The sequence below is a fragment of the Marinobacter sp. LQ44 genome (assembly GCF_001447155.2).
Lineage (GTDB): Bacteria > Pseudomonadota > Gammaproteobacteria > Pseudomonadales > Oleiphilaceae > Marinobacter.
On record NZ_CP014754.1, the window covers coordinates 2,920,588 to 3,035,930 of the forward strand.

General features: G+C 57.5%; 101 protein-coding genes, 1 tRNA gene and 1 pseudogene (1 of these 103 running past the window's edge). 58 read left to right on the plus strand and 45 right to left on the minus strand.

Annotation, left to right across the window (positions count from 1 at the left end; translation table 11 throughout):
- Positions 1-663: 663 nt before the first annotated feature.
- From ASQ50_RS20835 to ASQ50_RS13370, 5 genes and pseudogenes are all read right to left on the minus strand, one after another.
- Positions 664-1,224, minus strand: coding sequence for an SH3 domain-containing protein (locus tag ASQ50_RS20835; protein WP_082888493.1), 561 nt, complete (start codon positions 1,222-1,224; stop codon positions 664-666).
- 157 nt (positions 1,225-1,381) lie between these two features.
- Positions 1,382-2,952, minus strand: a pseudogene (locus ASQ50_RS20840) (IS3 family transposase).
- A 146-nt stretch (positions 2,953-3,098) separates the two neighbouring features.
- On the minus strand, positions 3,099-3,428 hold the full coding sequence (locus ASQ50_RS21820; RefSeq protein ID WP_058091415.1) for a HipA N-terminal domain-containing protein: 330 nt from the start codon (positions 3,426-3,428) through the stop codon (positions 3,099-3,101).
- A 19-nt stretch (positions 3,429-3,447) separates the two neighbouring features.
- Entirely contained in the window at positions 3,448-4,302 is an 855-nt protein-coding gene (locus ASQ50_RS13365) for a metallophosphoesterase family protein (RefSeq protein WP_068351519.1), read from the minus strand.
- Positions 4,299-4,541: a hypothetical protein gene (locus ASQ50_RS13370; RefSeq protein WP_068351522.1), complete on the minus strand. Its 243-nt coding sequence runs from the start codon at positions 4,539-4,541 to the stop codon at positions 4,299-4,301. Before ASQ50_RS13370 ends, ASQ50_RS13365 begins: the two co-directional genes overlap by 4 nt.
- Before the next feature lie 264 nt (positions 4,542-4,805).
- Here ASQ50_RS13370 and ASQ50_RS13375 point away from each other — a divergent pair, with 264 nt between their 5' ends.
- The 8 genes from ASQ50_RS13375 (at position 4,806) to ASQ50_RS13415 (ending at position 14,839) form a co-directional block, all read left to right on the plus strand.
- Positions 4,806-5,411, plus strand: coding sequence for a 3'-5' exonuclease (locus ASQ50_RS13375; RefSeq protein WP_068351525.1), 606 nt, complete (start codon positions 4,806-4,808; stop codon positions 5,409-5,411).
- A complete protein-coding gene (locus tag ASQ50_RS13380) occupies positions 5,408-6,040 on the plus strand; it encodes a metallophosphatase domain-containing protein (protein WP_068351528.1) in 633 nt (210 codons plus the stop codon). Before ASQ50_RS13375 ends, ASQ50_RS13380 begins: the two co-directional genes overlap by 4 nt.
- A gap of 29 nt (positions 6,041-6,069) precedes the next feature.
- Entirely contained in the window at positions 6,070-6,378 is a 309-nt protein-coding gene (locus ASQ50_RS21070; protein WP_156510014.1) for a DUF551 domain-containing protein, read from the plus strand.
- Positions 6,379-6,389: 11 nt separating this feature from the next.
- Positions 6,390-6,629 carry a hypothetical protein gene (locus ASQ50_RS13390; RefSeq protein ID WP_058092363.1) on the plus strand — a complete coding sequence of 80 codons (240 nt, stop codon included), beginning with the start codon at positions 6,390-6,392 and terminating at the stop codon, positions 6,627-6,629.
- Between the two features lie 4 nt (positions 6,630-6,633).
- Positions 6,634-7,101, plus strand: a complete 468-nt coding sequence (locus tag ASQ50_RS13395; protein WP_082888494.1) for a nucleotidyltransferase family protein — start codon at positions 6,634-6,636, stop codon at positions 7,099-7,101.
- A gap of 351 nt (positions 7,102-7,452) precedes the next feature.
- Entirely contained in the window at positions 7,453-8,295 is an 843-nt protein-coding gene (locus tag ASQ50_RS13400; protein ID WP_058092364.1) for a hypothetical protein, read from the plus strand.
- Positions 8,296-9,228: 933 nt separating this feature from the next.
- Entirely contained in the window at positions 9,229-11,592 is a 2,364-nt protein-coding gene (locus ASQ50_RS13410; RefSeq protein ID WP_058092366.1) for a site-specific integrase, read from the plus strand.
- On the plus strand, positions 11,573-14,839 hold the full coding sequence (locus ASQ50_RS13415) for a site-specific integrase (RefSeq protein ID WP_058092367.1): 3,267 nt from the start codon (positions 11,573-11,575) through the stop codon (positions 14,837-14,839). The genes ASQ50_RS13410 and ASQ50_RS13415 overlap by 20 nt, the downstream gene beginning before the upstream one ends.
- A gap of 252 nt (positions 14,840-15,091) precedes the next feature.
- Here the strand turns inward: ASQ50_RS13415 and ASQ50_RS13420 are convergent, their stop codons facing one another.
- Genes ASQ50_RS13420 through ASQ50_RS13430 form a run of 3 tightly spaced genes read right to left on the minus strand, consistent with a single transcriptional unit; the run spans position 15,092 to position 16,830 of the window.
- Complete coding sequence (locus ASQ50_RS13420; RefSeq protein ID WP_058092368.1) at positions 15,092-15,394, minus strand: hypothetical protein; 303 nt, start codon at positions 15,392-15,394, stop codon at positions 15,092-15,094.
- Positions 15,387-16,601, minus strand: coding sequence for an Arm DNA-binding domain-containing protein (locus tag ASQ50_RS13425; RefSeq protein ID WP_058092369.1), 1,215 nt, complete (start codon positions 16,599-16,601; stop codon positions 15,387-15,389). Before ASQ50_RS13425 ends, ASQ50_RS13420 begins: the two co-directional genes overlap by 8 nt.
- A complete protein-coding gene (locus ASQ50_RS13430; RefSeq protein ID WP_035232406.1) occupies positions 16,594-16,830 on the minus strand; it encodes a hypothetical protein in 237 nt (78 codons plus the stop codon). Before ASQ50_RS13430 ends, ASQ50_RS13425 begins: the two co-directional genes overlap by 8 nt.
- A gap of 151 nt (positions 16,831-16,981) precedes the next feature.
- Here ASQ50_RS13430 and ASQ50_RS13435 point away from each other — a divergent pair, with 151 nt between their 5' ends.
- The 3 genes from ASQ50_RS13435 to hhe all read left to right on the plus strand — a co-directional run bounded on the left by ASQ50_RS13435 (position 16,982) and on the right by hhe (position 24,036).
- The gene (locus ASQ50_RS13435) at positions 16,982-17,188 is read left to right on the plus strand and encodes a helix-turn-helix domain-containing protein (protein ID WP_058092370.1); all 207 of its coding nucleotides are present in this window, start codon (positions 16,982-16,984) and stop codon (positions 17,186-17,188) included.
- A gap of 29 nt (positions 17,189-17,217) precedes the next feature.
- Positions 17,218-18,132: a restriction endonuclease gene (locus ASQ50_RS13440; protein WP_058092371.1), complete on the plus strand. Its 915-nt coding sequence runs from the start codon at positions 17,218-17,220 to the stop codon at positions 18,130-18,132.
- Positions 18,133-18,516: 384 nt separating this feature from the next.
- Positions 18,517-24,036 carry a DUF4011 domain-containing anti-phage protein Hhe gene (gene hhe, locus ASQ50_RS13445; protein WP_058092373.1) on the plus strand — a complete coding sequence of 1,840 codons (5,520 nt, stop codon included), beginning with the start codon at positions 18,517-18,519 and terminating at the stop codon, positions 24,034-24,036.
- 118 nt (positions 24,037-24,154) lie between these two features.
- Here the strand turns inward: hhe and ASQ50_RS13450 are convergent, their stop codons facing one another.
- Positions 24,155-25,408 carry an IS256 family transposase gene (locus tag ASQ50_RS13450; RefSeq protein ID WP_058092935.1) on the minus strand — a complete coding sequence of 418 codons (1,254 nt, stop codon included), beginning with the start codon at positions 25,406-25,408 and terminating at the stop codon, positions 24,155-24,157.
- Between the two features lie 341 nt (positions 25,409-25,749).
- On the opposite strand from ASQ50_RS13450, the gene ASQ50_RS13455 reads away from it, so the two are divergent.
- The 3 genes from ASQ50_RS13455 to ASQ50_RS13465 all read left to right on the plus strand — a co-directional run bounded on the left by ASQ50_RS13455 (position 25,750) and on the right by ASQ50_RS13465 (position 31,294).
- Positions 25,750-26,313 carry a recombinase family protein gene (locus tag ASQ50_RS13455; protein ID WP_058092594.1) on the plus strand — a complete coding sequence of 188 codons (564 nt, stop codon included), beginning with the start codon at positions 25,750-25,752 and terminating at the stop codon, positions 26,311-26,313.
- A gap of 274 nt (positions 26,314-26,587) precedes the next feature.
- Positions 26,588-28,702: a site-specific DNA-methyltransferase gene (locus tag ASQ50_RS13460; RefSeq protein ID WP_058092593.1), complete on the plus strand. Its 2,115-nt coding sequence runs from the start codon at positions 26,588-26,590 to the stop codon at positions 28,700-28,702.
- Between the two features lie 3 nt (positions 28,703-28,705).
- The gene (locus ASQ50_RS13465) at positions 28,706-31,294 is read left to right on the plus strand and encodes a DEAD/DEAH box helicase (protein WP_058092592.1); all 2,589 of its coding nucleotides are present in this window, start codon (positions 28,706-28,708) and stop codon (positions 31,292-31,294) included.
- A 589-nt stretch (positions 31,295-31,883) separates the two neighbouring features.
- Here ASQ50_RS13465 and ASQ50_RS13470 read toward each other — a convergent pair.
- Together ASQ50_RS13470 and ASQ50_RS13475 are read right to left on the minus strand one after the other, a co-directional pair.
- Positions 31,884-31,960 (minus strand) — tRNA-Arg (locus tag ASQ50_RS13470).
- A 90-nt stretch (positions 31,961-32,050) separates the two neighbouring features.
- Entirely contained in the window at positions 32,051-32,596 is a 546-nt protein-coding gene (locus tag ASQ50_RS13475) for a YaeQ family protein (protein WP_058092591.1), read from the minus strand.
- Positions 32,597-32,665: 69 nt separating this feature from the next.
- Here ASQ50_RS13475 and ASQ50_RS13480 point away from each other — a divergent pair, with 69 nt between their 5' ends.
- The 5 genes from ASQ50_RS13480 to ASQ50_RS13500 all read left to right on the plus strand — a co-directional run bounded on the left by ASQ50_RS13480 (position 32,666) and on the right by ASQ50_RS13500 (position 36,162).
- Positions 32,666-33,031: a CidA/LrgA family protein gene (locus ASQ50_RS13480; RefSeq protein WP_058092590.1), complete on the plus strand. Its 366-nt coding sequence runs from the start codon at positions 32,666-32,668 to the stop codon at positions 33,029-33,031.
- Complete coding sequence (locus tag ASQ50_RS13485) at positions 33,024-33,749, plus strand: LrgB family protein (protein ID WP_058092589.1); 726 nt, start codon at positions 33,024-33,026, stop codon at positions 33,747-33,749. The genes ASQ50_RS13480 and ASQ50_RS13485 overlap by 8 nt, the downstream gene beginning before the upstream one ends.
- A gap of 98 nt (positions 33,750-33,847) precedes the next feature.
- On the plus strand, positions 33,848-34,054 hold the full coding sequence (locus ASQ50_RS13490; RefSeq protein ID WP_058092588.1) for a bacterioferritin-associated ferredoxin: 207 nt from the start codon (positions 33,848-33,850) through the stop codon (positions 34,052-34,054).
- 117 nt (positions 34,055-34,171) lie between these two features.
- Positions 34,172-34,648 carry a bacterioferritin gene (bfr, locus tag ASQ50_RS13495; RefSeq protein ID WP_058092587.1) on the plus strand — a complete coding sequence of 159 codons (477 nt, stop codon included), beginning with the start codon at positions 34,172-34,174 and terminating at the stop codon, positions 34,646-34,648.
- Positions 34,649-34,806: 158 nt separating this feature from the next.
- Entirely contained in the window at positions 34,807-36,162 is a 1,356-nt protein-coding gene (locus ASQ50_RS13500) for a phosphomannomutase/phosphoglucomutase (protein WP_058092586.1), read from the plus strand.
- Positions 36,163-36,290: 128 nt separating this feature from the next.
- On the opposite strand, the gene ASQ50_RS13505 is transcribed toward ASQ50_RS13500, so the two are convergent.
- Both ASQ50_RS13505 and ASQ50_RS13510 read right to left on the minus strand, forming a co-directional pair.
- Entirely contained in the window at positions 36,291-37,409 is a 1,119-nt protein-coding gene (locus ASQ50_RS13505; protein ID WP_058092585.1) for a phospholipase A, read from the minus strand.
- Positions 37,410-37,418: 9 nt separating this feature from the next.
- Complete coding sequence (locus ASQ50_RS13510; RefSeq protein ID WP_058092584.1) at positions 37,419-37,751, minus strand: hypothetical protein; 333 nt, start codon at positions 37,749-37,751, stop codon at positions 37,419-37,421.
- Positions 37,752-37,893: 142 nt separating this feature from the next.
- Here ASQ50_RS13510 and ASQ50_RS13515 point away from each other — a divergent pair, with 142 nt between their 5' ends.
- Entirely contained in the window at positions 37,894-39,195 is a 1,302-nt protein-coding gene (locus tag ASQ50_RS13515) for an IS1380 family transposase (protein WP_068351333.1), read from the plus strand.
- A gap of 335 nt (positions 39,196-39,530) precedes the next feature.
- A complete protein-coding gene (locus ASQ50_RS13525; RefSeq protein ID WP_058091930.1) occupies positions 39,531-39,944 on the plus strand; it encodes a c-type cytochrome in 414 nt (137 codons plus the stop codon).
- A gap of 52 nt (positions 39,945-39,996) precedes the next feature.
- On the opposite strand, the gene rep is transcribed toward ASQ50_RS13525, so the two are convergent.
- A complete protein-coding gene (rep, locus tag ASQ50_RS13530) occupies positions 39,997-42,015 on the minus strand; it encodes a DNA helicase Rep (protein ID WP_058091931.1) in 2,019 nt (672 codons plus the stop codon).
- A 144-nt stretch (positions 42,016-42,159) separates the two neighbouring features.
- Here rep and ASQ50_RS13535 point away from each other — a divergent pair, with 144 nt between their 5' ends.
- The 4 genes from ASQ50_RS13535 to rmf all read left to right on the plus strand — a co-directional run bounded on the left by ASQ50_RS13535 (position 42,160) and on the right by rmf (position 48,224).
- Entirely contained in the window at positions 42,160-43,893 is a 1,734-nt protein-coding gene (locus ASQ50_RS13535; RefSeq protein ID WP_058091932.1) for an EAL domain-containing protein, read from the plus strand.
- Positions 43,894-43,945: 52 nt separating this feature from the next.
- Positions 43,946-46,276 (plus strand): Tex family protein, encoded by a 2,331-nt coding sequence (locus ASQ50_RS13540; protein ID WP_058091933.1) that lies wholly within the window; start codon positions 43,946-43,948, stop codon positions 46,274-46,276.
- 65 nt (positions 46,277-46,341) lie between these two features.
- Positions 46,342-47,898, plus strand: a complete 1,557-nt coding sequence (gene gshA / locus ASQ50_RS13545) for a glutamate--cysteine ligase (RefSeq protein WP_058091934.1) — start codon at positions 46,342-46,344, stop codon at positions 47,896-47,898.
- A gap of 113 nt (positions 47,899-48,011) precedes the next feature.
- The gene (rmf, locus tag ASQ50_RS13550) at positions 48,012-48,224 is read left to right on the plus strand and encodes a ribosome modulation factor (protein WP_058091935.1); all 213 of its coding nucleotides are present in this window, start codon (positions 48,012-48,014) and stop codon (positions 48,222-48,224) included.
- 1 nt (position 48,225) lies between these two features.
- Here the strand turns inward: rmf and fliL are convergent, their stop codons facing one another.
- Positions 48,226-48,651 carry a flagellar basal body-associated protein FliL gene (fliL, locus tag ASQ50_RS13555; RefSeq protein ID WP_058091955.1) on the minus strand — a complete coding sequence of 142 codons (426 nt, stop codon included), beginning with the start codon at positions 48,649-48,651 and terminating at the stop codon, positions 48,226-48,228.
- A gap of 67 nt (positions 48,652-48,718) precedes the next feature.
- On the opposite strand from fliL, the gene ASQ50_RS13560 reads away from it, so the two are divergent.
- Together ASQ50_RS13560 and ASQ50_RS13565 are read left to right on the plus strand one after the other, a co-directional pair.
- Complete coding sequence (locus tag ASQ50_RS13560) at positions 48,719-49,225, plus strand: disulfide bond formation protein B (RefSeq protein WP_058091936.1); 507 nt, start codon at positions 48,719-48,721, stop codon at positions 49,223-49,225.
- 105 nt (positions 49,226-49,330) lie between these two features.
- Positions 49,331-49,810, plus strand: a complete 480-nt coding sequence (locus ASQ50_RS13565) for an Rsd/AlgQ family anti-sigma factor (protein WP_058091937.1) — start codon at positions 49,331-49,333, stop codon at positions 49,808-49,810.
- 69 nt (positions 49,811-49,879) lie between these two features.
- Here ASQ50_RS13565 and ASQ50_RS13570 read toward each other — a convergent pair whose 3' ends face one another.
- The 3 genes from ASQ50_RS13570 to ASQ50_RS13580 all read right to left on the minus strand — a co-directional run bounded on the left by ASQ50_RS13570 (position 49,880) and on the right by ASQ50_RS13580 (position 51,630).
- A complete protein-coding gene (locus tag ASQ50_RS13570) occupies positions 49,880-50,593 on the minus strand; it encodes an FKBP-type peptidyl-prolyl cis-trans isomerase (RefSeq protein WP_058091938.1) in 714 nt (237 codons plus the stop codon).
- Positions 50,594-50,716: 123 nt separating this feature from the next.
- On the minus strand, positions 50,717-51,100 hold the full coding sequence (locus ASQ50_RS13575; protein WP_058091939.1) for a hypothetical protein: 384 nt from the start codon (positions 51,098-51,100) through the stop codon (positions 50,717-50,719).
- Entirely contained in the window at positions 51,097-51,630 is a 534-nt protein-coding gene (locus ASQ50_RS13580; RefSeq protein WP_058091940.1) for a DUF2390 domain-containing protein, read from the minus strand. Before ASQ50_RS13580 ends, ASQ50_RS13575 begins: the two co-directional genes overlap by 4 nt.
- A 44-nt stretch (positions 51,631-51,674) precedes the next feature.
- Here ASQ50_RS13580 and ASQ50_RS13585 point away from each other — a divergent pair, with 44 nt between their 5' ends.
- Positions 51,675-53,621, plus strand: coding sequence for an ATP-binding cassette domain-containing protein (locus ASQ50_RS13585; protein WP_058091941.1), 1,947 nt, complete (start codon positions 51,675-51,677; stop codon positions 53,619-53,621).
- Positions 53,622-53,634: 13 nt separating this feature from the next.
- Here the strand turns inward: ASQ50_RS13585 and ppx are convergent, their stop codons facing one another.
- Positions 53,635-55,161 carry an exopolyphosphatase gene (ppx, locus tag ASQ50_RS13590; RefSeq protein ID WP_058091942.1) on the minus strand — a complete coding sequence of 509 codons (1,527 nt, stop codon included), beginning with the start codon at positions 55,159-55,161 and terminating at the stop codon, positions 53,635-53,637.
- A 285-nt stretch (positions 55,162-55,446) separates the two neighbouring features.
- On the opposite strand from ppx, the gene trxA reads away from it, so the two are divergent.
- Positions 55,447-55,773 (plus strand): thioredoxin TrxA, encoded by a 327-nt coding sequence (gene trxA, locus ASQ50_RS13595; protein WP_011784020.1) that lies wholly within the window; start codon positions 55,447-55,449, stop codon positions 55,771-55,773.
- 95 nt (positions 55,774-55,868) lie between these two features.
- Here trxA and ASQ50_RS13600 read toward each other — a convergent pair whose 3' ends face one another.
- The 4 genes from ASQ50_RS13600 to moaB are packed head-to-tail and all read right to left on the minus strand — an operon-like array spanning position 55,869 to position 58,379.
- Positions 55,869-56,315: a molybdenum cofactor biosynthesis protein MoaE gene (locus tag ASQ50_RS13600; RefSeq protein ID WP_058091943.1), complete on the minus strand. Its 447-nt coding sequence runs from the start codon at positions 56,313-56,315 to the stop codon at positions 55,869-55,871.
- A 1-nt stretch (position 56,316) separates the two neighbouring features.
- Positions 56,317-56,577 (minus strand): molybdopterin converting factor subunit 1, encoded by a 261-nt coding sequence (gene moaD, locus ASQ50_RS13605; RefSeq protein ID WP_058091944.1) that lies wholly within the window; start codon positions 56,575-56,577, stop codon positions 56,317-56,319.
- Positions 56,578-56,579: 2 nt separating this feature from the next.
- On the minus strand, positions 56,580-57,794 hold the full coding sequence (glp, locus tag ASQ50_RS13610) for a gephyrin-like molybdotransferase Glp (protein WP_058091945.1): 1,215 nt from the start codon (positions 57,792-57,794) through the stop codon (positions 56,580-56,582).
- A 12-nt stretch (positions 57,795-57,806) separates the two neighbouring features.
- Positions 57,807-58,379, minus strand: coding sequence for a molybdenum cofactor biosynthesis protein B (moaB, locus tag ASQ50_RS13615; protein WP_058091946.1), 573 nt, complete (start codon positions 58,377-58,379; stop codon positions 57,807-57,809).
- Between the two features lie 367 nt (positions 58,380-58,746).
- Here moaB and rho point away from each other — a divergent pair, with 367 nt between their 5' ends.
- From rho to ASQ50_RS13630, 3 genes are all read left to right on the plus strand, one after another.
- Positions 58,747-60,009, plus strand: coding sequence for a transcription termination factor Rho (gene rho / locus ASQ50_RS13620; RefSeq protein ID WP_058091947.1), 1,263 nt, complete (start codon positions 58,747-58,749; stop codon positions 60,007-60,009).
- Between the two features lie 365 nt (positions 60,010-60,374).
- On the plus strand, positions 60,375-61,862 hold the full coding sequence (gene ubiD, locus ASQ50_RS13625; RefSeq protein WP_058091948.1) for a 4-hydroxy-3-polyprenylbenzoate decarboxylase: 1,488 nt from the start codon (positions 60,375-60,377) through the stop codon (positions 61,860-61,862).
- Between the two features lie 13 nt (positions 61,863-61,875).
- On the plus strand, positions 61,876-62,868 hold the full coding sequence (locus ASQ50_RS13630; protein ID WP_058091949.1) for a 2Fe-2S iron-sulfur cluster-binding protein: 993 nt from the start codon (positions 61,876-61,878) through the stop codon (positions 62,866-62,868).
- Positions 62,869-62,929: 61 nt separating this feature from the next.
- On the opposite strand, the gene ASQ50_RS13635 is transcribed toward ASQ50_RS13630, so the two are convergent.
- The 6 genes from ASQ50_RS13635 to ASQ50_RS13660 form a co-directional block, all read right to left on the minus strand.
- On the minus strand, positions 62,930-64,171 hold the full coding sequence (locus ASQ50_RS13635; protein WP_058091950.1) for a heme biosynthesis HemY N-terminal domain-containing protein: 1,242 nt from the start codon (positions 64,169-64,171) through the stop codon (positions 62,930-62,932).
- A complete protein-coding gene (locus ASQ50_RS13640; protein ID WP_058091951.1) occupies positions 64,168-65,280 on the minus strand; it encodes a uroporphyrinogen-III C-methyltransferase in 1,113 nt (370 codons plus the stop codon). The genes ASQ50_RS13635 and ASQ50_RS13640 overlap by 4 nt, the downstream gene beginning before the upstream one ends.
- Positions 65,267-66,106, minus strand: coding sequence for a uroporphyrinogen-III synthase (locus ASQ50_RS13645; RefSeq protein WP_058091952.1), 840 nt, complete (start codon positions 66,104-66,106; stop codon positions 65,267-65,269). Before ASQ50_RS13645 ends, ASQ50_RS13640 begins: the two co-directional genes overlap by 14 nt.
- Positions 66,087-67,028 (minus strand): hydroxymethylbilane synthase, encoded by a 942-nt coding sequence (hemC, locus tag ASQ50_RS13650; RefSeq protein WP_058091956.1) that lies wholly within the window; start codon positions 67,026-67,028, stop codon positions 66,087-66,089. The genes ASQ50_RS13645 and hemC overlap by 20 nt, the downstream gene beginning before the upstream one ends.
- An 85-nt stretch (positions 67,029-67,113) precedes the next feature.
- Positions 67,114-67,869: a LytR/AlgR family response regulator transcription factor gene (locus ASQ50_RS13655; protein ID WP_058091953.1), complete on the minus strand. Its 756-nt coding sequence runs from the start codon at positions 67,867-67,869 to the stop codon at positions 67,114-67,116.
- Positions 67,870-67,899: 30 nt separating this feature from the next.
- Positions 67,900-68,988: a sensor histidine kinase gene (locus ASQ50_RS13660; RefSeq protein WP_227513169.1), complete on the minus strand. Its 1,089-nt coding sequence runs from the start codon at positions 68,986-68,988 to the stop codon at positions 67,900-67,902.
- 59 nt (positions 68,989-69,047) lie between these two features.
- Here ASQ50_RS13660 and argH point away from each other — a divergent pair, with 59 nt between their 5' ends.
- The 5 genes from argH to ASQ50_RS13685 all read left to right on the plus strand — a co-directional run bounded on the left by argH (position 69,048) and on the right by ASQ50_RS13685 (position 74,587).
- Positions 69,048-70,463 (plus strand): argininosuccinate lyase, encoded by a 1,416-nt coding sequence (argH, locus tag ASQ50_RS13665; protein ID WP_058091954.1) that lies wholly within the window; start codon positions 69,048-69,050, stop codon positions 70,461-70,463.
- A gap of 142 nt (positions 70,464-70,605) precedes the next feature.
- Positions 70,606-72,705: a phospholipase effector Tle1 domain-containing protein gene (locus ASQ50_RS13670; RefSeq protein ID WP_227513170.1), complete on the plus strand. Its 2,100-nt coding sequence runs from the start codon at positions 70,606-70,608 to the stop codon at positions 72,703-72,705.
- Positions 72,702-73,307 (plus strand): DUF2931 family protein, encoded by a 606-nt coding sequence (locus ASQ50_RS13675; protein ID WP_058092793.1) that lies wholly within the window; start codon positions 72,702-72,704, stop codon positions 73,305-73,307. The genes ASQ50_RS13670 and ASQ50_RS13675 overlap by 4 nt, the downstream gene beginning before the upstream one ends.
- Positions 73,308-73,341: 34 nt before the next feature.
- Positions 73,342-73,947 (plus strand): DUF2931 family protein, encoded by a 606-nt coding sequence (locus ASQ50_RS13680; RefSeq protein ID WP_227513171.1) that lies wholly within the window; start codon positions 73,342-73,344, stop codon positions 73,945-73,947.
- A gap of 34 nt (positions 73,948-73,981) precedes the next feature.
- A complete protein-coding gene (locus ASQ50_RS13685) occupies positions 73,982-74,587 on the plus strand; it encodes a DUF2931 family protein (RefSeq protein WP_227513172.1) in 606 nt (201 codons plus the stop codon).
- Positions 74,588-74,605: 18 nt separating this feature from the next.
- Here the strand turns inward: ASQ50_RS13685 and ASQ50_RS13690 are convergent, their stop codons facing one another.
- Positions 74,606-77,047 carry an EAL domain-containing protein gene (locus ASQ50_RS13690; RefSeq protein ID WP_058091321.1) on the minus strand — a complete coding sequence of 814 codons (2,442 nt, stop codon included), beginning with the start codon at positions 77,045-77,047 and terminating at the stop codon, positions 74,606-74,608.
- A gap of 139 nt (positions 77,048-77,186) precedes the next feature.
- On the opposite strand from ASQ50_RS13690, the gene ASQ50_RS13695 reads away from it, so the two are divergent.
- The 7 genes from ASQ50_RS13695 (at position 77,187) to ASQ50_RS13725 (ending at position 85,647) form a co-directional block, all read left to right on the plus strand.
- On the plus strand, positions 77,187-80,036 hold the full coding sequence (locus tag ASQ50_RS13695) for a class I adenylate cyclase (protein WP_058091322.1): 2,850 nt from the start codon (positions 77,187-77,189) through the stop codon (positions 80,034-80,036).
- A gap of 72 nt (positions 80,037-80,108) precedes the next feature.
- Positions 80,109-80,279 carry an LPS translocon maturation chaperone LptM gene (gene lptM, locus ASQ50_RS13700; protein WP_156510015.1) on the plus strand — a complete coding sequence of 57 codons (171 nt, stop codon included), beginning with the start codon at positions 80,109-80,111 and terminating at the stop codon, positions 80,277-80,279.
- Between the two features lie 44 nt (positions 80,280-80,323).
- Positions 80,324-81,574, plus strand: coding sequence for a diaminopimelate decarboxylase (gene lysA, locus ASQ50_RS13705; protein ID WP_058091324.1), 1,251 nt, complete (start codon positions 80,324-80,326; stop codon positions 81,572-81,574).
- 14 nt (positions 81,575-81,588) lie between these two features.
- Positions 81,589-82,503, plus strand: coding sequence for a diaminopimelate epimerase (gene dapF / locus ASQ50_RS13710; protein ID WP_058091368.1), 915 nt, complete (start codon positions 81,589-81,591; stop codon positions 82,501-82,503).
- Positions 82,504-82,520: 17 nt separating this feature from the next.
- Complete coding sequence (locus ASQ50_RS13715; RefSeq protein WP_058091325.1) at positions 82,521-83,273, plus strand: DUF484 family protein; 753 nt, start codon at positions 82,521-82,523, stop codon at positions 83,271-83,273.
- 35 nt (positions 83,274-83,308) lie between these two features.
- Positions 83,309-84,241, plus strand: a complete 933-nt coding sequence (xerC, locus tag ASQ50_RS13720; protein WP_058091369.1) for a tyrosine recombinase XerC — start codon at positions 83,309-83,311, stop codon at positions 84,239-84,241.
- Between the two features lie 11 nt (positions 84,242-84,252).
- The gene (locus ASQ50_RS13725; RefSeq protein ID WP_058091326.1) at positions 84,253-85,647 is read left to right on the plus strand and encodes a GGDEF domain-containing protein; all 1,395 of its coding nucleotides are present in this window, start codon (positions 84,253-84,255) and stop codon (positions 85,645-85,647) included.
- Between the two features lie 9 nt (positions 85,648-85,656).
- Here the strand turns inward: ASQ50_RS13725 and ASQ50_RS13730 are convergent, their stop codons facing one another.
- Entirely contained in the window at positions 85,657-85,890 is a 234-nt protein-coding gene (locus ASQ50_RS13730) for a DUF2789 domain-containing protein (RefSeq protein WP_058091327.1), read from the minus strand.
- A gap of 97 nt (positions 85,891-85,987) precedes the next feature.
- On the opposite strand from ASQ50_RS13730, the gene ASQ50_RS13735 reads away from it, so the two are divergent.
- Complete coding sequence (locus ASQ50_RS13735) at positions 85,988-88,744, plus strand: ATP-binding protein (RefSeq protein WP_058091328.1); 2,757 nt, start codon at positions 85,988-85,990, stop codon at positions 88,742-88,744.
- A 13-nt stretch (positions 88,745-88,757) separates the two neighbouring features.
- Here ASQ50_RS13735 and ASQ50_RS13740 read toward each other — a convergent pair whose 3' ends face one another.
- Positions 88,758-89,123, minus strand: coding sequence for a hypothetical protein (locus tag ASQ50_RS13740; RefSeq protein WP_058091329.1), 366 nt, complete (start codon positions 89,121-89,123; stop codon positions 88,758-88,760).
- 231 nt (positions 89,124-89,354) lie between these two features.
- Between ASQ50_RS13740 and ASQ50_RS13745 the strand changes: the two genes are divergently transcribed.
- Together ASQ50_RS13745 and ASQ50_RS13750 are read left to right on the plus strand one after the other, a co-directional pair.
- Entirely contained in the window at positions 89,355-89,963 is a 609-nt protein-coding gene (locus tag ASQ50_RS13745; protein WP_058091330.1) for a hypothetical protein, read from the plus strand.
- 7 nt (positions 89,964-89,970) lie between these two features.
- Positions 89,971-92,181, plus strand: a complete 2,211-nt coding sequence (locus ASQ50_RS13750; protein WP_227513174.1) for a patatin-like phospholipase family protein — start codon at positions 89,971-89,973, stop codon at positions 92,179-92,181.
- A 20-nt stretch (positions 92,182-92,201) separates the two neighbouring features.
- On the opposite strand, the gene ASQ50_RS13755 is transcribed toward ASQ50_RS13750, so the two are convergent.
- The 3 genes from ASQ50_RS13755 to ASQ50_RS13765 form a co-directional block, all read right to left on the minus strand.
- Complete coding sequence (locus ASQ50_RS13755) at positions 92,202-92,864, minus strand: GntR family transcriptional regulator (RefSeq protein ID WP_058091332.1); 663 nt, start codon at positions 92,862-92,864, stop codon at positions 92,202-92,204.
- 77 nt (positions 92,865-92,941) lie between these two features.
- The gene (cls, locus tag ASQ50_RS13760; protein WP_058091333.1) at positions 92,942-94,378 is read right to left on the minus strand and encodes a cardiolipin synthase; all 1,437 of its coding nucleotides are present in this window, start codon (positions 94,376-94,378) and stop codon (positions 92,942-92,944) included.
- The gene (locus ASQ50_RS13765; RefSeq protein WP_058091334.1) at positions 94,375-95,415 is read right to left on the minus strand and encodes an AraC family transcriptional regulator; all 1,041 of its coding nucleotides are present in this window, start codon (positions 95,413-95,415) and stop codon (positions 94,375-94,377) included. Before ASQ50_RS13765 ends, cls begins: the two co-directional genes overlap by 4 nt.
- A 387-nt stretch (positions 95,416-95,802) precedes the next feature.
- Here ASQ50_RS13765 and ASQ50_RS13770 point away from each other — a divergent pair, with 387 nt between their 5' ends.
- The 4 genes from ASQ50_RS13770 (at position 95,803) to ASQ50_RS13785 (ending at position 99,301) form a co-directional block, all read left to right on the plus strand.
- The gene (locus ASQ50_RS13770; protein WP_058091335.1) at positions 95,803-96,594 is read left to right on the plus strand and encodes an alpha/beta fold hydrolase; all 792 of its coding nucleotides are present in this window, start codon (positions 95,803-95,805) and stop codon (positions 96,592-96,594) included.
- Positions 96,595-96,696: 102 nt separating this feature from the next.
- Entirely contained in the window at positions 96,697-97,782 is a 1,086-nt protein-coding gene (locus tag ASQ50_RS13775) for an SMP-30/gluconolactonase/LRE family protein (RefSeq protein WP_058091370.1), read from the plus strand.
- Positions 97,779-98,243, plus strand: coding sequence for an acyl-CoA thioesterase (locus tag ASQ50_RS13780; protein ID WP_058091336.1), 465 nt, complete (start codon positions 97,779-97,781; stop codon positions 98,241-98,243). Before ASQ50_RS13775 ends, ASQ50_RS13780 begins: the two co-directional genes overlap by 4 nt.
- Before the next feature lie 77 nt (positions 98,244-98,320).
- Positions 98,321-99,301: an NADP-dependent oxidoreductase gene (locus ASQ50_RS13785; RefSeq protein WP_058091337.1), complete on the plus strand. Its 981-nt coding sequence runs from the start codon at positions 98,321-98,323 to the stop codon at positions 99,299-99,301.
- Here the strand turns inward: ASQ50_RS13785 and tcdA are convergent.
- Complete coding sequence (gene tcdA / locus ASQ50_RS13790) at positions 99,298-100,095, minus strand: tRNA cyclic N6-threonylcarbamoyladenosine(37) synthase TcdA (RefSeq protein ID WP_058091338.1); 798 nt, start codon at positions 100,093-100,095, stop codon at positions 99,298-99,300. The genes ASQ50_RS13785 and tcdA overlap by 4 nt on opposite strands.
- A gap of 258 nt (positions 100,096-100,353) precedes the next feature.
- Complete coding sequence (locus tag ASQ50_RS13800; RefSeq protein WP_058091340.1) at positions 100,354-102,129, minus strand: acyl-CoA dehydrogenase C-terminal domain-containing protein; 1,776 nt, start codon at positions 102,127-102,129, stop codon at positions 100,354-100,356.
- A gap of 176 nt (positions 102,130-102,305) precedes the next feature.
- On the opposite strand from ASQ50_RS13800, the gene ASQ50_RS13805 reads away from it, so the two are divergent.
- A complete protein-coding gene (locus tag ASQ50_RS13805; RefSeq protein WP_058091341.1) occupies positions 102,306-103,040 on the plus strand; it encodes an SDR family oxidoreductase in 735 nt (244 codons plus the stop codon).
- 17 nt (positions 103,041-103,057) lie between these two features.
- On the opposite strand, the gene ASQ50_RS13810 is transcribed toward ASQ50_RS13805, so the two are convergent.
- The 3 genes from ASQ50_RS13810 to ASQ50_RS13820 all read right to left on the minus strand — a co-directional run bounded on the left by ASQ50_RS13810 (position 103,058) and on the right by ASQ50_RS13820 (position 105,413).
- Positions 103,058-104,002 carry a sodium-dependent bicarbonate transport family permease gene (locus ASQ50_RS13810; RefSeq protein ID WP_058091342.1) on the minus strand — a complete coding sequence of 315 codons (945 nt, stop codon included), beginning with the start codon at positions 104,000-104,002 and terminating at the stop codon, positions 103,058-103,060.
- A 176-nt stretch (positions 104,003-104,178) separates the two neighbouring features.
- Positions 104,179-104,817, minus strand: a complete 639-nt coding sequence (locus tag ASQ50_RS13815) for a ChrR family anti-sigma-E factor (protein ID WP_058091343.1) — start codon at positions 104,815-104,817, stop codon at positions 104,179-104,181.
- Entirely contained in the window at positions 104,814-105,413 is a 600-nt protein-coding gene (locus ASQ50_RS13820) for a sigma-70 family RNA polymerase sigma factor (protein WP_058091344.1), read from the minus strand. Before ASQ50_RS13820 ends, ASQ50_RS13815 begins: the two co-directional genes overlap by 4 nt.
- A gap of 227 nt (positions 105,414-105,640) precedes the next feature.
- Between ASQ50_RS13820 and ASQ50_RS13825 the strand changes: the two genes are divergently transcribed.
- Positions 105,641-106,687 carry an AraC family transcriptional regulator gene (locus tag ASQ50_RS13825; RefSeq protein WP_058091345.1) on the plus strand — a complete coding sequence of 349 codons (1,047 nt, stop codon included), beginning with the start codon at positions 105,641-105,643 and terminating at the stop codon, positions 106,685-106,687.
- 3 nt (positions 106,688-106,690) lie between these two features.
- Here the strand turns inward: ASQ50_RS13825 and speA are convergent, their stop codons facing one another.
- Entirely contained in the window at positions 106,691-108,601 is a 1,911-nt protein-coding gene (gene speA / locus ASQ50_RS13830; protein ID WP_058091346.1) for a biosynthetic arginine decarboxylase, read from the minus strand.
- A gap of 229 nt (positions 108,602-108,830) precedes the next feature.
- Here speA and speE point away from each other — a divergent pair, with 229 nt between their 5' ends.
- Entirely contained in the window at positions 108,831-109,712 is an 882-nt protein-coding gene (gene speE, locus ASQ50_RS13835) for a polyamine aminopropyltransferase (protein WP_058091347.1), read from the plus strand.
- A 91-nt stretch (positions 109,713-109,803) separates the two neighbouring features.
- Entirely contained in the window at positions 109,804-110,001 is a 198-nt protein-coding gene (locus ASQ50_RS13840) for a DUF6316 family protein (RefSeq protein ID WP_058091348.1), read from the plus strand.
- Between the two features lie 73 nt (positions 110,002-110,074).
- Here ASQ50_RS13840 and ASQ50_RS13845 read toward each other — a convergent pair whose 3' ends face one another.
- Entirely contained in the window at positions 110,075-111,322 is a 1,248-nt protein-coding gene (locus tag ASQ50_RS13845) for an ammonium transporter (RefSeq protein ID WP_058091349.1), read from the minus strand.
- Positions 111,323-111,393: 71 nt separating this feature from the next.
- Positions 111,394-111,732, minus strand: a complete 339-nt coding sequence (gene glnK / locus ASQ50_RS13850; RefSeq protein ID WP_058091350.1) for a P-II family nitrogen regulator — start codon at positions 111,730-111,732, stop codon at positions 111,394-111,396.
- A gap of 384 nt (positions 111,733-112,116) precedes the next feature.
- Between glnK and ASQ50_RS13855 the strand changes: the two genes are divergently transcribed.
- The 3 genes from ASQ50_RS13855 (at position 112,117) to trmB (ending at position 114,766) form a co-directional block, all read left to right on the plus strand.
- Positions 112,117-112,371 carry an accessory factor UbiK family protein gene (locus ASQ50_RS13855; RefSeq protein ID WP_058091351.1) on the plus strand — a complete coding sequence of 85 codons (255 nt, stop codon included), beginning with the start codon at positions 112,117-112,119 and terminating at the stop codon, positions 112,369-112,371.
- 70 nt (positions 112,372-112,441) lie between these two features.
- Positions 112,442-113,968, plus strand: a complete 1,527-nt coding sequence (locus tag ASQ50_RS13860; protein ID WP_058091352.1) for a YifB family Mg chelatase-like AAA ATPase — start codon at positions 112,442-112,444, stop codon at positions 113,966-113,968.
- 72 nt (positions 113,969-114,040) lie between these two features.
- Positions 114,041-114,766, plus strand: coding sequence for a tRNA (guanosine(46)-N7)-methyltransferase TrmB (gene trmB / locus ASQ50_RS13865; protein WP_058091353.1), 726 nt, complete (start codon positions 114,041-114,043; stop codon positions 114,764-114,766).
- A 12-nt stretch (positions 114,767-114,778) separates the two neighbouring features.
- Here trmB and ASQ50_RS13870 read toward each other — a convergent pair whose 3' ends face one another.
- Positions 114,779-115,273, minus strand: coding sequence for a hypothetical protein (locus ASQ50_RS13870; RefSeq protein WP_227513175.1), 495 nt, complete (start codon positions 115,271-115,273; stop codon positions 114,779-114,781).
- Positions 115,274-115,326: 53 nt separating this feature from the next.
- Positions 115,327-115,343: the 3' end of a radical SAM family heme chaperone HemW gene (gene hemW / locus ASQ50_RS13875; protein WP_058091355.1), read on the minus strand. The gene runs 1,129 nt beyond the window's last position; 17 of the gene's 1,146 nt are visible here — the last part of the coding sequence; its start codon lies beyond the right edge, outside the window; it ends in the stop codon at positions 115,327-115,329.

Genomic DNA, 115,343 nt, shown 5'->3' on the forward strand with positions numbered 1-115,343 from the left:
GTTTGTTTTATAGCTTCCTCCAAGTCCTGAAGTTGCTCGTCGAGAAAGACTTTGGTACGCCATCGGCTAGCCATGCCATTGAGCCATATACGATTCCTGCGAGGATTTCCCAGACCATCATTGCCAGTGATTCAATCGTTCGTGATGCACAGAAAATTTCCTGAGAAAAAACGGATAGACGGTTTTGTCGCTATGAACGAATTCATATCCCCGGGGGGGGGGGGATAGGGAGCTGCTACGCCAGCCCGCTGGCAGCTGCACGTGAGGTGTCAGTTGCCTGACCGTCCGCCGGTTGAACTGGCGCCAGTACCTGATTCCATCCGCGACATGGTCTTTGGCAAGTACATTGTTCGCTATTCTGTACATGTGAGTGCCATCATCATTCTAAGGGTATGGCACGAGCTGGAAGGTGAACGATAGCATTTTAAGCAGCCGCTGTTGTCGGACAGTTTTCCACCGCTGCGCGGTTCCAAAACTGCCGCAAAGCTTCGCGTTATCGCACCATCTGAACGTTCGCTTTGCGACCGTCCCGCATCCCAGGCAATAACTTAAACAAAAGCAGATATTCGACGCAGCATACTAACTTCGGAAGGCCTAGTTGATTTACGGTTTGCGCAGCGCAAGGAGCAGGATGATCATTCAGCCCGCCCTGCATCTGGAAGGTCAGTGTCCTTGTATCTTGCTTCTATGGACGAAACCTTCTTTATCACCCATTCGAACTCGGATCCACTGGTCGGACTCTTCAATGACTTCCAAGAATTGACCAGAAGCATCAGCTAATTTCTCAGCTCCAAAAGACGGCTCGGCACGAAGGAAAACGTTGGCTTGGTCTGCTTGGACGTTTTGAGACATGGAGGCGTAAACACTGCCTTCATTCTCAGGGACCCAACCCTTTCCACGCATACAGTCGTTGTAAATTCCTTGCCGCCTTATCGCCTTAACTGCGTTTCCCATAGCTTGCCCGGTGTTGTTTTGATATGTCGTCGTTGTGCCCGAGTAGTATCCTGTGTTGCCGCTATTGTCGGTAACGGAGCCTGAATGGTAGGAAGTTGACGAACCGTTGCTGGAGTAGTCAATTGGGGTTGCACCAGTTGATAGAGCTTCACAGTAGGAACTTGATCGGTAAAAGTCACTTGATGAAGCACCCGGTTTTGTCCAGGTATAGGTTTGAGCGCAACCAGCTAGCAAAGCACTTATCAAAAAAGTAAAAACCAATCTGTCCATAGAAAGAATCCTTCGTGGGAACTCGGGGCGTGAGAATTCCGAATGCCTTTGAACTCTAATCCGAACTTCCGCTTTATGACCAGCGAGTCCGTTAATATATAGTTTTTACTACCACCACCGTCGGCGATTTTCAACCCAGTTGTCCAAATAACCGCGTTTAAGCGGCCAATTTATTGCGCTCAATTTCCTGCAACTTGCCAGGGTTAAGCGATACCGGTCCGGTCACTTCCCAGTTCCGGGTGGGGCCAGACCAGCGCCGTGGATTCCGGCGCTTTGCTCTTTCATAAACCATTTTTCGATGCGCCAGGCGTTCGTGATCAGTGCCACGGTGGCGATCCTCCGGTGTCACGAACCGAATACCGCTGTGCAGGTGCTGTTCGTTATAGGCATCCTCGAACGCCAGCATCTAGTCACGCACGGCCGTGAGCGATTTAAAGCCCTTTGAAGGCCATTCCGGACAGTATTTGACCGTCCGGAACAGCGACTCCGAGTAAGGATTATCGTTGCTGACTCTCGGCCTGCTGTGGGACATCAACATGCCCAGATCTGCCAGTCGAGCCTTGAGTGTATAGGACGTCATCGGTGCGCCGTTATCAGAGTGCAGGACCGGTGGGTTAAGCCAACAGCCTTCCCGCAATAGGGCACGCTCAACCAGTCTTCGGGCGAGATCACCGGATTCCGCTTCATGGACTTCCCAGGCAACGATTTTGCGGCTGTAGATGTCCATGATCAGGTACAGGTACCAATGCTGGCCACGTACCGCTGACGGGCAATAACTGATGTCCCAACTCCACACCTGATTCGGGCCTGTCGCGGTGAAGCTGGTCGGCTCCGGCACCTTGCGGGGCGGCTTCATGCGACCCCGATAATTCTGTTGCTGGTGCTTCTTCAGCACTCGATAAAACGACGACTCAGAAGCCAGATAGACGCCTTTGTCGGCCAGTGACGGCACGATCTGCGACGGTGGCGAACTCCGGTACTGAGGTTGATTGCATGCACTCAGAATGGCCAACTCCTCGGCCTGGGTGAGTTTATGGGGCTGTTCAACCCGTTCCGCATCAGGGCGGCGATCTTCAGTCACCCGACCGTCGGAACTGCGCCAGCGCTTCAATGTGCGCTCGCTGATATCCACCAGCTCTGCGACCTTATATCGGGCTGCACCACCGGCAACGGCTTCATCAAAAAGCTCCAGGAGCCTTGCACGTTCGTCCAGCGGCGTCAGTCGTCCTCGCTGCTGTCCGGGTCTTCGCCGTACAAGGCTTCGAGCTTTTTTGATAGCACCAGAAGCGAGGTGGTCTCAGCCAGAGCTTTGTCTTTGCGGCGAACTTCCGCTTTCAGCTTTTTGATGGTTTTCCGGGACTCTCGCTTCTGTTTCTGAGCCGCTTTATCCTGGTCTTGCTGCATGCCAGCGCCCTGAAGGCAGGCTTCTTTCCAGCGTTGCACCTGCTCCGGATACAGGCCTTTCTCGCGGCAATAGGCGCTGAGTTCGGCTTCAGACATCGAGGCCGTTTCCACTACAACGGCCAGCTTGGCTTCGGGGGACCAGTCTTCCCCGGTATTACGATTACCTGGCACGGGCATTCCTTGTTGTCGACACTGTTTTAACCAACTATACAGAGTCACATCGGATATGCCTTCCTCCGCCGCCACCGACACAACACTTCGATTCTGCGGAGGTAATAGCTTCTTCAACACTGCGGCTTTTCGTTCTTCGGAATAGCGTGGCATGAATGCTCCCATGCCGCCCCTAGATTATTAAATTCAGGCGAAACCGCCTACTGGACAACTAGGCTGACAGAGGGGGATGTCAGGGCACCAATATATGCCTCGGGACTCGCCGCCCACCTGCGAGATGGGGGCAGGTGGGCGCTGCTCTAATTAGTCGGCACAATGGTTACCGCTCCCGCAAGATCGAGCCCATTATTGATCAGCAAGGTAAATAGATCGTTAGAGTGAATGCCTTGGCGGGACGTCTGTACCTGCCGTAGCCACCCCTCGGAGCAGAGACCGCTGAAATAAGCCGGCAGTGGCCCCTCTGATACATAGGGCTCTGGGCGCAGCGGCAAGCTCCAACTCAACGGTTGGCCCGCGTTCTCCAGGTATTGCTCGTCGTACTGAAATTGAGATCGACTCCCGATACGTTCGAGGTGACCAGCTAACTCATCATGCAAGTATACGGCTGCCTTTGTGCTAAGAAGGCCCATCAACGTCCCCTTGTCACGGTTACTTTTTACCAAGTGTATTGGCCGGCTTTTGCTCGAGGCTGTTCGTGTCTGGCACAACCACAACAACTCGTCCGTCCACGTTCAATACTTGCCCCTCACCCATCGGAATCAGCCAGGGCTCCTCCCATCGTGTATGGCCGAACACTGTCAGGCCCTCAAAACCAGAACGTAGGGAAAGCTCAAGATCGTGATCTCCCCGTCGGTCTGGGCGTCTCGGGTCGGTTGGCCCTTGGTGCAGCAGAAGGATATCGGGCTTTTGATCCGTCACACTTTCCGTCACCTGTAAGAACGACTCAGCGCTTCTTCGTTGACTGCGATGTGGATTGCCAACGATACCGGACACGCCACCAACGGTGAGCCCATAGACATCCTCAACAACATCGCCATCAAGAAGATCGACTGCATTTGAAAGTCGCTGGGGGTCGGTTAATTCATCGTGGTTACCCAGAACGCCAATCACGCGTGACGCCGCCCTGGTAAACGCCTCAAACACAGCATCCACGGGCCCCGAGCCGCCGCGTTTATGGCAATCCGGGTAGTCATAAAGATCGCCACAAGCGAAGATGGCGGCCGGCCGCGGAGTCTGGCCAGTTTCCACTAAGGCGTTTAACTCATCCGCGACGACCTCACCAAGCAATCGATTGGCACCCCCAATTTCGCGGCCCTGCAGATCCGACACGAACACCAACGATTGAATGCCCGGCGGAATGCCGTTTGCAAAGGCCCGGTGGAAGGACAGCCGGCATCGTTGAGGTTGCCGAGCGCCACTGGTTCGGTAAGGCAGTTCGTGAAAGGGTGTGGTCTCGATGCCCGTAATGACGAGCGAGCCTTCGTGACGCGACTGGCTATTCACTCATCACGCTCTCGGTTCGACGGTTGATCTCGATCCTCCATAAAATCCTCGCTGATGCCTTCACTGTCAAAGAACTCATCCCAGACAGGGTCGGTCGGGTGGTCATACTTCTTCACCGACCCACGGAGCTTTTCCAATGGTGTGAGCTCCTGCTCAAGGGGCTGAGCCAGCTCATCCGCATGAACTGTGTGGGCATTCAGACCTTTTAGCAATACGCCCTCTGTGAGCCGCTTGACCATTCTTTATCTCCATCCGGAATCATTTTTCGGTCTCTCGCCAACGATGGGCGCGCCAGAAAACGCTCCTTTAACGATAGGCCGCCCGGCAAAAAAAATCTACAAATGATTTTTTGAAAAAGTCAATAAAATCAACAAGTATGCTCAACGCATACAATTGTATTTGAGATTTTTTTGAGGCATCTTGGGTTAAAGTCGGGTGACGCCTTCACAAATGTCTGATGGCAACGGCCCAAAAATCAGCCACACCGTGCGAGTGCCCGAGAGATGAAACCTGAAACCCTTCTCGTGATCGATCTGGAAGCTACCTGTTGGGGCCACCAGCGCACGCCCGATGGCGAGCCACAGAGCGTCGAGAACATGGAGATCATTGAGCTCGGATGTGCGCTGGCCACCCGGGAAGGGCAGGTGTTGGATAGCCAGTCGTTTCTGGTGCGCCCCACTCGATACCGGGTTCTCAGTGGATTCTGTACGGAGCTCACCAGCATCACGCAGGCGATGGTTGTTGAGGCGCCGGATTTCCCACGGGCAATTCAGTTACTGAACGAATGGCTTGGAAGCCCGTCGGAGGATTTCCTGTGGTGCAGCTGGGGGAATTACGATCGCTTGCATCTGTTGGCACAAAGTCAATTAGACGATGCCAGGCCTTTGCCATTGAACTACCCACACTTGAACCTCAAAAGACTGTGGCGCCGTACCACGGGCCTGAAGAAAAAGACCGGGCTGAGCAGTGCCCTGGCATTCCACGACCTGACCTTTGAGGGCAACCACCATCGCGGGGTAGACGATGCCCGCAATATCGTGAGGCTGTTACCGTTTATGGATTGGTCTTTGGAGTCCGAACTGTTAACTCCACCGGAGATCTCCGAATGAAGCTGGTCTGCATATCAGATACCCACAGTCTGCACTGGCGAATCCCCGAGATCCCAGACGGCGATGTGTTCATTCATGCGGGTGACTGTCTAGGGCAAGGCACGCTGGAGAACATCGAAGATTTTAACGACTGGCTGGGAACGCTGCCGCACCGGCATAAGATCGTGATTGCCGGGAATCACGACTGGGCCTTCCAGGAAACCCCGGAACTGGCACGGCAAGCCCTGACCAACGCCATTTATCTGCAAGACAGCGGAGTCGAGATCGAAGGTGTCCGATTCTGGGGTTCTCCCTGGACACCCACGTTCATGGATTGGGCGTTTATGCTGGAGCGGGGCGAACCGCTAAACCAGAAATGGCGGCTCATTCCGGGCGATACTGATGTGCTGATCACCCATGGGCCACCCAGAGGCATTGGTGACGAAGCCAATATGGGGTTCAAAAGCCAGAACGTTGGTTGTGCTGATCTACTGGCCTGCATTCAGGAACTTGCACTCAAAGTGCACATTTTTGGCCACATCCATGAAGGCTACGGGGAATACCAGCAGGGACAAGCAAAGTTGATCAATGCAAGCACCTGCAACGCACGGTATGAGCCGCGGAACCCGCCGATCGTGATGGAGATATAAATCGGCCAATTTTGATTGAGGACGGGCTCATGTCGTGGATTAACCCCAAGGATCAAATGCCTGAAGATCGGGAGATTGTGATCGCTTTGTACCTAGGATGTTGGTCTGGTCGTGGAAACAGCGGCATTACTGATGCTTATGCTGTGGATAGGCAATGGGGCAATATTCCTGAAGGGGTCACGGTTGTTGGATGGATGCCTTTGCCGAATAAGGACGCATTGCCTGAATGGCTTGCAACATCATTTGATGACCACGCACTCGTTGATCTGTGCAAAGAGCGGATGAATGAAAAGAGCGTGCACGCTAATCTGGATGACGACGAATATTCCATGCTCTGAGGGCGTCTAACGTGACGGCAGAAGAACTGATCGCACAGCTAAGAAAGCTACGACCGGAAACACCGGTGCTGGTTGAAGGCTACGAAACCGGCTTGGATGACATTGTCGAGCTCACCCCCGAAAAGGTTGTCCGGTACCGGCATGCTCAGGAGTGGGATGGCGAATATCAGACGCTGGACCGGTTCTCCAATACAGATACCAAAAGGCTGCCAGCCGTGGTAATCCATGGTCGCCGAGGCCACAGGAGGTAACGTCATGACAGAGAAGAAGACCTGTCACCTGGATGACCTCATAGCCCAGTGTGATCCAAGCGCGCCCATGCCGGAGGCAGTTCGGGAGTGGGATCAGGCAACATTGGTCGGCCTGGAACAAACTGTGATGGGTGACCAGGTGGATATCCGGAATGCGGTTCTGGTGTTTCGCGAAAAATTGGCGAATAAGTTCGATGCCATCCAGCTGATCCTGTTTGGCAGCCGAGCCCGAGGCGATTATCACGACGAAAGCGACGCGGATGTGGCGGTTATTTTGGCTGGTCAGCCTCGTGATTTTGTGGACACAAAGCTGGCGATGGCTGACTTGGCGTTTGATGTGCTCACTGAAACCGGCGTTCTGATTCAGGCCCTGCCGGTTTGGGAGAGTGAGTGGTGTAATCCAGACAACTACTCCAACCCTGACCTGCTTCATGCCGTCGCACGGGATGGCATTATTCTCTGGCAGAGATGACGTCTGACCAATACTTGCGGCTGCTCGTTCTAGTCAGCGACCCGGGTGCATGATCTTGGCCATGCTCTGATAAGAGCGAGCGAGAAGACCCCAGTCACCCGCAGGGCAGCCCCCCTCCATACGGTAACCCCCTCAATAATAAATCTCGGTAAGACGTGGCGCGAACGTCTGATCTGTTCAATACGCGCTACTGGATTCGGTTCATCGATGATTAATCGGGTCCCGAGTCGTCGGTCGAGAGCATGAAAAATTTAGGCCTCATGTCTGGAGGTAGGCGTGTGTACATACTGAGGTCATGTTTAGAAGCTGGTAGTTTCAGTTATCAACGAATTGAAACAAGGAGAGCTAGCCGTGAGCAAAAAAAACGATGCAAGCAACGCCGCAGTCGCTGGAGCAGTGTCTGCCGCCTGTATTGCCAGCGCTGTCAGTTCTCTGGGAGATCGCGCACCTGAGGTAACCGGTCAACTATCCGCAAGAATCTTACAGGGAAACGGGTTTACCAAAATCGCTAACTATCAGCGCCTGGTTTTCATAACAGTTTTTTTGTACGCCGCCGTAATTGGAGGTCTTTACTGGCTCAAGGTGAACAATCCGCAGCTGTCGGGGTTCCTCGGTATCATGGTAATGATTGGCGGTGTAGGGGTTAGTCTTGGAATTGGGTTTACCCTCTGGTTCCAGCTACCACAGTATGCATCGTTGAAACTTCGCGCACGCTGGTGGCCTGTTGAGGAGCGTATGCGTGAACGCCAGCGAGCTGGCTGCGTCGTTTTGGGTAGTCCCCTGGCTGATGTCGTTTTCACTACGCCGTTTTATCTGATAGGGATCGCGATTGCCCTGCCGTTTTGGGTTCTTGGGATGATCTTTGAAATCCTTCGGACGATGTTTGTGCCCAATGCGCATTATCGCGGCGATGAAGGAAAGTATTTCGACAAGGTCCGTAAGCAATATGCGGTTCAGTGGAGCAAGTATGGTGAACGGCATGCCCACGAATGGCTAAGCCAAGCCTACAGTGGTCTGCTGAGTGATCCCGGTACCATTATCCCCTGGAACGCTTGGAGCAATGGAAAGCACAATGCTCTGTTGGCGCCGATGATTAAACGCCACGGCCCGATCAAAAAATACTGCAAGGGTTCACCGGGACAACCTAAGGGAACCATTTCTAAATCAATACCCGCCAAATACAGTGCTATCTAGAGTTGGTGACGCTGAACTTCGCACTTCAAATAACCGAACTATGGCGCTGATATCAAATGGCCAGCGCCAAGGTTTGGCACACGACGGTCTGCGCCTAAAGCCGAAGCAAAGGGGAGCAGGCGCGGCATAAATTCGATTCAAACAACAGTTCTCGATATCGGTATGCGTAACGCCTACAACGATTTTTGGAAAGTTCGCTATCGGTATGCGTAACGCGTACAACGATTTTTGGAAAGTTCGCTATCGGTATGCGTAACGCGTACAACTAATTGATATTGAACAAAAAGTTACATTTTTCAGGGTTGCTTCTGAGCGCTAATTCGTCTCGAATAAAGGGCAAGGGTCATGCCGAAGTGTTTCAGGCTTGACGGTAAGATCGCTAATTCGAGGACTGAGTACGATGAAGAATTCTGGATTGACCCTTCGAAAAGTTCGAGTCGAGCAGCTTCGTCTCTCAAACCGACTATCAGCCAAGTTGTGGGCGCAAGCGCTGGACATCGAGAGTCGGTTGCGGAGTCCGAAAGCGTTGACGGTTGACGCAATTCAGTTGCTCGCACGGCTCCATCCTGTTCACGTGGTCGACTCCGACCGCGGTAATAGAAAGTTCGATGTCATAGCAAATCACGCGGTGGCGAATCTCGCTTTGCGACTTCCTCTGAAGTCGAAACTGCAGGTTCTCGTTTGGTCCGAGAACGAAATCGCCTCTCCGCAGGAATCAATGTTTTTGAGTTACTTGCTGTTCGGGTTGGGTGCCGGGCAACAGCGAGCCGTTTTGAGACTTTATGAGTCGCTCACCCAGGGTCAGCGAGACCGCCTATCGCCGCGACTCAAGTCGCGGTCAGACCTAGAGCGGCTGACGGGAGTCAGTCGGAAAATTGGGCTCCAAGACCTGGCCGCCATCGCAAAAGACGATCAAATTGGGCTGGGGTTCTGATGGATATTCGCAACACTCCGGACCTATCCAGCATGTACCCTAATGATCTTCTGTCAGGTCTTATCCAGCCTCGTGAGGACTGGTTCAGGGTGGCAGACATTCTTGGATTAATTCCTGAACTCCTGTCGGCATTCGATCAGATCGGCCGCCCTTTGGCTGGCGCAAACCAACTTCGACAATGGCTCGAGGAAGGCGGCGATGAGGGATTAACTGCGCGGCTGGAGGCAAGCCATCGTGGGATCAGCGGCCTCATTACCGAGTCCCCCATTCACGCAATGCTGCTCAAACTGTCGTCGAAGAGAAACGCTCCTAAACGCCTAGAACTGGTGGCGTTGGTGCTATCGCTGGCAGAGGAGTGGCGAGCTGAGTTTTCCGGTACCGATACCTTCGGTTATCACGATAGAGTTGACGGCGCCTGCAGAGCGCTTCGATTACTGTCTGAGGAGGGGCTCGATCGCGTGCCGGACTTTAGGCAGGACGTAGAAAAGTTTTCTGAAACTTTTCGGCGGCGAGTCGACGGCCTTAGTTCGCGAGTATTGGCGGAGGGCCAGATACGTTACCTCAAAGAGCTGGAGCGCTTTTTCCGCTACTTCCTGGGCGAAGGCCCCGTCGTTGAGAGAGCGCTACGCGGGCCACGACATGTAGACGAGGAATTGACCAAAGGCCGCTGGCTTCGGGAAGCGACCAGTCGTGACTCTGAATTTGACGGACACCAAGAACCAAAGTTTTTCGTTGACGCGGTCTCTAAACAAGCCCTGGAGCGCCAGAGGCTTGACGGTAACGCACCCGATGAACTGCTGAAGAGCACAGTGATTGTTGACCCGGAGGAGAGTCTCGCGGTGAAAAGGGGAGCCTCCAGTCGACACTCCATCCGCCGAACAGGGATCAAGCGTGCAGGATTGCGACGCGCGAATCGAGTGTTACCAGGTCGGTGGGAATCACTGAATGAGCAAGATCTGCGCGCCTTTCTTCAATGGATTACGTCGGACGGAAACGTCCTTTTTCTTGAGAAGCTTTTACTCTTACTGATTTTGATCACAGGACGTTCGGCGCAATCTATCTATGACTGCCGGGTGGTCCAGAATCGCGTTCAGTTGCCGGACAAAATTGATCCACAGGCGGTTTATATCATCCTGGAAGAGAATGCTTGGGCCAGCGGTGTTTTGAAGCCGGCGTCGAGAAGAAAAAAACGGAATGTCTGGGAGCCTCATCTGACAACGGTGAGCGAGGTGTTCATAGCACCAATACCAACCCAAATTTGGATGCAGCTGTTCGATCCTGTTTGGGATGCAGCTAGGCAGGCTAAAAAACGCTCTGTTCGTCTCTTTGGTAGTCATTTGAACACGCGTGTGCCTCGTTTCGAGAAACTACTTGAGGAGTCACGGGAGTGTTTGATGGCTTTAAGACATGCTCATGGCGCTCGCCTCACACTCAAGAGACTCGAATCCGCGTTGTTCGCAAGCCTGGCGGTTCAGTTCGCCGATACGGTGGAGGCGTCTCTGGTTACCGGATCCCAACCGCCTTTTGGGCAAACGGCGGCTCTCTATTATCAGGCCAGCCCCCTCTCCAAATTGGTTGACGGCTATCGGCAGGTGGTAAGCGCGTGGGATGCCTTTTTGCCGCAGCTTTTCTCAGAGCGTGGTGGGGCTCAGGAAAGAGACGACACGCCAGTAGGTACGCCTTATGTTGCGCGTGAGGGCTCAATTGTAAACGCCACGACTGCGCTGCGGGGCGAGTTGGAAACGCTGCGGGGGCGTGGCGAACTTGAAGCGATTCGCGAATTCCACAACCTCTATACGGCGTACACGCATTGGATGTTGTTGTGGTCTACGGGCTTTCGAGCGGTTCATGACCCAGTCGGCCGTCCCCAGGAAATCAATCGCAGAAGAGGCTTTGTGTTTATCGCCGATAAAACCGGCGACGGAAATGCCCATCATCGTGCAGTGCCTGCGCCAGATCGGTTGCTGGAGCAACTCGTTCTCTACGAGCGTCACTGCGAGGCCGTTCGCAGTCGAACTTATCTAATGGGTGCAGGTGCAAACCCGCATGCTTTCTTTCTGTATCTTGATGAAAAACTGAGCATCCAGCCTGCAACGCCCGCACTTCTCTCTAGTGAGCTTGAGCGTTTTTTCGCGCTGCCCATCAACGTCAGCCGTCACAGCCTTCGCAGTTTCCTTCGAAAGCACTCAGTTCCGGGCGGACTGGTAAACGCCTTTATGGGCCACTGGGGAATTGGCGCCGAGCCATGGGCGCGGTACTCCACATTAGACCCTGAGTTTTTCCGGGCGTCGGTTGCCCCGGTGTTGGAGCGGTTAATCGATTCGTTGGGTTTTGAGGTGGTGTATGGCATTGATGGAAAATGAGGGAATCGGCTGCTGGGTGGGTTGGTTGCGTCCGGTCGAACGCCTTGAACGAAGCATCCGCCGAGGGCGGAGTCGTGAGCTAAGCGGGGAGGAAAAGAGGACGGTTAGCCGAGCGGTTGCCAAACTTCGACGGCTTGAAGAGGTAAACCGCCGACTTCGGGATAGTTGGCCGGACCTCTTCGCCGGTCAGTTTGATGTGAGACTGAGCGACGATGAAGTAGAACGGCTCGTCACTGAGGTCTGCCAGAGCGATTCTGGCATGGAGATTCGCGATGCACAGCGGCACCTGGTTACCGGACTCTCTCGTGGGGTAAAAGAGTTGGGCTGGGACGTTGCTGTGCCTGCTCCATACACGTCGGTGTCAGTCCTTCCGTCGCTCTTCAGTACCGAAACAGCGGAGCGGCTTGCTCGGTTCGACATGGTTCAAGATCGATATCTTGAGTGGCTGCAAGGAACCACATCAGACGGGCCTCGCGATATCCGTATCGATGCCGGCGAGTTGCTGTTCAGCTTCGCGTTTCACACAGGGGTGGCTTGCCATGGTTGGTTCTCAGAGCTCAGCCAGGCCATTGGCAAGGATCTGGAGACATATCGCGGCACCTACTGGGTGACGCTGGAAAAATCCTCTGGTGCCGGCAAAGCAGGGCTCGGCGACAAAAAGCGCAGAAGAATCATCCTTGCGCCGATGACGGCCTTGCTTTTGAGACGCTGGCACCGACACTGGTCTGGGCGATGGCCTCAGGAAGATACCAGCGAAGAGTCACTTCACGTGTTTACTCAGCATATTGGGTTGGCATCGTTAACGGTGCGTGAGTGCCAAGCTCTGTCGGAGTCAAACCTGACGACCGTGGTACCCGGATTCCTCGTGCATTACGCGCGAACATTGGACTTGGGAAAGTCACTCAGGAGGGAGAATTGGGCAAGGTGGTTAACTGGACAGTTTCATCAGACCCAGAGCGACGTAGCCGCCGGGGATAGCGATGCCCCGAGTGCCTACGTCCCCATTGAAAACGACGTACCGCCATCCGAAACACCCGCCACTGACCAAGTACAATACTTTTGCGATCTCGCCAAGTGGATGAGCAAGTTCGTCAGCCTCTCAGAGAAAATCTCAGTGTTGGCGGATTATGATCGACGCCGGCTCGTGGCGGAGTTCAGGCACCGCACCCGAAAGGATATTCAGAGGGTGTTCAGACAGGAGGGTGTCTCGGCGCTGTCCCGGATGCTAGCGGAGTATTCGCTGTTTCTCATTGGATCAGACGGTGCCCTGGACACAGATCTCGTCCGACAGGCAAAACACTATCATCACCTTCAAAGACTGCTGGACTATTCGCCGGACGTACTCAGCGCCTCAACGCTCGATGCTGACGAATGGCAAGCCATCTATGACGCGATCTTAGAGGTCAGTCCCGGAGACGCAGGGGCTATACAGGCCGCATTGTCATCGTGGCATGAGTTTCTCCATACGGCCTATGGGTTGGAGCGCGTGCCTTCGGAGGTGTCTGATGGCGGGGGAGTGGATGCCGCCATATTGACCGAAACGGAGTTCGACATAGCCAAGCAGCAGCTGCTCGCTGCCGGTGGCGACTATGCGCGAATGCAGCTGGCGTTGCTCATTCTGGGGTTCCGTTGCGGCCTGCGGCGGAGTGAGGCGTGGTCCAGACGATTTGAGGATTTCCCGGGACTGGGTGTTGAAGGCGTGCAACAACCGGAGCTTCTCGTGCGTCCAACGAAAACGGTCGGCGTTAAGTCCGCCTCTGCGGTTCGCAGGCTGCCGTTGGCCATCCTGCTGCCAGAGGACGAGCAGCGTTGGCTGGCTGAGTTCATTCTGGATCGGCAGCGTCGGTTACCGACGAATAATCGCGCAGCACCGGTGTTCGCGGATCCGGTCAGTGGCGACTTTCGCATCACAGAGCCCCTGGTGTTCTCAGATCTGACGCTCCTGTTGCGCCAGGTATCTGGAGACGATTCTTTCCGCTTCCACCATCTGAGGCACTCGTTTGCTTCCTTCAATCTGATTCGGTTGCTGGAACTGAGCGATGGGCAACTGTTGTCCTCCGAGGGTAGTCCTCAGTTTGTGAGCGACGCTGACGCTCATGAAGGCGGCAGTGAACCGCTCTGGCGAAGAGCAGGATTGGGGGACCCCAGCATGAGTCTGGCGCTGTTGTCGCAGTGGCTGGGGCATTCGAGTGAACGCGTGACACTGCGAAGCTACGCCCATGTGTTGGATTTTTTGCTAGGCCAATACCTGATTGCCAGGGAAAACCCGGTACTCACCCTAGCCCAACAGCAGGTGATTTTGGAAAAGTCGCCTGCGGCTTTGGAGAAGTTTCGGCATCGCAAACGCCTGACCGATCGGGCGTCGACTGCGGCAGACCTACTGAGCTGTGTCCGAATTCGCGGCGCACGACCCATTGAAGAAAAAGGCAAAACATACCCGACAGAGTTCGATATTCAAACGGCGCCCCGGAAAACGCGTCACCTCAACCCGCTGTTGCCCTATCGGCTCGCCTTGTTGGTCGATCAGTATTCAAGCCGAACATCCGAAGCCAGCGTTGGCGAAGCTTTAGCGCATGCCGCATCGCAGTTGGATATTGATCAACCCCTAGCTGAAGCCTGGCAGGCGAGGGCATCAGCATTATTCAACCTCCCGATGCCAAAAGCGGACAAGCTGGGGAGGTTCTCACTCAACGCACCTAGGAGCGATGTCGCTCGAGTGAACTTCTCTCTGATTTTTCGTGCCCCGGAGCTCTCGAATTTTCCCGTACCGCCGCAATCCAGAACGGCATTTCAAGAGATGATGGGGTGGTTCGTGCAACTGGCGGACTGGGCAGAGCGGGATGCTTTGGCGGCGAGAGACTCGCTTCGTCTTACCGCAGAGGCGATCCAGCGGTCGCGGCCCAATATCCAGCCCCGAGGACGAGAACGACAACTTGCGTTTCTCAAACTCATTCTTGAGCTCAGGTTAGTGAGGCACTTCGAGCCTATTATCCATACTACTGACGCGAACTGGCCCGCTGCTCAGCAATTCTGGGCGCAAAACTCCGGACTTCCCAAGACCCGGTTTCGGCAGGAGCTCGGCGTTCTGAAAGATCCGCCAAAAGATGGGATTCTGCATCTAAAGCTTAAATCGCCAGGAAAGGCCGGAAGCTACTTCTGGGCGGCGCTGAGGTTTTTGGTTTTTACCGGTTGCGTGATGTTCGATGCCGTCCCTGGCAATGCAGATTCTCAGGTCGCAGGTTCGTAATGGGTTATGATCAGCCTGCCTGGTTGTGGGTAAGACCGCATGCAGAGCTGTGCACGAATTCGTTGCCCGAGCTCAGGGTTGCCGAACATCTGGGACTCCTCATATCGTAGGTAAGCGAGAGTCTGGCGACCACGACAGAGCAACGTCAATCGGACAATCGGTTCTCCGGTTCGTGGGATAACGACAGGCAGTTTTGAGATTACAGTGAACCGATCGTACCAGGACACCAGCATCGGTCGCTTTGCGTTGAGGTTAGCCATATCGACGCTCCTCGTCATAGTCGTACTCAAGGCGCAGAAGGGCGCTCAGTAGCGTTGGAAGGGACTCACGTGATGGTTCCATTGCGTGGCGAGCGAGTTGGTCGCGCACCCAAGTTTCCATGGCTTCAACATTGCTTCTTTCACCGCCAAGCCCGAGAAGTGTCACTACATGACGATCTTGTTGGTTGATGCCCACCGCAACACACAGGCTAGCGGCAAGGTTTCGAATAACCCGCCGGTTGGCCAGGGCAGGGGTATCGCTCGTGAACAGTCGGTAAGGCGTATGATCAAGCATCGTTTTGCTCCTTCTCGGGCGTTTCTCCCGCAACCTTTTCCTGCTTGAACTCGGTGATGAGCAACCGCTCGAACGCCGAGCCATCGCGCCGCGTAAGGTTCGGAACGTAGCGGCTGTATACCCGAAACAGCATCTCCGTCGTGGTGTGTCCCATCTGCCGGGCAATCCATTCCGGGTTCTCGCCAGCAGCCAGCCACAGCGTGGCGGCAGTGTGACGAGTCTGGTAAGGCCGGCGCTTTCGCAGGCCCAAATGGCTGAGCAGGGGATACCACACCCGCTTGGTGACGTTGTTGTGCTCAAGCGGATTGCCTGCCCCATTACAGAACACAAAGGTGTTGTTGCTAGTGGCCTTGCGCTGGTCCTTTAGTGCGTCGAAGACGAGCTGTGGCATTTCAACGTGCCGGTAACTGCCGTCGGTTTTGGTTTGTTCGATTTCCCCGTTCACCAGAGCCTGGCGAACTAGAATCTGCCGGCGCTGAAAATCGACGCAATCCCACTGCAAGCCGTCGATCTCTCCGGTCCGAAGACCTGTAAAGAAGCGAACGGTGTAGTAGTTCCTGAAGTCCGCTCGAACCGTGGAGAGAATCAGCCGAACCTCCTCCAGTGAAAATGGTTCCACATCCGAGCGGGGCACCTTCAGTGATTTGATCCCCTGGTAGGGTGAGGTAAACTCATACCGGTTGGCTGCCTCTCCCAGAATCATGCGCAAAGGCGTCATGATGCGGTTAATACGGCTGGCGGAAAGTGGCTTTTTGCTCCGGGTTTCTACTTTGGCGAGTGACGCCCGGAACGAAAGAATTTCCTGCCTGGTGATGTGGCCAACCTCCTTCTCCCCAAACTCCGGGATCAGGTAGTTTTTCAGCGTGCCTTCGATGGTGGTGATGTGTGACTTTCGCCACTGCACCCGCATCTCATCCAGCCAGGTTTCACAAAACTCACTAAATAACGGCGTGTCGTGTGCTTCGCGAGAGCGCCGGAGCTCTGCTTGCCGCGTAAACTCATGGGCTTTGGGGCTGTTTGGGAAATATTTGTGGTACTCGAACGTACCCAGTGTGATTTCCGCTTCGATTCGTTTGAGAATCGCCTCGAGTTTTTTCCGATTTGCGGGCGTGTTATCAAGAGCGGTTTGCTCTCGGCAGCGTTTGTCCCGGTAGCGGAAGTCAAAGAACAATTTGCCAGTCTCTGGCCGCTCTACAATCTTACCCACGGCACACACCTCCCCGTGCCATCGGCACGGCAAACACAGTGCTGCTGGCCTGGTCAAACATGTCTTGCTCGACTTTCTCCCAGATATAGAGAATCTTTCGGCCGCCAAAGGGGCGGAAATAATGGATGCCCTCAAGCAGCACGGAATCCTTCAGCCGTTCACGGATGGTCCGAACATCGTATTTGATGCGTTGAGCGAGCTCTTCGGTGGTCAGATACTCTTGTGACATAACAATTCACCTCTGCTATGGTTTGGTGCTGGAGAACATGGTGCGCTGTTAGCGCTTCAAAATGTCCTCCTGAAGATCATTATGCACTCATAAAGACCTTTTGCAAGTCTTTTTGATCTCCTGCGGGTTAATTTGTTCTTTGGTGGGCCAAATGATTAAGTGCCATCTGTCCAAACTGATGGGTGAGAAAAAGCTCAAGATTGTTGATGTGGCGAGGGATACAGGGGTGAATCGCGGGACGATTACCCGGCTGTATCACGAGACTGCGAGCCGGGTAGAGTTGGAAGCAATTGATGCCCTTTGTCGTTATCTGGACTGTGATGTAGGCGATCTGTTCGAATTTAAGAAAGATCAGTAAACAAGTTCTGGTGAGGAGCAGTTCAGGCAATGGCGATTCCAGATTTCCAATCGGTCATGAGACCTGTCCTTTTGGCCGTTAGTGACGGCGCAGCAAAACCTTTGGCGGATGTGCGAGAGACAGTAAAAGAGCATTTTCGGTTGACGGAGCAAGAGCGAAAGGAGCGTTTACCGTCAGGAAACCAGACGGTGATTAATAACCGGGTTGGGTGGGCCAGAACTTACCTTAACAAAGCTGGGCTTTTGACCATTCCTGAGAGGGGAATGGTGCAGATCACTGAGCGTGGTCAAAGCGCGCTGCAACAGGGTCCAGACCGCATAAGTGTCACCTGGCTGAAGCAGTTTCCGGAGTTCCATGATTTTCACTCCCATAAGTCCAAGCCCGCCCCCAATAAGATTGAAGACGAAGAGGAAAGTCTGGAAGAGGCAACACCTGATGAGCAGCTTTCTTCTGCGCACCAATCCTTGATGGCGAGCCTTGCTGACGAAGTGCTGGACAGTATTCGACAAGCATCGCCAACGTTTTTTGAGAAGTTGGTGGTCGATCTGATGATCTCGATTGGATATGGCGGCTCAAGACGAGAAGCCGGCCAGGCCACGCAAGCTACCAACGACGATGGCATCGACGGAATCATTAAAGAAGACAAGCTGGGTTTGGATACGATCTACCTGCAGGCGAAACGGTGGGCAAATACGGTTCATCGTCCCGAGATTGATAAGTTTATCGGTGCATTAACCCGCCAGAGGGCTCGGAAAGGTGTGTTCCTAACGACATCAGATTTTTCCGCCGGAGCACGTGAAGCAGCTGCAGGATTGGATATGAAAGTAGTACTAATCGACGGGCGCGAGCTAGCCCAGTTGATGATTGAAAACAACCTTGGGGTCAACGTGAAAGAGACGTATGAAGTGAAACAGGTCGATTCCGACTATTTCATTGAAGACTAGTGCTTTGTACCTTTTAGCGTTGCTGTTGGCCGCCAAACTGTAGTAAAAGGTTACGGGGTGATAACGGCCTAATTATATAGTTATTTGCATTGACGGGGCACTATGGAACAGCGGCCTTACCTCGCGTCAGATATTAGCCGATTGAGCCGGCTGGTTAACGAGAATACGCGAGACAGATCCCTTCTAGAAACCGTCCTTTTCGAATTACAGTTCCGCAAAACTGGGGCCGCGAAACAACTTAAACGTCGGGCAGAGCAACTTCTTTCTGCCCTGGCTCAGGGGTCCGATAGTGCAGAAACAGAGCAATCTCTGGGCTCCTCTACGCCAAAGCAAGATCAACCTCGGGTCGGAAAACCGAAATTGGAACAGGAATCTAGCGGATCCATGTCTAAAGAACAAAACCAACAAACAATAGAAAACTTCCTGAGCTCTGTAGATCCGTTTGTGCTTGAATCGTTGGAGCTCATGCGCAAGAAACTACTCGATCTTACCGCCCGAAATAGGCTGCTTAATTTTCCAATCCAGCAAAAAAGCGCTGCGCTTCGGATAATCGATGAAGTTCCTAATCAGTTGTGTTCAGAGCTACTCGTAGAGCGCGAGCTGAAGTTTAAACCTGTTCCGCATCCCACTCGTGAGCAACTGATTCAGCATGGCTACCTGGAGATCGATGATGATAGTGGCGAAGAACGGCAAGTAAAGTCTAGTCCCGACGCACGAGAGTGGGCAAAAGTGCTTGGCTTTTACGTTCATTATGAATTGCCAAGAGAAGATGAAGTGCCTGGCGATGATAAGCACCAAGACGATTCCATCCAGGTACTACTTTATCCTCCGGAAATGGAGTCCAGATTACGAGCAATCCGAAGCAAAGCTCAAACGGCGTTAGAGGAAACAGGTGCAAGCATTTTGTATCTCTCACTCGGCTTCCTTGAGTGGGCTGAGAACGATGATGCCTCTAAAACGCGACTTGCTCCGCTGTTCACAATCCCAGTTCACCTTAGCCGAGGAAGGCTTGATCACAGCACCGGAACCTACCAATACACTCTCAGCTATACCGGCGAGGATATTCTTCCGAACCTGTCGCTCAAAGAAAAACTTGCGCTCGATTTCGGGCTCGCGTTGCCTGAAGTGTCAGAGGATGAGTCCCCCGAAAAGTATCTCGACAAAGTTGAGAAACTGATAAAAACGACGAAGCCGGACTGGTCAGTTCGTCGTTACGGAGCACTCGCTCTGCTGAATTTTGGCAAGATGTTGATGTATCTTGACTTGGACCCAAAGCGTTGGCCGATTGATGATCGTAACTTGGTTCAGCACCCACTTGTTCAACGTTTCTTCAGAAGTTCGGAGAATGCAGCGGGTGGGAGTAGCGGTTCCGGTTCCGGTTCCGGTTCCGGTGAGCATTTCATTGATGCCGTTGGTCAGGTTCATTATCTTTTCCCAATTATCGATGATGCTGATAGCTCACAGCACAGTGCTTTGATTGACGCTGTTAACGGTGAAAACCTTGTCATCGAGGGGCCGCCAGGCACTGGTAAATCTCAAACAATAACGAATTTGATTGCTGCAGCGATGCTCAACGGCAAAAAAGTCTTATTTGTCGCAGAAAAAATGGCTGCTCTCGACGTAGTTAAGAGTCGCCTCGACAAAGCTGGACTTGGAGATTTCTGCCTTGAGCTACACAGCCACAAATCCCAGAAGCGAAAAGTTCTCGATGATATAAGTGCTCGAGTCACCGCACAGAAGCACCTCTCCTCTACTCAGAGTATTGATGCTGAAATCGCTCGGTATGAGGAGTTGAAGGATCAGCTCAATCAGTATGCCCGGGAAATCAATATGTCTTGGGCCAACACGAACCAAACAATCCATGAGATTTTTAGTGGAGCGGCCCGTTATCGACAGCAACTTGCGATCCGCCCAACGGATCTTCACGTTGCAGGCCTGTCTGGGCGCGAACTCACCGACGTGGTTCAGCTCAAATTAGCGGATCAGGTCAAAGAGTTTCAGAAAATCTACCGAGCAATGATAGATCAAGTCGGTCAAGGTGCGAGTCTTAATGATCACCCGTGGTCTGGCGTTGAAAATACCGCCATTCAACTGTTCGACTCAGAGCAAATCGTTTCCGTACTAAATCGATGGCAGCATTCTTTAGAGCGTTTAGAAGCTCACAATCAGCGGATCGCGCGAGCATTTGGTTTTGAAGCGTTGAACCTTGCGTTAGTGGATCGATGTGAATCCTTAGCTTTGGATCTGAGAGATTTACCTGAACTCTCTCGAAAAGAGTTGTTCCAGGCTCTTGATCGCCTTGACCAAAATACCCAGTCAAATGTTGAGTTATTACTGCATCTGCATCGGAATATTCAGGAAAACTTCGAGGCGTTGCAGGAGGATATATGCTCGGAAAAACTTAGTTCCATTGCTGAGGGCGGGAGTTTACCGCCGTTTCCGGATCTACATCGTCTAACTGGGGCAGATCGTAAAGAGAAGTTCTCAAATATTGTTCGAGCGATTATCAAGCTCCAGAAAATTGAGAGCTCGCTTGCTCCTCTTGATCGGCATTTGCAGGAACTGAAATCCGCACTTCCCTCTCCACTGAGCGAGCATTATGGGCCGACGATCGTAGGGCTCGACTCTGCAATAAAGATGATTGAATTGATTGGCTCTTTGGACGGTTCGTTGATCAACCTCAGGTCTGCTCATTTCGATGAGGACGACTTGGATGCAACCCTCGAAGACCTGAAAGAAAAAACGAGTTATTTACGCTCATTACGTAAAAAAACAGCCGAGAGCTTTGACCTAGAAAAACTTCCAAATTCAAGAGAGTTGAAGTCAATTCAAGCTCAAATTCAACGCGAGGGAATGGGGAAGTGGTTTTCAGGAGACTGGTGGCAGGCCCGTAAGCAGTTAAAGGCATTGGCCGCCAACCCAGATATTAAAGTTAAAGAACTCAGTGAAGTCATTGCCGAGTCGATTGAATACGTATCCGGCATGGAGGCGTTTGACTCAAATCGCTATCAGCTCGAAATAGGCTCGGGCTTTGATGGGTTAGAGACGGACATTGGCGCCTTGAAAAGGCTCCGGGAGTGGTACAAACGAGTTAGGAGCATCTATGGCATTGGGTTTGGTCAAACCGTGGTGATTGGTGACTCGATATTTGCTCTCGAAAGTAGGTTATTCAAAGGTATTCAGCAGCTTGAAAGTAAAGGGATTACCCGAGAGCTCAGGGATAATTTAAAAGCATTGGAGGAAGTGCGCGAGGTTATCCCTAACATTCAGCAGGAGCTGGATAGAAATCGGAACCTTACTGGCGATGATGGCTCACTGCTCACTGAGCACCAGCGATTGAAGGCAGCGGGCGCGATGATTCAGCACTGGTTCAAAAGCGATGAACTCTCGGTTGAGTTCATCGAGGACCGAATTGACCAGTTGAAACAACTTGAGCAGGCTAGGTCAAGCTTTGCAGAAGACACGCTGCTTGAAGAGCTCTTTTCGCCTCAGGCTAAATTGGCTGTCGGTCCAAATGCTGATAACAAAGATGCGCTCGAGTCCATCCGAGAGACACTGGATTTCGCAAATTACGTTCAGCGCAAGCTCCGATTTGAACCTCTGAGACAGGTTATTCTGTCCATCAAAACTCACGAGGAATATGAGCTCCTTAAGGCCGAAGCAGAGGGCTACCTGAAAGCGTGGAGTGAGCAGGAAGATGCGTGCGAACTATTCAAAAGCAAAACTGAACTGAACTCTGGACAGTGGCTGGTCAGCCCAGGGTGGAGTATCGAGGAGCTTAGCCAGAGAAACCTCTGTGCAATACAGAAGCCGGAGTGGTTGAACGATTGGGTCAACTTTGTTCGCATCCGAAACGAAATGCGGGCTCAGGGCCTCGAGCCGCTTTGGCGTATGGTAACTAATGGAAAACTCTATATTGAACGTGCGGGCGAAGCCTTGAACCTCGCAATTTATGACCAGTTGTCCAGAGAGATTCTGGTTGAGAAGCCTCACCTTGCCCGAATCTCTGGGAAGGGCCAAGAGGCACTGCAGAGCACCTTCCGAGAATACGATCAGAAACTGAAAAAGTTACAACGTAAGCGAATCGCGAATGTTCTGGCCGAGCGCCATGTGCCCGAAGGCTTCGCAGGAGGCAGGAAGTCTGAATATACAGACATGGCGTTGATTAAAAACGAGTTGGGGAAGAAGGCAAGGCATATTCCGATTCGCCAGTTGGTTAATCGGGCAAGCAATGCCTTGTTGGCGTTGAAGCCGTGTTTCATGATGGGGCCAATGTCAGCTGCGCACTACCTCAAACCAGGCCATCTGCAGTTTGATTTGGTGGTCATGGACGAGGCATCCCAGGTTAAACCGGAAGATGCACTTGGTGTTATCGCCAGAGGCGCTCAACTAGTGGTGGTTGGTGACCCAAAACAGTTGCCGCCAACCAGCTTCTTTGATCGACAGGACATGAATGACGATGACGAAGAGACTGCTGCCGTAGCGCAGACAGACAGCATTCTTGATGCTTCCTTGCCGCTCTTCAAAATGCGCCGTCTACGCTGGCACTACCGGTCACAGCATGAAAGCTTGATTGCGTTCTCGAACCGTAACTTTTACGACAACGATCTTGTGATTTTCCCATCACCTCATGCCAAGGCCCAAGAGTACGGCGTTAAATTCAGTTACGTGAAGGGCGGGCGTTTCGTCAATCAGCACAACATTGAAGAAGCTCGCGTTGTAGCAAAGGCGGTCGTGAAGCACGCGGTGAAACATCCGAATGAGTCACTTGGCATCGTTGCGATGAGCTCCAAGCAGCGAGAACAAATAGAGCGAGCCGTAGAGGAAGAGTGCAAGGCCGACAATGCAGTTGCTGAAGCAATTGAAGCGCTCCGCAATCTGGAAGATGGCCTTTTTATCAAGAATTTGGAAAACGTTCAGGGAGATGAGCGAGATGTGATCTTCATCTCTTGCACGTATGGCCCGACTGAGATTGGTGGGCGGGTTTACCAGCGATTTGGTCCAATCAATTCAGACGTGGGTTGGCGGCGCTTGAACGTTCTGTTTACACGCTCAAAGAAACGGATGCATATTTTCAGCTCCATGCGCTCTGAGGACATACTTATTTCAGAGACTTCCAAGCGTGGTGTCATCGCTCTGCGCAACTTCCTGGATTACGCCGAGAAAGGCAGTATGGAAGGCGCGCCAATACATACCGGGAAGGCGCCCGACAGTGATTTTGAGGTGTCTGTTATTGAGGCCCTCCATCAGGCCGGTTTCGAGAGTGAGGCACAAGTGGGTGTGGCCGGATTCTTCATTGATATCGCGGTCAAAGACCCTGGAAAGCCGGGGCGCTATCTGATGGGCATTGAATGCGACGGAGCAACGTATCACTCCGCGAAATCTGCGCGTGATCGCGATCGCTTACGCCAAGAGATATTGGAACGGCTTGGCTGGAGAATTCGACGGATCTGGTCGACGGATTGGTTCAGTAATCCCCAAGGTGAGCTTGAGCCGATTATCCGTGAGCTTCATAGTTTGAAGACGGAAAGGCGAGAAGATGTAGAGCTCTTCGAGCTAGATGCAGAACCTGTCGAAGAGGTTGAGACAAGCCCGGGCCTTGAAGCACCGAGGGCTATCGAGTTGTTCGATGACGTCGCCGATTTGCGTGGACGTTTAGAATCGTTTGCCGACACCATCATTGCGAAGCAGTTTCCCGATACGCCTAAGGATAGGCGTTTGCTGCGGCCGGCCATGATTGAAGCACTGGTTGAACATGAACCAGTCACCTCATCGGAGTTTGTGGAATTCATTCCAGAGTATCTGCGAAAATCCACGGATGCCAAGGAAGCCAAGATGTATCTAGCCCAGGTTTTAGAAATTGTCATGGGGTCAGAAGTGTCCCAAGATGATCTGCTGGGCTAGATCGAGAGCAATAATTATTTTTTCATAATCATAGAGAAACAATGAATTAGATATTACCGATGAACTCTTGTCCAATGTCGAAAAACCTGGAGTTATTGTCAAATCTGGTGTATGACCATCAGGCAGCGTTCCTGTCAGATTGATCTTCCACCTGTATTCCATCCTGAAACTGTACGTTATCCACGACCAGCTTCAGTTGGTCGAACCCCTTGATCCGCTTCCAGCGTTTCTGGGCGGATTGGAGCAGTTTGAACACCATCGATAACGTGGTGTCCCGGTTGCCACAGGAGCGGCTCCGCTTGGTTCTGAGCCTCACCGTGGCAAACGTGGATTCAATCGGATTGGTGGTCCGCAAGTGAATCCAGTGAGTCGCCGGAAAATCGTAGAAGGCCAGCAGCTCATCCCGGTCCTTCTCCAGGTTTTCCATGGCCTTCGGGTACTTGTCTCGGAATCGTCTCAAGGTGCTGTCGAACGCCTTGTGGGCGCTGTCTCGGGTCTCCGCCAGGTAGATTTCATGCAAGGCTGACTTCACCTTCGGTTGTACCGACTTGGGCAGCTTGTCCAACACGTTGGCGGTCTTATGCACCCAGCACCGCTGATGCCGGGTGTCCGGAAACACCTTGCTCAGAGCCTTCCAGAAGCCCAGTGCGCCGTCGCCAACAGCCAGCTTGGGCGAGGGCTCCAAGCCACGTTCCCGCAAATCCGTGAGTAGCTCTCGCCAGCTGGCTTCGGACTCCCGGTGGCCGTCCTCGACAGCCACCAGCTCCTTGTGACCATGCTCGGTCACGCCGATGATCACCAGCAGGCAGAGCCGGTCATCCAGACGGACGTTGCTGTACACGCCGTCAGCCCACCAGTACACATAGCGTTTCTGACTCAGGTCCCGTCGCTGCCAGCCCTTGTGCTCATCAAGCCACTTCGACTTGAGCCGGGAGACCGTGTTCGCCGACAGGCCATTGGCCTGCTCGCCGACCAGCGCGCTCAGGGCCTCCTGGAAGTCACCGGAGGAAACGCCACGCAGGTAGAGCCAGGGAATCAGTTCCTCCAGACTCCGGGCGCGCTTCAGGTACGGTGGCAGCAGGTGGCTGTTGAAGCGAATACCGGAGCCACTGCGATCCCGGACTTTGGGAACCTGGACTTCTACGTCGCCGACGCCTGTCTGAACAGCGCGTTTGGGAAGGTGCCCATTACGCACCACAGCACGGCGGCCATCCGGCGTCTTGACGTCCGCGTACTGCTTCAACAGGCTCTCCAGCTCCGTCTCAACGGCCTGTGCGATCAGGTCCCGGGCACCCTGCCGGATCAACTCGTGCAACGGGTCGTTGCTGGCTACCTCTGGTTGTGAAAGAGCATGCAGGTTAGACTCGGACATGGCGTATCATTCCTCTGTTGGTTGTGATCTTGGCGGTGATCAACCAACAGGATACGCCACCCCTTCAACCTGCTTCCATACACCAGAAATCACCATAACTCAAAAACCTGGGGTGCCAGATAGACCGAGAGGGTTTGGATCTCTCGGTCTATGGCGGGTAGCCGCCTACCTGCTGTTCATCAAGCTCTTGGATGAGCCGTAGTGAAACGAGAGCTTGCGCACTTGCAACCAAATGGTCGTTTGTTGAACACGCCGGCTTTCCCCATAAAATTACCCGATTTCGGCTTGTTTTATGTCCAACAATCAAGTGCAACAATCTATGATAAGAAAAGGCTCCTTTTATGATCATAGGTTATGCGCGCGTCAGCACCCAAGACCAAAACCCCGAACTCCAAGTGGACGCCCTGGAGAAAGCCGGGGCCGAACAGGTCTTCCAGGAAAAATTTACCGGAACATTACGTGAGCGGCCCGAGCTGTCGCAGTGCCTCCGTATGCTCCGGCCGGGTGATGTCTTGGTCGTTTGGAAGCTGGATCGCCTCGCTCGATCTTTGAAGGACCTGGTAGAGATAGTTCAGGACCTACACGATCGCGGTATCGGCTTTAAATCTCTGACGGAATCCATTGACACTACCAGCTCAGGTGGACGCTTGGTTTTTCATATTTTCGGTGCCCTGGCAGAGTTTGAGCGTGACCTGATAAGAGAGCGGACGATGGCTGGATTACAGGCTGCCCGAGCTCGTGGGCGAATGGGTGGAAGAAAGCCTGTTATGACCGGCTCAGATGTGAAAAAAACGGCGGCTATGCTGTCCGATCCGATGATGACCAAAACAGAAGTTGCCCTGCACTTCCACGTCAGCCGGACAACGTTGAACACTTCACTTAAGCGTGAAGGGTACGCTATGTAAAGCGCGGGAAATTATCCATGGTTTGGTAGGTTTGGTTTGGCATAGCGCATTCGTTAATTAGAGGACGACCCTGCTCGAATATAACCACTCACATCTATTCCAAGGTCTAAAAGCAAAGCTAGTGGTTGCTGCCACTGCGGTCATCAATGGCTTTTCAGTAGCCACAAGAGATAGCAGCACTTTTTAGGCCGCGGGTGTAACAGCAATCAACCCGTGGAAAACATAAGCAAGTTTGGCCAATTAATAGCAAAACCAAAAGAATTAGGAGCCGTTAGTGTCACGACTGACCGATTTGATTGCCAAGGCAAAAGCCAAAGACGCGGCGTTAGGGGCCGAGCTGGATCGAGAGTTCAGAATGCTGTCGTCACGGTTACCCTTCGGGCTGAACTTCGAGCGTCATAGCCCGGAAGCGGTAGAATTGCCGCTGCGACCGATTCGGAAGGGTGACAAGGTACGCGTATTGCCGGAGCGTGGCTCCACCAAGAAAGGCGATCAGCGGCTATGGCAGGTGAAGAGCATCCAAAGAGCTAAGAAGTTCGCTGTTTTGGAGTTACTGGGTGCCGAAGAGAGCGAAACGCAAACCGTGGCGCTGGATGACTTGGTGGTGGTAGCCGAGTTCCGCGACACCATCTATCCAGGGCTAGTCAGTACGGGCAAGGTACAGCGTGGGGAAGACAAGCCATGCCATACAGTCATTAATGGTGAAAACTACCATGCCCTGAAAGCACTGACCTACACCCATCGCGGCAAAGTGGATGCGATCTATATAGACCCACCCTACAACACCGGGGCGAAGGACTGGAAGTATAACAACGACTATGTTGAAAGCGATGATCAATATCGTCACAGCAAATGGTTGGCCATGATGGAGCGCCGCTTATTAGTGGCGAAAGAGCTGCTGAATCCGGTGGATTCAGTGTTAATAGTTGCGATTGACGAAAAAGAATATTTGCGGTTGGGTTTGTTGTTAGAGCAAACCTTTCCAGATGCGCGCATTCAGATGGTGACTGCTGTTATCAATCCTCGCGCTGGCGTGGCGAGGCCTGATGAGTTTACGCGAACTGAAGAGTATCTATATATCGTCCAATTTGGCTCGTCGAGTGTGTTGGCGGCCCCAATGTCGGGGGAAGAGGTTCCTGTAAAGAATACTTCCCCGATATGGTTTTCTCTCATGAGAACTGGATCGAATAGTTCACGAGAAGCTCGACCAAATTTGTTTTATCCGATATGGGTAAGATCCGATGGCTCTTTGCACTCAGTAGGCGAGACAATTCCGTTGGGCGCTGACAGAGAAGAGGTAAAACCTCCATCCCCGGATGTCAGTGCCGTTTGGCCTATTCGTCCGGATGGTTCTGAGAATACTTGGCAACTTGGCTCAGTATCAGTTCGTGCTGCATTTCGAGAAGGCTCTGCTCGGCTTAATGTCTCTGGGACACGATTTACAGTAAATTATCTTAGGGCGGCTGAAAAACGTCGCATTGAAAATGGTGAGATTGATGTTCTTGGGAAGGATGAGTCAGGCGCGCTGATCCTTCGCCATAGGGAAGGGGCTGTTCGATTAACAAGGCCGCGAACAGTCTGGACAAGTCCCGCTCATGACGCCGGTTTGTATGGCTCGACATTGCTGCGCTCGTTAATTCCGAATAGAAAATTTCCCTTTCCGAAATCGCTCTATGCTGTCGAAGATGCACTTCGTTTCTTTGTGGCCAAAAAATCCGAAGCCATAGTTCTCGACTTCTTTTCGGGTTCAGGTACCACGGCCCACGCTGTAATGCGCCTGAATAAGCAGGATGGTGGGCGCCGCCAGTGCATTTCAGTAACAAATAATGAGGTTGCCGCTGACGAGCAGAAAGCATTGCGTAAAGAAGGCTTAAGGCCTGGCGATCCGGGCTGGGAAAAATTAGGCATCTGCGACTACATCACCAAACCCCGCGTTGCTGCGGCTATCACCGGGAAGATACCGGACGGTGAGCCGATTAAGGGAGATTACAAGTTTACTGATGAATTCCCTATGTCGGATGGCTTCGAGGAGAACGCCGAGTTTTTCACCTTGACGTATGAAACCCCGTTATCGGTCAGCCACAACCTGGCGTTTAGCCGAGTTGCGCCGCTGCTGTGGTTGCGCGCTGGGGCGCGTGGGCGTCGTATTGAGAAGCTTCCCGCCGATGGATGGGCTGTGGCCGATGCCTATGCACTGTTAAACAACGTGGATGCAGCTACACCCTTTATCGAGGCACTGGCCCAGGTGGATGGGGTACGCATTGCCTATATCGTTACCGACGATGACCGCCGCTTCCAGGCAATCGCCAAGCGGTTGCCCGATGGCGTTGAGCCAGTGCGCCTGTACGAGTCTTATCTCACCAACTTCAGCTTCACCAACGGAGAATAACGGATGAAGTTCACGCTCAAAGACTATCAGCGCGACGCCGTCCGCGATTCCTTGAATAACCTGGGCAAGGCCCGTCGCCTTTGGCACAGTGAAGCCGACAGGACGGCATTCTCACTTACTGCGGTAACCGGCGCGGGTAAAACAGTCATGGCTGCGGCCACGTTCGAGGCGCTGTTTCACGGTGACGATGAGTTCAGCTTTGATGCCGACCCTGGTGCAGTGGTGATCTGGTTCAGCGATGACCCCTCGTTGAACGAGCAAACCCGCTTTCGTTTTATCGAGGCCAGTGATCGTATTAACTACACCGACTTGGTGGTGATCGAAAACACCTTCAACAGGCCGAAGTTCCAGGCCGGGAAAATCTACTTTCTCAATACCCAGAAGCTAAGCAAGAATAGCCTACTGGTGCGTGGCCATGATCCCGAGGAAATGGCGGCTAAAGTGGATGGCACGTTTCCCGACATGCGCCCTGACCTGCGTGCGTACACTATCTGGGATACCATAAAGAACACAATTGAAGACCCGGATTTGACGCTGTATCTCGTGCTGGATGAGGCGCACCGGGGTATGGGCAAACAGACGGCAGCTAGCCAGAACGACAGGAATACTATCGTTCAACGGCTCATCAATGGCGTGGGTAGCGTCCCCGGCATTCCAGCTGTGTGGGGTATCTCGGCCACTGTGGAGCGATTCAATAAGGCGATTGAGTCAGCAGGCAAGCACATCAAGCTGCCCAATGTGGAAGTTGATGCGTCCAAGGTGCAAGAGTCCGGCCTTATAAAAGACACCATCCTACTGGATATACCGGACAATGTCGGTGACTTTGATACCGTTCTGGTACGTCGAGCAACCGACAAATTGAAAGAGTCCACCGCTGCCTGGGCAGCTTACTCAAAGCAGCAGCAGGAAGCCCATGTTGTCGTCCCGTTGATGGTTCTGCAGGTTCCCAATACGCCTGACCCCGATGAAATCGGGCGGGCGCTGGATACTATTTTCGAGCGCTACCCTGAGCTGCCATCTGTCAGCGTGGCGCACGTTTTCGGGGATCACACCACACAGCGCTTCGGTAACCGCGACGTGCCCTACATCGAGCCTCAGCGAGTCGAGGAGTCAACCTGGGTGCGGGTGTTGATCGCCAAGGATGCCATCAGCACAGGCTGGGATTGTCCGCGAGCTGAGGTCATGGTTTCTTTCCGTGCAGCCAAGGACAAGAACCACATTACCCAGTTGCTGGGCCGTCTGGTGCGTTCGCCACTGGCTCGCCGTATCCCTGGTAATGACCGCTTAAATGCGGTGGACTGCTTACTGCCAAAATTCAATCGCAAGGCTGTAGAGCAGGTTGTCGATGAGTTGACGACCGGTAGCGAGGCAGCAACGCCAGGCCGCGTCTTGCTCGACTATATCGAAGTGGTACCGAACCCTGCTGTCTCACCTGCCGTGTGGGACGCGTTCGAGGCGTTACCGTCGCAGACACGCCCGCAGCGTGGTGCCAAGCCTGCTGTCAGGTTGACTGCGCTGGCCCATGAGTTGGCGTCCGACGATATCCTCCCTGGTGCAGGCAGGCTGGCCCATGCCGAAATGCACGCATCCCTGGATAAGTTTCAGGCCGACAACGCAGCCAAGATCAAGGATAAGCGGCAGTCCGTGTTGGTTGTGGACGGCAAGACAGTGAAAGCGGACATGCTGGGCCAGGGGCGCAGCCTGGAACAGTTCTGGGAAGATGCCGACGTGGCGGTAATCGACGACGCCTACCGGCGCGCAGCTCGCATTTTCAGCCCGGCGATTGCCCATTCGTATGTTGACCATTTGGCCAGCCAGGAGGCCGACCGGGATGACGACCCGGAAGCATTCCTGGAAGCCATCGTTGAAGCTCGCGTAACCGTTGCTGGCTTGGGCCTGGTTATGGAGGCACAAGCTTATTTCGATGCCGAGGCGGACAAACTGGCGAAGGCCTGGCTGTCCAAGTATCGGGAGCAGATCAAGGCCCTGAGCGATGATCGAAGGGAATCCTATCGGCAGATCATCGAAATGAGCACGGAGCCGCAAGACGCAGGGTTGCTGAAGCCAGAGGCCCGTTATGAGGCGACCAAGGCGAACGAAAACGGCAAGGTGAGAGTCTTCACGGCCTGGGATAGTCACTTGCTATGCGATCAAGCAGGAAAGTACCCGGCTGACATGAATGACTGGGAGCGTACCGTTGTCGAGACTGAATCGGCCAGGCCGGGCTTCACATCTTGGTACCGCAATCCGCAGCAGCCAGGGCAGTCGTCGCTGGGTATCGCCTACCAGGAAGCTGGCCAGTACAAAATCCTGCGCCCTGATTTCATCTTCTTTGCCGAGCAAGATGGCCAAGTCGTCGCGGATATTGTTGACCCACATGGACTCCACTTAGCCGATGCTTTGCCCAAACTGCAAGGACTAGCTATGTATGCAGAGAGGCACGCCGGTGCATACCGCCGCGTTGAATCAGTGGCAGAAGTGAAGGATAAACTTAGAGTACTTGACCTGACCAAGTCTGAGGTACGACAAGCCATCACTGATGCCACAGAGACCGCTGGATTGTTTAGTAGCATATTGGCTGACGACTATTAAAATCCTCCCGCGGGAAATCGTACGGGAAAAGGGTAAATCGCCTCGGAAGAAAAAATAACGAAGCGGGCACACGGATGTGCCTTTGATCCCGCTGCCGGCTGTGGTGGCCGTCTGTTCGAGATGAAAATCTGCTGCGCATAATCTGGGGTTATGGTGACCCCCTCAACCTTCAGCAACGTCGCCACCGGCTTTCCTGTCTTGTGCTTTCTCTCGACGTAAATGAACGAAACAATGAAGCAAGCGGCACGGCGCTCGCTCGCACCAGATCAAGTTTCTCCTGTCCTGCTGAAGCCTGAAGCGCGGGTCGCTTTTGGCGCCCGGCCTGAACACGCGTGATGCACGCTTGGTTGGATGACCACTACTGGTAGAGGCAGTTATAGCTCTCGGAACCATTGCATTCAGCAAATGCATTGTAAGTGCTCAGCGCGGCCCTTTTCTGTGTCCATTACGCAAGATGACGATTTCAGTGCAAAGGTCAAAATTCCACGGCCGGAAAAAATGCCCTAGAAACCGTGGACACACCATGGACACAATTTGGACACAGACAAATAAAAAGGGCCTACGTTTTCACGTAAGCCCTTGAAAAATATGGCGCGCCCGAGAGGATTCGAACCTCTGACCTCTGCCTCCGGAGGGCAGCGCTCTATCCAGCTGAGCTACGGGCGCATTCGAAATTGTTGATTGCTCGTCAATTTCGAGTGCGCAATCTTACGTGCGCCGGACGCGTCTGTCCAGCCCCTCGCGGTAACTCTGTTTTCACACCTTCGGCAGTTTCTGTTCCGGTGTGATACTGACCAGATCAGTGTCATTGCTGAAGGTGACTTCGCCGTCCTGCATCGACACCTGTAGCGTCATTGAGCGCTCCACCAGGCGAGCCAGTGCGGCGGTGTTTTCGGCGGGAAGGTCGACGATGGTCAGGTTGCCAAATCTTTCCAGCTTGTTATGGTGTTTCTTCCACCACACCGGCACCGCGCGGCCACCGTAGGTATACAGAATGACCTGCTGCGACCGGTTGCAGGCTTTGCGAACCCGGTCTTCGTCTGGCAGGCCCAACTCTACCCAGAGTTCGATGTCATCGGTCAGGGATTTCTGCCACAGCTCCGGTTCGTCATCGGTGCTCAGGCCTTTGGTAAACTCCAGCGTATCTGTGGCGTTCAGGGCAAAGGCCAGCAGCCGGATCATCATTCGCTCATCGGTTTCTGACGGGTGGCGGGCGATGGTCAGGTGGTGGTCGGCGTAGTAATGCCGGTCCATATCCGCGATATGGAGTGTGGCTTTGAAAATAGTGGCTTTCAGCGCCATTGAGCGTCCTGTGTTTTGGGTGGCAGGGCAGTAGTGTAGAGCAATTTTGACTTGGCAGGGCAGAGCGGCATGGTGATGTTGTGGGGATTTCTGGTTCTGGTGGGGTTCTTTTTGCTGGGCGAAGCACTGCGGGTTCTGGTGGGCTTACCCGTGAGTGGCGGTGTGTTGGGCATGGTTATGGTCACGCTGAAACTGATGCTCCGCGGGCGGATAACGAATGAGCTTGCTGCCGCCAGCCAGGGTTTGATTTCGGTGTTGGTGGTACTGATTACCCCCGGCGTTGTGGGTGTGTTTTTTATTGCAGACCAGTTCGCCGGGCATTGGGGTGCGGTGGTGGTGGCACTGGTGATTGGCACTTTGCTCAGCGTGTTCACCACGCTGTTGCTGATGAAAAAACTCACCGGTGGTCAGGCTGGAGGCAACCGCAATGGCTGACCAGACTGGCTCGCTAAACGCTGTAGTGTCTGCTTGGACGTCGGGGCCTATGCTTTCCATTGGCCTGACTCTGGGAGCGTTTATTGCCGCGCAATGGTTGTTTGCCCGGCTTGGGCGCCCCTTGTGGCTGCCGCCAGTGCTGATCGCGGCGCTGCTTCTGGCGGCAGTGGTGGCCATCAGTGGCCTCGGGTTTGAACGCTATGAGCAGGGCGCACGTTGGCTAACGGTGCTGCTGGGGCCGGCAACGGTTGCGCTTGGTGTTCCCTTGTATCAGCAAATGCATCACATCCGGGCGCTGTGGCGACCAATTATGGTGACGCTGCCCCTGGCCGCTAGCCTGGCGGCGTTCTATGCCCTGGCTATTGCCTGGTTGATGGGGGCGGCGCCCATGGTTCTGGCATCACTGGCGCCGAAATCCGTTACGGCGCCCATTGCCATGGGTATCACTGAGGAGTTGGGTGGGTCGGTGTCGCTTACATTGGGTGGATTGCTGATCACCGGCGTGCTGGCCTCGCTGTTCGTGGATTGGTGCGCCCGCTGGCTCCGGATTACCGACGACCGCATCATCGGTTTTGCCCTTGGGCTCAATGGTCACGCCATTGGCACGGCCCGTGCGTTTGAGATCAGCCACACGGCTGGCGCCTTTGCGTCTCTGGGGATGGGGCTAACGGGTGTATTTACGGCGTTATTCCTGCCGCTGGCCTTCTGGATGATCTGATACATTTATTAGCAAAAAGTTAAGTACAAATGGTTGCAATTCTCGTTTGTAATGACAATAATTATCACTAACTTTTATGGCGTTAGTGAGAGACAGCTATGTACGTCTGCCTTTGCCACGGGGTAACTGATCGAGAAATCCGGGAAGCCGCTGAAGAAGGGGTATCCTCTATGCGTCAACTTGGCAAACAGCTGGGTGTGGGTACCCAGTGTGGCCGTTGCGCCTGTACGGCCCGGGAAATACTCCGTGAGAGCCGGTCGCCGGATTACCTCTCGCTGGCGAACATGCTTGCCCAACCGGCCTGACTGCCTCGTTATTGCCCCGCATTTTCAATTGCGACTTTTTTACAGTCGCGGTTTTTTATCGGCACTTAACGGTCTATCCTTGTGTATTATAGCATTCAACACACAAGGAACCCGGTTATGAAAGGCGATAAGAAAGTTATCCAATACCTCAACAAGGCTCTTGCCAATGAGCTGACTGCCATCAACCAGTATTTCCTGCATTCCAGAATGTACAAGGACTGGGGCATCACGAAGCTGGCAGAAAAGGAATACGAAGAGTCCATCGACGAGATGAAGCACGCCGACGAGCTGATCGAGCGAATTCTCTTTCTTGAGGGGCTGCCTAACCTGCAGGACCTGAACAAGCTGCTGATCGGTGAGAACGTGGAAGAGATGCTCCAGTGCGATTTGAAACTGGAGTTGGCTGGCCATGCAGACTACGTCGAAGCCGTTGCCTACTGTGATCAGGTCAAGGATTACACCTCCCGGGAAATCTTCCGCCGTATTCTGGAGAGCGAAGAAGAACACATCGACTGGCTGGAAACCCAGCTGGAAATGATTTCCCAGATGGGCATTCAGAATTATATTCAGCTGCAGTCCGGTGCATCTGAGTAACATCTGACCGGCACTCGCCATAACGGGCGTGTGCCGGGTTTCATTTGCCCGGTTTTTTCGGTCTGGGTCCCCGAAATCGCCTGATAACGGTTAGAATGTTCCGGTTGACGTTCTGAATCATCCGGATCCTGCCGGATACCACTGACCGGGAGACTGCAATGGACCTGTCCTGTTTCAAGGCCTACGACCTTCGTGGCCGAGTACCTGATCAACTCAACCCCACCCTGGCAGAGAAAATCGGCCGCGCCTATGTGGAGATCACCGGCGCAAAGAAAGTGATCGTCGGCTACGACATCCGCCTGTCCAGCCCAGATATCACCGAGGCTCTCAGCTCCGGCCTGATGGCCGCGGGTGCCGATGTTTATGACGTCGGCCTGTGTGGCACCGAGCAGGTGTATTTTGCGACCAGCCACTACGGCATGGACGGTGGCATCATGGTCACTGCCAGCCACAACCCGAAAGACCACAACGGCATGAAAATGGTCGGCCCCGAGTCGCGGCCGATCAGCTCCGACAACGGCCTGAACGACATTCGGGACCGGGTTCTCGAGCCCTTCGCCAACGCCCCGGAACAGGGCCGTTACGAAACGCTGGAAGTGATGAGTGCCTACGTAGACCACCTTCTGGGCTACATCGATGCGGCCAGCCTCAAGCCCATGACCATCGTCTGCAACGCGGGTAACGGTGGTGCGGGACTGGTGATTGACGAACTGGAACAGCGCCTGCCGTTCGAGTTCGTGAAAGTGCACCACCAGCCGGATGGCCACTTCCCCAACGGCGTACCCAACCCGATCCTGCCGGAGAACCGCACCGCCACCGCCGACGCCGTGATCGAACATGGCGCCGCCATGGGCATCGCCTGGGACGGCGACTACGACCGCTGCTTCTTCTTCGACGAAAACGGCCGGTTCATTGAAGGCTACTACGTCGTGGGCCTGCTGGCTGACCAGTTCCTGCGCAAGACCGGCGGTGGCAAAGTCATCCACGACCCCCGCCTCACCTGGAACACCCTGGACCTGGTCAAAGCCGCTGGCGGCCAAGCCATCGAAAGCAAAACCGGCCACGCTTTCATCAAGCAGAGAATGCGCGACGAAGACGCCGTCTACGGCGGCGAAATGAGCGCCCACCACTACTTCCGCGACTTCGCCTACTGCGACAGCGGCATGATTCCCTGGCTATTGATCGCCGAGCGCCTGTGCCAGTCCGGCCAGACGCTGTCGTCTTTGATCGACGCCAGAATCGAAGCCTACCCCGCCAGCGGCGAAATCAACCGCACCATCAACGATCCCCCCAAGGTCATCGCCGCCATCGAAGCCAAATACTCCGTGGGAGCCAAGAGCGTCAGCTTCGTAGACGGCCTGAGCGTCGAATTCGACAACTGGCGCTTCAACCTCCGGATGTCCAACACCGAACCGGTGGTTCGCCTGAACGTGGAATCCAGGGCAGACAAAGCGTTGATGGAGGCGAAAACGGAAGAGTTACTGCAGGAAATGGACAGACTGAACAAGGATTAAGATTCTGAGTTGAAACCACGGATGGGCCTCGGGACCGGGGTAAGGGGGAGGGCTTCCAAAACTATCAGGAAAGCCACGGTTTCCGTTTTGGAAGCCCTCCCCCTTACCCCGGTCTTGCACTATATTAACTACAGCCAGTTATTGAGCATAATCCCCACCCCAAACCGCTCAATACGCTCATTATAATCAATCAAACTCTCCCCATACCCGTTGTAGTACTGGAAAAAGCCCTTCAACGTATCCCCCATCGGGAAACTGTAGCCAAACTCCACCGACGTCCGATTGGTAGACCGCATATTGTTCAAAAGCTTCAGCGAGAACGTGCGATCCTCCGTCAGCTTATAAACCGCATGGTAACTGCCATACCCCAGATATTTCTCGATATCCGAGTTGTCGTCATCGCTGCTGCTCTCCGGCAGCCGGTACCACGGATGCACCATGAACAGCCATCGATCATAGCTGTAGGCCGCCGCGCCGGTGATCCGGTTCCAGCTGCGGGAGCGAGGCTCTGACTGGCCATTGGACTGATGATTGAAACCAAGGGAAACCGCGCTCAGCGTTCCCGGGCCGATATCCCAATTAAGGCGGTGACGGAAGAAAATCTCTGGCTCGTAGTTGGTCTCCCGGAACGGAGCCGAATCTTTGGTGTTGTATACCTGCCAGTAGGATTGCTGGGTATAACCGAACCAGAAGGTTGTGCGGTCGTCGAAGATACCGGTCAGAAGGGGAATCTTGAAGCTGATCTGGTATTTGGCTTCTTCCTGCTCCAGACCATAGTCATACCCGCCTGTACCCAGTCGCGGGCTGACCGGCCTCGGGTTGGGGTCGTCTACATAGGTGATCGGCAGAATATAGTTTGGCCGGTGAGTCACAAAACTGCCTGTGAAGGAAAAAATCGCCTTCTCGGCGGTCAGGTAATTATCCACCAGCGCGGCCATCACGCCGGCATCCGGGTCGTCGCCGAGGGCTTCGCTGACCCTCTCCTCCCGGCTGACATCATCGGCGACCAAGGCCGCTGCTTCCTCATCTGCCTGCTGTAACGCCTGGTCGTCAGCAGACTCTCTGGCCGCCTCCGGATCATTCTGGGCGTCGTAGCAGGCCAGGCGCTGGATGCCATCACGGATAAGGGCGCAGTTGACCCGTTCACTGTCATCCCCGGAGTTTGCCTGGGCGGAGACTGACGAGCTGGCCGCCAGAAGAACCATGGTCAGTACAGCGACTGACAATCCATGTCCATATCTTTTCATCAGAGCCTCTCAGTTGGTGGCGGTCAGGCTGAGCCAGGTATTGGCAATACTGTAAACCCAGACGCCGAGCAGGCTCAGGGCGAGGAGAATAAAAATCAGCTTGTGCCGGGTGTTGCCTTCGTTGCCGGCCGATACCACCCAGCGCAGGTACATCAGGCCGATAAAGCTCAGGAACACTCCGAGGCTGGCCACCGCCGGCACCAGAAGCCAGGCGGCGCTCACCGGGTTCTCAGCGGTGGACTGGTTGCCGAACCAGGCCATCGAAACCAACAGGATCGCCAGGCTCGAAAACTCAACGATCAACAGCGGTTTGCGCAGGCGGTGGGGGTTGTTGTAAGACATGCGACTCCCTGTTCTGGCCGGAATAATGTTAAACCACACGGTTAGCCCGGATTTCTCACGAGGGGATAAAAGAAAGCGGCTGAAAGCGGTATAATTTCAGGACCTTACACCGTTCACTAAGCACCAACAGCCGCTATCCGAAATGGTACCTGAAAAACTGACCTTCTCGCCACTCTCTCGCCGCCAAATTGAAGCCGATTTCTCCGGTGGCCACATCACCTCCGATGCCGGATTGCTCCTGCTTCGCGAAGTCGACAAACAACACCAGCTCACTCAGCGCCTGGCTACGGTGCTGGACGATGCCCGTAATCCCGTGCTGGTTCGCCACAAGCTTCAAACCATGGTCCGGCAGCGGGTCTTTGGCGTGGCTGCCGGGTACGAAGACCTCAACGATCACGAGGCGCTACGCGCTGATCAGGCACTTCAGACCGCAACCGGTGAAGATGCCATTCTGGCGGGCAAATCGACCTTGTGCCGGATGGAACAGCGCGTGGACCGGCAGGCGGTGATCAACGCCCACGAACTGCTGTGGCATCACTTCATTGAACAGCACGAGACTCCACCCAAGGAAATTGTGCTGGATTTTGATGGCACTGACATTCCAGTGCATGGCGACCAGCCCGGCAAGTTCTTTAACGCCTACTACGATCACCATTGTTACTTCCCGCTGTACGTGTTCTGCGGCCGTCACCTGTTGGTGAGCTACCTGCGCACCAGCAATCGAAGCGACAGCCGCCACAGCTGGGCCATTCTGGCCCTGCTGGTGAAGTTCATCCGGCAGTACTGGCCGGATACCCGCATCGTGTTCCGGGGTGACAGCGGCTTCTATCGCCCCCGATTGCTGAGCTGGTGCGACCGGAATAACGTGGATTACCTTGTGGGCATCAGCAAAAACAGCCGGCTGCTCAAGGAGGTGGACGTGCCCTCGATGCTGGTTCGCAGGGCTCACGGGGAGTTGGGAGAAAAAGTCTCTGCCACCTACCGGTTCCAGTACCAGGCCCACACCTGGAAATACCCTCGCTGGGTGGTGGCTCGCCTGGAAGAAGGTGAGTTTGGCTCGAACCCTCGCTTCGTGATCAGTTCCCGCTATGACGACGGCCTCAAGCTCTACTACGAGCAGTACTGCGCCCGTGGCGATATGGAAAACCGGATCAAGGATCAGCAGTTGTGTCTGTTCGCAGATCGCACCTCCAGCACGCGGTGGTGGACCAATCAGTGGCGGTTGCTCCTATCGGGCTTTGCCTACACGTTGTTCGAGCGATTACGGGCCCACTTGAAGAAGACGCCCTTCGAGAGAATGAGCGCCAGTAACCTGCGGCTGAAACTGATCAAGGTGGGCGCGGTCATCATTCGCAACACTCGGCGCATACGGGTGTTGATGAGCGATGCCTATCCTTACAAAGACGAACTCTCTGACCTGGTACGTCAACTGGTTCCGGGATAGAAGCCCGGGCTCCCCCGGCCCGATGCAATGGGGGAAAGGGGGTCGTGTGTCCGGACAACAGAAATTGATCGGTTATTAGTCAATCTCGGCCGCAAATGAGCGGTAATGGCGGTAACCTGCACAGTCTGCGAGACTTGCCGGGGACCTATGAGAAATCCGGGTTAGCAGGTATGGTAACCGGAATTGGCTTCAGTTCCGTTATAACCTACGAAACTGTCACTGAAATGGTTGAAATCAAATTCTGTTTCTGGCCTTTGGTTTTTTTGCGGGGGCTCAATCGCTATAATGCGGCAACCGAAAGATTATAACGCTCAAATGCGAGGTGCATTGTGAAGATGAAGAGAGTCCTGGCTGTTGTTGTTCTGGGTTTTGGCCTGGCCGCTGGTGCTGCACTGGCAAGTGTTGAAGATGAGATCCGTAACCGCATCAAACCGGTAGGCCAGGTGTGCCTGCAGGGTGAGGAATGTGGTGAAGCAGCAGCTGCTCCGGCCGCCGCAAGCTCCGGCCCGCGCTCCGGTAGCGAAGTTTATGATGCCGCCTGTATGGCGTGCCATACTACCGGCGCCGCTGGTGCTCCGGTCATTGGTAACGCCGATCAGTGGGGCCCTCGCATCGAAAAGGGCATGGATACCCTGATTGATCACGCCATCAATGGCTTCAACGCCATGCCGGCCAAAGGCGGCTGTGCCAGCTGCTCTGATGAAGAGATTGTTGCTTCTATTGAATACATCATCGAGCAAAGCCAGTAATTCGGCTTCTTGATGTGTGACAAAGCCTCGCCTCGTGCGGGGCTTTGTTGTTTTACAGGCCTAAATCACCCAGCAGCGCACTCAAGGTTGCCTTGCCTTTCTTCTGGTTGACCTCTTTGTCCTGGTCCCCGAGACCTTCCCAGCGAACATCGTCTTCCGGCAGCTCGTCCAGAAACCGGCTGGGAATGGTCTCCAGTTTCTCGCCGTACTGTTTGCGTGAGGCGGCATAGGTCAGTGCCAGGGTTTCCCTGGCCCGGGTGATACCCACATACATCAGGCGACGCTCTTCTTCGATGTTGCCCTCCTCAATGCTGGTACGGTGCGGCAGGATTTCCTCCTCCAGGCCCATGATGAAAACATGGGGGAACTCCAGGCCCTTGGAGGCGTGCAGGGTAAGCAATTGCACCTTGTCGCTGTCGTCTTCTTCTTCCCGCTGCTCCATCATGTCTCGCAGAATCAGCTTGGCGATGGCATCCTCGATGCCGATCTCGTCGGCGGTGCCCTTGCCGTCGTCCAGCATGCGCTGGATCGACTCCACCAGGTACCAGATGTTCTCCATCCGGCGTTCGGCCTGCTTCGGGCTACCAGAATGCTGGTGCAGCCACTCTTCGTATTCAATGTCGGTGAACAGTTGTTTGATCACTGGAATCGGGTCTTCCGAGAACAGCCGCTCGCAGGTTTTGTCCACCCAGTGGGCAAAGCGGCGCAGCCGGTCCAGGCCTTTCTCGGTGACATGGGTTTCCGCGCCCATATCGCCCAGTGCCTTGAACAGGCTGACGTTGCGAGCGCGGGCGTAGTGGCTCAGCTGTTCCAGGGTGCGCGGGCCAATCTCCCGGCGAGGCACGTTCACCACCCGCAGGAAGGCGGCGTCGTCATCCGGGTTGATCATCAGGCGCAGGTACGACATCGCATCCTTGATCTCGTTCTTGGAGAAGAACGACTGCCCACCGGAAATCCGGTAGGGAATCTGATACGCCTGCAGTTTCATTTCCAGCAACCGGGCCTGGTGGTTGCCCCGGTAGAGTACGGCAAAGTCTTTGAAGTCGAGCCCGTTCTTCAGTTTCTGGTCCAGGATCTCCGTGGCCACCCGCTCGGTTTCCGCGTCTTCGTTACGGCAACGGATGATGCGGATTTCATCGCCAATCGTGTGGTCACTCCACAGGGCCTTCTCGAATACGTGGGGGTTGTTGGCAATTACCGTGTTGGCGCTGCGCAGAATCCGGCCAGTGGAGCGGTAATTCTGTTCCAGCTTGACGATCTTCAGGCTGGGAAAGTCTTCTTTGAGTTGTGCCAGGTTTTCCGGCCGAGCACCACGCCAGGCGTAGATGGACTGGTCGTCGTCGCCCACCACGGTAAACGCTGCCCGCTCTGCGACCAGTTGTTTGACCAGTTCATACTGGCACACGTTGGTGTCCTGATATTCATCCACCAGCATGTAACGGATTTTCCGGCGCCATTTGGCCAGCACGTCCGGGGTGTCCCGGAACAGCTGCACCGGCAGCAGGATCAGGTCGTCAAAATCCACCGCGTTGTAGGCTTTCAAATACTCGTTGTAGTGCTTGTAGACAATGGCGATGCGCTGCTCACGCTCGTCAGCCGCCTTGCTGTAGGCTTCCGACGGACTGCGCATGGCGTTCTTCCAGGACGAGATGGTCATCTGTACATCGTTCAGCTCGTCGCCGGCCTCAGCGCTGGCCTCCCGCATCATCAGGTCCTGCAGCAGAGCTTTGGCATCTTCGGCATCGAAGATCGAGAAACCGGGGTGGTAGCCTAAATGAGCGTGTTCCTCCCGAATGATGTTCAGTCCCAGGTTATGAAAAGTGGACACGATCAGCCCCCGGGCCTTACCCCGGTCAACAATCCGGCTGACCCGTTCCTTCATTTCCCGGGCAGCCTTGTTGGTGAACGTCACTGCGGCAATGTGTCGCCCCGGAATGCCCAGCTCTTCAATCAGATAGGCAATCTTGCGGGTGATCACACTGGTTTTGCCACTACCCGCCCCGGCCAGCACCAGCAGAGGGCCTTCGGCGTAGCGAACCGCTTCGCGTTGTCTCGGGTTGAGCTTGTTCACAATGTAGAGACCAAATAGGGAACCATGGGGAGGTATTTAGCGTGGGGCTATTCTACACCAGCCAGACTTTCTGTACCTTGACGATCTATCAGCTATGCTTCCTAGAATGGACTCTGCTGTTGGCCGACACATGGATTTTGCTCGATGACACTGTCTCTGGACACCAGACCTGATCGTCTACGCCTGCTGGTGCTGACCCCGGAATACGCGGATTTTCTGTGGTTATCCGCGCTGCTGGACGACGATCCGGAAATCAGTCCGGACGCCATATGGTGCCCGGACCTGGTGGATTGTGATGATCTTATCCGCAACGCCAGTTTCGATGTTATTGTCTGGGACTGCATTTTTCACGGTGGTGACGAACAGGCCTTTCTGCAGTATCTGTCCGTATCCAGTGAAGACAAACCGGTGCTAGCGCTGAGCGCGGAACCCTGTAACGAGCGTGCAGGAGAGCTGCTGCGTGACGGAGCATCCGATTATCTGTGCCGGCAGACCCTGGATCGTTGGAACTTCCGTCGGGCGGTGAAGTATCTCTGGTATCGGGTGCAGCTGTCCGAGTCGGCCCACGGCCAGTTAGGCCGTGAGGTGGCAACCGGGTTTATCAATAGGGACCTGTTCTTCGATCGCCTGCAGCAGGCCCTGTTGCGGGCGGAGAGAGCTGGCCACCGGCTGGCACTACTGCACCTCAATGTCGATGATTTTCGCAGTATCAACGAATCCTTCGGTTATCAGAAAAGCGACCAGTTAATGTTCCGGCTGGCGGAGCGGCTGCGCCAGAAGATGCGCCGGGTGGATTCGCTGATGCGCATCGGCGGCGACGAGTTGGCGATTATTATCGAGAAGGTGGAAGACTCGCTCGATATTACCCAGATTATCCGTAAGGTGGTGGTTGCACTGGATGAGCCGCTGACGGTTGACGGCCAGATGATTGTGGTCAGCGCCAGCCTGGGCGTGGCCACCTATCCCGAGGCGGGCGACAGCCCCGAAGAACTGCTGAGGCGGGCCAACCGGGCCATGTTCGAGGCCAAACGGGACCCGGGTACCAGTTATCGGTTCTATGACCGGCAGTTACATATTTCTGCTGGCTACCAGCTCCGGCTGGAAGCGGATTTGCGCAACGCTTTACGCGGTAAAGAGCTGGAGCTCTACTATCAACCAAGAATCGATCTGGCGACCGAAGAGGTTCGTGGCGTCGAGTGTCTGCTGCGCTGGAATCATCCCAAACGAGGCCTGGTGGGGCCCGACGAGTTCATACCGGTGGCGGAGCGCAGTGGCCTGATTGTACCCATTGGTTACTGGGTTATAGAGCAGGCCTGCAAGCGCCTGCAGGAAAGCGCCGAAATGGGCTTTCCCGGCCTGGTGTTTGCGGTCAATCTGTCGTTCCGCCAGTTCCACGACCGCAAGATGACCGAAACCATCTTCCGAATCATCTTCAACGCCAATGTCGACACCAGCCTGCTGGAGCTGGAACTGACCGAAAGCGCCATGATGCACGATCCGGATTACGCCCAGCGATGCCTGCGGGAACTCAATCAGCTAGGCATCAGCTTTGCCCTGGATGACTTCGGTACCGGTTTTTCATCCCTGAGCAATCTGCAACACCTGCCCATTTCCCTGGTGAAAATAGACAAATCCTTCGTCCAGGAACTGGGGCAGTCGGCGGATGCCGAGCACATCATCCGGGCCATCATCAGCCTGGCCCACAGCCTGCAGATCAGCGTGGTGGCGGAGGGTGTTGAAACCGAAAGCCAGCTGGAATTCCTGCGCCAGCAGCACTGCGATGAGATCCAGGGCTATTACTTTGCCCGCCCCATGCCCTGGAATGACCTTGTACAATTCCTGAACCACCGTAACCAGTCCGCTTGCCTGCAGCAGTAAGCCGCTGTACCTTTGCGCATTAATTCCGAACGCGATAATACACAGAGGTTGCATGAACAGTATCTCCCGGCGCATTGCCGACGAACTCGGCGTACGCGAGCAACAGGTTAATGCCACCGTTGCCTTGCTGGATGAAGGGGCCACCGTTCCGTTTATTGCCCGTTACCGGAAAGAGGTGACCGGCTCGCTGGACGACAACCAGCTGCGAACCCTGGAAGAGCGTCTTCGTTACCTGCGCGAGCTGGAAGACCGCCGCGGCACCATCCTCAACAGCATTGATGAGCAGGGCAAGCTTACCGATGAGCTGCGCGCCGCCATCCAGGAGGCAGACACCAAGAACCGCCTGGAAGATCTGTATCTGCCCTACAAGCCCAAGCGCCGCACCAAGGCCCAGATTGCCCGTGAAGCCGGGCTGGAGCCCTTGGCTGACGCCCTGTTTGGCGACCCTACGCTGGACCCGGAAGCCACCGCCGCCGGTTACCTGAACCCGGAATCTGGCGTGGAAGACACCAAAGCCGCGCTGGAAGGCGCCCGCTACATTCTGATGGAGCGCTTTGCCGAAGACGCCGAGTTGCTGGGTTCATTGCGGGACTTTATCTGGCAGGAAGGTCAGTTGAAAGTCGCGGTGGTGGATGGCAAGGAAAACGAAGGCGCCAAGTTCCGGGATTATTTCGATCACGTGGAGCCCCTGAAGAAAGTACCTTCACACCGGGCCCTGGCGATTCTGCGCGGACGTAACGAAGGCATACTGACCTACTCGCTGGTGGTGGGGGATGTCGAAGACGATCGCCGTCAGCCCCATCCCGCCGAGCAGCGGATTGCCGCGCGCTGGGGTATTCGGGATAACGGGCGGGCCGCCGACAAATGGCTGTCGGAAGTGGTGCGCTGGACCTGGCGGGTGAAGCTCTCTACCCAGATTGAAACCGACCTGATGTCTCAGGTAAGGGAAGCCGCCGAGGCCGAAGCCATCAACGTGTTTGCCGCCAACCTAAAAGACCTGTTGTTGCTGGCCCCGGCCGGCCCTCGGCCAACCCTGGGCCTGGACCCCGGTCTGCGTACTGGCGTTAAAGTCGCGGTGATCGACGGCACTGGCCAGGTGGTGGACCACGGGGCCATCTTCCCCCATGCGCCCCAGAACAAATGGGAGCCATCCATTGCCCAACTGGCGGCCTGGTGCCAGAAATACCAGATTGAGCTGGTCGCCATCGGCAACGGCACCGCGTCCCGGGAAACCGAGAAGCTGGTGGGCGACCTGTGCAAACGCTATCCGGAACTGAAGCTGGCCCGTATTGTGGTGAACGAATCCGGTGCGTCCATCTACTCCGCCTCGGAATTTGCCTCAAAAGAGCTGCCGGATCTGGATGTTACCATCCGTGGTGCGGTGTCCATCGCCCGCCGCCTGCAGGACCCACTGGCGGAACTGGTAAAGATCGAACCCAAGTCCATCGGGGTAGGCCAGTACCAGCATGACGTTTCCCAGGTGCAGCTGTCCCGTAGCCTGGATGCGGTGGTGGAAGACTGTGTAAACGGCGTTGGGGTCGACCTGAATACGGCCTCCGTGCCTCTGCTTACCCGGGTCTCCGGCCTGAATCCGAGCATTGCCCAGAATATCGTCGATTTTCGCAACCAGAACGGCAAGTTTGTCAGTCGCAAGCAGCTATTGAAGGTCTCCCGCCTGGGTGAGCGCACCTTTGAGCAGGCGGCCGGCTTCCTGCGTATTGCTGGCGGCGACAACCCGCTGGACCGTTCCTCGGTGCACCCGGAAGCCTACGGTGTGGTTGAGGCCATCGCGAAGGGTAATGGTCGCAAGGTGGAAGACATCATTGGCGACTCGGCGTTTCTGCGCAGCCTGAACCCTCAGGACTACGTTACCGAACAGTTTGGCCTGCCAACCATCAAAGACATCATCTCCGAACTGGAAAAGCCGGGCCGCGACCCGCGCCCCGAGTTCCGCTTTGCCAACTTCGAGGAAGGGGTGGAAACCCTGAATGACCTGAAACCAGGCATGGTACTGGAAGGTTCGGTAACCAACGTCACCAATTTCGGCGCCTTTGTTGATATCGGCGTGCATCAGGACGGCCTGGTGCACATCTCCGCCCTGTCTCATACTTTCGTTAAAGATCCGCGCGAAGTGGTCAAGGCCGGTGATATTGTTAAGGTCAAAGTGATGGAAGTGGACATTCCCCGTAAACGCATCGGGCTGTCTATGCGTATGGATGACCAGCCCGGTGCCGAGACCCAGGCCAAGCCAGCCCGGGGCGCCGACCGCAACGCAGGTCGCTCCGGTGGTCGCAAACCCCAGGGTGGCCAGGGCCAGGCGCAGGGCGCCATGGCGGGTGCGTTGGCGCAGGCGCTGGCCTCTGCCCGCAAGAACGGTCGTTAAATCACCTTATCGATTCAACGCGATTGCTCCTCACGAGGGGGCAATCGCGCCAACAGGAGCTCACCATGGCTGAATCCCGCCACTCCCTGTTTCACCAGTTTGCGGCCAGCGATTGGGACGGTTTCCTCAAAGGGGTCGAAAAAGAAGGCCTTCGCGTGGATGCCAATGGTTTCATTGCCCAGACACCGCACCCGGAGGCGCTGGGCTCGGCCCTGACCCATCCACGGATTACCACCGATTATTCCGAAGCCCTGCTGGAGCTGATCACCCCGGTTTTCAGCTCCACTGAGGCCATGCTGGCATCGCTGCGAGACACCCACCGGTTTGTCCAGCAGAATCTCGGTGACGAAGTGTTCTGGTCGGCCAGTATGCCCTGTGAGATTGATGGCGATCAGAGCATTCCCATCGCTGAGTATGGCCGCTCCAACATTGGCCAGCTCAAGCATGTCTATCGGCAGGGGTTGGCTGTGCGTTACGGTCGCATCATGCAGAGTATTGCCGGGGCCCACTACAACCTGTCGTTACCCGACAGTTTCTGGCGTAAGTGGCAGCAACTGACCGGCAATCAGGATGCCCTGAAGGATTTCAAATCCGACCAGTATTTCTGGTTGATCCGCAATTTCCGCCGCCGAAGCTGGCTGTTAATGCTGTTGTTCGGTGCATCACCAGCCCTGGACGCCAGTTTCGTTGCCGGCGTGAAGCATGACCTAAGCCGGTTTGACGAGCGAACCTGGTATGGCAAACACGCTACGTCGCTGAGGATGGGTGATCTGGGTTACCACAACAATGCCCAGGCCTCCCTCAACATCTGTTTCAACGAGCTGGACACTTACACCCGTACCCTGGACCAGGCTATCCATACCAATTGGCCTGCCTATGAAGCCATTGGCACCCGTCGTAACGACGAGTTTATCCAGATCAACACCAGTGTGTTGCAGATTGAGAACGAGTATTACAGCGCCGTTCGTCCCAAACGCACCACCGAGCGCGCTGAGAAGCCTATCCAGGCGCTGGATGCCCGTGGAGTTGAATACATAGAGGTACGTTGTCTGGATCTGGACCCATTCTCGCCGGTAGGGGTCAACCGGGCGCAGATCGATTTTCTGGATCTGTTCCTGCTTGACTGCCTGCTGACCGACTCTCCCCGAATCGGAGATGACGAATGTCAGCGGCTGGATGACAACTATAAAGATGTGGTGGCATCAGGCCGCTGGCAGGAGCTGGGGGTGTGCCAGGGTGGCCAGCGGGTGCCGGTGGGTGATGCTGCCCGTGAGTTGCTGGATCGCTTGCAGCCGCTGGCGGATTTGCTGGACAGCTGGGGTAAGGACGAGACCTACCGTTCAGCCCTGGCTGCTCAGCGTGAAAAGTTGCAGGGGCAGGAATGGTCTGTGCCATCAGCCCGCGTACTGGCGTCGATGGAAGCCTCCGGGCTTGGTCACCGGGACTGGGTGCTGGCGTTGTCCCAGCAGCACCAGGAAACCCTCAGAAGCGAACCACTGGCTCCGGACGTGCTGGCGGATTACCAACGCATGTCGCGGGAATCCCTGGCCGAACAGGATGCCCAGGAACAGTCGGATAAACTTCCGTTTGCCACCTTCCTGGAAGAGTATCTTCGCTCGTGAGCCGTGGTTGAGTCACAACCCGAAAGGGACGTGACGCACAGAAACCACCGAAGGGTTTGCCGGCTTCGTTACCTGCTGTTACTTTTGTTTACAACAGGTAAGGAGACGGCGCCATGGCAAGAGATATCAAGCTCGGATGGGATGTGGAAGCCCTCAACAAGGCGTATCGCCAGGGGTACATGGCGGGCTCCATGGGCATGGATAAAAACCGATGCCCGTATCGGGGTGAGGTGATCATCGCCGCCTGGGAAGCGGGTTGGGATGATGCCGGCCAAGTGGCTGCTGAGCAACCCTCCAGCGACGACCTGTTCTCCCGAATCGCCTGACCTACCGTTGCACCACAAATTCCGTAAACAGCACGCCGGTGATGCGCTCACCGGTTTTCTGTTCTTCCAGGGCGGCATTGATCCGCTGTGTGGCTTCCCCTCTTAACGCTTGCTGGCCCTGCTGAGTAGTGAGCTGGTCAACGTCCGTCTGCTCACCGAACAACATTACCAGTTCGTGCCGCAATCGCGGCATATGGGCCTGTACTGCGGCTCTTGTTGTCTCCTGCGAGGCACGAAGGGTTACCGATGCCTTCAGGTAAATGACCTTGTTGCCGGGTTCGCCCACATGGGTCACAAATGCCGGCTCCATGGCGATGTAGTCGGTTACCCCCCGTTCCTCCGGCTCCTCCTCCGCCATGGCCGGCCAGGCGATCAGGGAAGCGATAGCGAGTAACAGCGTTAGGGCGTATTTTCGGTGAAAGGTCATAGGCGCAATGTTCTTCATGGGTTAGGATTGGCAGCATCAGCTTACATGATGATTCCGGGGTGTTGATTTGACAAGCAGATGGGTGTTCGGCGTCGTTTTTCTTTTGTGCGCAGCTCTGTTGGCCGTGGCCTTTTACATGGAGCACGTCATGGGCCTGGAGCCTTGTCCGTTGTGCTGGTTGCAGCGTTTTGGCTTCATGGGCGCCGGGCTGGTAGCCCTGATTGCGTTTCTCCATGGCCCCACCGGTTTTGGTAACCGGGTGTATGGCTTTTTTCTGGTGCTGACCGCCGGTACCGGACTGGGCATTGCTGGCCGGCAGCTGTGGCTGCAAAGCCTGCCGGAGGATCAGGTGCCCGCCTGTGGCCCGTCCGTGGACTACATGCTTGAGGTGTTGCCCTGGTTTGAGGTGCTGCAGACGGCCCTGAAAGGTACCGGTGATTGCGCCGAGGTGGTCTGGCGCTTTCTCGGGTTGAGCATTCCTGGCTGGACAGCCTTGTTCTTCAGCTTGTTGGTGCTGGTTGGCCTGGTGATGATGTTCCGCCGATACCGGCCGAAAAACTGGTTGCAGGGCTGAAACGGTTGCGGGCCACCATGGCCTTGGGGTAACTTGATTCAGTCATGACGACAATCAAGTGAACGGCCATTTATCAGGCAGACTGACTGAGGGGAGACAGACGTCATGTTGGAGAACTGCAGAAACGCCAGGGAGCGTTGGGGCGGAGTCAGCGAGCTGATCGACCGTTGGCTGAAAGAGCGCCAGGAGCTGTTGGTGCGCTACTGCGATCTGTCGACCGAGACCGATTTTTCCCAGACCGAGATGCTGCGAGACAAGTTTGTCCGCCTCTGTGAGGTGCTGGTCGATTATGTGTCTGCCGGGCACTTCGAAGTCTACGAACAGTTGATCCAGGAAGCCCGTGAGTTCAACGATGGCGGCCTGGAGTTGGCGGCAAAGGTCTATCCCCGGATTGAGCAGACGACCGGTGTGGCTCTCAATTTCAATGATCGCGTTGATGGTCGACTGCTGACCGAAGGCGACGTCAGAGAGCTGTTCTCAGAGTTGTCCAAGCTGGGTGAAGTGCTGGAAAGCCGGTTCGAGATGGAAGACTTCCTGATCGAGCATCTGCATAACGCCCACGCTGGAAAAATGGCCTCAGCCTGATTCCGGGCAGCCAACAGAGTCTTCCAAAAAAACGGCCTGAATGTTCAGGCCGTTTTTTATTACCCGGAGTTATTCGTTTTCCGGGTTGACTGCCAGCAGTTCCACATCAAAAATCAGGGTTTCGTTGGGCCCGATGGCCTGATTGCCACCCGGGCCGTAGGCCAGATCGGCAGGAATGTAGAGCTTGTAGCGGGCGCCTTCGCTCATCAGTTGCAGGCCTTCGGTCCAGCCCGGAATTACCTGGTTCAGGCCAAAGGTAACCGGTTGGCCACGATCACGGGAGCTGTCGAACACATCGCCATTGATCAGCTCACCGGTGTAGTGTACCTGTACACGGTCTGAAGCTGTCGGGTTGTTGCCGTCGCCTTCCTCGATGACCTCATATTGCAGGCCGGACTCGGTGGTTTCCACACCATCCCGTTCAGCGTTCTGGGCCAGGAAGGCTTCGCCGGCTTCCAGGTTCTGGCTGGCCAGTTCGTTGTATTGCTGTTCCTGTTGGCTTTGAAGCTCCTCCTGGTAGGCCATCAGTGCTTCCTGAATTTGCTCCCGGGTCAGGCGCTTGGTCTCCTCGTCACCGGCGTGGCCGTGCTGGATGCCCTGCAGGAACTGATCCATTTGCAGGTCAGGCAGGTCGTTGCTCATGCGCTCACCAAGCATCAGGCCCATGCCGTAGCTGACTTTCTCCGGCGTCGTGTCCAGAGCGGGGTCCTTTGCGGAATCCTGGGCGGTAGAGCAGCCGGCAACCAGGCCGGTCATGGCGATAGCTAACAGGGTTTTCTTCATACTGGTATCCTTTGCGCGTGTAACAGGGCCTGACGGCCCACTTGGATTTGGCAAACAGGAAAGGTAACGGGTTCAGCGGCAGGATGCCACTGAAACTGTGGTAACAGTGTGATGCTGTTGGCGTCAGGTCCCGTTATCCCCGGGGGATGGGGCAAGGGAGAAGGGTGCCCGATAAGGCGAACGCCAGTCGTTGTCATTGTCGGCCCGGCGCTCGTTGCGCAGGTTCTTGCCTGGCCGCTCGATGGCCAGCGCATTCCAGGGGCCCTGGGCCGGTGGCTGGTCGGCATAATGCCAGTTACCTTCGGTATCCTGCCATTTGAAGACAATTTCCGGGCCCTCGGTGGGGATAGGGGCCGGCAGCAAACCTTCAAACGAGGGGATGGCTTCAGGCTTTTCCTCAGCCGCAGGCTCGGAGACCTTGTCCGGGTCCCCAAGGCCAAAGAAAATCAATAACAACAGCAGGCCAAGGGCCGGAAACGATAGCCGAATAAGCCATTTCATCATCATGGCTGTGGTTCTCCTGCCGCAGCAGCCAGGAGGCCTGCCAGCGTGTCCAGTGATATGGGGGCCCGGGTGTCTGCTTCCCGACGCGGTGCTGCAGCCAATAGGTTTTGCTGGATGGCGGCTTTGCGATTGTGCATGTTGCCAGTCTCCGGGTGCCTGGGTGTCAGTGTGTGCCAGGCCAGGGCAAGTTCGGTTTGCTCGGCCTGTAGTTCGGCCCGGGCCAGCGCTTCCCGGAGATCACGACAACCAATATGATGCCGGGGAATGGATTTTCTGGCCGAACGAATGCTGCCGGTTACACGGGCTCGCCACTCTGTTACCTTAGCGTCCTCAACGCCAGTGAACAGGTGCCCGTTCACCCCCAGCCAGCCGGCACAGAGAATTCGGGTGACGCTCCAGTCACAGGCCTGCAACGTCAGGCAGGCCTCGGCCAGCTCCGGATTTTGCCAGCAGGCCAGTGCATAACGCCACAGGGGATTATCCGGTTCCATTGTTGCGGGCAGATTCAATGATTCTGTCTGCGGAACGGTCATGGCAGGGCACTTCCCTGGCTGAAATCCATGGATAAAGACAGTCTATGTTAACGATAACCGATCTCAGTTTACAACGAGGCGGCGTCTGGTTGCTAGAAAACGTCAGCCTGACGGTGCAGCCCGGCCAGAGGGTGGCGATTGTTGGCGCCAATGGTGCCGGAAAATCCAGCCTGTTCCAGCTCTTACTGGGCCAGTTGGCACCTGAGCAGGGCAGTGTGTCGCTGCCGGGGGGCTGTCGCATCGCCCACATGGCGCAGGAAGTTGAGGCCAGTCAGCGATCTGCCAGAGACTTCGTGCTGGACGGCGACTTTGAATTGCGCCGCATGGAACGTGAGCTGGCGGATGCCGAAGCCCGGGATGACCATCACGCCATCGCCCGGTTACACGGGGAACTGGACGTGCACGAAGCCTGGTCGGCGCCCAGAAGAGCCGAGGCGTTGTTGCGGGGTTTGGGGTTTGTCGACAGCGATGTGGACCGGCCGGTGTCGGCGTTTTCCGGGGGCTGGCGTATTCGCCTGAATCTGGCTCAGGCCCTGATGCGGCCATCGGACCTGCTGTTGCTGGATGAGCCCACCAACCACCTGGACCTGGACGCCTGTCTGTGGCTTGAGAACTGGCTTCGTCGATACCCGGGCACCCTGCTGTTTATCTCCCATGACCGGGATTTCATGGATCGGGTGGCCACACACCTGGTGCATTTTGATAACAAAAAGCTGGAACTCTACACCGGCAACTACTCGGCGTTTGAAGTGCAGCGCAGCGAGCGCCTGGCCCAGCAACAATCCAATTACGAGCGCCAGCAAGCCCGTATTGCCGAGATTCAGCGATTCATTGACCGCTTCAAGGCCAAGGCTACCAAAGCCCGCCAGGCCCAGAGCCGGGTCAAGGCTCTGGAACGCATGGAACGAATCGCGCCAGCCCATGTGGATTCGCCCTTCAGCTTTGAATTTCCGATGGCAGACAAGGTGTCCAACCCGTTGTTGTCCATTCGCAACGGTGTGGCCGGCCATGGCCAGACGGCTATCCTGAATAATATCAACGTCACCTTGCTGCCCGGTTCACGCATTGGTTTGCTCGGCCCCAACGGTGCGGGCAAATCAACCTTTATGGATGCCCTGCGGGGCACCGGTACCCTGCTGTCGGGTGAGCGTACCTGTGGCGAGCACCTGGCCATCGGCTACTTTGCCCAGCACCAGCTGGAAGCCCTGGATCTGGATGCCAGCCCGTTCCTGCATTTGCAGCGGTTGTCGCCCCGTGCGTCCGAGCAATCGGTGCGGAACTTTCTGGGCGGCTTTGATTTCCATGGCGATGAGGCCCTGAGCCCAATTCGCTCGTTCTCCGGGGGTGAGAAAGCCCGGGTCGCCCTGGCGGTGATCGCCTGGCAGAAACCCAATCTGTTGCTGCTGGACGAGCCCACCAACCACCTGGACCTGGAAATGCGCCAGGCCCTGACCATGGCATTACAGAACTTTGATGGCGCTATTGTGGTGGTGTCCCACGATCGGCACCTGCTGCGCAATACGGTGGATGAGTTCTGGTTGGTGTCGGATGGCACGGTTCAGGAATACGATGGCGACCTGGAAGATTACGAACGCTGGTTGGCAGATCGCAGAAAGGATGAGGACGAGCCACCCAAACGCCAGGTGGCTGAGGATTCCGATGCTGAAAAGAAAGCCGGCAGTGCCCAGGCATTGACGGCCGACGAGCGCAAGGCCAGAAAACGCCAGGAGGCGGAACTTCGCCAGAAGCTGAGCCCGTGGCGGAAAAAACAGGTATCTCTGGAAGCTCGGATGGATCAGCTGCAGCAGCAATTGGCAGGCGTGGAAGCTTCTCTGGGCGACCCTGCGGTGTACGAAGACAGCGGGAAAGTACGCCTGAAGGCGCTGCTGGCGGAGCAGACCGAACTCAAGCGGGCCCTGGAGGAGACCGAGGCCGAATGGCTGGAGGTCAGCGAAACAGTGGAAAATCTGGAGGCCGAACTGGCCGGCTAGTGCCCCGTCTGGTTTACCGGGTGCCGATTTCCAGGGTGAAATCCTGTTTGGCCAGGTAATCCCGCTCGTTTTCCAGGTCTGCCAGGGTTAGCGGCCGATTGTCCAGCCAGCCCTCCGGAAATTCCACCACCAGTCTGTTCTCATGGCCATGGAGGACAAACTCGGGCGGCTCTTCCAGGTTCCGGGGGTGTTGAATCAATACGGCCATTCGCAACAGCACGCACAGGTAGCGCAGGCGCGGTTTGTCTTCCGGCTCTATGCCTTCAAATACCGTGGATGAAAACTTGCGCCGATGGCCGCGCACCAGCGTGGCCAGATCTTTCTGGAACTCTTGGGTAAAGCCTGGCAGGTCGGAATAACGCAGCAGATAAGCGCCATGTTTGTGGTACTGGCTGTGGGAGATGGTCAGGCCAATCTCGTGCAGCCGGCAGGCCCAGCGCAGTACATCCTCGTCCGCTGACGTATGCAGACCCCATTGATCGGCCACTTGCTGCCAGGCGGCAATGGCCGTCTGCTCAACGGCGGCACCGTGAGCCTGGTCGACGTGGTAGCGCTCCTGCAGCGCGGCAATGGTGCGTTCCCGCACATCCTCGTGCTGGATACGGCCAACGATATCGTACAGCAGCCCCTCCCGGAGAGCCCCATCTGCGAAGGTCATCGCCTGAATACCCAGTGATCGGAATGCCGCCAGCAGGATGGCAAACCCGGCCGGGAAAATGCTTTGCCGATCCTGACGAACGCCCAGGTCTGCCAGTTTTTCAACCTTGCCCATGTCGACAAGCCGTTTACGCAGCTCTTCCATTGCGTCACGGGTGAGGGTGCCATCGGTGATCTTCAGATTGGCCAGCACACTGCAGATCGCCTTGATGGATCCTGAGGAACCGACGGCACTTTGCCAGCCAACCGAGAGGTAGTGCTGGCGGATGTTCAGGAGCTCCTGTTCGGCGTGAGTGATCGCTTTGTCCATCTGCCGCCGGGTAATTTTTCCGTCCGGGAAATAGCGATTGCGAAACGACACACAGCCCATATGCAGGCTTTCCAGCTCCTGGGGCTCAAATCGCTGGCCGATGATGAATTCGGTGCTGCCGCCGCCAATATCGATGACCAGTCGCCTGCCTTCGTCATCGGCCAGAGTGTGGGAAACGCCAAGGTAGATCAGACGGGCTTCTTCCCGTCCCGCGATGATCTCAACCGGGTAACCGAGGACCTCTTCTGCCCGGGCAATGAACTCGGGGGCGTTGCGGGCCACCCTCAAAGCGTTGGTGCCGACAATCTGAACCCCCTCGGCAGGCATGCCCTGTAGGCGCTGGGCAAACCGGCTGAGACATTCCAGGGCCCTTTGCTGGGCTTCTTCCGTCAGCCGGTTATAGGGGTCAAGCCCCGCGCCCAGCTGGACCTTTTCGCCCATCTTTTCGACGGTACGAATTTCACCATGGACCAGGTGGGCTACGACCATATGAAAACTGTTGGAGCCCATATCAATGGCTGCCAGCATATCCGGGGAGGGGGCGGTGTTCTCGGCGGGGGATGCGGCCGTCACGTGGGTTGGCGTCCTGTATGGTGTGAACTTGTCGATACAATGGCCGTACTATAAAAGAAAGCGCGGTGCGCTGTCAGTAACGGTCTGCGGTGAATACGGATGCGGATCGTCGCCGACGGAAACAGATCTCGCTTCACATTGAGGCCGGCAATCGCGTAAAGTATTCGTCTAACGAAATCCGGGCAGGCGACATTCCGATGACGGTTTGTACAGCCTGCTACAGTCAACAGCGACTCCGACGCGGCTGCGTTACAGGCCCCGGAGCGCCTGAATCAGGAAAAGGTAATGAGCGGAAATATCGTTAATGTCACCGACGCTTCTTTCGAACAGGACGTACTGAAGTCCGACGTCCCGGTACTGGTCGACTACTGGGCTGAGTGGTGCGGCCCGTGCAAGATGATTGCCCCGGTTCTGGAAGAAATCGCCGACGAATACGACGGCAAGCTCAAGGTCTGCAAGCTCAACATCGACGAAAACGAACAGACCCCGCCCAAGTTCAACATCCGTGGCATCCCGACCCTCATGCTGTTCAAGAACGGCAACGTGGACGCCACCAAAGTTGGCGCTTTGTCCAAGTCACAGCTCGCCGCCTTCCTCGACAGCAACCTCTGATCCGCTGTTGAAGAAAAACCGCCCCTGAACATGGTTCACGGGCGGTTTTTTTGTGCCTCAATCACCCTCGCTGGCCGCCAGTCGAAAAGTGAGCTTTATTCCCAGGCCCTGGAGCGGTCCAGGTCCGAGTCTTTTTGCTCTACCCAGTGTTCAGTGTCTCCGGTGATTTCCTTTTTCCAGAACGGGGCTGACGTTTTCAGGGCGTCCATGATGAATTCGCAGGCTGCAAATGCATCCCCCCGGTGAGCACTGCAAACGCCAACAAACACGATCTGATCCGACAGCGCCAGCCGCCCGACCCGATGAATCACCCTCGCCTTGCGGACATCCCAGCGCTGGGAGGCGGAGTCAATCAATCCCTGAATCACCTGTTCCGTCATGCCGGGATAATGCTCCAGGAATAACCCGGTCACCCCGGACAGGTCCCCGGAGTCCCGCACCAGCCCGGAAAAGGTCGCCACCGCACCAGTGCCGGAACCGGAGGCGCGCAGCGCCTCGTATTCTGCGCCGACATCGAAATCTTCCGTCTGGATAGAAATCATTTCAACCTCCGGTCACCGGTGGAAAGAAGGCCACTTCATCGCCCGGCGTGACCGGCGTTGACGGCTTGGCCATGGCCTGGTTGACCGCCACCATGACCGGCTGGTCACCCTGCAGTTGAGCCCAGGGGCCGCCACGGGCGGCCAGTTCTGACAACACGCCCTCAACGGTTTGGCCCGGAGTTGCCGGCAACTCAAGGCTCTCGGTATCAAGCTCCTCGCGAAGCCGTGCGAAAAAGCGAACAGTCAGGTTCTGGTCAGTCATGATCAGCTCATCAGTTCAGGGTACGAGTAATACATCACCGGGTCACCGATATTGATGGTGCTGTTTTCCGGCACCACCGCCAGGCCGGAGCTCCAGCAAGCGGCACTCAGCACGCCGGAGCTCTGGTTCGGGGCAGCAGACACGGAAGCGGTGGCCCCGTTGCCTGTCTTGCGGGCGCGCACAAACTCCCGTCGGATGGACGGTGAATGGGTGGTGAAGTCTGCGGGCAGGCATTCCCCGATCGGCAGCGCGTCGGGTCGCCCCTGGCGTTTGCGAACGTAGGGCATCACGATGACCATAAAGGAAATCAGCACAGAGGCCGGGTTGCCGGGCAGCCCAAGCACCGGCGTGTCGTCAATGCTTCCGAACGCCAATGGTTTGCCAGGCTTGATGGCCATCCGCCACAAAGACAGCCGGCCGGACTCCTCGAGCACCGCGCGCACGTGGTCTTCTTCGCCCACCGACACGCCGCCACTGGTGATGATCAGGTCGGCTTTCCTCGCCGCCTCTTGCAGTGCCTGACGAGTGCCGTCGCGAGTATCCCGAACGGTCTCGCAAAGGATAGCCTCACATCCCGCCTGTGCCAGCATCCCGAGCAGGGTGTAGCGATTACTGTTGTAAATCTGGCCGGGGGCAAGCGGCTCGCCGGGTTGCACCAGTTCGTCACCGGTGCTCAGGATGGCCACCCGCAACCGGTCCAGTACCGGCACCTGTGCGATGCCCATCGAGGCCAGTAAGCCCATTTCCTGGGGGCGAATAAGGGTGCCCCGGGGCAATGCCAGCTCCCCCTGGGTGAGGTCCTGACCGCGACGACGAATGTTCTGCCCGGCGCTGACTTCGGCCACGATGAGGATGTTGTCATCGGTACGTTCCACCCGCTCCTGCATCACCACCGCAGTCGCGCCCTCCGGAATCTCCGAGCCGGTGAAGATTCGCACAGCGGTACCGGGCGCCAGTGGTTTGGGGGCCGTGCCCGCTGGCACCCGGTCAGAGACCGCCAGTGCCCGCCCGGGGGCGACGTCTGAGTGGTGCACCGCATAGCCATCCACGGCGCTGTTGTCAGCTGGGGGAACGTCCGCTGGCACATACTGGTTCTCGGCCAGGACCCGCCCCAAACACTCGCTGAGCGGCACCGCCTGGGATTGTGTGACAGCGGTGGCGCGACTCAATATGTAGTTGAGAGCGTCGTCAACAGAGATCAGGTCAGAGCCTGCCATGGTACCTCCCGGTTATTTTTCTGCGCGGTTGCCAATGACTTCCTGAAGCCGGCTGAAAGCACGCTCTGGCTTGCGCATGACCAGTCCGGAATAGTTGCAGGGGCCGTGCCGGCTGTCCAGCTGGTCTTTCAGAATGCCTTCCCAGCCAGTCCTGCAGGCACCGGTTGAACCCGGCAGGCAGAAAATGACGGTATTGTTGGCCATGCCACCGAATGACCGGGACTGAATCGTGGAAGAGCGGATTTCCAGCGCCGATAACCGGCGAAATTCCTCGCCAAAACCCTCAATGACCTTATCCAGCAGGGGCTTGACCGCTTCCGGTGTGCTGTCTCGTTCGTGAAAGCCGGTGCCGCCGGTGATGATGATCGCCTGAACGTCCTGGTCCGCAACCCATTGTGAAATAATAGCGCGTATCAGGTAAATGTCGTCCGGAAGAATCCGGCGAGACACCAGTCGGTGGCCGGCCTCAATCACGCTGTCTTCGAGGAACTGCCCGGAAGTGTCCTGCTCGAAACCCCGTGTGTCAGATACCGTCAAAATAGCAATATTCAGAGGTTTGAGTTCATTGGTAAGCTCAGTGCTCATGGCTTGGCTCCGCTCCACTGCATTCGAGATGCGTTCATCAGTAATAGTAGTATCAGTATCCGTATACGGGCCGCAGATGGGAAGGGAGTAACCCATCAGAGGGAGGTGTGCCGGTGGCGGAAGATCATGAAACTGACTTAATTTTGGGCAGAGGTCTTGACAGACGCCTTCAAGGTGGTCGATTATGCGGCTTGCCCGGCGAACGGTTGTTCCCACTCTCTGGCTTCAGCAAACAAATCCGGCTTCCATCTGCACCGGTTGCTCCATCTAGCCAGCACCATGTTTCAGCTTTTTTGATCAATGCGTTCAGGGGCACCCCTGTCATTCCAACAGTCGTTTACTTCCATTCCTGACAATCCTACAAATTATGAATCTTACTGAACTCAAGCAGAAATCTGTGCCCGAATTGCTCGATATCGCGCAAGAAATGGGCCTGGACAACCTGGCTCGCTCGCGCAAACAGGATGTTATCTTCACCATCCTGAAGAAACACGCCAAGAGCGGCGAAGACATCTACGGCGACGGCGTACTGGAAATTCTGCAGGACGGTTTCGGCTTCCTCCGCTCCGGCGACGCCTCCTACCTGGCTGGCCCGGACGATATCTATGTTTCACCCAGCCAGATTCGCCGTTTCAACCTGCGTACCGGCGATACCGTCTCTGGTAAAATCCGTCCTCCCAAGGATGGTGAGCGTTACTTCGCCCTGCTGAAAGTTAACGAGATTAACTTCGACAAGCCGGACAACGCCCGCAACAAGATTCTGTTTGAAAACCTGACCCCGTTGTTCCCCCAGGAGCGATTGACCCTGGAAGTGGGCAACGGCAGTACCGAAGACCTCTCGTCTCGGGTACTCGACCTGGTAGCCCCGATCGGTAAAGGCCAGCGTGGCCTGATCGTGTCCCCGCCCAAGGCCGGTAAAACGCTGCTGATGCAGGGCATCGCCCAGTCCATCGCCCGCAACAACCCGGAATGTCACCTGATGGTGCTGCTGATTGACGAGCGCCCGGAAGAAGTGACTGAAATGCAGCGCACCGTGCGCGGCGAGGTTGTAGCCTCCACCTTCGATGAGCCGCCGGCCCGTCACGTGCAGGTAGCGGAAATGGTGATCGAAAAGGCCAAGCGCCTGGTCGAGCACAAGAAGGATGTCATCATCCTGCTGGACTCCATCACCCGCCTGGCCCGCGCCTACAATACGGTGATTCCGTCTTCCGGCAAGGTGCTCACCGGTGGTGTTGACGCCCATGCCCTGGAAAAGCCCAAACGCTTCTTCGGTGCGGCCCGGAATGTGGAAGAGGGCGGCAGCCTGACTATCCTGGCGACCGCGCTGGTGGATACCGGTTCCAAGATGGACGAGGTTATCTACGAGGAGTTCAAGGGCACCGGTAATATGGAAGTGCACCTGGACCGCAAGATTGCCGAAAAGCGTGTCTACCCGGCCATCAACATCCGTCGTTCCGGCACCCGCCGTGAAGACCTGCTGATGAGCGAAGCAGACATCCAGCGCGTGTGGATTCTGCGCAAGCTGCTGCACTCCATGGACGACGACACCGGTGCACTGGAGTTCCTGCTCGACAAACTGCGTGACACCAAGACCAACGACGAGTTCTTCCAGTCTATGAAGCGTCGTTGATACTGGTTTCTGTGCGCGCCTGACTTTTGGGGCGGGCGTTGTCGGGGGCTTCCTCCGGAGACACGCCGTGAACCCATCCCTGGGGGCTCGGTCTTGCCATCCCTGGCAAGACACGGTCTCCGGAGGATGCCCCCGACAACGCCGTTCGACGTTCTTGCGCGCACCGATTGTCTTGGAGATCGTCAGCACCAAAGTTCGAAGAACGAGGCAGGGAGGGGGTGCCAAAACAATCAGGGAAACCACGTTTTCCGTTTTGGCACCCCCTCCCTGCCTCGTTCCGGCTCCAAAAGCACGAATCCCCAAGCGAAGGGCAGTCCAGAACCGCCCAAACTCCGTAGTACCGTAGACCAGAAACGGAGCACACCATGAAATACAACGACCTCAGAGACTTCATCAGCCAGCTGGAAAAGCTGGGTGAGCTGAAACGCATCAGCGTAGAAGTCGACCCGCACCTGGAAATGACAGAAATTTGCGACCGCACACTGCGGGCCGGTGGGCCGGCGTTGTTGTTTGAAAACCCGAAAGGCTACGACATGCCCGTACTGGCCAACCTGTTTGGTACCCCCAAACGGGTGGCGCTGGGCATGGGGCAGGAAGACGTGGCGGCGTTGCGGGAGGTCGGCAAGCTGTTGGCGTTCCTGAAAGAGCCGGATCCCCCCAAGGGCTTCAAGGATGCTATCGAAAAACTGCCGATCTTCAAGCAGGTGATGCGCATGAGCCCGAAAGTGCTCCGCTCGGCACCCTGCCAGGACGTGGTGATCGACAAGGATCAGGTCGACCTGTACCAGATTCCGGTGCAGCACTGCTGGCCCGGTGACGCCGGCCCGCTGGTAACCTGGCCGCTGGTGATCACCCGTGGGCCCAATAAAGAGCGCCAGAACCTGGGAATCTATCGGCAGCAGGTGATTGGCCGCAACCGGCTAATCATGCGCTGGCTTAGCCATCGGGGCGGGGCGTTGGACTATCAGGAATTCCGCCGGGCCAACCCGGACAAACCCTATCCGGTGGCGGTGGCTCTGGGCGCGGACCCGGCGACCATTCTGGGGGCGGTAACGCCGGTGCCGGATTCGTTATCCGAGTACGCCTTCGCCGGGCTGTTACGGGGTGCCCGTACCGAGCTGGTAAAAGCGGGCCTGAGTGACTTGCAGGTGCCTGCAAGCGCCGAGATTGTGCTGGAAGGGTTTATCTATCCGAACGACATGGCTCCGGAGGGACCCTTCGGAGACCATACCGGTTATTACAACGAGGTGGACCATTTCCCGGTGTTTACCGTGGAGCGAATCACGCACCGGCAAGACCCGATATACCACAGCACCTATACCGGCCGTCCGCCCGATGAGCCAGCGGTGCTCGGGGTGGCGTTGAACGAAGTGTTTATTCCGATCCTGCAGAAGCAGTTTCCGGAGATTGTGGATTTCTACCTGCCGCCGGAGGGCTGCTCCTATCGGCTGGCCATCGTTACCATGAAAAAACAGTACCCGGGCCATGCCAAACGGGTGATGATGGGCGTATGGTCGTTCCTGCGGCAGTTTATGTACACCAAGTTCGTGATTGTCACCGATGACGACGTGAACGCCCGCAGCTGGGAGGATGTGATCTGGGCCATGACCACCCGGATGGACCCGGTTCGGGACACCACGATGGTGGAAAATACACCGATCGACTATCTCGACTTCGCCTCGCCGGTGTCTGGTCTGGGTTCAAAAATGGGCCTTGATGCCACCAACAAATGGCCTGGTGAGACCGATCGGGAGTGGGGCACCGCGATCACCATGACCGATGAGGTCAAGCGGCGGGTGGACGACCTGTGGGACAGCCTCGGCATTGAAATTCCCGCCGCTCGCCTCGATTGACAGGAGCAGCCGGATGCATCGGATTCGGCTTCAGCCATCCGGCCTGGGTTTTCAGGTGGCAGGCGATACGGACTTGCTGCTGGCCGCTGCTGAATCCGGTATTCAGGTGCCGGCCGCCTGCCGAAATGGCGTATGTGAAATCTGTGAGGCCCGGCTGGTGTCCGGTCAGGCCCTGAATACCCGTAATCAGAAACTCATCACGGTTGGTGAGCGTTTAATGATGTGTCGAACCATGGCGCTGACTGACCTGAAACTGGAGATACCCGCCGTTATGGCATCAGGAAATCATCAACCCCGGCAATACCCGGCGAAAGTGGTGGATGTGCGCTCCATCAGTCACGATGTGTATCGGGTTGAATTGCAGTTGCCGAAGCGCCGCGAGGTGTCTTTTCACGCCGGCCAGTACCTGTCGGTGAATCTTCCAGGTGCCGAGCCCTGCTATTTTTCGATTGCCAGCAGTCCGTCGGCCGCCAATATCGAGTTGCACATCCAGGCCTCGCCAGACTGGGTGTCTGCCCAGAAGGTGATTGATGCCCTGACCTCCGGGCAGGATGTTACCGTGGAGTTGCCCCATGGCAAGGCGTGCCTGGCCGCCGCTCCGGACAAGCCGGTGCTGATGGTGGCGGCAGGCACCGGTTTTGCGCAGATGAAAAGCCTGTGTGAATTCCTGCAGGAAACCCGTTTCCAGCGCCCGGTCAAATTGTACTGGGGGGTGCGCAAGCACGAGGATATGTACCTGCGGTCGCTGGCCCAGCAATGGCATGACGACTGGTCACCGTTCAGCTTCTTCCCGGTAGTGGGTGACGACGAGGACAACGATTGGGGTGGCCATCACGATCAGTTGGTGGGTGCCGTGCTGGCATCCGGGGCAGACTGGCAAAATGTGGAAGTGCATGCCAGTGGCTCGCCAGTCATGGTCTACACCCTGATGGATGCGCTGATGGCTGAAGGGTTACCAAAGCAGGCGTTCTTTTCGGATGTGTTGGAATACGCTCCGCGGGATTGAACGCCGATGTGATGAAGCGAAAAGGCCGGATGGTAACTATCCGGCCTTTTTGGTTCCGGTGTCAGGCCCTTGGCATCGGCAGGTCTGGCAGGCTGTTATCGCTTTCCAGGCCCTGCATCAGCAGCTTGATACTGGCCTCTTCTTCACCCATGTGAGCATTCAGCCGGCTTAACTCGGCCAGGGTTTCCCGGCTACGGCGCAGGTGCAGGCTGGTCTGGAAATACTCTTTTGCCTTGCCCCAGAGCTCGTTACGGAGGCTGAGGCGGCCCAGGGCCAGCAACAGCTCCGCATTATTGGGACGGTCTTTCAGCCACTGTTCGGCAATCAGCAGCTGCTCCTCGGGCTGGTTGCCCTTTACCCGCCCATACAGGTTGATGAGCTCATCGCTCCAGTGATTTCTCAGTACCTTGCGCAACAGGGTTTCTGCCTGGGCTTCGTCACCCAGCCTGGCCAGCAGGCTGGCGTAATCCCGGATGGTGTATTCGTCCCGGCGCACAAAGCCGGGCAGTTCGTCCCATAGCCGGGTCAGCGGTTCCAGAGACGCCTCCGGGTTGTCTTTGCGCAGCTTCTGGGTGTCTTCTGCGGCCCTTTCCAGCAGGTTGTGCCATACCTGCCGTTCAAGCTCGTCCAGCTCTTTGCCTGGCAATACATCCCGCTTGCGAAGCTCCGGTATCAACCGGGACAGCTCACGCCAGTCTTCCAGGCGCAGGTAGGTGTTCTTCAGGAGCTTCAGCACAAACGGATGATGGGGCGACTCCTTGCGAAGGCGCAGCAGGGTGGCCAGGGCCTGCTCCAACCGATTGCCCGCCAGTTGCAGCTGGGCTTGGGTCAGCCCTACCGCCATGCTGGAGCCAGGGGTACTGTCATAGGCTTTGCGCAGCAGCTCATCCACCGCTTCGTGGTCACCGGTTTCAAAGGCCGCCTGGGCGGCGGCAAGGTAGTTGATCAGCGGTGTGTCGGCTTTGTCTGCCGAGGTGGCCAGCAGCTTGCGGGCCCGCGGCCAGTTGCCCTCGGCCAGTGCCAGTAGACCCTGGGTGGTGCGGCGCCGGGCCCGGCGTTCGTTGCCCCGGGATACCCAGCCGGCCACCATCCCGGTGCCCTGGCGCAGGTGCCTGAAGGTATTGATCAGAGAAACCGCCAATACCACTAGCAGGATTATCAGCCCGAGGCCCACCCAGAAATTGGTTTCGATCAGGTAATGGCCCAGGCTGATGCGAATATAGCCAAGATCATAGGTCAGCCCCAGGGATAATGCGGTGCCGACCAGCAGCGCGACCAGCAGGAGCAGCAGAAGCCGGATCATGAGTCGTTGCCCCCGCGTTCGGTTTCGGGAGCGTCATCATTACCGGTCGCCAGCCGTCCGGCCAGCCGCTCTTTCAGCAAGCCGAGAGACTGGCTGATATCCGGCAGGGTTGGGTCCACATTGCGGCCCGCCAGTTCCGTCAGCGTATCGGCCAGGCCCTGGATGGCTGGGTTAGTGGCATCGTACCAGTCATTGACGGTGGTGATGGCCTTGTTCAGGGCCCGTTCATACAAAGGCTGGTTGCCCCGAAGGACGGCCATTTCCGCCTCTTCCAACATCAACTGAAGGTTAAGGCGAGCCCAGGCGCTCTGGTCCGGCGACAACAGGGGTTTGACCGGTTCGTCCAGGCGACGGACCACGACCACCTGTTTGAGGGTATCAAGGAAACGATTCCAGCCCCGCACAAACATGTTGCGGCCATCGGCCGGGGCATTCGGGTCTTCGGTCATCTGGAAGCCCGGGGCCTGATCGTGAATCAGGGCCTGGTCGGTCAGGTCATGAATGCTGGCAATGGCCGCTTCCAGTTTCAGGTACAGCCCGGTGCGGTCGACGCCCTGGATGCCTCGCAGTGACAGAATTTCCCGGGCCAGTTGCTGGCGAACCGGGTAAACCCCGATGTCATCGGATTCCCGCAGAACCTCATCCGCAGATTCCAGGGCAGACAGGGCGCCCCGGATATCTTTCTCAATCAACAGGCGCTGGTTGGCGATGCGTAGCAGGTATTCTGCCTCGGCCAGCAGCCAGTCGGTCCGGGTACGATTCCCGGCCTCAAGCAGCTCCCGGGCGTTGTGGTCAATCTGTCGCTGCTGGGTGGCGATCAGCTCGCGCTGGGCCGAAAGGTTATTCTCCAGTGACTGAAGGCGCTGGCTTTGCTCGCTACCACGGCTGCCATAACGGTCTTCCAGTTGTGCCGTATCCTGGCGCAATTCCTGGATGACCAGCATGGTGGTTTGGTGGGTTTGCCATTGTTGCCAGTTCCAGAACGCCAGAGCCAGGGCAATAATCAGCGCCACAATGGCAATCAGCCATACGGGCCACAGGCGCACGGGGGCGGGATTGGCCGGATTAACCGGAGCGGGCAGTTGCTTTGTTGTTTCAGTCACGGGCATCCTTACTTGGTTTACCGTTGTCACCGGCCTCCTGCATCAACCAGGAAGCCACACTGGTCACCAGATCCTGATCAGCCAGGCCGTCCGGAACCAGTACGTTCCTGAAGCCGGCCTTGCGGGCCTGCTCCGAGACTCGTTCCGCTGGAACCACCAACAGCGCATTGTTCAGAGTTGCCAGGAACGCACTGCTGGCCTCTACCAGATTGTTCAGGGTTTCACCGGAAAGCGCAATAATCACCTCCGGCCGGAACCCAGCGAAATTGTCTTCTAAGTCGTTGGCAGCATAGTACGGCCGGAAGCGTCGGTACAGCGGCAGAACCGTTACACGGGCACCTCGTTGCTCCAGGGTCTGCCGGATCAGCTCGCGGCCGTCTTCTCCCCGTGCCAGTAGCACCTTTTCATGGTTTAGATTCTGCAAACCCGGCAGGGCCAGCAGGGCTTCACTGGTCCAGCCATTGTCTGGTTTGTTCGGGCTCAGGCCGTGGTGGGCGAAAACCGCGGCGGTGCCGGCCCCCACGCCATACCACTGGATGCCCATGGGCACCTGAGGCCACCAGTGATCGATCTCACCAAGCAGCAAGCTGGCGGCGTAGGGGCTGACGGCAATGATGTGGGCGAAGTGGTCCAGATCCTGAAGAGTCGACCGGCGCTCTGGTGTTTCAGGCAGCGGCTCCCGGGCCATCAAGGGCATCCGGCGAACCTCGGCGCCGGCGGCCTGAAAAGCCTGTGCCAGGCGGCTTGCCTCGGGTTCTGGCCGGCAAATCAGTATGCGCCGGCCCTGCAAGGGCAGGGCCTGGCTATTCCGATCAGCTTGGGGTGTGGCCATAGATCTCAGCCAGTACCTTGTCAGCACCCATAGCCAGCAGTTGCTCAGCCAGTTCACGGCCCAGGCGTTCGCCTTCGGCGCGGGGCGCGCGGCCTTCTACCCGAAAAATCTCGGTGCCGTCGACTGCACCGACCAGTCCACGCAGCCACAATGTGTTGTCGCCTTCCAGCAGGGCATAGGCGGCAATGGGAACCTGGCAACCCCCTTCGAGGCGCCGGTTCAGGGCCCTTTCTGCTTTCACCCGGTCAGAAGTATCGTCGTGATTCAGTGGTGCCAGCAATGCCCGCAGCTCGCTGTCATCGAGGCGGCATTCAATACCCAGCGCGCCCTGGCCAACGGCCGGAAGCGAGACCGTATCCGGCATGCAGTAGCGTATCCGGTCGTGGAAGCCCAGGCGCTTGAGGCCGGAGCTGGCCAGGACAATGGCGTCGTACTCGCCGGCATCCAGCTTGGCCAGTCGGGTGTTGACGTTGCCTCGCAGCATCTTGATTTCCAGGTCCGGCCGGTTCGCCCTGAGCTGGGTTTCGCGGCGCAGACTCGAGGTGCCAACCACGGCACCCTGGGGCAGTTGGTCCAGATTTCCGTACTGATTGCTGATAAACGCATCGGTCGGGTCTTCGCGCTCACAGATAGCCACCAGGCCAAGGCCCTCCGGGAATTCCATGGGCACGTCTTTCATGGAATGCACCGCAAGGTCGGCCCGGCCGTCCAGCATGGCTTCTTCCAGCTCCTTCACAAACAGGCCCTTGCCACCAATCTTGGCCAGGGGCACGTCCAGAATCTTGTCGCCCTGGGTTTTGATCTTCACCAGCTCCACGGTGATGTGATCGTGCAGCCTTTCCAGTTCGGATTTGATGAATTCCGCCTGCCACAACGCCAGGGCGCTGCTGCGGGTTGCAATGCGAAGGGTTCGTGTTGACATGGCACTCACAGTCGTAGGAAAAAATGTGCCCCAAGGTTACCTTGTGGCAGTGAAAAAGTCCCGCCGTAGACGGCCCTGTACCCCGTCAGGGGGAGGGTTGGTGCTCCTGCAACCATTGCCTGACATGGCTGGCATGGCGGCGGCTGACCGGTAGCAGGGTGTCTGAGTCGTTCAGTGCCAGCATGCTCTGGCCATCGCTGTTGCGCCGCAGGGCCTGGATGAAACGCACGCCGACCAGGGTATGCCGATGAATGCGTAACAGTTTTTCCGGATACGCCTGCTCCAGTTCTTTCAGGGTGTAATCACAGACCGTTTCACCCCGGCTGTGGTGCAGGGTGACGTATTTCTGGTCCGCTTCGCAGTAGCGGATGTCTGTAAGATCAATCAGTTCTGTTCCCCGGTGGGTGCGCACGGCAACCTGTTCGGTGGTCAGGTCGCTGTTGTGGGTCAGGGCCTGGAGCTGAACCCTGTTTACCTTTCCTGCCCTTGCCAGGGCGTCTGCCAGAGCCTCCCGTCGCACCGGTTTGAGCAGGTAGGCAATGGCGCGAACCTCGAACGCCTGGATGGCATAGTGGTCGTAGGCTGTACAGAAAATAACCGCCGGCGGGTTGCTGAGCTGGCTCAGCTGGTGCGCCGCTTCCATGCCGTCCATGCCCGGCATGCGAATGTCCATCAGCAGGATATCCGGTTCCAGCTCGGCCACCTTGCGCAGGGCGTCATTGCCATCGCTCGATTCACCGCACACCCGGTATTCTGGCAGTTCTTCCACCAGGCGCTGAATGCGCTGCCGGGCCAGGGGTTCGTCGTCTGCGATCAGAATGCGCTGCGGTTGTTGGATCATGGTACTCCTGCGGTCGCCTGGTCTGTTTTGTCAGCTTGCTGTCCTTGCGGGCAGCCTGAGGGTAACAGTGTAGATGTTGTGTTGATGGCTGTGTTTGAGAACCGCTGGCTCGCCGAACAAAGCCTGGAGCCTGGCCTGAATGTTAACAAGGGCCACCTGGTTGCCCTGGTGCTGGCGGTTGCTGGACTCCGGTTTCGGGTTCTGGACCATCAAGTATACAAAATGGCCTTTGCCGTACACCTCGATCCGCACTGTGCCGCCCTCGGGCCTGGGCTGAATGCCGTGGTAGATGGCGTTCTCTAGCAGCGGTTGCAAGGTCAGCGGAGGAATGGCCTGATGCTCCAGGCCCGGCTGTATGTCCCAGTCCAGCGTTAACCGGTCTCCCAGGCGGAGGGCTTCAATGGCCAGATAGCGTTGGCACAGCTCCAGCTCACGGCTGAGTGGCACCAGTTGATCATCGGTGCGCAGGCTGGCCCGGAACAGTTCGGACAGATCCAGCACCGCCTCTTCTGCCTGGTCCGGATTGCTGGCAATCAGGCTGGCAATGGTGTTCATGCTGTTAAACAGGAAATGGGGCTGGATCCTGGCCTGCAGCGACGTCAGCCGGGCCTGCATTTCCGCTTCCCGCTGTTGTTGCCACTGGTGCTGCAGGTAAAAGTAGCGCAACACCATCAGCACGATCAGCAGCGCCACCAACAGTTTCTTGGCAATACCCGGCCACAGCGCAACCCCCGGCTGCGAGTGCAACACGTTGTCGGCAAACAGGCTGAAGGCCAGCACATCCAGCAGCACAATGGCCACAATGGCGAGGGTGGCGCGGGCCACGCTCATCTGCGCCAGCCATGGCCGCAGCAGGCAGATCAGTGCGGCACTGGTGAGGGTGGTCCACTGCACGAACAGGGACAGCAAGCCGAAGTAGTTCCAGTCTATCCAGCCGCGCTCGGCCTGCACGATGGACAACACCAGGACAAAAAGCTCACTGGTGACCAGCAGCAGGAACACCGCCCGCACCCGGCAAAGATCGGGCACGTAGAAGTCGGTGGAGTCCTTCTTGTTGATGCCTTTGTCGGTTGCCAGGGGAGTCTCCTTAACCGTGGTCAGAATGCTATACTGCGGCAAATTTTCACTTATCCATTGCCGGCGTGATGATGCCGGGCTGTCAGCAGGAAAGATAGACCATGACGGATCAGAAAAAGTCTGACCAGACCACATCCTCCGAAAAACCCTGGGGTGGCCGCTTCAGCGAGCCTACCGACGCCTTTGTTGAACGCTTTACGGCATCGGTCGGTTTTGACCAGCGCCTGTATCACCATGATATTACCGGCTCCATCGCCCATGCCACCATGCTGGCGAAAGTGGGTGTGCTCACCGACGCTGAGCGAGACCAGATTATTGATGGCCTGAAAGGCGTTAAAGAAGACATCGAGGCAGGCCGCTTCGAATGGTCTGTGAGCCTTGAAGACGTGCACATGAACATCGAAGCCCGGCTGACCGACCGCATCGGCATTACCGGTAAAAAGCTGCACACCGGCCGCAGCCGTAACGACCAGGTAGCCACTGACATCCGCCTGTACCTGCGGGACGAAATCGACGTGATTGCCGAGGAACTGGCCCGCCTGCAGGCTGGCCTGTTGGACCTGGCCGAGCGCGAAGCGGACACCATCATGCCCGGTTTCACCCACCTGCAGACCGCCCAGCCCGTCACCTTCGGCCACCACCTGCTGGCCTGGTACGAGATGCTGGTGCGCGATGCCGATCGCCTGCAGGACTGCCGCAAGCGGGTGAACGTAATGCCTCTGGGGGCCGCTGCCCTGGCCGGTACCACCTATCCGATCGACCGAAACCTGACTGCCGAACTGCTGGGCTTTGACCGGCCGACGGAAAACAGCCTGGATTCGGTGTCTGACCGGGACTTCGCCATCGAATTCTGCAGCTTTGCCGCCCTGCTGATGACCCACCTGTCCCGGTTCAGTGAAGAGCTGGTGCTGTGGACTTCGGCCCAGTTTGATTTCATCGACCTGCCGGACCGTTTCTGCACCGGTTCCTCCATCATGCCCCAGAAGAAAAACCCGGACGTGCCGGAGCTGGTGCGCGGCAAGACCGGCCGCGTCAATGGCCACCTGATCAGCCTGCTGACCCTGATGAAGAGCCAGCCGCTGGCCTACAACAAGGACAATCAGGAAGATAAAGAGCCACTGTTCGACACCGTCGATACCATCAAGGGCTGCCTGAAGGCCTACGCCGACATGATTCCGGTGATCGAAGCCAAGGCCGATAACATGCGGGTAGCGGCCAAGCGGGGCTTCTCTACCGCCACCGATCTGGCCGATTACCTGGTCAAGAAAGGCGTGCCATTCCGGGATGCCCACGAGATTGTCGGCAAATCCGTGGCTTTTGGTGTGGCCGAAGGCCGTGACCTGTCCGATATGACCCTGGAAGAACTGCAGCAGTTCTCCGACGTGATTGGTGAGGATGTGTTTGACGTGCTGACCCTGGAAGGCTCCGTGCAGGCCCGTGATCACCTGGGCGGCACCGCACCGAACCAGGTGCGCGCGGCGGTGGCCCGCGCCCGGAAGGGGCTAAAGCTGGTGTAGTCCATGGGTGTGTCATAGACTGATCAGCGTAGAAAATTTATGACAAAACCGTGAAGTGCGGTTTTGTCATAAATACGAAATATCGGCTAGGATTGCCGATTCATTTTTACCCGTCTTCTACCGTCAACAAGGAATGCTGACGATGAGCTTCATGAAACTGGTCAGGCCCTCGGAGTTGAGAGCCTGTGATATCCCCCTCGTTGAAACCCCCTTTTTCGCCGCCGATAAGGCCAGGCGCCTGGTTGAAGAGCACGACCATGTTCGCTCTAACATGCACTCGTTATTCAGGCACCACTACCGTGGCCGAGGCAATATAGCCGAGACTGTCCACCGGGCGGTGAAAGACGGTGAGCTGATGTTGGTCTGTGAAGGCTGGGATGGACCCTTCTCCCCCTTGGTGACCTGGCAGCCAGACGACAGCCTGCCTGCCGGCGGCCGGTGGCGGGTAAGTGACAACTGGATATACACGCCTTCGGCGATTGAGAGCGCCGTGGCGCAACTTAACGAATGCGGCGTGACCCCCGATCAGTTGCGCCAATCCGACCCCTGGGGGGTTGGGGCGCTGGAAGTGAATATGTTCTCGATGAACTACCGGCAGTGTCAGCGTCAGGAGCAGGCGGCTCAGGGCAGCGAAGATGACCATCGGCTGAGCCTGCCCTTAGGGGCTTCCGCGTTAGTGGCTCCCGTTCTGATGTCCGCATCCGCCGCCGAAGGCGCCAAGGCGGACTCCTCCCGGGAACCCTCCCCCGAGATCCACCTGGAAGTTGGCCTGTTTACCGACGGCACCATGAACAATGCCGCCAATACCCAGGCTTTCAAAGAGCAGCTGGAGCGGGAGTGCCTGATTCCCTACGAGAACAACACCATCAGCCGGGAAGAGTGTGAGTGGCGGATGGGCCTGATGATGGGCGACAGTTACGCCAATGCCCCCAGCAATGTGGCTAAGTTGTGGGATTTGTACGTCGAAGAAGTAAAAGAGGTGGAGGGTACCAGCACCTACCGGCGCAAAATTTATGCTCCTGGGGCGGGCACCAAGACCGGGGATGATGATGTGTTATATAGCGCAGCCACTGGGCTGGGGGAGGCTGGCGTTATTGCACAGGTGGACTACGCCTTCTCGCAACTGACCTCGCGGGTGAAAGAAGTCCTGCATGACCTGCCCGCCGACCGGCTTGACAAACCCATCGATAAACTTACCTTGGACCTGTTCGGCTTCAGCCGGGGCGCGGCAGCGGCCCGCCATACTGCACACGAGATAAATCAGGGAGAAAATGGTTTGCTCGCCCAAGCGCTGGCTGACGGCGGTATCCTCTGGCCGAAGACGGTAGAAATTCGCTTCGTGGGGCTGTTCGACTCCGTGGCCGCCATTGTTAACCCGGCCGCCGGCGATTTGTTGGCCCATAACAGCCGCAATCACCCGGTGAAGCTGTACCTGAATCCGGACAAGGTGGGCCATGCGGTGCACCTGACCGCCGCCCATGAGCACCGCAGGAACTTTGCTCTGAACAGTCTGCAAAGCCGCGACGGCAGCTTGCCGGCCAACTTCCGGGAAATCTCCCTGCCGGGCGTTCATTCCGATATTGGCGGTGGTTACGGCGACAGCCAGCGAGAGGATGTGCTGTTAAGTCCCTTGCTTCAGGTACCTCGCGATCGAGTGCGCTGGCCGGACAAAACCCTGCAGTGGGACAACCTGGAGGCCAGAAGGAAACAGATAGAGGCAGAAGGCTGGATAGGCCCCTACAGTCTGCCGGTTCGGCAATCCGAACAGTTGCAGGCATGGCCGAAAGACCTGGGTCCTGAAGGACCAGCCCGGCTGGAAGTTGTCACCCTGCGCCATGAGCACCCGGCGCTGGATGGCCGAGTGGAACTGGTGTTGCGGATGCTGCGCCAGGTGCGGGGGGAGTATTCGCAGGTGGCCTTGAGGTTGATGCATCGGCTGGCCACTGATAGCGGTGCGCCGCTGCAAGCTATTGATACCAGAAAAACCGACAATACCTTGCCAGAGGAACTGAACCCCATCCTGCAACAAATCCTGAAACAGGTTGAACAAGGGAGCGACGCCCCTTCATTGACCACGGAACATGAACACCTGTTGCTCCAGCGTTATATCCATTACTCCGCCCACTACAACGGCATCGAAACCTTGGTGGCGGGAACACCTGCGAAGTTAGAGGGATTGCATCCCCACGCACCGGTGCTCTCCGGGGAGCGCCTGGTTTATCCACAGACAGAGGGCGAATGATGATTCAGAAGATTCTAGCCATGGGGCTTGTGGCCATCGCCCTGTTGGGCAGCGGGTGTTCAGCGTGGTCGAAGGCAGACGACACTCTTTGGATGATCAGGATAGCCGCACCCAAGCACTACGACGTGTGGGTGACCGACATGTTTCTGGAGAAGTCAGGTGAGCGGAGCTGGCGCCAGCCCATCGGCGCGGTGGGGTGCTGCTGGAAGGGGCCCCGTGGCCCAACTGGAGCTGGGGCCGGAGTTGACCCCTTTCCGGAACTGATTCTGGTCAACTGGTTTTCCTACGCGGAGCAGAAATATTACACCAAGATCATTCAAGTGCCGGAAGACCTGCTGGACCGAATGCGGGAGCCGGCAACCTATGTTACGCAGGTTGATGTGCGCTCAGGCCCCCGGAACCTCCTGACCATTGGCCTGGCGCCCGGCGGTACCGTGGTGGTCTGGATTTCGAACCAGATTGGCAATGAGATCGAGGTGATGCGTATGCAGGCCACGGAAGTACCGGGTGACCCGGATGATTTTGAGGTAGGAACCAGGAATTATCTCGAGAAACACGGTGATTACCTCAGGGAACATGGCATCCCGATGGAGGGCTGGTAGGCTGCCCCGTCGCTTAGCCACAGACAGAGGGCGAATGATGATTAAGAAAATTCTCGCCATGGGCATCGTGGCCATCGCCCTGTTGGGCAGCGGGTGTTCGGCGTGGTCGAAAGCAGACGACACACTTTGGATGATCAGCATAGCGGCACCACAGCACTACGAAGTGTGGGTGACCGACATGTTTCTGGAGAAGACCGGTGAGCGGAGCTGGCGCCAGCCCATAGGTACCGTAGGGTGCTGCTGGAAGGGGCCCCATGGTCCAACCGGAGCGGGGGGCGGGGTGGACCCCTTTCCGGAACTGATTCTTGTGAATTGGTTTTCCTACGCGGAGCAGAAGTACTACACCAAGATAATTAAGGTGCCGGAAGACCTGCTGGACCGAATGCGGGAGCCGGCCACCTATGTCACCCAGGTTGATGTGCGCTCAGGCCCCCGGAACCTCCTGACCATTGGCTTGGCGCCCGGCGGTACCGTGGTGGTCTGGATTTCGAATCAGATTGGCAATGAGATCGAGGTAATGCGCATGCAGGCCACGGAGGTGCCGGGTGATCCGGATGACTTTGAGGTAGGAACCAGGAATTATCTCGAAAAACACGGTGACTACCTCAGGGAGCATGGCATCCCGATGGAGGGCTGGTAGGCTGCCCCGTCGCTTAGCCACAGACAGAGGGCGAATGATGATTAAGAAAATTCTCGCCATGGGCATCGTGGCCATCGCCCTGTTGGGCAGCGGGTGTTCGGCGTGGTCGAAAGCAGACGACACACTTTGGATGATCAGCATAGCGGCACCACAGCACTACGAAGTGTGGGTGACCGACATGTTTCTGGAGAAGACCGGTGAGCGGAGCTGGCGCCAGCCCATAGGTACCGTAGGGTGCTGCTGGAAGGGGCCCCATGGTCCAACCGGAGCGGGGGGCGGGGTGGACCCCTTTCCGGAACTGATTCTTGTGAATTGGTTTTCCTACGCGGAGCAGAAGTACTACACCAAGATCATCAAGGTGCCGCCAGACCTGCTGGACCGAATGCGGGAGCCGGCAACCTACAAGACGCCGATGGGTGTGTATTCCGGCCCCCGGAACTTTATGACCATTGGCCTGGCCCCCGGCGGTACCGTGGTGGTCTGGATTTTGAATCAGATTGGCAATGAGATCGAGGTAATGCGCATGCAGGCCACGGAGGTGCCGGGCGACCCCTCCCGATTCACGGAACGCACAAAAGGCTATCTCGAACGTAACGGTGACTACCTCAGGGAACATGGCATCCCGATGGAGGGCTGGTAGGCGGCTCCCGGCAGCCGCTTACCCGCCTATGCGGCCGGTGCTGAGTTCTACCTCCGCTGGCTTGAGCTCGTCCAGCGGCCGCGGCCGTGACAAACGGTAACCCTGGCCGAAGTGAATGCCCAGGGTTCGAACTTTCCTGAGGGTTTCATCGTTCTCGATAAAGGTGGCGACGGTTTCCTTGCCGGCGGTTTCGGCAATCCGATGCAGGGCATCCACCATGATCTGCTGCACCGGATCACGTTCCAGATCGTTCATGATGCGCCGGTCCAGTTTGATGATATCCACCGGCAGGTTGGCGGCCAGGCTGTAGCTTTCCACGGATGCCCCCGCCCCTTCCAGGGCAACCCGGCACCCCGCCCGGTGCAGGGCGTCACATAATACGGCTACCTCATCCGGATACTGGGTGGCGTGGGATTCCCGGATCTCCAGGCAGAAACAATGGGCCTGGAACGGGGTCTGGCGCACCTGTTGTTCCATGAAATCAGCAAAGGTGTCATCCAGAATGGTGGCCAGCGACAGGTTGAAGCCGCAGTACTTCAGCCTCGGCTCCAACAGTCGATGCTGGCTCAGCCACTGGAGAGTCTGCCGGATAACCTGGCGGTCCAGGCGCTTGGCCAGGTCAAACCGCTCTGCCACCGGCAGGAATTGTTCTGGCAGCAGGGGCGAGTCGTCGCCTGTACCCGGAATGCGACACAGGATTTCAATGTGGTCACCCCAGGTGACGCTGGCCACCGGCTTGAGGGATTGAAACTCCAGAATCAGCTGGCCGTTATCCAGGGCCTGATGCAGCTGTTCAAGCTGGCGGTCGGTGCCCCGATTGGCCAACTCGCCGGGCAGGGCCTGGGTGGTGTGGATACGGTTGCGGCCGGAGGTCTTGGCGGTATGGCACAGGTCGGCGGCCTGGGTCAGTAGCGGTTCAGGCTGGAGCGGAGCGTCGGTTCCGAGAATCAGCAGGCCGCCGCTGGCGGTGGTCTGTAACTGTCTGCCCTGCCATTCAAACTGGAACTGGGCAATCTGCTCCCGGATCTCCTCGGCAATCTTGCGGGCTCTGGGTTCGGGGCAGTTCTCTATGAACAGGGCAAAGGTGTCACCGGACAGCCGGGCCAGGGCGTCCCGCTGGCGCACCCGCAGCCCGAGCATTCCAGCCAGTTCACGCAGGTACCGATCGCAGGTGCCACTGCCGGCCTGTTCGTTGAACTGTTCAAAACCGTCCAGGTCGAGCAGTAGTAAGCCGTCCATCGACTGGCGTTTGCGCTTATGCTTCATGGCCCGTTCCAGATGCTCGACAAAGGAGCGCCGGTTCATCAATCCGGTCACCGGGTCATGGCGCATCCGGTAGTCGCCGCTGCCGCTGAGCTGGACACGATTGCTGATATCTTTGGCTACATGGACCGCACCGACCACCTCGCCTTGCAGGCCCTGGATATTCTGGAAATGAAATTCGTAGACCGGAAGGCCTTCGCCCTGGCGGTTCAGGGGCATCTCGGCCACGAAGTGTTCACGGTCAAAGGCCCGTTGCCACAGGCGCTCAATCATGCGCCGTTCGTTGGTAAAGTCGGCAAGCAGGGCTTTAAGGTTGTCGCCGGGCCTTGGTTCGGCGCCAAAGGCGTTTCGGAACTGTTTTGCCCAGGGAGCGTTGAAATGCAACAGGTTCAGGCTGGTGTCGACAGCGACCACAAGGTCTGGCGTGGCGTTGGCGGTTGCTTCCAGTATCCTCTGGGCCTGCTGCCGGGCGTGGTCGTGTAGCATGGCTTCACTGTGGTTGACCATCACGCCACCGAGCTTCTGGATCCGGCCGCCGCTTTTAAGGGCGCGGCCCGACAGGATGACTCGTTGCAGACGTTGCCGGCTGGTCAATACCGACAGCTCCATACTGAACGGGCGGCCCGTGCGCATGCAGCGGCGGAACAGGGCACGCACGCGGTTCTGGCCGACCTGGCAGTAGAACAAGGCCTGTTCGGGTGACAATTCCGTCCCGGGGCGCAACTCCAGCAAGCGGTACATGCCCTCGGACCAGCTAATCTCATTGGAGGTCATATCCAGCTCCCAGAGCCCGAAACCCGCGCCTTGTTCTGCCAGTCGTAACAGGCGGCCGTCCATGTCGCCGCTGTCTTTCAGGGAAATGGAGGCGTTGGCGGCCTGGTCTGAATCACGCATTTCCATGCGCAAGCCCAGAATGGCGGTAAAAAAGAAGCCATCCTTGTGGCGGAAGGTCACCAGCACCGTCTGGCCGTTGTCCAGGTGGTGTCGGTGGGCCGGGGCAAAGGGATCGTCCTGCCGGGAGGCGAGAATGCGCTGCACCGGCTGTCTGATCAACGCCCCGGCGTCGTAGCCGAACATGGCCTCGGCATGGCGGTCGACGTGGGCGATTCGGCCATCGTCGTCTACCCGCAGCAGGGTTGGCTGAATGACAGGTCCGGACAGATCCGGCCGATAACGTTGAATAATGAATTCTTTCACAGCGCAGGTGCCTCTTCAGGAGGTGCCGGTTCCGATGTTTACCGAAAACAGGTCATCCTTTTATTTTTTTACCGGTTTTGCCACGATTCATTCATCATACTGACTATCTGACCGAAAATAACCACTTGCCGGAGCCCTCTTGACTGTTCTCGCACCGCCCATCGTTCTCGACTTTGAGGACGGCATCGACCGAAAAACCCTGCGGCGGCTGCGGGACCGGTTTCTGTTGGTCAATCGTCAGCGCTGGGAACGGGCGTGTTCCGCCCTGACTTACCGGCAGCAGGTGGTGCTTGAACTGTTACCGCTGGCGTTTCATCTGAATCATCCCGCTTTGCCGGGCTATCTTGATGGCAGCTGCCCCCAGGGCCTGGCCGGCTATACGCCGGGTAACGATGTGCTGAATTCCGCGCGCCGGTTTGCCCGAAGTTTCAGTGTTCGCGATCAAGGGCTTCGCAAGGCCGATCTCGACAGTCTGTTCCTGATGGGCAGTCCCGGCACCCTTGGGCACTCGGTTGCCAGTGATCTGGATGCCTGGCTTTGTCATCGGGATGATCTGTCTGAACAGGGCATCCGCAGCCTGGAGCGCAAGGCCGAAAAGCTGTCGCAATGGGCGGCAACGCTGGGCGTTGAGCTCCACGTGTTTGTCTTCTCGGCCGCTGACTGGCGGGCCGGCCGGCAGCGGGCCGAGGTCACCGGAGAGAACTGTGGCAGTGCCCAGCACTTTCTGTTGCTGGATGAATTCTACCGGACCAGCATCCATCTGGCTGGGCGGTATCCGCTCTGGTGGCTGATCCCGTCGGAGGCCGAGGCGGACTACGGGGAATGCCGCCGGCGTTTGCTGGAGTGCCGGTTCATCAAGGCCAGCGAGTACATTGATTTTGGCGCCGTGCCGTCGATTCCGGATGAGGAGTTCCCCGGCGCCGGTATCTGGCAGCTCTACAAAGGCATTGATGCTCCCTGGAAGGCCATTCTCAAGTTGTTTCTGATTGAGTGTTACGCCACCGATACCGCCCAGCCGTTATTATCCGCCAGCTTCAAACAGGCGGTGTATCAGGGGCAAACCAGTGCCGATGTTCTGGACCCCTACGTCATGCTGTATCAGCGCCTGGAGCAGTGGCTGTTGACCAGTGGTGCTCCGGAGCGCCTCGACCTGGTACGCCGGAGCCTTTACCTGAAGGCGGGTTTGCCGCTCACCCGGGCCGGAATGGCCGGGGACCAGTGGCGAATCGATTTGCTGCGGCAGCTGGTGCAACAGTGGGAATGGACTGAAGACCGGCTGAGCGCCCTGGACGATCGCCAGCGCTGGCGGGCAGAAGAGGTGACAGGCCTCAGGCGGAACATCGTGGCGGAGCTTACCCACAGTTACCGCCTGTTGTCGCGCATGGCCCGGGAGCAGCACACCCAGGCGGCTATCAGCGCCAATGACATTAACCTGCTGGGCCGCAAACTCTACGCCGCCTTTCAGCGCAAGGCGGGCAAGATCGAACTGGTTAACCCGGGCTTGGTGCCGTCGCTGGCGGAGGAAAACCTGTCTTTTCACCACCAGTCCGAACAGGGCGGGGAAGGTGACGGGTGGTTGCTGTACCGGGATCTTGAAGATCCCTCCGACGCCTTCTGGCAACCGGTGATCCGCCGCGCAGGCAATCTGGCGGAGCTGTTGGTGTGGTGTTACTGCAACGGCTTGTTGCATCGCTCCACCCGGCTCAATGTCCGGGCGGGCAAGAGTGTTGCCTCGGTGGCCGAACTGAAAGACATTGTGGAGGTGTTGTCGGGCTTTCTGCCCATGCCCATGTCTCCGGCGCCCAGAGAGGCGCTGTCCCGAGGTGTGCGCCCGCTGAAAAACCTGTTGCTGATTAATGTGGCGGTAGACCCGCAAGCCCACCTGACCGAACGTGGGCTGCACAAGCTCAGTGCCCGCTCCGACTCACTGGGGTTCAGCGGTGGTCGCGATAACCTGGTGCTGACCATTGATCAGATTACCCTTAACAGCTGGCATGAGATCAGTCTGCAGCACTATGCCGCCGGAGATACCCTGATCCAGTGCCTGAAAAACGTGTTGGCCCAGGTGGCGATCAACCCGGCCGAGCTGCCGGAAATTCGCGTGGCGGCCCCCAGCCGGGGGCACGGCAGTGCCATTGCACGCCGGGTGAGGGAGTTGTTCGGAGATGTGTTGCGCCATTTCTTTGCCGGCGGCACCGGGCCGCACCCCTTGCGTTACATCATCGAGATGGATCATCGCTATTTCCTGCTGCAGTTCAGCGGCCGGGAACCGGGGTTTGTCGCCCTGGACAGCCGTGAAGCTCTGCTGGCAGCGCTGTTGCAGCCGCAGGATCGGTATCTGCCAATCGTGCCGGACCGCCACGCCCTGCGGGACGAGCCGGTGCTCAAGGCGGTCTGCGCGGCGTCCGAAGCGGGCAATATTCAGGTGTTCTGGTTGCTTCAGGGTGACCGTGGCCAGCTCTGGGTTGTCGATGAGCATGGCAGTTTGTGGACCCGATCGATGCGGGCAGGGCATCGCAACCACTTGCTCGGTCCGTTGATGCGTTTTCTGGAGAACCTGGTGGAACGGCGCCTGTTGCGTCAGGCTGATAACCTTGACCCGGCAGGTGGTATCCGCTGCTATGAAATGGTTCGCCGCGACGGCCGCTGGCTTGCCGAGCTTCGGCCCTATCAGAGCACCATGGCGCCGCCTTCAGGCCTGGAAGTGCAGGCGGTTGGCGTTCAGCAGGGCGACAGTACCCTGCGGTTTGATATCTACTGCAACGATCAGGAATTCAGTGTGCAGGAATACGGGGACCGGCTGATTCCCGCCGTCGCCCACTACATCCGTTCGCTGCGCCGGAGTGGCGAATCTTATCCGGTGTATCTCACCGACCTGCACCTGCCCCACGATCTGGACCCGCAGTTGTATCAACGGGATATCCAGACCGGCCAGTCACTGTATTACCGCACCAGTCTGGAGGACGCCCTCAACCGTTATCTGCCATAAGCCATCGGGTCCCTCGCGATCAGGGGCGGGTGTCGGGTATACTTCGGCCATTATTCACTCAGGGGTATGGGTATGCAGGTTGGACCATCTCGCCGGCCTTGGGCGCTCGTGATGATATTGCTGTTGTTTCTTGCCGGTTGTGGCCAGAAAGGGCCATTGTACCGCGAAGCGCCACAGGCAGATCCGGTCCAGTCCGGGCAGGCGGACGAGAGCGCTGACACCGATGAGTCGCCGGAACGCTGAGCCACCAACCCTGGCAGTAACCCATCCAGATAGTCAGGATCAACATGGATCATTTCAATTACCGCAATGGCGAACTGTACGCCGAAGATGTTCCGGTGGCGTCAATCGCTGAGCGTTTTGGCACCCCGGCTTACGTATATTCCCGGGCCACCCTCGAGCGTCACTATCGGGCCTATGACAGCGCGCTGAATGGCCGCCCGCACCTGGTGTGCTATGCCGTGAAGGCCAACAGCAACCTGGCGGTGCTGAATGTGCTGGCGCGCCTGGGCGCCGGTTTCGATATTGTTTCTGCCGGCGAGCTGGAGCGGGTTTTGCGTGCCGGTGGCGATCCCGCCAGGGTGGTGTTCTCCGGCGTTGGCAAACAGGAATGGGAAATGAAGCGGGCGCTCGAAGTGGGCGTGCGCTGTTTCAACGTTGAATCTGACACCGAGCTGGACCGCCTGAACAAAGTGGCCGGAGAGTTGGGCCTGAGGGCGCCGGTCTCGCTGCGAGTGAACCCGGATGTCGATGCCGGCACCCATCCCTACATTTCCACCGGACTGAAGGAAAACAAATTTGGTATCGATATCGCCGAGGCCCCCCAGGTTTACGCCCGTGCCGCAGCGTTACCAAACCTGGATGTCCATGGGGTGGACTGTCACATTGGTTCCCAGCTGACGTCAGTCTCTCCGTTTCTGGATGCCCTGGACCGGGTGTTGGTGCTGATCGATACCCTGGCGGACCAGGGCATTCATATCCGCCACCTGGACATGGGGGGCGGCCTGGGCGTGACCTACAATCAGGAACAGCCCCCGCAGCCGGCGGATTACGTCAAGGCACTGGCCGAGCGGCTGGGTGATCGGGAGCTGGAACTGATCATGGAGCCGGGCCGCTCCATTGCCGCCAACGCCGGCATATTGCTGACCCGCGTGGAGTTTCTGAAGTGCACCGAGCATCGCAACTTCGCCATTATCGATGCGGCCATGAACGACCTGATCCGCCCGGCACTGTACAGCGCCTGGCAGGCCATCATCCCGGTACAGCCCCATCAGGACGGTGAGGAAAAAGCCTGGGATCTGGTCGGGCCGGTGTGCGAAACCGGCGATTTTCTGGGCAAGGATCGCAAACTGCGGCTGAAAGCGGGCGATTTGCTTGCGGTTCGGTCAGCGGGTGCCTACGGTTTTGTTATGGCGTCCAATTACAACACCCGTAATCGCCCGCCCGAGCTGATGGTTGACGGCGATCAGGTGCATGTGGTGCGCCGCCGGGAGACCCTGGACGATCAGCTTGGCCCTGAAAGTTGCCTGCCGGAATGAACGGGGAGCAAGAAATGAATCCGCAAAGACGGGGCCAGGGGCCGTTGCTCCGGTTTACCAAGATGCACGGGCTGGGGAACGACTTTATGGTGGTGGATGCCATAAGCCAGCCTTTCCGCCTGCGTCCGGAGTTGATCCGGGAGCTGGCGGATCGGAACTTTGGTATCGGCTTCGACCAGTTGCTGGTGGTCGAACCGCCGGGTCTGCCTGATGTGGATTTTCGCTATCGTATTTTTAATGCTGATGGTTCGGAAGTGGAGCAGTGCGGTAACGGCGCCCGGTGCTTTGCCCGGTTTGTGCGTGACCAGCGCCTGACCAACAAGCGGGTGATCCGGGTACAGACTGCCAAGGGTGTGATCGAGCTGAAAATCGGCAAGGATGGCCTGGTGATGGTCAATATGGGCGTGCCGGAACTCAATCCGCCCGCCATTCCCTTCGCCGCGGACTGTCAGAAGACCGTGTACACCGTCGATGTTGATGGCCAGAGCGTGGAATTGTCGGCGGTTTCCATGGGCAATCCCCACGGTGTACTGTTGGTGGATGACGTCGACACGGCACCGGTGGCCACCCTTGGCCCCATGCTGGAGAAGCATCCCCGGTTCCCTTCAAGGGCCAATATCGGATTCCTGCAGATCGTCGACCGGGGCCATGCCCGCTTGCGTGTATTTGAGCGTGGTTCGGGAGAAACCCTGGCCTGTGGCAGTGGAGCCTGTGCTGCGGTGGTGGCAGGCCAGCTGCGAGGCCTGCTGGATACCCGGGTGGAGGTGGAGCTGCGGGGTGGCCGGCTGGTGATCGAATGGCAGGGGAATGGGTCCCCTGTTATGATGGAAGGCCCCGCTAAAACGGTATTTGAAGGGCAGCTTCGTCTGCCGGGTGATCCCCAGCCCCGGCGCCGCAGAAGTTCCCGAACCAATAAAACAAGGTCCTGACGGCTCAGGAGAACACGATGACAGAACAAACGGCCCGCCAGAAGGCCGGCGAACTCACCCGGGAGCAGGTGGCCGATTATCTTCGCGCCAATCCTGATTTTTTTCTTGATCAGGATGAACTGCTGCGCAGCCTGACTCTGCCCCACGACAGTGGCCGGGCGATCTCGCTGGTGGAGCGCCAGGTTCATCTGTTTCGTGAGCAGCGGGATACCCTTCGCCGTGAACTGGTGGAGCTGGTATCGATCGCCCGTCATAACGACCGCCTCTTCGAGAAAAGCAAACGGTTGCTGATGCAGGTGATCGAAGCCAAGTCACTCAACGACATGGCCGCCGCTGTTGATGACAGCATCCGCGGCGATTTTGGCCTGGATGCTGCCTCGGTGCTTCTGTTCAGTGATTCGGCGCAGCCGGAGAAAGGCGAGGGCGCCCTGCACATCGTCAACGCCGTCCAGGCCCGGGAGCGTCTGGGCTCGTTGCTGGAGGGTGACCGTGCGGTGTGCGGCCAGTTCCGGGAAAGCGAGCGGGAGTTCCTGTTCCCGGACCGGGATGAACCGATTGCCTCGGTGGCCCTGGTACCGCTGCGTCATGAGGGGCTGGTTGGCGTATTTGCTGTCGGCAGCTGCGAGCAGGGTTATTTTGATCAGAGCATGGGGTCGCTGTTTCTCAGCTATATCAGCGATACCCTGAGCCGGCTGCTGCCCCCCATGCTTGATCGTTATCGCACAGATGCCCCGGTGTCTGGCCTGGCTGTGGAGAGCGGCCAGGGGTGACCGGGCTGGCGACGGACACCCGACCACCCGAGGCGATGGCCGCCCCGGTGGTTGCGTTTGTCCGGCATCTCGCCACCGAAAAGTGCCATTCCCCCCGCACCTGTGATCACTATCAACGAGACCTCGATCGCCTGGTCGACTGGCTGATCGAAGTTGACATCCCGGCCTGGTCAGAGCTGACGATTCACGACATCCGCCGCTACGTGGCCCGGCTGAGCCGAGACGGTTTAAGCGGTCGGAGCATTGCCAGGCACCTGTCGGCCATCCGCCGTTTCTATCAGTTCCTGCTTCGGGAAGGTCTCGCCCGGGACAACCCCGCTCTGGATGTTCGGGCTCCCAAAAGCGGGCGCCGGCTGCCGAAAGTGGCAGACGTTGACCAGATCAGCCAGCTGCTGGACATCAATCCCGACGACCCCCTGGAAATCCGCGATCTGGCCATGTTCGAGCTGATGTACTCTTCGGGCCTCCGTTTGGCAGAACTGGCCAGCCTGAGTCTGCCCGCCCTGGACCTGAAAGGCCGGGAGGTGCGTGTTCTGGGTAAAGGTAACAAGGAGCGCATTCTGCCGGTCGGCGGCAAAGCCGTCGCGGCTCTGAATCAATGGCTGGCGCACCGAACAGCCATGGCTAACGAGGGCGAAACCGCGGTATTCGTCAGCCAGCGGGGCGGTCGCCTGAGCCAGCGCAGTATCCAGGCCCGCCTGGCTCGCTGGGGCATGGTGCAGGGTGCCGACCAGCGCTTGCATCCGCACCTGCTGCGGCACTCCTTTGCCAGCCATATGCTGGAGTCCAGCGGCGACCTGCGTGCGGTCCAGGAACTGCTTGGCCATGCGGACATCGCCACCACTCAGGTCTATACTCATCTGGACTTTCAGCATCTTGCCCGGGTGTACGATCAGAGTCATCCCCGGGCGCGTCGACGTTCGACCAACTATATCAACCGAAACGACAATGATCATGCCGGTTCTTGAGGGAGTGTTTCATGGCATCTGAGGAGTCCTGGAAGGATAAGTATCTTCGGGAACTGGACGAGGCAGAGCAACGCGAAAAACAGTGGTTAGCCGAGCGCAATGTGCTTGAACGGATGCTGGTGCGAACCAGCCTGGCCTCGGAAGGCCAGACACCAGAACTTGATAACCTGCTTAACCGCCTGAGATCCGATCTGCGCAAGCAGAAGTTCGATATCGATGCCTGGAAAGCCCTGCAGGATCAGATTGATAAAGCCATTACCCGTCTTGATGAAGCCGAGCCAAAGGGCCCAAAGGCCGACACACAGGTCGTCGCGCCGGCGAAGCCGACGGGAAGTGAGCATGATATCGCCGAAGAGGGGCATCGGCTCAGAATCGCCCGCCGTGTAGGCCAGTTGTTGGGGTTGTTGTTGAATCAGGTCAGCCTGGAACCAGAGGTGGAGTCGCAGGCCAGGACGCTTCAGCAAACCCTGTTATCGAGCAACGACTGGGAGGTCCTTCGGGAAGGCCTGAATCAGGTGGCGGAGCTGGTGATTGAGGCGGTTACCCGCAGCCAGCGGGAGTTCGAGACTTTCCTCAAACGGCTGGATGAGCGCCTGGAAACCTTGCGTCAGCACTTTTCCGAACAGTCCGATGCCTACGCTTCCAGGCACAATGATACTGCAACGCTGGACCGGGAAATCCGGTCGGAGCTGAGTAAAGTATCCGAGGATATTCAGCACAGTCAGGACCTACAGAGCCTCAAACAGTCTGTGAGCCAGCGACTGGAGTTCATCGGCGGTGCCCTGGAACGATTCTGCACGCGGGATGCCGAGCGGGATGAAATGCTGGCGCAGCAACTCAATGCCATGCAGGAGAAGGTCGCCGCCATGGAGGCTCATTCCGAGCAGATGCAGGCGCAGGTTCGCCGGGAGCGGGAGCGCGCGATGACCGACCTGCTTACCCAGCTGCCCAACCGGGAAGCCTGGCAGGAGCGGCTATCATTCGAATACAACCGCTGGCAGCGTTACCGACACCCGCTCAGTGTGTCGGTGATTGATATTGACCTGTTCAAGAAGATCAACGATTCCTTTGGCCATAAAGCCGGTGACCGGGTACTACAATTGGTGGCACGGGAGATGAAAAGCCGTCTTCGCAGCACAGATTTCATCGCCCGTTTCGGTGGTGAGGAGTTCGTGTTGCTATTGCCGGAGACGGGATTGGAGGCCGCCCGTGACGTGGTAGAGCAGTTTCGGGAACATGTCGGCAAGCTGCCGTTCCATTTCGGCGGTAAGCCGGTTTCAATCACCTTTTCAGCCGGCGTGTCGGAGTTCCGGGATGGCGATACCGAAGATGCCGTGTTTGATCGTGCCGACCGGGCCCTATATCAGGCCAAAGATGCCGGCCGCAATCAGGTCATGGTGGATTGACGGCGCCGATCAGTGCCGCAGCAGGGCGTCCAGTTCATCAATAATCTCGGCCCAGTCGCTGTCTTCCTCAAGGCCCTCCTCAAGAAATTGCGACTGGCTTTCGGACCAGAAGGGGGCATCCTGGATGGCAATTTCCGAAGGCAGTGGAGAATGCCGGGCGATAAAACTCTCCATGCTTTTCTGATCTGATGGTAAGCCAAGCTGCTGAAAAAGGACGCTTAGAGTGTGTTTGCTGGTGTCCATAAGACAGGCTTCTCCTGTGTGCGGTGAGGCAGTATGAAATCTTCCACATTTGCAGGTATTGTTCCCTGAAATGTAGTGGAACCACCGAGGATATCCAGTGAAGTCTCTTCCACAGTTATTGTATGGCCTCTTGTTTGTCCTGCTTCAAGGGGTCGTATGGGCGGAACCGCCCCAGGCGTCGCCGGCGCCGGTTCTGGGCGCTGCAGATCTGGAGTGGTTGGGCCAGCAGGATGGCTTCCGGGTGGCTGTCAGGCAGAGCCAGGTGCCGCTGGTGTTCGATACCGGTGAGGGTGCGCTGGCGGGTATCTGGATTGATTATCTCGCCCGCCTGTCAGACAAGCTTGGCGTGCCGGTTGAGCCTTTCATGGCAGTCGACCAGGGCGACGATGCTGACCTGGTTCTGACGACCCGCATTCCGGGATCACCGGTGATCCCGGGCCTTCGGCACACCTCACCGATGATGTCGCTGACCTATGGGATATTTGTAAATGCCGGCGACGCCGCCTACCGAACGCTTTCCGATCTGGAATTTGCCAACGTCGCGATTATTGGTGGTGATCCCAACCAGTTCCCTTTGCTGGACCCGATTGATAACTTTTCGCCGGTGCCCGTCGCCAGTCTTGGTGAGGCCATCAGCCTGGTGTTGTCCGGCAAGGCCGACGCCTTCCTCGGGCCGGTTCCGGTGGTCTCGGATTACCTTGAATCCGCGATGATCAATGGTATCGGTCTGGCCGTTCTGCTGGACAATCGCCCGGTGGATGTTGTGTTGCAGGTGCCGACCAGCCGTGACCGCCTTTTCCGGGTGTTCGACCGGGCCATTCAGGCATTGAGCCACAACGAGCACCGGGATATTCGCCAGGCCTGGCTGCAGGCGAACATGCCGGCCCTGGAAGGACGTGGCGTGGCCCTGACCGCTTCGGAGCTGGAGTGGCTGAAACGTCATCCAGGGTTGAAAGTGGGTATGCGTGGCGATTGGCCACCGTTTGAGTTCGAGCAGGACGGCCGCCCGGCGGGCCTTGCCTCTGACCTGGTCAAACGGCTGGAGGAGAACCTGGATGTTCGCTTCAATCGGGTGATTGCAGGTTCCCGACAGTCGGCCGAGGACATGTTGAAGGCGGGTGAAGTGGATATTCTGCCGGGTATGTCCCGCACCCCCCGAACCGAACAGGAATTCCTGTTCACCCGGGCCTATGTGTCGGTACCGATTGCCCTGGCCATCCGGGATACCGGCCGGTTCATTGGTGATCTGAGGGAACTGCGGGATGAGCGGGTCGGTGTGGTTAACCGCCAGGCCAGCCACGACTATCTGTTGATCAATCACCCGAACCTGGATCTGTATCCGCAAAAAACCGTTGAGGAGGGGCTTCTGGCGCTGTCCAACGGCGACCTGGATGTGATGGTTACGCATATTCCGGCGGTGAGTTACACGGTTGCCCGGCTGGGCCTGTCGAACCTGCGAATTACCAGCATTACGCCCTATCAGTATGACCTGCGGCTGGCGGTCAGCAAGGACAATCCGGTGCTTCACCGTATCCTCAACAAGGCCCTGAGCAGCCTGCCGGCATCGGAGACCGAGGCGGTGTATAACCGCTGGATACACCTGGATATCGAACAGGAAGCTGACTACACCGTGGTCCGGCGCATTATCCTGATTGCCATCGTTGTGGTGCTGATCTTCCTGTACTGGAACCGCAAGCTGTCGCTGGAGGTGGATGAGAGAATCCGTTCCGAGAACGCCCTGCGCCGCAGTGAGGATGAATTGCGGGCAGCCAAGCTTGAGGCCGAACGCCTGGCCCGGGAGGCGGAAACCGCCAGCAGGGCCAAGAGTGAGTTCCTGGCCAATATGTCCCACGAGATCCGAACCCCAATGAATGCGGTCATTGGGTACAGCGATCTGCTCTACAACTCGGTGACCGATCCCCAGCAGCGGAACTACCTGAACGCCATCCGCGCCGGCAGCCGTAGCCTGTTAATGCTGATCAACGACATTCTTGACCTGTCACGGATCGAGGCGGGCAAGATGCGCCTGGACTTTGGCCCGGTTTCGGTTCGCCGGCTGCTCAGCGATGTCCGGCATATCTTTGATCTGCGAGCGACCGAGCAGGGCATTACCCTGGAGGTGAGCGTAGGCTCTGGCATGCCCTCGGCAATGATGTTGGATGAAACCCGGTTGCGCCAGGTGTTGTTCAATCTGGTGGGCAATGCCATCAAGTTCACCCATGAGGGTGGAGTGACAGTGCGGGCCGTGGCCAAAGAACTGGAGGAATCGACCGGTAAGGACGCGGATATCCGCTACTACCGGTTGAAAGTGACCGTGGCCGACACCGGCATTGGCATTGCGCCGGATCAGCAGGACCGTATTTTCGATGCCTTTGAGCAGCAGGAAGGTCAGAGCTCCCGGCGATACGGGGGCACCGGCCTGGGTCTGGCCATCAGCCGGAAGCTGGTGGAAATGATGGGCGGTGAGCTGACGGTAAAGAGTGAACCGGATGTTGGGTCCACCTTTACTCTCGTGTTGCCCCGGGTTGAGGCTACCGTAGAGCAGGCGGAAGATGACGGGACGCCGGAGGAAGCCGAGCGGCTGCTGGCGCAGACCATGAGTATGCAGGAGCGAGGCTGGCTGCGGGAGAAGCTGGCGGAGGACTTTGGTGACCAGTGGCAGGATGTTCGTGAAAGCGGCGACCCGGAACAGATGAAAGACTTTGCGCTACGAATTGTTGAATGGGGGCAGCGTCATCGTTCGCCGTCGGTGACCAGCTACGGCGAAAAACTGCTGGCGGATGTAGAGGCGTTCAATCTGGATGCGGTTAATACGGCCCTTGAAGCTTTCCCCAAATTGCTGGGCCAGCGTTGAGCTGACCAGCGGTTTAGAGGCAGTCGAACTGGGATTTGCGGTCGAACGCCACTGACACCATGTCGTACCCGGAGTCTGACAGGGAGCGAACCAGCGCCCTGTCTTTCAGCAGGGTCATGCAGACTTTGTGGACGCTGGCCTGAAGCTGCTCATTTTCCGGATTCTGCTCAGCGAGTCGGAAGTCGACGATCAGATATTTACGGTCGACGGCGGCTTGTTCCGGGATGTCTTCCCGTTCCACGCTTTCAAAACCGATGTAGGTGGCTTCCTGGTTGGAAAACACCTGGCTCATCAAAACGTCAAGATTTTCGGCATGTGCCTGAACGGCTGACATCAATAACGCAACCGCGGATGCGAAGGCGTATAGTCTGGTGCGCATAACGAGCACTCCCGAAAACGGATGAGATAACTTCTATGTTACCAAGTGTAAAGTTTGGTTACGCTTGATTATTGCAGAGAGTGTTGAAAATTTCGTCATTGATTCCCGGTATTTTTCAATTGTTTGCATTTTGGACATAATTCCGCGCTGCGGGGTGTTTGCCTGCCTGCCGCAGAGCTGGTTTTCCGCTATCATGGAGCCAGAACCATTGGGAAAGTGAGAGGGATAGCCATGTTCCAGCTTGTATTCAGGGGTGAATGCGCGCCAGGTACTGATGTCGAGACTGCCCGCAACAACGCCCGGGCCCTGTTCAAGGCCAGCGTGGAGCAACTGGACCGCATGTTCAGTGGCCAGCCAGTCGTTATTCGTAACAAGCTGGAACAGGTTCAGGCAGAGAAGTACCAGGCGGTACTGCGCAAGCATGGCATGATTGCCCATGTACAACCGATGGCTGGGGCTGCTAAGGCTGCGGCCCCGGCACCGAAACCTGCGCCGGTTCCCCAGGCTGATCAGCAAGCCGAGACTGAAGCACCATCGGCCCCGCCGAAACCGGCCTCTGAGGGCAACGTGCCGGCGACCGAACCTGGAGATCGCCTGCCAGTGGCTGGCGAGAAAGTGGACGATATCCTTGCTGGCTCAGGCCTGACCCTGGACCCGGTGGGTGTCACCCTGGTGGAGCATGAAGACCCGGAAGCGCCCATGTTCGAGCATCTGGACGACTGGAGCCTGGCGCCCCCGGGCTCCGATCTGGGGGTAAAACGAGATCTGCCACCGCCGATGGTTCCGGACGTTTCCCACCTTTCCCTGGCCGACGATGACAAACACCGCGACAAGAGCTGACCGGGGTTTGCCCGACCGGCGGTATTATCTGGTTCTGCTGTTCATTCTGGCGCCCCTGTTGTGGGCGCCAGTACTGGCGTCGGAACCCTCAGAACGCCCGAAAGTTGGGCTTGTGCTCAGCGGTGGCGGTGCCAAAGGCATGGCCCATGTGGGTGTTCTGAGGGTGCTGGAAGAAATGCGGGTGCCTGTGGATGTGGTGGTAGGCACCAGTGCCGGCTCCGCCGTGGCGGCACTCTACGCTTCGGGCATGTCGGTATCCGAGATTGAGCAGCGGTTTCTGGAACTGGACTGGTTGTCCAGCTTCCGCGACGATCCCGGCCGGGCGTTCAAGCCGGTCCGGCGCAAACAGGACGACTGGCGTCTGCCACTGGTGCCCGGTTTGGGGGTCAGCAGGCAAGGTGTCCACCTGGGCGGAGGCCTGGTGACCGGGCAGAATCTTGGCTTTATCCTCAATGAACTCACCCGCAATGCCGCCCTGGTTGAAAATTTCGATCAGTTACCCATTCCCTTCCGAGCCGTGGCCACCGACCTTGAAACCGGGGAAGAGGTGGTCATCGGAGACGGTAATCTTGCCGAAGCGATTCGGGCCAGTATGAGCATTCCGGGCGTTTACGCGCCAGTTGAGCGGGACGGTCGGCTGTTGGTGGACGGAGGGGTTGCCAACAATCTTCCAGTCAGCGTGGCTCGGGAGATGGGCGCGGATGTGGTCATTGCCGTGGATATCACCGATCCGATGATGAGCGCCGACCAATTGCGGGAGGCTTTCTCAGTGGTGGGGCAACTGACTACCCTGATAACCCGCAGGAATACCGATGCCCAACTGGCCATGCTGGCCGAGCAGGACGTGTGGGTTCACCCGGACCTCGAAGGCTTTGGCTCCGCCGATTTTTACGATGCGCTGGTCCTGTTCGAACTGGGTGCCACCGCCGCCCGAGAGCATGCGGTTGCCCTGAATCGGCTGTCGGTGCCTGAGGAACAGTGGGTGGCGTATCAGTCGCGCCGGGCCGCCGGCAGTTGGGTGCCCGGGCCAGTGGTTCGGGTTGAGATCGCCCAGGGTGAGCGCCTGGCGACGGACTTCCTGAGGGAGCGGATTCGCCAGCAACCGGCGGAAGTTCTGGACGTACCGGAGCTTGAGGCAGACCTGAAGCGTATTTATGGCCTCGGCTACTACGAATCCGTGGGCTGGTCGCTGGCGCCCACGGAAGAGGGGCCGGTCCTTGTGATACGGGCGCGGGAGAAAAGCTGGGGACCGAATTACCTGTCGTTCGGGCTCAACTATGAAGATAACTTTGAGGGAAATACCCGCTTCAACCTGGCAGCTGGCCTGCGCATGACCGAGCTGAACCGGTTGGGTGCCGAATGGCTGACCGGCGTTCAGTTGGGTACCCAGCCCTGGGTCCGAAGCCAGTGGTACCAGCCGCTGACCTACGGTTATGACCGGTTTGCCGTTGTCGGTGTGGAATATCGGCGCGACGATTACAGCATTTACGATCAGGGGCGGCGCATCTCGGAAGTGGATGTCACCTTCCGACAAGTGGACCTGGCCCTGGGCATGGAGCTGGGCGGCAATGGTGAAGTCCGGCTGGCCTATGTGCGCGGGTATGCCTCGGTTGACGACGAAGTGGGTGTTCCGGTCGCCCCCGCCGACAATGTGCATCAGGGGCATGTCAGCTTGCAGCTGGTGCACGATTCCCTGAGCGATGCCTTCTTCCCGAAATCCGGTGCTTTTGCCGGGATCCGCGGGCGGATTGAGCGGGAAGATCTCGGTTCAGACCGGCACTTTGATGGCGTGACGGCGATGCTGCTGGGCACTGGTACCTGGGAGCGATTTAACCTGACCGGGCTGTTGTATACCCGCCAGATTTTCAGCGGCGAGGCCGGTATTGAAAATGCCGCCCGTTTGGGTGGCTTTCGCCAGCTTTCAGCCTACGCCCCGGGGGAAATTACCGGCAACGACGCCGTGTTGGCGTCCGTTTACGGTCGGCAGGAGTTTGGTGGTCCGGTCATGCCCTGGTTTGCCGGCGCCGGTTTTGAAACCGGCAATGCGTGGGACAGTATGCGTGACGCCAGCTGGAGCGACACGGTGCGGTCCTGGAGTGCCTTTGCTGGCGTGGATACCCTGCTCGGGCCGGTGCAACTGGCCGCTGCCTACAACAACGAGGATAACTGGACCGCCTACCTGAACATTGGCTTCTCTTTTACCCAGCTGTTCTACTGAACCGTCAGCCAGCGCCAGCCTCAACCTGCGTTGATGGCGGCCAGAACCTGTTCGCATTGCTGGATGGCGTATCGGTGCAGGATGCTTGCCAGGGCCGCTTCGTCCCGGTTGCCAATGGCCCGGATGGATTCTTCCATGTGTGCCAGATTGTCCTCCAGTACTTGTGCCCCGCCTTGGCGAAAGGCGACAAAGGCACAGCGTTTGGCCGAGGGCCAGAGGTCATCAATGGCGGAGACGATAAAGTAGTTGTCCGCGTACACCAGTGACGCCTTGGTGTATTCAATGCCCAGCTCCAGAAACGCCATCAGGTCGTTTTTCTGGTAGCAGTCCTTCATTTGCCGATACAGATTTTCAAGCCGGGCCATGTCCTCGGGTTGCCATTGTCGCACCAGTTTTTGGCCGGTGTGGGCCAGGTACAGTTCGAGAATTTCATAGAGACTTCGTACAAAGTGCTCGTCCAGCGGGGTAACGAACGCCCCCTTGCGTGGCACGTTGCGGACCAGGTGCCGTTTTTCCAGCAGTAACAGCGCCTCGCGGATGGAACCATGACTGACGTCCATCTCTTTGGCCATGGAGCTTTCGTAGATGCGCTCACCGGATCTCAGCTGTTCAAAGGCAATCAGGTTTTCAATATGGCGGGCGACTTGTTCGGTCAGGGTTTCTCTGGGCTTGAATGCGTTCATGGGTTATCTGTGTACAGCAGGTGAACCGTTGGAAAGGCCATGGTCGCACAATGTTTTTGCCGGAGCCAGAATAACCGCTACAGCAACGGCGCCAGCAATCGCACCGCGCGACAGCTGAGTCGGAAGAGAATGGAGCGGTCCTGGTAATCCCGCTCTGTCATTCGCTGGCAGTGCTCAAGATCTTTCCGGAGCATGGCATCGACCGAGCGTATGAAGTTCTCGTTGGTGTTCACCGCGGTGATCTCGAAATTCAGGCGCATGGAACGATTGTCCAGATTGGCCGTACCCACGGCGGCATAACGGTCGTCCACCAGAACCACCTTCTGGTGCATGAAGCCGGGCTGGTACCGATAGATCCCGATGCCAGCCTGGCTGGCTTGCACCAGGTAGGAATAGGCAGCCAGGCGAATAAGCCGGCTATCGGATTTTTCAGGAATCAGGATGCGAACGTCCACCCCTCGCAGCGCCGCCAGCTGCAGGGCGTTCATGATCTGGAAATCCGGAACAAAATAGGGCGACGCAATCCAGATTCGGGTGCGGGCATTGTTGATGCTGTTCAGGAAGAATAGCGTGCAGGTCTCCCAGGTATCTGCAGGCCCGGTAGGCAGTACCAGAACCTGTTGATCACCGCCGGTGTCAAAGCTCGGGTGCCAGTCCAGTTCCGGGCGGATATTACTGGCCCAGTGCCAGTCTTCCAGCCACGCCAGCTGCAACCCGGTCACGGCCGGGCCCTCAATGCGACAGTGGGTATCGCGCCAGGGTTCCTGGTCCATCGCCGTGCCCAGGTATTCGTCGCCCAGGTTAATGCCGCCAACAAAGCCCACCTTGCCATCACAGACCAGTAACTTCCGGTGGTTCCGGAAATTGATCTGGAAACGCCGGCGGCGCACGTTACCGTTGCCGAACGAAGCGATGCGCGCGCCGGCGGCTGACAGTTCGTTAAGCCAGCGCCGTGACAGCAACACACTGCCGATGTCGTCGTACAGAAACCACACCTCGACACCCTGCGCCAGCTTGCGTTCCAGAATCGCCTTGATGCGCTGCCCCACCTTGTCTGAGCGCACGATGTAGAACTCCAGCAGAATGTATTGACTGGCATCCTCCATAGCTTCGAACAGGGCCTCAAATGTTGCGGTTCCGTCTTCCAGCAGTGTGCACTGGTTGCCGCTGGTAAACGGTTGCCGGCTCAACTTGCACAGTACCTGCAGCTCATCGCTGAAATGTTCGTGGCCGGGGTTGGAGATCGACGTGGTCTGCTTCTCGAACTGGTCCAGCAGGGTGGTCAGGGACTGATCGCCCATCCGGCGGGCTTTGACATAACCGCCAAAGCGGCTTCGGCCGAACAGAACAAACAGTGGCACCGCGATATAGGGCAGGCCTACCAGTGCGATGATCCAGGCTATGGCCCCCTGGGCGGTGCGATAGCTGAGCAGGATCCGATAAATGCAGGCCAGGGCTGCCAGGTACAGTGCGGCAAGGGGGATGGCCAGCAATGACAGATTATCCGCAGTCATTCGTTACCTTCCTGATGGTTTGCCCGAAACTGGGCCGGTGCCATGCCGGTCCAGCGTTTGAAGGCACGGCTGAAGGCGCTGAGTTCAGAAAAACCCAGCAGGAAGGCAATTTCCCCCAGGGCATACTGGTCGTCAGCTACATACCGAAGGGCCTTGTCCTGGCGCACCTGTTCCACCAGATCATGAAAACTCAGGCCCTCTTTTTTCAGCTTGCGGTACAGGGTTTGGCGGCTCATGTGGCACTGCCGGGCCAGGGTGTCGGCATCAATGCGATCAGTGGCCATTTGCCGTGAAATCAGGCGGCGAACCTTGCGGCTGAAAGACTTCCGCGTTTGCAGGCGAGCCAGCACCGCATTGACCTGCTTCAGCACGGCGGAATAGACATACGGGTTGCGATGGGGAATCGGGTGCCCGAGGTGCTGGCTGGAGAACGCCATTCTGGTGATGCCGGTACCAAAAATAACCGGCCCGCCAAACAGTTTCCGGTACTCACTTGCATAGCCGGGTTCCGGATGGGCCACTTCCAGCCAGTCGGCTTCAATGCCCCGGTGAATAAAATGACGGGTTCGACACAGCGCCGCCGCCAGGGTGCGATCCATATCCTGACGACAGTAGTGATCGGGGTGGTCTGGCTGCCAGGTCAGGATGGCCTGATCCGGCGTTTGCTCAAAGCTCAGGGTTACCGATTCGTTGATCAGCCGGTGCAGGCGCACATACTGCACGACGGCCTCGCCCAGGGTGTCGCAATTGAAGAAAACATGCCCGACCAGGCCCATTCGTTCAGGGTCAACCACCTGCCCGGCGTGCAGTCCAACACCGGGGTCTCCGGTCAGCTGTTCGGCCAGATCCCAAAGTTGGTAGTGGGTGCTGGCGGGAATGCGCAAATCCGGATCTTCCAGGGCTTCCAGGCTAAGGCCGGTGAGGGTTTCAATCCGGGGGCGATTCAACAGCCCGAGCGTATCCAGGTAATGCACGAGCGCCAGTGTGCTGGAGGCCGCAACTTGCGGGGTATCCGCTTGGTCCGTTTGCGCGTGCATGCCGATGGTTGGCTCCGGGTGGTTGTGTGTCAGTGTGATACAAAATGTCAAGCGATTGGCACAGCCAGTCAACGGCTAGCCATAGCTTCAACGATAGCATGGTACGCATCAGGTTGAAGTAGCCAACAGGCAAAATGGAGGTGTTGTATGGAACGGGAAATCTTTGTACCCCATAACGAGGCCGAGCGTAAAAACGTTTTGGCACTGGCGGAATATCTGGACAGCATCTTCTACTGCTGAGCTGTCCGTCGTAATGTCTGTGACCTTCTGGCCGGGTTTATCCCGGCTTTTTTGTACCTGCGGTTTGTCTGCCTAATTTCTCCTTGCCCCCGAGTCTGGCGATGGTAGTGTATCCGGTTCATCCCCATCACCGGAGGCTGTCAGCGCATGACCGTTGAACTGAATCATCGTATTACCGGCCAGGGCGAGCCCCTGATCCTTCTGCATGGGCTGTTCGGCTCCCTTGAGAACCTTGGAGGTATCGCCCGCCGCCTGGAAGATGGCTGGCAGATTCACGCCCTCGATCAGCGCAATCATGGCAGCTCACCCCACACCGACGACATGGATTACCCGGCCATGGCGGCCGATGTGGTGGCCTACATGGACGCTCTCAATCTGGACAAGGCCTGGGTTCTGGGTCATTCCATGGGTGGCAAGGTGGCGATGCAGGTCGCCTTGGGTTATCCGGAACGGGTCAAGGGTATCATCGTCGCGGACATAGCACCGGTCACCTACAAAGCCCGGCATGATGCGGTTCTGGATGGCATGAAGAACCTGGACCTGATTGGCGTAACAACTCGCCAGGAAGCGGACAAGCGCCTGGCCGAATTTGTTGAAATCCCGGGCGTGCGGCAGTTCCTGCTGAAAAACCTGGAGCGGATACCGGCAGAGCAGGCCGGTGATGGTGATCAGCTGTTCCGCTGGCGCCTGAATTTGCCTGTGATTGACGCCTGTTATCAGAAACTGGCCGCCGCGCCGGAGGGTGAGGGTCCGTACAATGGTCCGGTGCTGTTTATCAAAGGCGCTGATTCCGCCTATATCCAAAGCAAACATCAAGACACCATCCGGCAACTGTTCCCAGCCGCCGAACTGAAGATAATCGAGGGTACCGGGCACTGGCTGCATGCTGAAAAGCCCGATACCTTTGCGGCTTTGTGTCGTCGTTTTCTCGGATCCTGACGGCCTGTCCTGCGTTGCCAGAAACCCGGTAATGTCTGCTAAGGTTAGGGTGCTTTGATATTGCCTACCGTCTAACAATCACCAATGGATCGGGCGCACATGATGAAATGGTTGTTGATAGGCCTGCTGGTCATCTTTCTGCTGCTGGGCAGCTTCCTGCTCACGCCGTCGCCGGTTGACAGCAAGGCCTGGGAGGCACCATCGCCACCGGCCATGACCGGTGTACTGGCGCCCAATGAACGCCTGCGCCTGGCAGACTTGCTGGCCCGGGGCCAGGTCTATGGTCCGGAAGATACCACCATTGATGCAAACGGCGTGCTTTACGCCGGCACCCAGGACGGCAAAATCGTGCGGGTGTTTCCGGATGGCACCGTAGAGAACTGGCTGGAAACCGGCGGGCGGCCCCTGGGTATGGTATTCGATGCCCAGGGCAACCTGATTGTGGCTGACGCCTGGAAAGGCCTGTTGTCCATCACCCCAGACGGCACCCTGTCGGTATTGACCCGCGAGGCCGAAGGCACGCCGTTCCGCTTTACTGACGACGTGGACATTGCGCCCGATGGCCGTATCTACTTCACTGACGCCAGCTCCCGCTTCCGCCAGCCGGACTACATTCTGGACCTGCTGGAGATGCGCCCCCATGGCCGCCTGCTTCGCTATAACCCCCGTACCCGCCGCACCGAAGTTCTGCTGGCCAACCTGCATTTTGCCAATGGCGTGGCGGTGTCGCCGGCGGGTGACTATGTGCTGGTTAACGAAACCTGGAAGTACCGCATCCTGAAATACTGGATTTCCGGGCCCAGGGCGGGCCAGGCCGAAGTGTTTGCAGACAACCTGCCGGGCTTTCCTGATAACCTGGCCGTGGATGATCAAGGCCGCTACTGGGTTGCGTTTCCAACCCTGCGCAATGCCCAGGTGGACAGCATGCACCGAAAACCCTGGCTTAAAAACCTGGTGGCCAAGTTGCCTGACAGTCTGAAGCCCCAGCCACAGGAGTATGGGCTGGTGGTTGCCTTCGATACCAGCGGTAAGATGATCACCAGCCTGCACGATACCCGCGGCAGCCACCTTCAGGAAATCACCTCGGTGAATCCCCATGATGGCGTTCTATACTTTGGTTCACTTCACAATGACCGTATTGGCCGGCTACCGTTGCACGCTATTCCTGGCCTTGGAGAGCAACCATGACACAGGCACTGAACTGGGACTTGCCTGACCCGTTTACCATGACCATCACCGTTCGCCCGGAGGACACCGACCGCCTGGGGCACGCCAATAACGTGGTGTATGTGCGCTGGCTGGAAGAAGTGAGTTGGCAGCACATCGACAGCCTGGGCATGACCTGGGCCCTGCACGAAGAAACCGGCAAGGCCATGGCGATTACCCGCACTGAGCTGGATTACCTGGCCTCTGCCAATGCCGGGGATGAACTGGTGCTGGGTACCTGGCTCACTGACTGGGATGGCCGTTTCCGCTCTGCCCGGCAGTTTCAGCTGATTCGCCCGGCCGATGGCAAAACCTTGCTGCGGGCGCTCTCTACCCATGCCTGTGTCGATATGAAATCCCAGCGGCCAGCCCGGGCACCCAAGGCCTTCGCCGAGATACTTGGCAGCGCGCTGGTTGCCGGCGGGCGGGGCCTCCCCGGTTGAGGCCGGGCCGGTAAAATTCTGCTAGTCTGAGAGTTCAGGCCGGTAACGGCACCGTTCACTGCTGTCTGGAGACACCCATGGAATCATCTGATCTGACCGAAACCGGCACCATGCGCCACGTGGTCTATGATCGCTTTGGTGAGCGTGATGTGCTGCGCGTGACAGAATCGCCCATTCCGCAACCGGGTGAGGGCGAGGTGCTTGTTCGCGTACACGGAGCCGGCCTCAATCCCATCGACTGGAAAACCCGTAAGGGCATGGGATTCGTCGCAACCCAGATAGAAAACAGACTGCCCTGGACGCCCGGTTACGATGCGGCCGGTGAGGTGGTGGAAGTGGGCGAGGGCGTGACCACACTGGTGCCAGGCGACCGGGTGATGGGCATGATCGGCTTCCCGGTCACCGGCGGAGCCTATGCCGAGTACGCCATTGCCGACGCTGAAGATCTCGCCATTGTACCGGAAGAGCTGGACCTGATTGCGGCTGCCGGCGTGCCCCTGGCGGCACTCACTGCCTGGCAGGCCCTCTTTGAGGTGGCGGAGCTGGAGTCTGGCCAGAAAATCCTGATTCATGCCGGGGCCGGCGGTGTCGGGCACTTTGCGGTTCAGTTTGCCCTGGAGCGGGGCGCCCACGTCATCGTGACGGCGTCCTCCCGTAACCGGGATTTCCTGGCGGAACTCGGGGTACATGAGGTGATTGACTACCACACCACCGACTTCACCGAAGAATGTTATGGCCTGGACGTGGTGTTGGACCTGGTAGGGGGTGAGACCGGCAAGCGTTCCCTGCAAACCCTCAGTGATTCCGGCGTGTTGGTAACCATCCCTACGGTGACTGCCGATGACGTGGTCAGCGCCGCCGAGGCCATGGGCGTTCGAGCCCACGGCATGCGCTCACGGCCGGATGCCTTCCACCTGGATGAAATCGCCGAGTTGATTGAAGACGGTGATGTGAAGGTCCATGTTGAGCAGGTATTTTCCCTGGACCAGGTACAGGCAGCCCACGAACTGCTGGAAGGCGGTCATGTGCGGGGCAAGCTGGTGCTGGATTGCCGTTAATCGGCCTGATTGGCTTTGCGGGCAATCCGGTTCAATAACCGGGAGGCGGCAAAGAAACCAAAACTGGCGGTTACCGGGCTGGCTGCGCCGAAGCCGGAGGCGCAGTCAAGCCGCACCGGACCCTCGGTGGCCGGCTTCTGAAGGCACACCTCGCCATCGGCGGCGGGGTAGGTAAGCTGTTCCAGTGAATACACCGCCTCAATTCCAAAACGCCGCTTTGGATTCCGGGAGAACCCGTACTCCCGGCGCAGCATATTGCGCACTTTTGCCAACAACGGGTCCTGGGTGGTCTTGCTCAGGTCTGCCACCTGAATCTGGGTTGGGTCCATCTGGCCGCCGGCCCCGCCGGCACAGACAATCGGAACCATACGCCGCTGGCAATGGGCAATCAGCGCTGCTTTCGCCTTCACGCTGTCGATGGCATCCACCACCCCGGTCATATCCTCGGTAATCAACTCTGCCACGTTCTTGGTGGTCAGAAATCCGAAATGCACCCGGATATCCGCCTGGGGGTTGATGGCCTTCAGCCGCTCGGCCATGGCATCGGTCTTGGTGCGGCCATACTGGCCCTCGAGGGCATGCAGCTGGCGGTTGGTGTTGGACACACAGATGTCGTCCATGTCGATCAGGGTGAGCGTGCCGATGCCACTGCGCGCCAGCGATTCCGCCGCCCAGGAGCCAACACCACCGAGGCCGACGATGGCTATGTGGGCATGACGGAAAGCGTTCAGGGCCTTGCGGCCATAGAGGCGCTCTATGCCGCCAAAGCGGAACGGATAATCATCGGCGGTCATTCAGCCTCCGGAATGCAGGGGAGAAAACAAAGGCGCATTGTAACCGAGACAGCGGCGGGCGGGAAAACGCGATAAAAAAAGCCGCGCAAGAGCGCGGCTTCAAGAAGGTACCCGGCTCGGCAAGAGGCGGGTTGGACTAGTTCAGAGACACTAATCAACGTGACTATTATCAAGTTCTGATCTGTCTTTAAGAAGGTCAGAAGTTGCCAATTGTCGGTCATTTTCGGCCAGCCATTTTGGCCAGACCGGTATTGCCGTTTAAGCCACCCAGTGCTCGTCTTCAAACGCCATCAGGCTGTCTTTGCCGGTCTGGATGTCTTTCAGCAGCCAGTCCACTTCAGGCATCAGCTTCTCGAAATAGTAGCGGGCAGATACCTGCTTGCCCTCAAGCAACGGCTTATTGCCTTCGCCGAGTTGCAGCTGCTGGCCTGCAACACCGGCCATGCGGGACCACAGATAACCGATCACGGTCAGGGCCATAATCCGCAGGTACGGGGTGGCGGCCGCGCCGGCCTGCCCCGGATCTTTCGGGGCATTCTGGGCCAGCCACATGGTGGCCTGCTCCAGACTCTTCAGCGCACCCTTGAGTTCTTCGCGGTACGGCGCCTCCGGGTTGTCCTTCAGGTATCCAGTCAGCTCGGCGAACAGGGCGCGAACCAGTTGGCCGCCCTTAAGCGACAGCTTCCGGCCCACCAGGTCCATCGCCTGGATGCCGTTGGTGCCCTCATAGATGCGGGCGATACGGCCGTCCCGAACCAGCTGCTCCAGGGGCCAGTCCTGAGTAAAGCCAGAGCCACCCAGAACCTGCTGGCCCCAGTTGGCGTTGTTATAGCCTTCGTCGGTCAGGAAGGCTTTAACCACAGGCGTCAGCAGCTGCACCAGGTCGTCGGCGTTTTCACGCACGCTTTCATCCGGGTGAGCCACGGAAAGATCCAGCTGGTGGCCAGTGAACAGCGCCAGCGCCCGCATACCTTCGTTCAGCACCTTCTGGCGCATCAGCATGCGGCGTACATCCGGGTGCACAATGATCGCATCCGCCGGACCGTTCGGGTTTTTGGGGCCACTCAGGGACCGGCTTTGCAGGCGCTCCCTGGCGAATGCCAGGCTTTCCTGATAAGCCATCTCGGCCAGGCCAAGGCCTTGCATGCCCACCATCAGGCGAGCTTCGTTCATCATGGTGAACATGGCGCTCATGCCCTTGTTCGGCTCGCCCACCAGCCAGCCCTTGGCACCTTCGAAGTTCATCACGCAGGTGGCGGAGCCCTTGATGCCCATCTTGTGTTCAAGACCGCCGCAGAAAGCCGGGTTGCGCTCACCGGAATCCGGCAGGAACTTGGGCACCACAAACAGGGAGATGCCCTTGGTGGTGTCTGGTGCGCCCGGTAGCTTGGCCAATACCAGATGTACAATGTTATCGACCAGATCGTGCTCACCGCCGGTGATCCAGATCTTGGTGCCCTCGATGGCATAGCTGCCGTCGTCATTCGGTGTGGCCTTGGTGCGGATCAGGCCCAGATCGGTGCCGCACTGGGGCTCGGTCAGACACATGGTGCCGGTCCACTCGCCGGAAATCAGTTTTTCCAGGTAAGTCTGCTTCAACTCTTCGGAACCATGCGCATGGAGGGCGCTGATGGCACCATGGGTCAGCCCGGGATACATGCCCAGGGACAGGTTGGTGGAGCACACCATTTCGTCCACGACAAACTTCAGGGTGTGTGGCAGGCCTTGCCCGCCAAACTCAAGCGGTGCGTCCAGAGCGGTCCAGCCGCCTTCCACAAATTTCTGGTAGGCCTCTTTGAAGCCGTCAGGTGTCTTGACCGATTTGGTCTCCGGGTCATAGCTGCAACCCTGGCGATCGCCAGTCTGGTTGGTCGGCTGAATGACCTCTGCCGCCAGCTTGCCGGCTTCGTCGATCACCGCGGAAATCAGATCCGGAGTCGCATCGGCGTATTTTTCCAGTTCGTGCAGCTTGTCTGCGCCCAACACATCAAACAACAGAAAGCGAAGATCGTTCGCTGGTGCCTGGTATTGCATGGATACTCTCCTGTTTGGATTTGGCAGTCTGAATGACTGCCGGATGTCGTTGTTTCAATCCGGAAGCGTTTCTTCATACGAGCGTTTGAATTTTTTGGTTTGCTGGCGGGTGGCCTGAAGGCATTGATTTTTCGTATCACCGGCATGGTATCCATTGATAATGGAAGGACGTGCGAATGACGATCGTGATTGCCGGAATATCCGGTGCTATTGGTGCGGCGCTGGCAAAACACTATCTGGAGACCTGTCCGGACCAAGCCATTATTGGCCTGTGCCGGGATCCGCAGCGAGCATCGGACAGTCTCAGGAAGCATCCCGGTGTGAGATTGCTGGCCTGGGACGCCGAAGATGAGCAGCGGCTTGATAGAGCCGAATTGAAAGCAGTACTGGACGGTTCCGGCCCGATTGTTACCGTGATTTACGCCGCTGGCCTGCTGCACGACGACCGGCTGTTTCCTGAAAAGCGGTTAGAGGACGTCGCGGGGGGTAACATGGGGCGTGCTTTCGCGGTCAACGCCACCGGATTCGCCTTGCTGATCCAGGCTCTGCTGCCCTGGCTGCGGCATCGTGAGTTCAAGCGCGTGGCGGCCATCTCGGCCAAGGTGGGGTCAATATCCGATAACCGGTTTGGCGGCTGGTATGCTTATCGGAGTTCAAAAGCCGCCCTGAACATGCTGGTGCGCAATCTTTCCATCGAACTGCCCCGCCGGTGCAAGCCCATTGCCTGCGTGGCACTGCATCCGGGGACCACCGAGTCGGCCCTGAGTGCACCGTTCCGCCAGTCATTGACCAAACTGACGGTACATAAGCCGTCGGAGACGGCCGCCAACCTGATCCAGGTGTTGGGCGACCTGGACGACAGCAGTAATGGGCGGTTCTTCAGTTGGGACGGTTCGGAGCTACCCTGGTAGCTTCGCCAGGCGGAACATTATAACGGCACCGCCCAGCTGAGCATGGAGTAATAGAGTCCGATGCCGACGAGCACATTAAACGGAAAGGTGACGCCCAACGAAGCCAGCATGGCCAAGCCGATATTGGCATCCGGAACAGCGTGGCGAATCGCCACCGGTGCGGCAATGTAGGACGCGCTGGCGGTGAGGGTTGCGAGGATGACGATAGAGCCGGTGTCGAGCCCAAGCAGGGTGCCCACCGTTAGCCCCGCCACCGACAGCACGGGGGGCATTGCAAGCCCGAATAGTACGATTCTCCAATGGATCAGCTTGAGGTTGCGCAGGGTTTCGGCGGCCACCAGCCCCATCTCCAGCAGGAATAGCGACAGAATGACAGAAAAGGCGCTGGTCAGGGGGGCGGTGACGCCGGTGCCCTGTCCCGGCCCGTAAAGCGCTCCAATGACCACGCCACCCACCAGCAGGATAACGCTTCGGTTGGTCAGGGTTTCCTGCCAGAGCGGGGTACCTTTGATGTCACCGGTGCGCTTACCAAAACGCCGGTAGAACCAGAGCCCGACCATGATGGCAGGTAACTCCAGAAGCACCAGATAGAGCGTTACCTGACCGCCGGAGCTGAGGCCGCGAGTTTCAACCCACGCCAGTGCGACGGCAAAGGTGCCCGCACTGACCGAACCATAGTGGGCGGCAAAACTGGCGGTGTCGGCGATTGAAAGCCCGACGCCGTAACGCAGGATCGGGATCATCAGCAGCGGTAACGCAAACCCCAGGCCCGCCACCGCAAGCATCTCCAGAAGCAGACCTGGTGCCAGGTTCCCGTACAGGGCCATGCCACCCTTCAGGCCAATGGTCAGCATCAGCAGCAGACTGAGAATGTCGTAGGCTTCTCGTGGAATAGACAGGTCAGATTTGACGGTTCCTGCGACCAGGCCGAGCAGGAAAAACATGACGATGATGTCGGGCATGTGTCAGCTGTTGCGTTTTGAATGGGGGCTGGAGTGGTTACCTACTATGGATCAGTTTAGGGGGATAGGCGCCCAAGTCAATTAAACCATGACGGCATTGCGTTGACGGCTTTTCAGTCGCAATAAAAAACGGAGGCAGTCTGCCTCCGATTTTCCAGTGCAGTGATCGACAAGGCTTACCGAATAAACGGGTTCAACATCCTGGTAAAGGTGCCCGTCAGCCTGACCGGAGCGCTAAGTACAGACAGCGTAATGCAGTCTTCACACCCGACAGCAACGGGCCGATGCTCGTCCTGCTCATTCAACACCACGAAGTCCCATTGGTTGAACACGCCCTTCTGGTCGGCGAATGCGCCCTGGAGTACGATCGTTGTCTCATCACCACGGTGGGTATGGGCCGGCGCTTTGCCGCCTGCCACCAGTCTCTGCAGCACCACTCGCTCATCCTGGCCGGGAAACTTTTCCGAAATATCCAGTATGCTGACGTCGCCCAACTGACGCTTCCAGGGCAGATCGTTGATGTCCTGGCCAAGCAGCTTCTGCAGTGGGCTCAAGCGTGGTGCCTGCGCCACCGGTGAGATATCGTCGGGAGCTGCGTCGATACGCGCCATCAACTGCTCAAAGCTGCTGTCCGACACACTGACCTTCGGCTGCTGCTCCATCATTACCGCGCCCAGACTGTTCAATGTGTCCACCCGGCTCCGACAGTGTGGGCACTGCTCCAGGTGCAGCCGGATGCAGAGAGCATGGGGCTCAGTCAGGTTGCCAGCGCTGTATTCCATCAGGCTGAGGCTGTCGGGGTGGTGCCGTGTCATACGTTCTGATCCTGCAAAATCACTTTTAACTTGTTCAATGCCAGGCGTACCCGGCTCTTCACGGTTCCCAGGGGGATCTGAAGTTCGTCCGCCACCATCTGGTGAGATTTATGTTCCATGTACACTTTGGCGATCACGGTAATCTGCTCTTCCGGCAACTGGCTGAGTGACTCGCGAATCCGGCGCTCCGACATCAATCGGTGCAGGGATGTCACCGGCTCGTCCTCGTTATCGCCGGGAATCTGCCATAGATCCTCGGTTTCAACCGCCATTTCAGCGCTGGTTCGCTGCATTTTCCGCAACATATCAATGCGCTGGTTACGGGCGATGGTGAATATCCAGGTCGACGCCGCCGCCTTGCGCCAGTCGTAGAGACAGGACCGGCGCCAGATGGAAATGAACACTTCCTGCACCAACTCCTCGGCGTGGCTGGCCATGCCATTGGAAATAGCGTAATACTTTAGCTGTGGCGCAAAGTGTTCGAACAAAGCGTGGTACGCAGCTCTATCCTGGTGTTTGCCTACTTTTTCCAGCAGGACGCCCCAAGGATCTTTCCGGCCCTCGGCTTTCGCTGGTTGCTGATCCAGTGTGGTCACCGGACGCTCCTTGACAGTCGCATGAGTTGAGCTGATTACAGTCATCATTCTAGGCACTCGCCGCTGGTTTGTCAGTTTGGTTATGTACGGCAGGCTGAAATAAGTGGATTGCCTTGGGTGAAAAAAATCTGGCCGCACTGTCGGCGGTTTCGTGTCAGTGGAGTGATTGCCGGAGCCCAGAGCAGGCGCTAGTCTGACAACCATAATAACGACTCAAAGTTCAAACCATGAATGCACTGCTTTCCGGCGGCACCCTGCCTGTTATCCGGGCCCATTACGCAGAGATTCTTTGCCAGCTGGCAGAGGAAAGAGGCGTTGCCCCGCAAGAACTGGTCAGTGCTGCCGGTATCCGCCAGCACCAGTTGGGCCATCCAGATAATTTCATTACCCTCGATCAGTTCACCGAGCTGTGTCGACAGGCCTTCAACCGTTGTAAGGATGATGGCCTGGGGCTTGAGTTTGGCCGCCGCCTGAAATTTACCGCCCATGGTGCGCTGTCTCAGGCAGCCATCAGTTGCGACACCCTCGAGCAGGCGCTGCAGGTGTTGATCAAATATTTTCGGATTCGTTTTGCCTACATGGCCCTGTCATTCTCTATTGAGGGCGATGAAGCGGTCATTCAGCTCGATATCAAACACGACACCCGGGATCTGCACCGTTTCAACATCGAGGTGGTCCTGGCGTCTCTGATGGAAGTGAACAATCTGCTGTTTGGTCAGCGGTTGCTGGAGGGTGGGCGGTGCCTGGTCGACTACGAGCGACCAGCCAATGTTGCGCCTTACCGGCCGCTGTTTGGTAACGCGGTGAGTTTCTCCACCGGTGTTAACCAGCTTCGCTTCCAAAAGCAGTTCCTGACCCTGCCATTGTCCTTATCCAATCCTGTGGCTCGTCGTGTGGCGGAAGCGCAGTGTGAGGAAGAAATGCGGCAGATGGAGGCGTCTACATCGGTGACCGAGCGCGTGGTCCGGATGCTGGAATCGGTTCGTGATGGCCGCCTGCTTAGTCTGGAGGATGTTGCCGGGCAATTGCATGTGTCGGCTCGCACACTGCGGAGGCAGTTGGCGGCAGAGGGCGCGCGCTTCCAGCTTCTCCAGGAAACCGTGCGCCATAAAAGAGCCCTGGATCTGTTACGGCGACACTCACTCCTGAGTATCGACGATGTTGCAGAACACCTGGGTTACAGCGACCCCTCCAATTTTGCCCGGGCCTTTCGTAAATGGGAGGGTATTTCGCCCTCGGCCTGGCGCAGGTTGCACCAGGCCGAGGGCGCTTGAAGGCTATTCCTCCAGGTAGGTGTAACCTTCGAGTCCCGCTTTCAGCTCGCCCAGCAACCTTGACTGCGTCGGCTTGTCCAGGTCGCTGAGGTCAAACTTGTCCTGATAGGCCCGGAGCAGGTTGTCCGGCTCAAAGTTGACATAGCGCAGCACCTTGGCGACCGTGTCACCGGTAATCGGTGTTCCGATGTTGTATTCGCCCCGGTCGTTCAGGCGCACATCCACAGAGTGGGTATCTCCGAACAGATTGTGCATGTCACCCAGAATTTCCTGATAGGCGCCGGTCATGAAGAACCCCATCAGCAGTGGCTCGTCTTCCTGTTCTTCCGGCAGCGCCAGGGTGGTCTCGACGCCCTGGCCATCTACGTACTGATCAATTCGGCCATCAGAGTCACAGGTGATGTCCTGAATCACTGCGCGCCGGTTAAGCGGGCGGTTCAGGCCATTGATGGGCATTACCGGAAAGATCTGGTCGATGCCCCAGACATCCGGCAGGGACTGGAACAGGGAAAAATTAACGAACAGCTTTTCCGCGAGCTTTTCGTTAAGTTCGTCGATGATCTCCCGGTGCGCCCGGCTGCCGCTGTCCAGTTGACTCCGAAGGAGCCGGCAGCAGGTGGTGTAGAGAGTTTCCGCCTGGGCCCGCTCACTGAGTGATAACAGACCATGGGCGAACTGTGCATGGACGTCGGTCATCGCATGCAGCACATCGTGGTAAATTTCTGCCAGCGAACGGGGCGACTGGTCATCCTGCAGGCTGATCAGATCACGCCAGAGGTCATTCAGTGGTGCTGGTGCGTCTGCTGCTGGCTCGGTGACTTCCCGATGGTCCGGCGTTTCCCGGTCAATCACGTTGGTGACCAGCACCGAGTGGTGGGCGGTCAGGGCTCGGCCAGATTCGCTGATCAGGTCCGGATGGGGAATGCCTTGGCGATCGCATTCGGCTTGCAGTACATGCACCACGTTATAGGCGTATTCGAAGACGCTGTAGTTCATTGAGCAACTGCTGCGGGAGCGGGTACCCTCATAGTCCACGCCCAGCCCACCGCCGATATCCACGGTGCCAACCGGTGCGCCCAGCCGGCGCAGTTCGGTATAGAAGCGGGCGCATTCTTTCAGACCGGTCTGGATATCCCGGATGTTGGCGATCTGGGAGCCCAGGTGGAAGTGCAGTAACTGCAGCGTGCCCAGCGCTCCAGCCTGTTTGAGGGTGTTGACGACATCCAGAACCTGGCTGGCGGACAACCCGAACTTGGATTTCTCGCCTCCGGTATTCTGCCAGTTGCCTTTGCCAATGGTGGCCAATCTTGCCCGCACTCCAATCAGGGGTGAAACATCAAGGTGCTCAGCCTCCTCCAGGATCAGCGGCAGTTCCGATTGCTTCTCCACCACGATAAACACCCGGTGGCCCAGCTTCTGGCCGATCAGGGCCAGACGGATATACTCCCGGTCTTTATAGCCATTGCAGACAATCACCGACCCCGCTTTCGGGGCAAGCGCCAATACCGCCATCAACTCCGGCTTGCTGCCGGCTTCGAGCCCGACTTGTCCGGCCGAGGCAGCGGGCTCTGCCGCCAACAGTTCTTCCACGACTCGCCGCTGCTGATTGACCTTGATCGGGTAAACCGCAGTGTAGCGCCCCTGGTAGCCCTGTTCGGCGGTTACCTTGTTGAAGGCGCCGCACAGCTTGTTCACCCGGTCATGCAGTATGTCGGTAAAGCGGATCAGTACCGGCAAGGCAACGCCGGAACGTACCAGGGACCGGGTCAGGTCGGGCAGGTTGATACGGGCTGCAGTCCGCCCCCGGTCCGGGCAGATCTCGACTTCGCCTTGGGGTGTAACGGCGATGTAACCGTCACTCCAGTGCGCGATGTTATAAACCTTGTGGGCAGGTAAGGCTGTGGTTTCAGGCATTGTTGCTATCCTGTCAGGAAACCGGAATGGCCCGCAGGCCGTTGACAGGCTGCATTGTAGGACCTGACTGCCCGGATCGAAAGCATTGGCGGGCCATGAGTGGCCTGAAATGTGGAAAATAGGTGGCGACGAGGGGGAATAGTACTTTGGCTATGGCTTGGGGGCCCCTACAATACGCCCCTTTGGACAGGCACCGACCCCGTGGTGGCGCAATGAATGGGAGGTACAGATGACGGTATTGAACGAAAGGTGGTTTACCGAGGTGTTCCAGGATCAGGGCACAGCATTTTCACTTCAGGTCAAGCGCAAGCTGCATGAAGAGCAAACCCCGTTTCAGAAGCTGGAAATCTATGAAACGGAAACCTTTGGCAACCTGATGGTGCTGGATGGTTGCGTGATGCTGACCACCCGTGACAACTTTCTGTACCACGAGATGATGACCCATCCGGCGTTGTTCACCCACAAGAACCCGAAGAAAGTAGTGATTGTAGGCGGCGGAGACTGCGGTACCCTGAAAGAAGTGCTCAAGCACCCGGGCGTCGAGGAAGCCTGGCAGGTGGAAATTGACGAGCGGGTTACCCGCATGTCGGAAAAGTACTTTCCAGAGCTGTGTGAGGCCAACAACGACCCCCGGGCAAATTTCTTTTTTGGCGATGGCATTCGGTGGATGCGGGATATTGAGCCCAACAGCATCGACCTGCTGATTATCGACAGTACGGACCCGGTGGGCCCTGCTGAAGGTCTGTTTGCCCTGGATTTCTACCGGGATGCCATGGCTGCATTGCGCGAGGGCGGCATTATCGTGCAGCAGAGTGAATCGCCGCTTCTGCATACTGACAGCATCATCAAGGATATCCACAGCGATATGCAAAAGGCCGGCTTCGGCCATGTGCAGACTCTGCCGTTCCCGCAGCCTGTCTACCCAACCGGTTGGTGGAGCTGCACCATGGGCAGCAAAGATAACCCGCTGAAGTACTTCCGCGAGGAAGACGCCAACAACCGCCCGTTCGTGACCCGCTACTATAACGCCGGCATTCACCACGGAGCCCTGGCGATGCCGCAGTTCATGATGGACGCGCTGGAAGACTCGGTTCGCCCTGAAGAGGCCTGACAAAATTAGACAGCCCCACACTCTGAGCTATGATGAAAAAGTGTGATCATTCATTGATCATCGTGCTGTGTTCGGAGTGAAAGGAGTTGTTATGGAAACTCGCAAAGGTGAACAACAGGAGCGTCACTGGTTTCGTAGTGAGCGGTTCTCGCTGGTTAATGGGCAGTGGTATTTCCAGACTCGCGAGGGCTCGATCCAGGGGCCGTTTGACAGCGTTCAGGAAGCGGAAATGGAATTGATGTTGTACCTGCGGCACGCAGATGACCAATTGTTCCAGGGAGTCTGTTAGTTCCAGATCATTACCGACAGAAACAGAAAGGGCGCCTTTTGGCGCCCTTTCTGTTACTTCAAGTCAGGCCGGCTTACTGCTTGCCGCTGACAAACTCCGGATAGGCTTCCATACCGCACTCAGAGTAGTCCACACCTTCGTACTCGTCTTCTTCGGATACCCGGATACCCATGACCGCCTTAAGGATGCCCCAGACGATCAGGCTGGCAACGAAGACCCATACAAAGATGGTCAGGGCGCCGATGATCTGGCCACTGAAGCTGGAGTCGCCGTTGGTAATCGGGACCAGCAGCAGGCCGAGCAGACCGCAGACGCCGTGAACCGAGATGGCACCAACCGGGTCATCAATGCGCAGCTTGTCCAGGGTTACGATGCTCACGACCACCAGCAGGCCACCGAAGGCGCCAAAGATGGTCGCCAGCAGCGGAGTGGGTGTGTCCGGGCCGGCAGTGATGGTGACCAGGCCAGCCAGTGCACCGTTCAGGAGCATGGTCAGGTCAGCTTTGCCAAACATCAGTCGGGCGAGAATCAGGGCGGCGAGACCGCCACCAGCCGCTGCGGCGTTGGTGTTCATGAACACGATGGCTACGTCGTTGGCGGATTCGGCAGAAGCGGTCGCCAGAACCGAGCCACCGTTGAAGCCGAACCAGCCCATCCACAGGATGAAGGTGCCCAGGGTTGCCAGGGGCAGGTTGGCGCCAGGAATGGCGCGGATCTCGCCGTTCGGGCCGTATTTGCCTTTACGGGCACCCAGCAGCAGGACGCCTGCCAGAGCCGCAGCTGCACCGGCCATGTGTACGATGCCAGAGCCGGCAAAGTCACTGAAGCCAAGATCGCCCAGGTTGTACATGCCAAATACATCGTCGCCGCCCCAGGTCCAGGCGCCTTCCATCGGGTAGATGAAGCCAGTCATCACAACCGCGAAGATCAGGAATGCCCAGAGCTTCATGCGCTCGGCCACGGCACCGGAGACGATGGACATGGCAGTGGCAACGAAGACCACCTGGAAGAAGAAGTCAGCGGATGGCGCGTAGGTTGAAGCCGCTTCGTACTCGAAGCCCTCTTCAACGCCCATGCCAGTAATGCCGCTCAGGAAGGTGCCGCCACCGTACATGATCGCGTAGCCGCAGACCATGTACATGGTGCAGGCAACGGCGTACAGGGCGACGTTCTTGGTCAGAATTTCAGTGGTGTTCTTTGAACGCACCAGGCCGGATTCAAGCATGGCAAAGCCTGCTGCCATCCACATGACCAATGCGCCACAAACGAGGAAGTAAAACGTGTCTAATGCGTACTGTATTTCAAAAACAGTGCTTTCCATAGGAGGCCCTCCGCACAAGGCTCTTAGGTTATAAATTTTTTGCGTTGGCTTATGTCTGAGTCAGTCTGGTGTCAGACCGCTTCTTCGCCAGTCTCGCCGGTTCGAATCCGGATGGCTTGCGCCAGTTCGGTCACGAAGATCTTGCCATCGCCGATCTTGCCGGTATTGGCCGCCTTGGTGATGGCTTCGATGACCTGGTCGAGCAGGTTGTCGCCAATGGCGATTTCCACTTTGACCTTGGGCAGGAAGTCCACCACGTATTCCGCGCCACGGTAGAGTTCTGTGTGGCCTTTTTGCCGACCGAAGCCTTTGACTTCAGTGACGGTTACGCCTTGTACGCCAATCTCGGATAGTGCCTCACGGACATCATCCAATTTGAAAGGCTTGATGATCGCTGTCACAAGTTTCATTGCTTTCTCCTTGGTAAAGCCGTCCCAACAGTGAGGGCCAGCGGCCGGTTGTTGAGTTCGGGATGCTGCCACCTCGCACATCAATTGTGCGGATTGCGTACGAGGGCTTTAGCATCGGGTGTGCCAACGCAAAAAAGTTGTTTTAAATCATATTGTTGGTTATATCCTGTTCCAGAATGGCGCAATAACGCGCACTAATTTGGTGCGATGAGCCCGGCCTTGGCTCAAAAAAGAGCATGACCGGGTTGGCCATCCGCCATCATTATAATGCCCACCGGGCACAGTATGGCAGGGGCAGCGGTGTGATACACTCCTCTCAAAGTGGAAAGCGACGCAGCCGCAGGCTTTAGCGTGTCGTGGAACAGAGACTCCCAGAGGTATTGTATGAAAGGGCCACAGGATTTTTTTGCTCAGTTACAGGGCCAGTTTGGCCAGTTCGTTCCGGATATGGCTCGTGCTGCGAAAGACGATTTTGAGGCGCAGGCCAGAGCGACGGTGATGACGGTGATGTCGAAGCTGGAACTGGTCACCCGTGAAGAATTCGATGCCCAGCAGGCGGTATTGATGAGAACCCGTGAAAAGGTGGAAGCGCTAGAGAAGCGGGTGGCCGAGCTCGAGCAGAAACTGTCGTCACAGTGACCAATCTGGCCCGGACTGCAGGATGCAGCGGCCGGGCTTTGTAAGAAACTGATTACCAAGGAAGGTTGCCATGCTTGCTATTGTCCATTCCCGTGCCAGTATCGGCGTGTCTGCACCAGCGGTTACCGTTGAGGTGCATCTTTCTGGCGGCTTGCCGGCCCTGTCTATTGTCGGTTTGCCGGAAACCGGTGTGCGTGAGAGCAAAGATCGGGTGCGCAGTGCCCTGATCAACGCCGGATTCGAATTCCCCGCCCGCCGCATCACCATCAATCTCGCTCCCGCGGACTTGCCCAAAGAGGGTGGTCGCTTTGACTTGCCCATCGCCCTCGGCATTCTTGCTGCCTCTGGGCAGATTCCCGCCGAGAGTCTCAAAGACCTCGAGTTCATTGGCGAGTTGTCCCTGGATGGCGCATTGCGGCCGCTGAAAGGGGTGTTGCCAGCGGTGCTGGCGGCCAGAGACGCGGGCCGTGCGCTGTTGCTTCCTCAGGACAATGCGGACGAAGCGGCGCTGGCCAGTAATGAAGACGTGTTTGCCGCCAGCCATGTCCTCACCATCTGCGAGCATTTGTCTGGTCGCGCCCGGATATCCCCGATAGCTCGAGCCCAGCCTGAAACCGGACCCAGGGGCGACGAACTGGATCTGGCGGACGTTCGTGGCCAGCAGGTTCCGCGACGGGCCCTGGAAGTGGCGGCTGCCGGCGGGCACAATCTTTTACTGTTCGGCCCGCCGGGTACCGGCAAAAGCATGCTGGCCAGCCGACTGCCCGGCATACTGCCCGCCCTGGACGATGCCGCTGCCATGGAAGTGGCCAGCGTACATTCGGTCGCCGGCCTTCCCCTTAAACCCGGTGGTTGGCGGCAGGCTCCGTTCCGCGCCCCGCACCATACCGCGTCGGCGGTGGCGCTGGTAGGGGGTGGCAGTAGCCCAAGACCCGGAGAAATCTCCCTGGCTCATCGAGGCGTACTGTTTCTTGACGAGTTGCCAGAGTTCCAGCGCCGGGTGTTGGAGGTGTTGCGGGAACCGATGGAAACCGGCGAGATTTCCATCAGTCGGGCCGCCCGGCAGGTGACCTTTCCTGCCAGATTTCAGGTGGTTGCTGCCATGAACCCGTGCCCGTGCGGCTACCGTGGTCACCCGACCATGGAGTGCCAGTGTACCCCGCAACAGGTCATGCGCTATCGCTCCAGAATCTCTGGGCCATTGCTGGACCGGTTTGATCTGCACGTCGAAGTGCCGGTGCAGGCCGGGGGTGTGTTGCTGGGGGCCGGTGAAACCGGAGAGTCCAGCGCCAGCGTCCGTGAGCGGGTGCTACGGGCCCGGGCCAGGCAGTCAGAACGGGGCGCTCTCAATGCGGCCCTCGCCGGCAAGGCGTTGCATGAGGCCAGTCATCTGGACGCGGAGAGCGAGAAACTGCTGTCCGGAGCCATGGAGAAGCTGGGTTTGTCTGCCCGGGCATTGCATCGGATACTCCGGGTGGCCCGCACCCTGGCGGACCTGGATGACCAGCCAGCGGTAACCCGGAATTATCTGATGGAAGCGCTCGGCTACCGGCAACTGGACCGTCAGCAGGGGCAAGGCTCGGTTGTCTCCGCTTGAGGCGGCCTACTCTGGTAAACTGGTGGATAACGTTCCCTAAATCAGATCCGCATTGACGGTTGAGGACCACAGATGACTGACCAGCATGAGACTCAAGATGCCTCCGGCGACAACCCGATTACCACTCGCCGAGGTGTTCGCAGTTTTGTTCTGCGCCAGGGCCGGATGACCGAGGGTCAGAAAAAAGCCTATGAGCGCAGCTGGCCAAAGTATGGCCTGACCCGTGACAACGGCATGATCGACCCGAGGGAAGTGTTTGGCCGGGACAATATGCTGAACCTGGAAATCGGGTTTGGCATGGGGAAATCCCTGGCCGATATGGCAGAAGCGGCCCCCGAGCAGGATTTTATTGGTGTGGAGGTGCATTTGCCCGGTGTTGGTGCCTTGCTCAAAGAGGTGGAGGATCGCGGGCTTGAGAACGTGCGCGTTTACAATATCGACGCCAATGACGTCATCGACCTGTGCCTGCCCGACGCCAGCCTGGACCGTGTGATGGTGTTCTTCCCGGACCCCTGGCATAAGAAAAAGCATCACAAACGCCGTCTGATCCAGCACGACTTTGTTCAGAGGATTCGTCACAAACTCCGCGTTGGCGGTATTCTGCACTTGGCGACGGACTGGGAGAACTACGCCGAGCACATGCTGGAAGTGATGAACGACTCGGAAGGCTTCGCCAACACTCAGGAGCAGGGCGGCTACTCACCGCGCCCGGATGACCGTCCGATCACCAAATTTGAAAAGCGTGGTGAGAATCTTGGCCACGGAGTCTGGGATTTGTTGTTCTATCGCACCAATTAAGGCGGGTCGATGTCAGGAGTGGCTTAGCGGATGCCGGCGGGCAGCCCGGATGATGACGAGTCCGGCCACTCCGAGCAGTAGCCCGGTGAATTTGACCAGCGCCAGAACAGTGGCGGTCATGCTCATGGAGTCTGTGGGCGGGCTCAGGTTGTTCAGCAGTACGATATTCTCTGCCACGTCACTCAACCCGGCCGTGACAAACAATGCTCGCACCCAGCGTGCGACCTTGCGCTCCCGGATGCCGGGCCGGTCTCGGGTGAAGTGTCTGGTCAACTGCAACAGGGCGGCCAGGTAAGCCACGATAAACAGAAAGTCGACCCACAATGAGGTTTTAGCCCAGATCAAGCCGTTCGCACGCCAGCTGCGGATAATGGCATAGGCCTGGTCCGCCGTGCCTGCAAGCTGGAAGCTGACAATGCCCTGAGGGGCCGAGCCGGTCTTCAGGGGTTGGTTGATGGCCATCAGAACCAGAAACAGCGCCACCGCTACCACGATGGATACCTTCATGGGCGGTCTCATCCGGCGAGGCCCGGACGGCACCGTGTGCTGAGCTGAATTCATTAGAGGAAGTGCTCCA

Excerpts from the sequence above, each read along its gene's own strand:
- ASQ50_RS13430 (WP_035232406.1), bottom strand. The coding sequence starts at position 16,830 with ATGTCACAAGAGTATCTGACCACCGAAGAGCTCGCTCAACGCATCAAA.
- ASQ50_RS13490 (WP_058092588.1), top strand. The coding sequence starts at position 33,848 with ATGTACGTCTGCCTTTGCCACGGGGTAACTGATCGAGAAATCCGGGAA.
- ASQ50_RS13450 (WP_058092935.1), bottom strand. The coding sequence starts at position 25,408 with ATGTCCGAGTCTAACCTGCATGCTCTTTCACAACCAGAGGTAGCCAGC.
- hhe (WP_058092373.1), top strand. The coding sequence starts at position 18,517 with ATGTCTAAAGAACAAAACCAACAAACAATAGAAAACTTCCTGAGCTCT.
- argH (WP_058091954.1), top strand. The coding sequence starts at position 69,048 with ATGACGGATCAGAAAAAGTCTGACCAGACCACATCCTCCGAAAAACCC.
- ASQ50_RS13870 (WP_227513175.1), bottom strand. The coding sequence starts at position 115,273 with ATGAAGGTATCCATCGTGGTAGCGGTGGCGCTGTTTCTGGTTCTGATG.
- ASQ50_RS13415 (WP_058092367.1), top strand. The coding sequence starts at position 11,573 with ATGGCATTGATGGAAAATGAGGGAATCGGCTGCTGGGTGGGTTGGTTG.
- ASQ50_RS13380 (WP_068351528.1), top strand. The coding sequence starts at position 5,408 with ATGAAGCTGGTCTGCATATCAGATACCCACAGTCTGCACTGGCGAATC.
- ASQ50_RS13455 (WP_058092594.1), top strand. The coding sequence starts at position 25,750 with ATGATCATAGGTTATGCGCGCGTCAGCACCCAAGACCAAAACCCCGAA.
- ASQ50_RS13685 (WP_227513172.1), top strand. The coding sequence starts at position 73,982 with ATGATGATTAAGAAAATTCTCGCCATGGGCATCGTGGCCATCGCCCTG.
- ASQ50_RS13510 (WP_058092584.1), bottom strand. The coding sequence starts at position 37,751 with ATGTCTTACAACAACCCCCACCGCCTGCGCAAACCGCTGTTGATCGTT.
- ASQ50_RS13670 (WP_227513170.1), top strand. The coding sequence starts at position 70,606 with ATGAGCTTCATGAAACTGGTCAGGCCCTCGGAGTTGAGAGCCTGTGAT.
- ASQ50_RS13570 (WP_058091938.1), bottom strand. The coding sequence starts at position 50,593 with ATGAAGAAAACCCTGTTAGCTATCGCCATGACCGGCCTGGTTGCCGGC.
- ASQ50_RS13815 (WP_058091343.1), bottom strand. The coding sequence starts at position 104,817 with ATGACACGGCACCACCCCGACAGCCTCAGCCTGATGGAATACAGCGCT.
- ASQ50_RS13725 (WP_058091326.1), top strand. The coding sequence starts at position 84,253 with ATGGCATCTGAGGAGTCCTGGAAGGATAAGTATCTTCGGGAACTGGAC.
- dapF (WP_058091368.1), top strand. The coding sequence starts at position 81,589 with ATGAATCCGCAAAGACGGGGCCAGGGGCCGTTGCTCCGGTTTACCAAG.
- ASQ50_RS13765 (WP_058091334.1), bottom strand. The coding sequence starts at position 95,415 with ATGCACGCGCAAACGGACCAAGCGGATACCCCGCAAGTTGCGGCCTCC.
- trxA (WP_011784020.1), top strand. The coding sequence starts at position 55,447 with ATGAGCGGAAATATCGTTAATGTCACCGACGCTTCTTTCGAACAGGAC.
- trmB (WP_058091353.1), top strand. The coding sequence starts at position 114,041 with ATGACTGACCAGCATGAGACTCAAGATGCCTCCGGCGACAACCCGATT.
- ASQ50_RS13525 (WP_058091930.1), top strand. The coding sequence starts at position 39,531 with ATGAAGAGAGTCCTGGCTGTTGTTGTTCTGGGTTTTGGCCTGGCCGCT.
- ASQ50_RS13440 (WP_058092371.1), top strand. The coding sequence starts at position 17,218 with ATGGCGATTCCAGATTTCCAATCGGTCATGAGACCTGTCCTTTTGGCC.
- ASQ50_RS13585 (WP_058091941.1), top strand. The coding sequence starts at position 51,675 with ATGTTAACGATAACCGATCTCAGTTTACAACGAGGCGGCGTCTGGTTG.
- ASQ50_RS13780 (WP_058091336.1), top strand. The coding sequence starts at position 97,779 with ATGACACAGGCACTGAACTGGGACTTGCCTGACCCGTTTACCATGACC.
- ASQ50_RS13420 (WP_058092368.1), bottom strand. The coding sequence starts at position 15,394 with ATGCTTGATCATACGCCTTACCGACTGTTCACGAGCGATACCCCTGCC.
- hemC (WP_058091956.1), bottom strand. The coding sequence starts at position 67,028 with ATGTCAACACGAACCCTTCGCATTGCAACCCGCAGCAGCGCCCTGGCG.
- ASQ50_RS13810 (WP_058091342.1), bottom strand. The coding sequence starts at position 104,002 with ATGCCCGACATCATCGTCATGTTTTTCCTGCTCGGCCTGGTCGCAGGA.
- ASQ50_RS13805 (WP_058091341.1), top strand. The coding sequence starts at position 102,306 with ATGACGATCGTGATTGCCGGAATATCCGGTGCTATTGGTGCGGCGCTG.
- cls (WP_058091333.1), bottom strand. The coding sequence starts at position 94,378 with ATGACTGCGGATAATCTGTCATTGCTGGCCATCCCCCTTGCCGCACTG.
- ASQ50_RS13645 (WP_058091952.1), bottom strand. The coding sequence starts at position 66,106 with ATGGCCACACCCCAAGCTGATCGGAATAGCCAGGCCCTGCCCTTGCAG.
- ASQ50_RS21070 (WP_156510014.1), top strand. The coding sequence starts at position 6,070 with ATGTCGTGGATTAACCCCAAGGATCAAATGCCTGAAGATCGGGAGATT.
- ASQ50_RS13755 (WP_058091332.1), bottom strand. The coding sequence starts at position 92,864 with ATGAACGCATTCAAGCCCAGAGAAACCCTGACCGAACAAGTCGCCCGC.
- ASQ50_RS13575 (WP_058091939.1), bottom strand. The coding sequence starts at position 51,100 with ATGATGATGAAATGGCTTATTCGGCTATCGTTTCCGGCCCTTGGCCTG.
- ASQ50_RS13540 (WP_058091933.1), top strand. The coding sequence starts at position 43,946 with ATGAACAGTATCTCCCGGCGCATTGCCGACGAACTCGGCGTACGCGAG.
- fliL (WP_058091955.1), bottom strand. The coding sequence starts at position 48,651 with ATGACCTTTCACCGAAAATACGCCCTAACGCTGTTACTCGCTATCGCT.
- ASQ50_RS13515 (WP_068351333.1), top strand. The coding sequence starts at position 37,894 with ATGGTACCTGAAAAACTGACCTTCTCGCCACTCTCTCGCCGCCAAATT.
- ASQ50_RS13475 (WP_058092591.1), bottom strand. The coding sequence starts at position 32,596 with ATGGCGCTGAAAGCCACTATTTTCAAAGCCACACTCCATATCGCGGAT.
- ASQ50_RS13785 (WP_058091337.1), top strand. The coding sequence starts at position 98,321 with ATGGAATCATCTGATCTGACCGAAACCGGCACCATGCGCCACGTGGTC.
- ASQ50_RS13465 (WP_058092592.1), top strand. The coding sequence starts at position 28,706 with ATGAAGTTCACGCTCAAAGACTATCAGCGCGACGCCGTCCGCGATTCC.
- gshA (WP_058091934.1), top strand. The coding sequence starts at position 46,342 with ATGGCTGAATCCCGCCACTCCCTGTTTCACCAGTTTGCGGCCAGCGAT.
- tcdA (WP_058091338.1), bottom strand. The coding sequence starts at position 100,095 with ATGACCGCCGATGATTATCCGTTCCGCTTTGGCGGCATAGAGCGCCTC.
- ASQ50_RS13845 (WP_058091349.1), bottom strand. The coding sequence starts at position 111,322 with ATGGAAAGCACTGTTTTTGAAATACAGTACGCATTAGACACGTTTTAC.
- speA (WP_058091346.1), bottom strand. The coding sequence starts at position 108,601 with ATGCCTGAAACCACAGCCTTACCTGCCCACAAGGTTTATAACATCGCG.
- moaB (WP_058091946.1), bottom strand. The coding sequence starts at position 58,379 with ATGAGCACTGAGCTTACCAATGAACTCAAACCTCTGAATATTGCTATT.
- ubiD (WP_058091948.1), top strand. The coding sequence starts at position 60,375 with ATGAAATACAACGACCTCAGAGACTTCATCAGCCAGCTGGAAAAGCTG.
- ASQ50_RS13745 (WP_058091330.1), top strand. The coding sequence starts at position 89,355 with ATGTTCCAGCTTGTATTCAGGGGTGAATGCGCGCCAGGTACTGATGTC.
- ASQ50_RS13565 (WP_058091937.1), top strand. The coding sequence starts at position 49,331 with ATGTTGGAGAACTGCAGAAACGCCAGGGAGCGTTGGGGCGGAGTCAGC.
- ASQ50_RS21820 (WP_058091415.1), bottom strand. The coding sequence starts at position 3,428 with ATGGGCCTTCTTAGCACAAAGGCAGCCGTATACTTGCATGATGAGTTA.
- ASQ50_RS13770 (WP_058091335.1), top strand. The coding sequence starts at position 95,803 with ATGACCGTTGAACTGAATCATCGTATTACCGGCCAGGGCGAGCCCCTG.
- lysA (WP_058091324.1), top strand. The coding sequence starts at position 80,324 with ATGGATCATTTCAATTACCGCAATGGCGAACTGTACGCCGAAGATGTT.
- ASQ50_RS13505 (WP_058092585.1), bottom strand. The coding sequence starts at position 37,409 with ATGAAAAGATATGGACATGGATTGTCAGTCGCTGTACTGACCATGGTT.
- ASQ50_RS13740 (WP_058091329.1), bottom strand. The coding sequence starts at position 89,123 with ATGCGCACCAGACTATACGCCTTCGCATCCGCGGTTGCGTTATTGATG.
- ASQ50_RS13485 (WP_058092589.1), top strand. The coding sequence starts at position 33,024 with ATGGCTGACCAGACTGGCTCGCTAAACGCTGTAGTGTCTGCTTGGACG.
- ASQ50_RS13410 (WP_058092366.1), top strand. The coding sequence starts at position 9,229 with ATGGATATTCGCAACACTCCGGACCTATCCAGCATGTACCCTAATGAT.
- ASQ50_RS13730 (WP_058091327.1), bottom strand. The coding sequence starts at position 85,890 with ATGGACACCAGCAAACACACTCTAAGCGTCCTTTTTCAGCAGCTTGGC.
- ASQ50_RS13775 (WP_058091370.1), top strand. The coding sequence starts at position 96,697 with ATGAAATGGTTGTTGATAGGCCTGCTGGTCATCTTTCTGCTGCTGGGC.
- moaD (WP_058091944.1), bottom strand. The coding sequence starts at position 56,577 with ATGACTGACCAGAACCTGACTGTTCGCTTTTTCGCACGGCTTCGCGAG.
- ASQ50_RS13640 (WP_058091951.1), bottom strand. The coding sequence starts at position 65,280 with ATGCCCGTGACTGAAACAACAAAGCAACTGCCCGCTCCGGTTAATCCG.
- ASQ50_RS13600 (WP_058091943.1), bottom strand. The coding sequence starts at position 56,315 with ATGATTTCTATCCAGACGGAAGATTTCGATGTCGGCGCAGAATACGAG.
- speE (WP_058091347.1), top strand. The coding sequence starts at position 108,831 with ATGACGGTATTGAACGAAAGGTGGTTTACCGAGGTGTTCCAGGATCAG.
- ASQ50_RS13855 (WP_058091351.1), top strand. The coding sequence starts at position 112,117 with ATGAAAGGGCCACAGGATTTTTTTGCTCAGTTACAGGGCCAGTTTGGC.
- ASQ50_RS13840 (WP_058091348.1), top strand. The coding sequence starts at position 109,804 with ATGGAAACTCGCAAAGGTGAACAACAGGAGCGTCACTGGTTTCGTAGT.
- rho (WP_058091947.1), top strand. The coding sequence starts at position 58,747 with ATGAATCTTACTGAACTCAAGCAGAAATCTGTGCCCGAATTGCTCGAT.
- ASQ50_RS13395 (WP_082888494.1), top strand. The coding sequence starts at position 6,634 with ATGACAGAGAAGAAGACCTGTCACCTGGATGACCTCATAGCCCAGTGT.
- ASQ50_RS13800 (WP_058091340.1), bottom strand. The coding sequence starts at position 102,129 with ATGCAATACCAGGCACCAGCGAACGATCTTCGCTTTCTGTTGTTTGAT.
- lptM (WP_156510015.1), top strand. The coding sequence starts at position 80,109 with ATGCAGGTTGGACCATCTCGCCGGCCTTGGGCGCTCGTGATGATATTG.
- bfr (WP_058092587.1), top strand. The coding sequence starts at position 34,172 with ATGAAAGGCGATAAGAAAGTTATCCAATACCTCAACAAGGCTCTTGCC.
- rmf (WP_058091935.1), top strand. The coding sequence starts at position 48,012 with ATGGCAAGAGATATCAAGCTCGGATGGGATGTGGAAGCCCTCAACAAG.
- ASQ50_RS13435 (WP_058092370.1), top strand. The coding sequence starts at position 16,982 with ATGATTAAGTGCCATCTGTCCAAACTGATGGGTGAGAAAAAGCTCAAG.
- ASQ50_RS13535 (WP_058091932.1), top strand. The coding sequence starts at position 42,160 with ATGACACTGTCTCTGGACACCAGACCTGATCGTCTACGCCTGCTGGTG.
- ASQ50_RS13630 (WP_058091949.1), top strand. The coding sequence starts at position 61,876 with ATGCATCGGATTCGGCTTCAGCCATCCGGCCTGGGTTTTCAGGTGGCA.
- glp (WP_058091945.1), bottom strand. The coding sequence starts at position 57,794 with ATGGCAGGCTCTGACCTGATCTCTGTTGACGACGCTCTCAACTACATA.
- ASQ50_RS13480 (WP_058092590.1), top strand. The coding sequence starts at position 32,666 with ATGGTGATGTTGTGGGGATTTCTGGTTCTGGTGGGGTTCTTTTTGCTG.
- xerC (WP_058091369.1), top strand. The coding sequence starts at position 83,309 with ATGGCCGCCCCGGTGGTTGCGTTTGTCCGGCATCTCGCCACCGAAAAG.
- ASQ50_RS13500 (WP_058092586.1), top strand. The coding sequence starts at position 34,807 with ATGGACCTGTCCTGTTTCAAGGCCTACGACCTTCGTGGCCGAGTACCT.
- ASQ50_RS13675 (WP_058092793.1), top strand. The coding sequence starts at position 72,702 with ATGATGATTCAGAAGATTCTAGCCATGGGGCTTGTGGCCATCGCCCTG.
- ASQ50_RS13680 (WP_227513171.1), top strand. The coding sequence starts at position 73,342 with ATGATGATTAAGAAAATTCTCGCCATGGGCATCGTGGCCATCGCCCTG.
- ASQ50_RS20835 (WP_082888493.1), bottom strand. The coding sequence starts at position 1,224 with ATGGACAGATTGGTTTTTACTTTTTTGATAAGTGCTTTGCTAGCTGGT.
- glnK (WP_058091350.1), bottom strand. The coding sequence starts at position 111,732 with ATGAAACTTGTGACAGCGATCATCAAGCCTTTCAAATTGGATGATGTC.
- ASQ50_RS13580 (WP_058091940.1), bottom strand. The coding sequence starts at position 51,630 with ATGACCGTTCCGCAGACAGAATCATTGAATCTGCCCGCAACAATGGAA.
- ASQ50_RS13860 (WP_058091352.1), top strand. The coding sequence starts at position 112,442 with ATGCTTGCTATTGTCCATTCCCGTGCCAGTATCGGCGTGTCTGCACCA.
- ASQ50_RS13635 (WP_058091950.1), bottom strand. The coding sequence starts at position 64,171 with ATGATCCGGCTTCTGCTGCTCCTGCTGGTCGCGCTGCTGGTCGGCACC.
- ASQ50_RS13715 (WP_058091325.1), top strand. The coding sequence starts at position 82,521 with ATGACAGAACAAACGGCCCGCCAGAAGGCCGGCGAACTCACCCGGGAG.
- ASQ50_RS13655 (WP_058091953.1), bottom strand. The coding sequence starts at position 67,869 with ATGATCCAACAACCGCAGCGCATTCTGATCGCAGACGACGAACCCCTG.
- ASQ50_RS13825 (WP_058091345.1), top strand. The coding sequence starts at position 105,641 with ATGAATGCACTGCTTTCCGGCGGCACCCTGCCTGTTATCCGGGCCCAT.
- ASQ50_RS13370 (WP_068351522.1), bottom strand. The coding sequence starts at position 4,541 with ATGGTCAAGCGGCTCACAGAGGGCGTATTGCTAAAAGGTCTGAATGCC.
- ASQ50_RS13375 (WP_068351525.1), top strand. The coding sequence starts at position 4,806 with ATGAAACCTGAAACCCTTCTCGTGATCGATCTGGAAGCTACCTGTTGG.